At 45.3% G+C, this 115,343-nt stretch carries 98 protein-coding genes, 2 pseudogenes and 1 riboswitch (1 of these 101 running past the window's edge); of the genes and pseudogenes, 50 read left to right on the top strand and 50 right to left on the bottom strand.

What is annotated here, in order from left to right; genetic code table 11:
* Window positions 1-73 carry the start of an aminoglycoside phosphotransferase family protein gene (locus L5L77_RS09185; protein WP_263192043.1) on the bottom strand. The gene continues 971 nt to the left of window position 1, outside the view, so the window shows 73 of its 1,044 coding nt (coding positions 1-73); its start codon is at window positions 71-73; its stop codon lies off the left edge, out of view.
* A gap of 159 nt (window positions 74-232) precedes the next feature.
* Here L5L77_RS09185 and lptD point away from each other — a divergent pair, with 159 nt between their 5' ends.
* The 7 genes from lptD (at window position 233) to L5L77_RS09150 (ending at window position 9,286) form a co-directional block, all read left to right on the top strand.
* Entirely contained in the window at window positions 233-2,530 is a 2,298-nt protein-coding gene (gene lptD / locus L5L77_RS09180) for an LPS assembly protein LptD (RefSeq protein WP_173246378.1), read from the top strand.
* Between the two features lie 242 nt (window positions 2,531-2,772).
* On the top strand, window positions 2,773-4,077 hold the full coding sequence (gene surA, locus L5L77_RS09175; protein WP_105249993.1) for a peptidylprolyl isomerase SurA: 1,305 nt from the start codon (window positions 2,773-2,775) through the stop codon (window positions 4,075-4,077).
* A 6-nt stretch (window positions 4,078-4,083) separates the two neighbouring features.
* Window positions 4,084-5,070 (top strand): 4-hydroxythreonine-4-phosphate dehydrogenase PdxA, encoded by a 987-nt coding sequence (gene pdxA / locus L5L77_RS09170; protein WP_105249994.1) that lies wholly within the window; start codon window positions 4,084-4,086, stop codon window positions 5,068-5,070.
* A 15-nt stretch (window positions 5,071-5,085) separates the two neighbouring features.
* Window positions 5,086-5,892: a 16S rRNA (adenine(1518)-N(6)/adenine(1519)-N(6))-dimethyltransferase RsmA gene (gene rsmA, locus L5L77_RS09165; protein WP_263148338.1), complete on the top strand. Its 807-nt coding sequence runs from the start codon at window positions 5,086-5,088 to the stop codon at window positions 5,890-5,892.
* A gap of 48 nt (window positions 5,893-5,940) precedes the next feature.
* A complete protein-coding gene (gene apaG, locus L5L77_RS09160; protein WP_028761528.1) occupies window positions 5,941-6,321 on the top strand; it encodes a Co2+/Mg2+ efflux protein ApaG in 381 nt (126 codons plus the stop codon).
* A 21-nt stretch (window positions 6,322-6,342) separates the two neighbouring features.
* The gene (locus L5L77_RS09155; RefSeq protein ID WP_113939897.1) at window positions 6,343-7,167 is read left to right on the top strand and encodes a symmetrical bis(5'-nucleosyl)-tetraphosphatase; all 825 of its coding nucleotides are present in this window, start codon (window positions 6,343-6,345) and stop codon (window positions 7,165-7,167) included.
* A 97-nt stretch (window positions 7,168-7,264) separates the two neighbouring features.
* Window positions 7,265-9,286 carry a methyl-accepting chemotaxis protein gene (locus L5L77_RS09150; protein WP_105249996.1) on the top strand — a complete coding sequence of 674 codons (2,022 nt, stop codon included), beginning with the start codon at window positions 7,265-7,267 and terminating at the stop codon, window positions 9,284-9,286.
* Between the two features lie 228 nt (window positions 9,287-9,514).
* Here the strand turns inward: L5L77_RS09150 and L5L77_RS09145 are convergent, their stop codons facing one another.
* From L5L77_RS09145 to rplU, 7 genes are all read right to left on the bottom strand, one after another.
* Window positions 9,515-9,928, bottom strand: coding sequence for a DUF3718 domain-containing protein (locus tag L5L77_RS09145; RefSeq protein ID WP_105249997.1), 414 nt, complete (start codon window positions 9,926-9,928; stop codon window positions 9,515-9,517).
* Window positions 9,929-10,147: 219 nt separating this feature from the next.
* The gene (folA, locus tag L5L77_RS09140; RefSeq protein WP_263222607.1) at window positions 10,148-10,630 is read right to left on the bottom strand and encodes a type 3 dihydrofolate reductase; all 483 of its coding nucleotides are present in this window, start codon (window positions 10,628-10,630) and stop codon (window positions 10,148-10,150) included.
* A 27-nt stretch (window positions 10,631-10,657) separates the two neighbouring features.
* Entirely contained in the window at window positions 10,658-11,131 is a 474-nt protein-coding gene (locus L5L77_RS09135) for a threonine/serine exporter family protein (protein ID WP_113939894.1), read from the bottom strand.
* Window positions 11,128-11,889: a threonine/serine exporter family protein gene (locus tag L5L77_RS09130; protein WP_113939893.1), complete on the bottom strand. Its 762-nt coding sequence runs from the start codon at window positions 11,887-11,889 to the stop codon at window positions 11,128-11,130. Before L5L77_RS09130 ends, L5L77_RS09135 begins: the two co-directional genes overlap by 4 nt.
* Window positions 11,890-11,916: 27 nt before the next feature.
* A complete protein-coding gene (gene cgtA / locus L5L77_RS09125; RefSeq protein ID WP_105250000.1) occupies window positions 11,917-13,086 on the bottom strand; it encodes an Obg family GTPase CgtA in 1,170 nt (389 codons plus the stop codon).
* 214 nt (window positions 13,087-13,300) lie between these two features.
* Window positions 13,301-13,555 (bottom strand): 50S ribosomal protein L27, encoded by a 255-nt coding sequence (rpmA, locus tag L5L77_RS09120; protein ID WP_006080527.1) that lies wholly within the window; start codon window positions 13,553-13,555, stop codon window positions 13,301-13,303.
* 14 nt (window positions 13,556-13,569) lie between these two features.
* A complete protein-coding gene (gene rplU / locus L5L77_RS09115; protein WP_006080526.1) occupies window positions 13,570-13,881 on the bottom strand; it encodes a 50S ribosomal protein L21 in 312 nt (103 codons plus the stop codon).
* A gap of 272 nt (window positions 13,882-14,153) precedes the next feature.
* Between rplU and ispB the strand changes: the two genes are divergently transcribed.
* Window positions 14,154-15,125 (top strand): octaprenyl diphosphate synthase, encoded by a 972-nt coding sequence (gene ispB / locus L5L77_RS09110; protein WP_049821790.1) that lies wholly within the window; start codon window positions 14,154-14,156, stop codon window positions 15,123-15,125.
* Between the two features lie 82 nt (window positions 15,126-15,207).
* Here ispB and ung read toward each other — a convergent pair whose 3' ends face one another.
* Entirely contained in the window at window positions 15,208-15,873 is a 666-nt protein-coding gene (gene ung / locus L5L77_RS09105; protein ID WP_168825006.1) for a uracil-DNA glycosylase, read from the bottom strand.
* A gap of 187 nt (window positions 15,874-16,060) precedes the next feature.
* Between ung and L5L77_RS09100 the strand changes: the two genes are divergently transcribed.
* Together L5L77_RS09100 and L5L77_RS09095 are read left to right on the top strand one after the other, a co-directional pair.
* Window positions 16,061-16,624, top strand: a complete 564-nt coding sequence (locus tag L5L77_RS09100; RefSeq protein WP_168825004.1) for a Tfp pilus assembly protein FimT/FimU — start codon at window positions 16,061-16,063, stop codon at window positions 16,622-16,624.
* A 74-nt stretch (window positions 16,625-16,698) separates the two neighbouring features.
* A complete protein-coding gene (locus L5L77_RS09095) occupies window positions 16,699-17,019 on the top strand; it encodes a DUF3144 domain-containing protein (RefSeq protein WP_105250001.1) in 321 nt (106 codons plus the stop codon).
* A 92-nt stretch (window positions 17,020-17,111) separates the two neighbouring features.
* Here L5L77_RS09095 and L5L77_RS09090 read toward each other — a convergent pair whose 3' ends face one another.
* Window positions 17,112-17,726, bottom strand: coding sequence for a LysE family translocator (locus L5L77_RS09090; RefSeq protein ID WP_168825002.1), 615 nt, complete (start codon window positions 17,724-17,726; stop codon window positions 17,112-17,114).
* Between the two features lie 276 nt (window positions 17,727-18,002).
* Here L5L77_RS09090 and L5L77_RS09085 point away from each other — a divergent pair, with 276 nt between their 5' ends.
* Window positions 18,003-18,554 carry a thioredoxin family protein gene (locus L5L77_RS09085; protein ID WP_113939891.1) on the top strand — a complete coding sequence of 184 codons (552 nt, stop codon included), beginning with the start codon at window positions 18,003-18,005 and terminating at the stop codon, window positions 18,552-18,554.
* Between the two features lie 141 nt (window positions 18,555-18,695).
* Here L5L77_RS09085 and L5L77_RS09080 read toward each other — a convergent pair whose 3' ends face one another.
* On the bottom strand, window positions 18,696-21,272 hold the full coding sequence (locus L5L77_RS09080; protein ID WP_263175767.1) for a TonB-dependent receptor plug domain-containing protein: 2,577 nt from the start codon (window positions 21,270-21,272) through the stop codon (window positions 18,696-18,698).
* Between the two features lie 368 nt (window positions 21,273-21,640).
* On the opposite strand from L5L77_RS09080, the gene L5L77_RS09075 reads away from it, so the two are divergent.
* The 3 genes from L5L77_RS09075 (at window position 21,641) to L5L77_RS09065 (ending at window position 26,853) form a co-directional block, all read left to right on the top strand.
* Window positions 21,641-23,101, top strand: a complete 1,461-nt coding sequence (locus L5L77_RS09075; protein WP_105250005.1) for a sigma-54 interaction domain-containing protein — start codon at window positions 21,641-21,643, stop codon at window positions 23,099-23,101.
* A gap of 172 nt (window positions 23,102-23,273) precedes the next feature.
* The gene (gene ccoG / locus L5L77_RS09070) at window positions 23,274-24,746 is read left to right on the top strand and encodes a cytochrome c oxidase accessory protein CcoG (RefSeq protein WP_263222606.1); all 1,473 of its coding nucleotides are present in this window, start codon (window positions 23,274-23,276) and stop codon (window positions 24,744-24,746) included.
* A 505-nt stretch (window positions 24,747-25,251) separates the two neighbouring features.
* A complete protein-coding gene (locus L5L77_RS09065; protein WP_263222604.1) occupies window positions 25,252-26,853 on the top strand; it encodes an AMP-binding protein in 1,602 nt (533 codons plus the stop codon).
* A gap of 124 nt (window positions 26,854-26,977) precedes the next feature.
* Here L5L77_RS09065 and L5L77_RS09060 read toward each other — a convergent pair whose 3' ends face one another.
* The 4 genes from L5L77_RS09060 to L5L77_RS09045 all read right to left on the bottom strand — a co-directional run bounded on the left by L5L77_RS09060 (window position 26,978) and on the right by L5L77_RS09045 (window position 32,402).
* Entirely contained in the window at window positions 26,978-28,882 is a 1,905-nt protein-coding gene (locus L5L77_RS09060; RefSeq protein WP_263182771.1) for an ABC transporter transmembrane domain-containing protein, read from the bottom strand.
* Between the two features lie 218 nt (window positions 28,883-29,100).
* Window positions 29,101-29,658 (bottom strand): heme utilization protein HutZ, encoded by a 558-nt coding sequence (gene hutZ, locus L5L77_RS09055; RefSeq protein WP_263164215.1) that lies wholly within the window; start codon window positions 29,656-29,658, stop codon window positions 29,101-29,103.
* A 36-nt stretch (window positions 29,659-29,694) separates the two neighbouring features.
* A complete protein-coding gene (hutX, locus tag L5L77_RS09050) occupies window positions 29,695-30,276 on the bottom strand; it encodes a heme utilization cystosolic carrier protein HutX (RefSeq protein WP_263164217.1) in 582 nt (193 codons plus the stop codon).
* Window positions 30,277-30,311: 35 nt separating this feature from the next.
* Window positions 30,312-32,402 carry a TonB-dependent hemoglobin/transferrin/lactoferrin family receptor gene (locus tag L5L77_RS09045; protein WP_263182770.1) on the bottom strand — a complete coding sequence of 697 codons (2,091 nt, stop codon included), beginning with the start codon at window positions 32,400-32,402 and terminating at the stop codon, window positions 30,312-30,314.
* Between the two features lie 348 nt (window positions 32,403-32,750).
* On the opposite strand from L5L77_RS09045, the gene L5L77_RS09040 reads away from it, so the two are divergent.
* From L5L77_RS09040 to L5L77_RS09010, 7 genes are all read left to right on the top strand, one after another.
* A complete protein-coding gene (locus tag L5L77_RS09040; protein WP_263222603.1) occupies window positions 32,751-33,647 on the top strand; it encodes an energy transducer TonB in 897 nt (298 codons plus the stop codon).
* A gap of 136 nt (window positions 33,648-33,783) precedes the next feature.
* Entirely contained in the window at window positions 33,784-34,539 is a 756-nt protein-coding gene (locus tag L5L77_RS09035) for a MotA/TolQ/ExbB proton channel family protein (RefSeq protein WP_263222599.1), read from the top strand.
* A complete protein-coding gene (locus L5L77_RS09030; RefSeq protein ID WP_263222597.1) occupies window positions 34,536-34,973 on the top strand; it encodes an ExbD/TolR family protein in 438 nt (145 codons plus the stop codon). The genes L5L77_RS09035 and L5L77_RS09030 overlap by 4 nt, the downstream gene beginning before the upstream one ends.
* 97 nt (window positions 34,974-35,070) lie before the next feature.
* On the top strand, window positions 35,071-36,057 hold the full coding sequence (locus tag L5L77_RS09025) for a hemin ABC transporter substrate-binding protein (RefSeq protein WP_263222595.1): 987 nt from the start codon (window positions 35,071-35,073) through the stop codon (window positions 36,055-36,057).
* A gap of 50 nt (window positions 36,058-36,107) precedes the next feature.
* The gene (locus L5L77_RS09020; protein WP_028761552.1) at window positions 36,108-37,124 is read left to right on the top strand and encodes a FecCD family ABC transporter permease; all 1,017 of its coding nucleotides are present in this window, start codon (window positions 36,108-36,110) and stop codon (window positions 37,122-37,124) included.
* 10 nt (window positions 37,125-37,134) lie between these two features.
* Window positions 37,135-37,974, top strand: coding sequence for a heme ABC transporter ATP-binding protein (locus tag L5L77_RS09015; protein WP_263185502.1), 840 nt, complete (start codon window positions 37,135-37,137; stop codon window positions 37,972-37,974).
* 114 nt (window positions 37,975-38,088) lie between these two features.
* Window positions 38,089-38,433, top strand: coding sequence for a DUF2956 domain-containing protein (locus L5L77_RS09010; protein ID WP_028761554.1), 345 nt, complete (start codon window positions 38,089-38,091; stop codon window positions 38,431-38,433).
* Between the two features lie 46 nt (window positions 38,434-38,479).
* Here L5L77_RS09010 and L5L77_RS09005 read toward each other — a convergent pair whose 3' ends face one another.
* Complete coding sequence (locus L5L77_RS09005; RefSeq protein WP_263185501.1) at window positions 38,480-39,001, bottom strand: hypothetical protein; 522 nt, start codon at window positions 38,999-39,001, stop codon at window positions 38,480-38,482.
* Between the two features lie 612 nt (window positions 39,002-39,613).
* The gene (locus tag L5L77_RS09000) at window positions 39,614-41,152 is read right to left on the bottom strand and encodes a leucyl aminopeptidase family protein (RefSeq protein ID WP_263222592.1); all 1,539 of its coding nucleotides are present in this window, start codon (window positions 41,150-41,152) and stop codon (window positions 39,614-39,616) included.
* Between the two features lie 219 nt (window positions 41,153-41,371).
* Between L5L77_RS09000 and L5L77_RS08995 the strand changes: the two genes are divergently transcribed.
* The 3 genes from L5L77_RS08995 (at window position 41,372) to L5L77_RS08985 (ending at window position 45,373) form a co-directional block, all read left to right on the top strand.
* A complete protein-coding gene (locus L5L77_RS08995; RefSeq protein ID WP_028761557.1) occupies window positions 41,372-42,832 on the top strand; it encodes an aminoacyl-histidine dipeptidase in 1,461 nt (486 codons plus the stop codon).
* A gap of 244 nt (window positions 42,833-43,076) precedes the next feature.
* A complete protein-coding gene (locus tag L5L77_RS08990) occupies window positions 43,077-43,631 on the top strand; it encodes a cache domain-containing protein (protein ID WP_028761558.1) in 555 nt (184 codons plus the stop codon).
* Between the two features lie 95 nt (window positions 43,632-43,726).
* Window positions 43,727-45,373, top strand: coding sequence for a methyl-accepting chemotaxis protein (locus L5L77_RS08985; protein ID WP_263222589.1), 1,647 nt, complete (start codon window positions 43,727-43,729; stop codon window positions 45,371-45,373).
* Window positions 45,374-45,525: 152 nt separating this feature from the next.
* Here L5L77_RS08985 and L5L77_RS08980 read toward each other — a convergent pair whose 3' ends face one another.
* Window positions 45,526-46,458 (bottom strand): DMT family transporter, encoded by a 933-nt coding sequence (locus tag L5L77_RS08980; RefSeq protein WP_263192021.1) that lies wholly within the window; start codon window positions 46,456-46,458, stop codon window positions 45,526-45,528.
* 92 nt (window positions 46,459-46,550) lie between these two features.
* Here L5L77_RS08980 and L5L77_RS08975 point away from each other — a divergent pair, with 92 nt between their 5' ends.
* A complete protein-coding gene (locus L5L77_RS08975; RefSeq protein ID WP_028761561.1) occupies window positions 46,551-47,450 on the top strand; it encodes a LysR family transcriptional regulator in 900 nt (299 codons plus the stop codon).
* Window positions 47,451-47,494: 44 nt separating this feature from the next.
* Here the strand turns inward: L5L77_RS08975 and dinB are convergent, their stop codons facing one another.
* From dinB to L5L77_RS08895, 16 genes and pseudogenes are all read right to left on the bottom strand, one after another.
* Entirely contained in the window at window positions 47,495-48,571 is a 1,077-nt protein-coding gene (gene dinB, locus L5L77_RS08970) for a DNA polymerase IV (RefSeq protein ID WP_263192020.1), read from the bottom strand.
* A gap of 202 nt (window positions 48,572-48,773) precedes the next feature.
* The gene (gene bfr / locus L5L77_RS08965; RefSeq protein ID WP_263192018.1) at window positions 48,774-49,241 is read right to left on the bottom strand and encodes a bacterioferritin; all 468 of its coding nucleotides are present in this window, start codon (window positions 49,239-49,241) and stop codon (window positions 48,774-48,776) included.
* Between the two features lie 9 nt (window positions 49,242-49,250).
* The gene (gene bfr / locus L5L77_RS08960) at window positions 49,251-49,724 is read right to left on the bottom strand and encodes a bacterioferritin (RefSeq protein ID WP_006080475.1); all 474 of its coding nucleotides are present in this window, start codon (window positions 49,722-49,724) and stop codon (window positions 49,251-49,253) included.
* Window positions 49,725-49,976: 252 nt separating this feature from the next.
* Window positions 49,977-50,201: a (Na+)-NQR maturation NqrM gene (gene nqrM / locus L5L77_RS08955; protein ID WP_105250019.1), complete on the bottom strand. Its 225-nt coding sequence runs from the start codon at window positions 50,199-50,201 to the stop codon at window positions 49,977-49,979.
* 15 nt (window positions 50,202-50,216) lie between these two features.
* Window positions 50,217-51,263, bottom strand: coding sequence for an FAD:protein FMN transferase (locus tag L5L77_RS08950; protein WP_113939874.1), 1,047 nt, complete (start codon window positions 51,261-51,263; stop codon window positions 50,217-50,219).
* A 98-nt stretch (window positions 51,264-51,361) separates the two neighbouring features.
* Entirely contained in the window at window positions 51,362-52,618 is a 1,257-nt protein-coding gene (gene nqrF / locus L5L77_RS08945; RefSeq protein WP_028761565.1) for an NADH:ubiquinone reductase (Na(+)-transporting) subunit F, read from the bottom strand.
* A 46-nt stretch (window positions 52,619-52,664) separates the two neighbouring features.
* Window positions 52,665-53,273, bottom strand: coding sequence for an NADH:ubiquinone reductase (Na(+)-transporting) subunit E (nqrE, locus tag L5L77_RS08940; protein ID WP_006080469.1), 609 nt, complete (start codon window positions 53,271-53,273; stop codon window positions 52,665-52,667).
* A 5-nt stretch (window positions 53,274-53,278) separates the two neighbouring features.
* Entirely contained in the window at window positions 53,279-53,911 is a 633-nt protein-coding gene (locus L5L77_RS08935) for an NADH:ubiquinone reductase (Na(+)-transporting) subunit D (protein ID WP_006080467.1), read from the bottom strand.
* Window positions 53,911-54,699, bottom strand: coding sequence for a Na(+)-translocating NADH-quinone reductase subunit C (locus L5L77_RS08930; protein WP_028761566.1), 789 nt, complete (start codon window positions 54,697-54,699; stop codon window positions 53,911-53,913). Before L5L77_RS08930 ends, L5L77_RS08935 begins: the two co-directional genes overlap by 1 nt.
* Complete coding sequence (locus tag L5L77_RS08925; RefSeq protein ID WP_105250021.1) at window positions 54,692-55,891, bottom strand: NADH:ubiquinone reductase (Na(+)-transporting) subunit B; 1,200 nt, start codon at window positions 55,889-55,891, stop codon at window positions 54,692-54,694. The genes L5L77_RS08930 and L5L77_RS08925 overlap by 8 nt, the downstream gene beginning before the upstream one ends.
* Entirely contained in the window at window positions 55,891-57,225 is a 1,335-nt protein-coding gene (locus L5L77_RS08920) for a Na(+)-translocating NADH-quinone reductase subunit A (RefSeq protein ID WP_028761568.1), read from the bottom strand. The genes L5L77_RS08925 and L5L77_RS08920 overlap by 1 nt, the downstream gene beginning before the upstream one ends.
* A gap of 401 nt (window positions 57,226-57,626) precedes the next feature.
* Window positions 57,627-59,681 carry a TonB-dependent receptor domain-containing protein gene (locus L5L77_RS08915; RefSeq protein WP_263185492.1) on the bottom strand — a complete coding sequence of 685 codons (2,055 nt, stop codon included), beginning with the start codon at window positions 59,679-59,681 and terminating at the stop codon, window positions 57,627-57,629.
* A 164-nt stretch (window positions 59,682-59,845) separates the two neighbouring features.
* Entirely contained in the window at window positions 59,846-60,355 is a 510-nt protein-coding gene (gene luxS / locus L5L77_RS08910) for an S-ribosylhomocysteine lyase (protein ID WP_028761570.1), read from the bottom strand.
* A 167-nt stretch (window positions 60,356-60,522) separates the two neighbouring features.
* Window positions 60,523-61,640 (bottom strand): annotated as a pseudogene (locus tag L5L77_RS08905) (TRAP transporter substrate-binding protein).
* Window positions 61,641-61,893: 253 nt separating this feature from the next.
* On the bottom strand, window positions 61,894-62,214 hold the full coding sequence (locus L5L77_RS08900) for a BolA family protein (protein WP_173246445.1): 321 nt from the start codon (window positions 62,212-62,214) through the stop codon (window positions 61,894-61,896).
* 152 nt (window positions 62,215-62,366) lie between these two features.
* On the bottom strand, window positions 62,367-62,981 hold the full coding sequence (locus tag L5L77_RS08895; RefSeq protein ID WP_263185491.1) for an alpha-ketoglutarate-dependent dioxygenase AlkB family protein: 615 nt from the start codon (window positions 62,979-62,981) through the stop codon (window positions 62,367-62,369).
* Window positions 62,982-63,064: 83 nt separating this feature from the next.
* On the opposite strand from L5L77_RS08895, the gene L5L77_RS08890 reads away from it, so the two are divergent.
* Together L5L77_RS08890 and L5L77_RS08885 are read left to right on the top strand one after the other, a co-directional pair.
* Window positions 63,065-64,201, top strand: a complete 1,137-nt coding sequence (locus tag L5L77_RS08890) for a methyltransferase (RefSeq protein WP_263185536.1) — start codon at window positions 63,065-63,067, stop codon at window positions 64,199-64,201.
* 212 nt (window positions 64,202-64,413) lie between these two features.
* The gene (locus L5L77_RS08885) at window positions 64,414-67,614 is read left to right on the top strand and encodes a DUF2339 domain-containing protein (RefSeq protein ID WP_263222586.1); all 3,201 of its coding nucleotides are present in this window, start codon (window positions 64,414-64,416) and stop codon (window positions 67,612-67,614) included.
* A gap of 120 nt (window positions 67,615-67,734) precedes the next feature.
* Here the strand turns inward: L5L77_RS08885 and L5L77_RS08880 are convergent, their stop codons facing one another.
* Together L5L77_RS08880 and L5L77_RS08875 are read right to left on the bottom strand one after the other, a co-directional pair.
* The gene (locus L5L77_RS08880; RefSeq protein ID WP_263185488.1) at window positions 67,735-69,033 is read right to left on the bottom strand and encodes an O-acetylhomoserine aminocarboxypropyltransferase/cysteine synthase family protein; all 1,299 of its coding nucleotides are present in this window, start codon (window positions 69,031-69,033) and stop codon (window positions 67,735-67,737) included.
* A gap of 123 nt (window positions 69,034-69,156) precedes the next feature.
* Window positions 69,157-70,596, bottom strand: a complete 1,440-nt coding sequence (locus L5L77_RS08875) for a PLP-dependent aminotransferase family protein (protein WP_263185486.1) — start codon at window positions 70,594-70,596, stop codon at window positions 69,157-69,159.
* Between the two features lie 158 nt (window positions 70,597-70,754).
* Here L5L77_RS08875 and L5L77_RS08870 point away from each other — a divergent pair, with 158 nt between their 5' ends.
* The 4 genes from L5L77_RS08870 to L5L77_RS08855 all read left to right on the top strand — a co-directional run bounded on the left by L5L77_RS08870 (window position 70,755) and on the right by L5L77_RS08855 (window position 74,388).
* Complete coding sequence (locus L5L77_RS08870) at window positions 70,755-72,089, top strand: cytochrome ubiquinol oxidase subunit I (protein WP_263185484.1); 1,335 nt, start codon at window positions 70,755-70,757, stop codon at window positions 72,087-72,089.
* Window positions 72,090-72,139: 50 nt separating this feature from the next.
* Window positions 72,140-73,147 (top strand): cytochrome d ubiquinol oxidase subunit II, encoded by a 1,008-nt coding sequence (cydB, locus tag L5L77_RS08865; protein WP_263185483.1) that lies wholly within the window; start codon window positions 72,140-72,142, stop codon window positions 73,145-73,147.
* A 104-nt stretch (window positions 73,148-73,251) separates the two neighbouring features.
* Window positions 73,252-73,386, top strand: coding sequence for a DUF2474 domain-containing protein (locus tag L5L77_RS08860; protein ID WP_105250029.1), 135 nt, complete (start codon window positions 73,252-73,254; stop codon window positions 73,384-73,386).
* Window positions 73,387-73,983: 597 nt separating this feature from the next.
* On the top strand, window positions 73,984-74,388 hold the full coding sequence (locus L5L77_RS08855; RefSeq protein ID WP_028759523.1) for a GreA/GreB family elongation factor: 405 nt from the start codon (window positions 73,984-73,986) through the stop codon (window positions 74,386-74,388).
* Window positions 74,389-75,173: 785 nt separating this feature from the next.
* Here L5L77_RS08855 and L5L77_RS08850 read toward each other — a convergent pair.
* On the bottom strand, window positions 75,174-75,950 hold the full coding sequence (locus L5L77_RS08850) for an AraC family transcriptional regulator (RefSeq protein ID WP_263185482.1): 777 nt from the start codon (window positions 75,948-75,950) through the stop codon (window positions 75,174-75,176).
* A gap of 212 nt (window positions 75,951-76,162) precedes the next feature.
* On the opposite strand from L5L77_RS08850, the gene L5L77_RS08845 reads away from it, so the two are divergent.
* Both L5L77_RS08845 and L5L77_RS08840 read left to right on the top strand, forming a co-directional pair.
* Window positions 76,163-77,053, top strand: coding sequence for a DMT family transporter (locus tag L5L77_RS08845; protein WP_113939865.1), 891 nt, complete (start codon window positions 76,163-76,165; stop codon window positions 77,051-77,053).
* A gap of 153 nt (window positions 77,054-77,206) precedes the next feature.
* Window positions 77,207-78,838, top strand: coding sequence for a methyl-accepting chemotaxis protein (locus L5L77_RS08840; protein ID WP_212600405.1), 1,632 nt, complete (start codon window positions 77,207-77,209; stop codon window positions 78,836-78,838).
* A gap of 281 nt (window positions 78,839-79,119) precedes the next feature.
* Here the strand turns inward: L5L77_RS08840 and L5L77_RS08835 are convergent, their stop codons facing one another.
* Window positions 79,120-79,965: an FAD:protein FMN transferase gene (locus tag L5L77_RS08835; protein ID WP_263175751.1), complete on the bottom strand. Its 846-nt coding sequence runs from the start codon at window positions 79,963-79,965 to the stop codon at window positions 79,120-79,122.
* Window positions 79,966-80,688: 723 nt separating this feature from the next.
* Between L5L77_RS08835 and L5L77_RS08830 the strand changes: the two genes are divergently transcribed.
* The 3 genes from L5L77_RS08830 (at window position 80,689) to L5L77_RS08820 (ending at window position 83,619) form a co-directional block, all read left to right on the top strand.
* On the top strand, window positions 80,689-82,020 hold the full coding sequence (locus L5L77_RS08830; protein WP_105250033.1) for a Na+/H+ antiporter NhaC family protein: 1,332 nt from the start codon (window positions 80,689-80,691) through the stop codon (window positions 82,018-82,020).
* Between the two features lie 181 nt (window positions 82,021-82,201).
* Window positions 82,202-82,900 carry a hypothetical protein gene (locus L5L77_RS08825; protein ID WP_263265190.1) on the top strand — a complete coding sequence of 233 codons (699 nt, stop codon included), beginning with the start codon at window positions 82,202-82,204 and terminating at the stop codon, window positions 82,898-82,900.
* An 8-nt stretch (window positions 82,901-82,908) separates the two neighbouring features.
* On the top strand, window positions 82,909-83,619 hold the full coding sequence (locus L5L77_RS08820) for a 23S rRNA pseudouridine(2604) synthase RluF (protein WP_263185481.1): 711 nt from the start codon (window positions 82,909-82,911) through the stop codon (window positions 83,617-83,619).
* Between the two features lie 162 nt (window positions 83,620-83,781).
* Here the strand turns inward: L5L77_RS08820 and L5L77_RS08815 are convergent, their stop codons facing one another.
* A complete protein-coding gene (locus L5L77_RS08815; RefSeq protein WP_263185480.1) occupies window positions 83,782-85,239 on the bottom strand; it encodes an OmpA family protein in 1,458 nt (485 codons plus the stop codon).
* Between the two features lie 533 nt (window positions 85,240-85,772).
* On the opposite strand from L5L77_RS08815, the gene L5L77_RS08810 reads away from it, so the two are divergent.
* The 5 genes and pseudogenes from L5L77_RS08810 to L5L77_RS08790 all read left to right on the top strand — a co-directional run bounded on the left by L5L77_RS08810 (window position 85,773) and on the right by L5L77_RS08790 (window position 88,863).
* On the top strand, window positions 85,773-86,345 hold the full coding sequence (locus L5L77_RS08810) for a hypothetical protein (RefSeq protein ID WP_263222582.1): 573 nt from the start codon (window positions 85,773-85,775) through the stop codon (window positions 86,343-86,345).
* 48 nt (window positions 86,346-86,393) lie between these two features.
* A complete protein-coding gene (locus L5L77_RS08805) occupies window positions 86,394-86,957 on the top strand; it encodes a hypothetical protein (RefSeq protein WP_263185477.1) in 564 nt (187 codons plus the stop codon).
* 148 nt (window positions 86,958-87,105) lie between these two features.
* Window positions 87,106-87,570 (top strand): TadE/TadG family type IV pilus assembly protein, encoded by a 465-nt coding sequence (locus L5L77_RS08800; protein WP_263185476.1) that lies wholly within the window; start codon window positions 87,106-87,108, stop codon window positions 87,568-87,570.
* A pseudogene (locus L5L77_RS08795) lies at window positions 87,476-87,736 on the top strand (alpha-amylase family glycosyl hydrolase); the annotation flags it as partial. The gene L5L77_RS08800 and the pseudogene L5L77_RS08795, both read left to right, overlap by 95 nt.
* Before the next feature lie 104 nt (window positions 87,737-87,840).
* On the top strand, window positions 87,841-88,863 hold the full coding sequence (locus L5L77_RS08790; RefSeq protein ID WP_263192060.1) for a transposase: 1,023 nt from the start codon (window positions 87,841-87,843) through the stop codon (window positions 88,861-88,863).
* Between the two features lie 360 nt (window positions 88,864-89,223).
* On the opposite strand, the gene L5L77_RS08785 is transcribed toward L5L77_RS08790, so the two are convergent.
* The 3 genes from L5L77_RS08785 to gbpA all read right to left on the bottom strand — a co-directional run bounded on the left by L5L77_RS08785 (window position 89,224) and on the right by gbpA (window position 94,834).
* Entirely contained in the window at window positions 89,224-91,380 is a 2,157-nt protein-coding gene (locus L5L77_RS08785) for a S46 family peptidase (protein ID WP_168824932.1), read from the bottom strand.
* A gap of 269 nt (window positions 91,381-91,649) precedes the next feature.
* Window positions 91,650-92,825, bottom strand: coding sequence for an aromatic amino acid transport family protein (locus tag L5L77_RS08780; protein WP_198573013.1), 1,176 nt, complete (start codon window positions 92,823-92,825; stop codon window positions 91,650-91,652).
* Window positions 92,826-93,388: 563 nt separating this feature from the next.
* Window positions 93,389-94,834, bottom strand: coding sequence for an N-acetylglucosamine-binding protein GbpA (gene gbpA / locus L5L77_RS08775; RefSeq protein ID WP_168824930.1), 1,446 nt, complete (start codon window positions 94,832-94,834; stop codon window positions 93,389-93,391).
* Between the two features lie 123 nt (window positions 94,835-94,957).
* Window positions 94,958-95,057: riboswitch (cyclic di-GMP riboswitch) on the bottom strand.
* Window positions 95,058-95,467: 410 nt separating this feature from the next.
* Between gbpA and L5L77_RS08770 the strand changes: the two genes are divergently transcribed.
* Entirely contained in the window at window positions 95,468-96,022 is a 555-nt protein-coding gene (locus L5L77_RS08770; RefSeq protein ID WP_263186743.1) for a TMEM165/GDT1 family protein, read from the top strand.
* Between the two features lie 50 nt (window positions 96,023-96,072).
* Here the strand turns inward: L5L77_RS08770 and norR are convergent, their stop codons facing one another.
* Window positions 96,073-97,680 (bottom strand): nitric oxide reductase transcriptional regulator NorR, encoded by a 1,608-nt coding sequence (gene norR / locus L5L77_RS08765; protein ID WP_242068390.1) that lies wholly within the window; start codon window positions 97,678-97,680, stop codon window positions 96,073-96,075.
* Between the two features lie 226 nt (window positions 97,681-97,906).
* Between norR and norV the strand changes: the two genes are divergently transcribed.
* On the top strand, window positions 97,907-99,436 hold the full coding sequence (norV, locus tag L5L77_RS08760) for an anaerobic nitric oxide reductase flavorubredoxin (protein ID WP_263186742.1): 1,530 nt from the start codon (window positions 97,907-97,909) through the stop codon (window positions 99,434-99,436).
* Complete coding sequence (norW, locus tag L5L77_RS08755; protein WP_263186741.1) at window positions 99,429-100,595, top strand: NADH:flavorubredoxin reductase NorW; 1,167 nt, start codon at window positions 99,429-99,431, stop codon at window positions 100,593-100,595. Before norV ends, norW begins: the two co-directional genes overlap by 8 nt.
* 115 nt (window positions 100,596-100,710) lie before the next feature.
* On the opposite strand, the gene katB is transcribed toward norW, so the two are convergent.
* The 6 genes from katB to fkpA all read right to left on the bottom strand — a co-directional run bounded on the left by katB (window position 100,711) and on the right by fkpA (window position 107,946).
* Entirely contained in the window at window positions 100,711-102,186 is a 1,476-nt protein-coding gene (katB, locus tag L5L77_RS08750) for a catalase KatB (protein ID WP_263222579.1), read from the bottom strand.
* A gap of 327 nt (window positions 102,187-102,513) precedes the next feature.
* A complete protein-coding gene (locus L5L77_RS08745) occupies window positions 102,514-102,756 on the bottom strand; it encodes a YgjV family protein (protein WP_028761593.1) in 243 nt (80 codons plus the stop codon).
* A gap of 82 nt (window positions 102,757-102,838) precedes the next feature.
* On the bottom strand, window positions 102,839-103,276 hold the full coding sequence (locus L5L77_RS08740; RefSeq protein ID WP_028761594.1) for a PaaI family thioesterase: 438 nt from the start codon (window positions 103,274-103,276) through the stop codon (window positions 102,839-102,841).
* A 105-nt stretch (window positions 103,277-103,381) separates the two neighbouring features.
* A complete protein-coding gene (locus tag L5L77_RS08735) occupies window positions 103,382-103,837 on the bottom strand; it encodes a hypothetical protein (protein WP_263163751.1) in 456 nt (151 codons plus the stop codon).
* 110 nt (window positions 103,838-103,947) lie between these two features.
* A complete protein-coding gene (exeM, locus tag L5L77_RS08730; RefSeq protein WP_263186739.1) occupies window positions 103,948-106,560 on the bottom strand; it encodes an extracellular exonuclease ExeM in 2,613 nt (870 codons plus the stop codon).
* 618 nt (window positions 106,561-107,178) lie between these two features.
* Window positions 107,179-107,946, bottom strand: coding sequence for an FKBP-type peptidyl-prolyl cis-trans isomerase (gene fkpA / locus L5L77_RS08725; protein WP_105250047.1), 768 nt, complete (start codon window positions 107,944-107,946; stop codon window positions 107,179-107,181).
* 154 nt (window positions 107,947-108,100) lie between these two features.
* Here fkpA and L5L77_RS08720 point away from each other — a divergent pair, with 154 nt between their 5' ends.
* The 6 genes from L5L77_RS08720 to pepN all read left to right on the top strand — a co-directional run bounded on the left by L5L77_RS08720 (window position 108,101) and on the right by pepN (window position 114,851).
* Complete coding sequence (locus L5L77_RS08720) at window positions 108,101-109,051, top strand: WD40 repeat domain-containing protein (protein ID WP_028761597.1); 951 nt, start codon at window positions 108,101-108,103, stop codon at window positions 109,049-109,051.
* Between the two features lie 9 nt (window positions 109,052-109,060).
* Window positions 109,061-109,273: a SlyX family protein gene (locus L5L77_RS08715; RefSeq protein ID WP_006080410.1), complete on the top strand. Its 213-nt coding sequence runs from the start codon at window positions 109,061-109,063 to the stop codon at window positions 109,271-109,273.
* A gap of 64 nt (window positions 109,274-109,337) precedes the next feature.
* Entirely contained in the window at window positions 109,338-109,895 is a 558-nt protein-coding gene (gene def, locus L5L77_RS08710) for a peptide deformylase (RefSeq protein ID WP_263186738.1), read from the top strand.
* On the top strand, window positions 109,895-111,298 hold the full coding sequence (locus L5L77_RS08705; protein ID WP_263222576.1) for a COG3014 family protein: 1,404 nt from the start codon (window positions 109,895-109,897) through the stop codon (window positions 111,296-111,298). The genes def and L5L77_RS08705 overlap by 1 nt, the downstream gene beginning before the upstream one ends.
* A 69-nt stretch (window positions 111,299-111,367) precedes the next feature.
* Complete coding sequence (lpoB, locus tag L5L77_RS08700) at window positions 111,368-111,961, top strand: penicillin-binding protein activator LpoB (RefSeq protein WP_173246506.1); 594 nt, start codon at window positions 111,368-111,370, stop codon at window positions 111,959-111,961.
* 256 nt (window positions 111,962-112,217) lie between these two features.
* A complete protein-coding gene (gene pepN / locus L5L77_RS08695) occupies window positions 112,218-114,851 on the top strand; it encodes an aminopeptidase N (protein WP_105250049.1) in 2,634 nt (877 codons plus the stop codon).
* A 258-nt stretch (window positions 114,852-115,109) separates the two neighbouring features.
* On the opposite strand, the gene L5L77_RS08690 is transcribed toward pepN, so the two are convergent.
* The coding region (locus L5L77_RS08690) for a transposase (protein WP_263186340.1) at window positions 115,110-115,343 on the bottom strand (234 nt) is incomplete at its 5' end.

Raw genomic sequence — 115,343 nt, 5'->3', positions numbered from 1 at the left:
GCATCACCTCACAGGAAAAATAAGCATTCAGCCACTGATTAAGGGAAAGAAATCTCGGATCGGATAAAGTCATTTCATGGCTCTTAAAGAAAAATTGCTTTATTATAGCTGGCATAGAATTTGGAAACAGCTAAGAAATTGAGAGATTTATTAAGCGATGTTGCGTTTGTCAATTGCAACTTTCCCCATCCATACTTGTCCAGAATAAGAAATCATAATTACTGACCTAAAGATGCAGATCCGATACCTTCTGGCCCTGAGCCTGTTACCGCAATTAGTCCTGGCAGACGACTCTCTAACCGCTTCGGCATCCCAATGCTTAATCGAACCGCCAGTACCCCGTATCGTATCTCAAACCCAAGGGATGAGTGCGGCTGAACTCAACAAAATACGTATTGCGTCTGATAACACCAATGCCGAAATGGGGAAGCAGGCGATTTTCCGTGGCGATGTGGTTTTTAGCCAAGGCGATAGGCACATAGCAGCCGATGAGGCGATTTTAGATCAAGCTACTGAACAGTTTGATGCCAATGGTAATTTAGTCTTTCAAGACAGTAACTTCACCGTTACAGCCGAATCCTTACAAGCTCAAATGCGGACAAACCGTGCCACCCTTAAAGGCGCACAATATTGGATCCATGGCCAACAAGTTCACGGTGATGCCGAAAAACTGCAAATTACTATCAATAACAATTTAATTTTAACGAATACCAACTTCACTACTTGCCCTCCTGACAATGTGTCTTGGCTACTCGAGGCCGAAAAGATCAAGATCAACAGTGAAGAAGAATGGGGCGAAATTTGGAATGCCAAACTAAGAATTGGCGGTGTACCTGTATTCTATATTCCCTACATGACAGTCCCCGTTTCAGACAAACGTAAATCTGGCTTTCTCTACCCTAGTTTTAGCACTAGCACTACTGATGGTGTCGAAATTTCCGCACCCTATTATTGGAATATTGCCCCAGAGTACGATTTAACATTTACACCTAGCTATATGTCAAACCGTGGTTTATTCACTAAAACAGAGTTTGGTTATCTGGCGGGTGAGGCCCAAAATGGCCGAGTCAATTTAGAATATCTAGGCAATGACAAATTGATCGATGGTAGCCCGAATCGCTACTTATATAACTGGCAGCATCAAGGGGCGATCGACAAAAATTGGCGCGTATTAGCGAATTTTACCGATGTATCAGATAACAATTATTTCAATGACTTAAAGTCAGATGTTAACCGTGCAACCGATAACCAGTTATCACGCATAGGTGAAATCAGCTACTTCGAAAGTAACTGGGATCTAAGCACCCGAGTACAAGATATTAAAGTACTGGGTGAGGATGAAAAACCATATCAAGTCATGCCTCAGGTTAACTTTAACTATCGCGCTGCTGATTTTTGGAACAATTTAGATTTTGGTTTCAATTCGGAGCTAACGAATTTTGCCCATCAGGACAACAATGTTAATACGGCGACTCGTTTGTACATGTCACCAAGCGTAACTCTGCCAATACATGGGCCTTCAGGCTCGCTCACCAGTCAAGTTAAGTTGATGCAGACCAATTATTGGCAGCATAACGAAGATCCAGACATAGTTGTTGACGACACAGTGAATCGCACCATCCCGCAGGTACGGATTAATGGTCAAATCAACTTCGAACGTTTTACTGAGCTTTTCGATCAAAACTACCGCCAAACGCTCGAGCCACAATTTCAATATCTTTATGTCGGCTACGAAGACCAACGCAACATAGGCATTTATGATACGGCTCAATTACAGGACGACTACTTTGGTCTATTCCGTGATCGTCGCTTCTCGGGTCTGGATCGGATTTCCGATGCAAATCAAGTCACTCTAGGAGTTACCACACGCCTGTTTGATAGTCACAACCAAGAAGCCACTAAATTCAGCCTAGGACAAATTTTTTACCTGCAAGACAGTAAAGTCGGTTACGAAGACAGTATTTTTGAGTCTAATCAATCAACTTCAGTACTTGCTGCAGAGTTAGATACCCGCTTGTCCCATGATTGGTATATGGGGGCTGCGATTCAGTACGATACCAACACCAGTGACAATAAAAAATCCGAAGTCACCTTAGATTTCAGACCTGAAGCGAATAAATTGCTGCAATTTAGCTATCGCTATGTCCCAGATTTATTGAACTCAAATACCAATGATACAGTGAACATCTCCCAAGCGGGCGTTCGTGGCGCTTGGCCAATCAGTGATGACCTCTACTTTGTTGGTAATTGGTATTATGACCTTAACGAAAGTCGCAGTATTGAAACTTACACAGGTATCCAGTACGAATCATGCTGTTACGCAGTAAGACTTAGTTATCATTACCGCATTAAAACCAACTATGACGACAATATAGGTTCTGCCACAATTGATCCTCGTGAGCAGTTTGATAGTGGTGTCTACCTGAACTTAATCATTAAGGGACTCGGTGGTTCTGGCCCATTAGGCGTATCCGATATGCTCAATGACGGCCTGTTTAACTACAGAAAACCGCTTTATCTGAGGAATTAGCAAAGAATTGTGATAGATTGCTGAACCTCAACAAGGACTCAGAGTCCAAACAGATTAATGAGTGCTTTACCGTTCACCTTTTGCTAAAGCGAATAAAAGCGGATCTTAAGGTCTAACCTTGCACTCAAATGCGTCGCCAAAAAATTACATTAGGGCAACTCACTGTAATTTCGATATAAATGGTAAAGTTATTTCAATTAAGCCGTCGAACCTGACCTTAGAACGTGCCAAGGATTTTGTGGATGAAACCCAGTAAACATCTGATTTTTGCTTTATTTGCACTCGCGATCAGCCAACCTACATTGGCCGCACCCCAGCCGCTCGACCGCGTTGCAGTCCAAATTAACGACGGCATAGTGCTCGAAAGTGAAATCACTAACATGATTGACACTGTTAAAGCGAATGCCAAAGCAGCAAACCAATCGTTACCTTCTGACAGTGCCCTGCGCACTCAGGTGATTGAGCGTTTAATCTTAACTCGCCTACAATTGCAAATGGCCAGTCGTATAGGGCTGAATATTGGTGACTTACAACTAGACCAAGCGATTGAAAACATCGCGCGTGAACAAAAAATGTCTGTCGCGCAGATGCAACAAAAAATTGAAAGCGAAGGTTTAAGTTTCAGCCAATACCGCGAACAATTGCGCGAAGAAATCACTCTAGGTGAAATTCAACGTATTCAAGTACAACGCCGTATTCAAGTATCACCACAGGAAATTACTAGCCTAGTCAAACTCATCCAAGAACAAGGGATGAAAGATGTGGAATACCAAATTGGCCATATCCTGATTGACGTGCCTAATAACCCCACCAGTGAACAACTCGAAGCATCAAGCAAACGCGCCAATATCGTATTAGAACGTTTGAAGAGTGGTGAGGATTTCCGTCGTACCGCTATCGCTTCTTCTTCAGGTCCTAAGGCACTCGAAGGCGGTATTTGGGATTATATGAACATCAACGAAATGCCAACTCTGTTCGCCGAAGTGATTAACGGTGCGAAAATGGGTGACATTATCGGCCCGATTAAGAGTGGTGCAGGTTTCCATATTATTAAGATCATGGATGCTCGCGGCCTACAAACCAAAGAAATTGAAGAAGTTAGAGCGCGCCACATTTTGCTCAAGCCATCGCCGATCCTGTCAGAAGACCGCGCTAAAGCCATGCTTGAGCAATTCCTGAAACAAATCCGCTCAGGTGAAGCTAAGTTTGAAGACCTAGCGCGTCAGTACTCAGAAGATCCTGGTTCGGCCACAAAAGGTGGTGAATTAGGTTGGGCAGAACCAAGCATTTACGTACCTGAGTTTGCTCAAACGCTCAATAGTTTGAAAAATGACCAAATTAGTGAGCCATTCCGTACGACTCACGGTTGGCATATCACTCAATTAGAAGAACGCAGAAAAACCGACGCCACAGATCAGTTCAATAGCAACCGTGCGCACCAGTTGATCTTCCGTCGCAAATTTAACGAAGAACTGCAAAACTGGCTAGACGAAATGCGTTCAGACGCATACATTGAAATCTTCCAGCCAGAGACCAATCGAGGTTAATTCTAATTGAGCACTAAACGTATTGCCGTTACCCCAGGCGAACCCGCAGGTATTGGCCCCGATTTAGTCGTACAACTCGCTCAGCAGGCTTGGCCTGCTGAGTTAGTCGTTTGTGCGGATCCAGAATTACTTGCGAGCCGCGCGAAACGACTCGGTTTGCAAGTGACTTTCCGCCCTTACCAGCCAAATCAAGCTCCTAAACCGCAAGAAGCGGGCACATTAACCATAGCGCCCTTTAAGTTAGTGAGCGAATCGATTTGTGGTCAGCTCGATGAGCAAAACAGCACTTATGTAGTTGAAACCTTGCGTTATGCGGGCGAAAAAAACATGAGCGGCGAGTTTGATGCTGTCGTGACAGGCCCAGTGCATAAAGGCATTATCAATCAAGCAGGTATTTCCTTTAGTGGCCATACTGAGTTTTTTGCCCATCAAGCAAATTGCCCCGATGTAGTGATGATGCTGGCAACGCCGGGTTTGCAAGTGGCACTCGTGACCACCCATATTCCTCTGGCCTATGTTGCAAAAGCCATAACACGCCAACGCTTACAGCATATTATCAAGATTCTACATGCCGATCTCATCAGCAAATTTGGCATAGTTTCACCGAAAATTTATGTCTGTGGTCTCAATCCACACGCAGGTGAAGACGGCCATTTAGGGCGTGAAGAAATCGACGTGATTATTCCTGCACTCAACGAGTTGCGAGAAGAGTTCCAGATGAATATTGTCGGCCCATTACCGGCCGATACTCTGTTCCAACCTAAATATTTACAGGACGCCGATGTCGTCTTGGCCATGTACCATGACCAAGGACTTCCCGTTCTCAAGTCACAAGGATTTGGCAAATCGGTAAACATCACCTTAGGTTTACCTTATATTCGTACCTCGGTTGACCACGGTACGGCGCTCGATCTCGCGGGTACAGGCAAGGCCGATATTGGCAGTTTTGTCTGTGCTCTGAATAAAGCCATTGAGTTATCCTCAAAGAACTAAACGATTACATTATTAATGAGCAACAAAGTACATTTAGGCCACACGGCCAGAAAGCGTTTCGGACAAAACTTCCTTACCGACGGCAATGTGATTGACCGCATTGTGGGTGCAATTGCACCCGATAATCACCATGTGATGGTCGAAATCGGCCCTGGCCTTGGTGCCTTAACTGAACCTGTAGCCGATGCTGTGGATAATCTGACTGTTGTCGAACTCGACCGCGATCTAGTTGAACGCTTACATCATCACCCAGTCCTTAAAGATAAACTGACCATTCACCAAGGTGATGCACTGCAGTTTGATTTTGGCCAACTGAGTGTGCCAGGCAAAAAGATGAAAGTGTTTGGTAACTTACCTTACAACATTTCAACGCCGCTGATGTTCCACCTGTTCGAATTTGCCGAACAGATTGAAACCATGCACTTTATGCTACAAAAAGAAGTAGTCCTGCGTCTATCGGCAAGCCCAGGCTGTAAAGCTTATGGCCGTTTAACGGTCATGGCACAATACTTCTGCCAAGTGGTTCCGGTTCTCGAAGTGCCGCCCCACAGCTTTACCCCTGCGCCTAAAGTAGACTCAGCAGTCGTACGCTTATTGCCATACGCCGTAAAGCCGTTCCCTTGTAAAGATGTGACCGTACTACGCCACCTTTGTACTACCGCATTCAACATGCGTCGTAAGACTCTGCGTAATAACTTAAAGCACATGTTATCTGACGATGAGTTCGAGCAGTTAGGGATTGACTCAAGTCAACGCCCAGAACAGATTAGCGTGCAGCAGTATGTTGCTATGGCTAACATGGTTTGCGATAAGAAAGCATAAATATGTCTGGGCACTTAGGTGCCCTTATACCAGAGCCTAGGAACAAGAATGAGCGCATTGGACACCTCCATTCGGGTCGAAGTCAAAACTGAGTATATAGAGCAGCAGTCCTCGCCCGAGGATGAAAAGTACCTCTTCAGTTACACCATCACTATCATCAATTTAGGTGAGCAAGCGGCTAAACTTGAAACTCGTCACTGGATAATCACTGATGCCAATGGCAACACCAGTGAAGTCCAAGGTGCCGGTGTTGTCGGTGAAACGCCAACCATTGCGCCGAATACTGCCTATCAATACACCAGTGGTACTGTGCTCGATACGCCACTTGGCATAATGCACGGCACTTATGGTATGGTCAGCGAATCGGGTGAGCGTTTCCAGGCGACAATCCGTCCCTTCCGTTTAGCGACCCCAGGCTTACTACATTAATATCGTTAGGAAAGGGGTACTGTGGCGCATTATTTTGTTGGTGATATTCAAGGCTGTTTCGCTGAGTTACAAAAATTACTCGCTAAGGTCGATTTTAATCCTTCCCGCGATGAACTCTGGGCTGTAGGTGATCTTGTTGCACGTGGACCTGACTCCTTAGCTACGCTACGTTTTTTTCGCTCCTTAGGTGATTCCGCTAAAACGGTTTTAGGTAACCACGATCTCCATCTAATGGCATTACACGGTAAGCTCAAGCGCGCTAAACCCAGCGATAATCTCACTGAAATTCTAGAATCCCCCGATATCTCAGCCTCAATTGACTGGCTGAGACAACAACCTCTTATGCGTGAATTACCTGAACACCAACTCATTATGAGTCATGCGGGTGTACCACCTCAGTGGTCGCTGGAGGTATTAAGAGAAGAATCCGCACTCGTCAGTCGCGCCCTCAAGCACGATGATTATCTTGAGACATTAATAAGCCAAATGTATTCAGATACCGCAGAGCAATGGGATCCAAGTGCAATTGGCATAGAACGCTTACGTTATTGCATCAATGCATTAACACGCATGCGCTATCTTTATGTCGATGGCCGACTTGATTTTGATTGCAAACAACCTCCTGAAAACTGTACTAATCCACAACTCAAACCTTGGTTTGAGTTTGCTTCGCCGCTGCGCCAGAGTCATACCTTAGTATTTGGCCATTGGGCTGCGTTGATGGGCAAGGTCGACGATACTAAATTAAAGGCTTTAGATACAGGCTGTTGCTGGGGTGAACACTTAACCTTATGGCATCTTGAAAAAGACCAAAAAATTACGCAAAAAAAGTTAAAAAAGAGTTAAACTAAAACAGCTTAAAGTCGATAACAGACTGAGCCGCCTAACCCTGAATATCACCCTGTTTTCATTTGGAAAAATATAATAAAAATCGGAGTATCCTATGAAATTTAATGTAGCCACCAGAGTGATTGGCGGATTTGGTATTGTCACACTTTTACTCGTGTTGCTAGGATTTACATCTTATTTAACCAACAATAGCCTAAAAGCCAGCTCTGCTATGATGCAAGAATTAAGCTTGCCCGCGCTAAAATCGACAAACCACCTTAGTGAAGCATTGAGTGAGCAACAAAGACAAATCCTGATTGCCTATAACACTCCTAGATCGGCAAATATCCCGAATATTCGTAAAGTGTTTGAAGACCACGGGACTCAGTTCAAAAACGAAATTGCCACCCTCACTCAGTTAGTCAAGAGCCAGCAGAATCTATCTTCTTTAATTGCCCAATTAAGCGGCAGCTTTGCTACCTTTGAGCGAGATAGTATTGCCATGATCGCCGAACGTGAGGCCTCATTGAGCAAGCAAGAACAGCTAGTTGAACTAAAGAAAAAGCTCGAAAATGCCGCCGATGATGCCTCATCAGAACTACTCGATATTGTTGATTTAGAAAGCAGTCAGAATCCCGATGAGCAGAGTCTTGCTGCATCAGCCAGCGCTATTGATACTAGTCTCGGAAATATCATCACCACTATTGCAGATTTAGTAACGAATGACGAAGACAGTAAGCACGAACTGATCTCAAAGGAACTTGACTACATTATCAGCGAAACCAAGAACAAACTTGAATATGTGAATCGTCACGGTCAAGGTATCGTCGAAGCGGATACCTTAAGCTCGGTCACTAAAGATATCGAAAAAGTATTAGCGCTCGTCACCGGTCCGCAATCTATGTTGCAGCTAAAATCGAGTCAGCTCTCCCACTCCAAAGAAGCTGTGATAAAACTTGGCATTATCGAAAATGATGTGAAAGTCATTAATTCCAACATGAATGATGTCAGCGATAACATCGAACTTGTTGCCGCAAACATGAGTAATGACACCATAGCCAAGATTGACTCAGCCAGCATACAAACCATGATTGTCGTGTTAATAGCAATCGTTGTCGCTGTGATTGTGAGTTTTGCTGTGGTGAATCCGTTAAAACGCTCACTCAGCCAAGTGAACAATGCCCTTAACGTCTTAGCCTCAGGTAACCTTACCCATAAGCTAGATGACTCTGGACACGATGAATTTGCCGAACTAGCAAAAAACTGTAATCGTCTCGTCGATAGCTTACGCAGTTTAATCATAGGTATTTTAGATAGGTCAAATCAACTTGCCGCGGCAGCCGAACAAACATCAGCAATCACAGCACAAACCACCTCAGGCATACAAGAACAAAAAAGCCAAGTTGACCAAGTGGCTACTGCAACAACTGAACTTAGCTCTAGTGCTCAGCAGGTGTCTTTAAGTGCCAATCAAGCCCTTGAGCAAATCAAACAGGCTGATCAAGAAACACAGCATATGCGTGCCATTGCGCAAGAGAACAAACTGACTATTTTGGCTTTAGCCGATGAAGTGGCAAAAGCGGGTGTTGTGATCAATAAAGTGCAGTCGGACAGCGCCTCTATTGGCTCAATTTTGGATGTAATCCGTGGTATTGCTGAGCAGACTAACCTACTCGCCCTTAACGCCGCTATTGAAGCCGCCCGTGCGGGTGAACAAGGTCGTGGTTTTGCGGTAGTTGCCGATGAAGTGCGTAGTTTAGCCTCACGCACTCAAGTGTCGACCCGAGAGATCCAACAGATGATCGAAGTGTTGCAGCAAGGTGCAGAGCAAGCCGTTGCCGCCATGGATATGGGGCGCGCTCAAGCCAACGCCTGTGTTGAAAAAACGGAGCAAGCCAACATTGCCCTCGAAACCATTAGCCAATCTGTGCATAAGGCCTATGATTCTGGCACCCATATCGCCCATGCTGCGCAGGAACAGAATTTAGTAAGCCAGCAAGTTTCTGAAAAACTAGAGCATATTGCAGCAATTTCAGAAGAAACCGCTATTGGTGCAGATCAAACGGCTCAGTCTAGCCATCAAGTCGCCAAATTAGCCGAAGAACTCCAAGCTTCGGTCGGTGAATTTAGAGTCTAATGTTTATCACCACTAAAACCTAGGGTCGCTTAGCGGCCCTTTCTTTTGAGACGAATTCACTTGCCTATCTTACTGACGACTCGAACTGTCCGGCCTTTGCACAAATTAAGGCCATAAAAAATGCCAAACTTAAGTTTGGCATTTTTATCTAGCTTAATGCTAGATATTAGACGCTTAATATAACGTAGCAGCAAATAGAGCTAAAGTGCCGCTAAGTTCAAATCCGCATTACTCTTCTTCACCGCCCGCAGCAGCGCCAAGACGCTCTTTCACTGCAGCGGTAATTGGGCTAGCACCATGGCCGTTTGCTTCAGCCCAAGCTTGGATAGTCATCCCATCAGCTTCAGCGACACTCAATTCAGTCGCCGACAAACGCTTAGCCACAAACTCACCGGTATCGTTCGCACTCGCACCGTAAGCGGTGCGCAATAGACTTGCACCATCGCAACTGATACCACTGTAAATCTGACGTAACTTAACGCGGCTTTCTTTTAACTTTTTACGTAAGCGGTTTTTGTCGTTAGCTTTTACATAATCACAAAGACTCGCTACGAGTGGATCTTCCCCCGCAACAGCAGAGGTTGGTACAGCAATAGAACTAAATCCAATCAACGCAGCCAAGGCCACAGGCATAAGACGCATCCGATACTCCTTAATACTTTCTTATAGTTTTATTATCAATTCTGTATGGGCTGCATCTATTGTCTAAATGATATTGACCTCTTGGCTTTAGCTCTCGTTCGAAATCTAGGATAACGAAATAGGCTATCTCTTTCCGTGAAAACTAAATGTCCGATATGATGCAATACGTTAGATAAACCGACACCCCATACACACAGGGTACACAACAGAAGTTGCAATTTAACATTTTTTTACCAAATTGATAAAGCGATATTCCAAACCAGCCGCATTTATACTCGACAAAGATTCAGTTTCCTTCCAAGTCCCATCGTCCCAGTGGGGGAAAAATGTATCGCCTTCCACCTCAAGATTGATTTGCGTCAAATATAAGATATCGGCGCAGGGCAATAACTCGGCATAAAGCTGGCCACCACCTATAACCACTAACTCTTCACACTCACCAGCAGCTTGTTTGGCTGCATCAAATGAGGTCACACAGGTCACGCCCTCAATCACAAGATCCGTTTGGCGTGAAATCACTATGTTATGTCGACTAGGAAGGGGCCTACCGATTGAGTCAAAGGTCTTACGTCCCATCACAACAGGCTTGCCTAGGGTCATCGCTTTAAAGTGACGTAGATCTTCTGGAAGATGCCATGGCATTTTATTATCTTTTCCGATGACTCGATTGTTTGCCATCGCGGCTATCATAGCAATGCGCATGCTCACTCCTGTTTTATGGAAATAGAATTATTGAATGACGGGGCGGGTCCTGAAATACAGCAAACTCGGCATGGCCAAACCCACGGCTAACGCCCCTAGAATAAAGACGGTTTTGAGGCCATTACTAATCACTTGCCCCGTCAGTTCAGGACTGACTTGAGATTGAGCGGTCAATTGCACTAAGGCAATCACAGTATTAAATGCATAAGTGCCTGGGATCATAGGAATAATCGCAGCGACAGCATACATTAAAGGTGGCGCTAAATGGCGCTTACCAAACCCTATGGTAATAATCCCTACTAATGCCGCGGCGGCGAAGGTTGCCCACTCGATTGGCAGACCAAACTGTAACATTAAAGTACGGGAACTATGGCCAATGGCTCCCGCTAAAGCGCAGTAAGGAAGAAATCGTTTAGGAACATTAAATACCATAGCAAATCCTACGGCGGGAATTGCTGAGAAAAAAGCATCGTGCAGCAGCGTTATCAGTAATTCCATCATAGGAAAATTCCACCGATCTGCATCGCAATCGTAATCCCAATCACAGAAGAAACGGTCAGCAAAGTAGCATGACCCCAGCGGGATATACCGACATTCATGTGCCCTTTTACCATGTCGGAAATCGCATTAATCATCGGAAAACCCGGCACTAACATCAGCACACTCGCGGCCATAGCAGCCTTAGGAGTTTCACTTAACTCAAACAAATAACCCGTTTGAGCCAGCATACTGGTGACGAAAGCTGTGATGGCAAAATTGACTAATAAATTAAAATGCCGCTTAGCAATTGCTAAACGTACCGACATACCCACTGCCGCGGCAAAAAAAGTAATCACGCATGCAGTGAGATCGCCATTAAATAAATGACAGAAGCTAGCGCACGACAGGCCAATCATGAATACCACTAAGCTAGGAGGATAGGTTTTAGGTTCAATCCGCGCCAAGCGTTTACGCACTTCATTTGGGCCATACAACCCCTTTTCAGCGAGTAAACAGATGCGTTGCAATTCACAGACGACTGTCATGTTAATGCCATGCTCACGAATACGACGAGTAGTTGTGATACAGCGACCATGAACCAAACTGGTTAACACGAGGGAATTAGAGGAAATAGAGAGTTCTACGCTGGCAAGACCTAAAGCCTGACCTAGACGCTGGCTGATTTCTTCAACTAAATCAGATTCCGCGCCGTAGGCCAGTAGCAATTGTGCAGCACGCACAACTTGCCGAGTAATATCATTTTGAGTATCAGCGTACACAGAACTCTCAAAACTCAAAGATTACTATTATCTTTGGTAAATAACTTCTACGTCGTAGTCGTCATCATCAAAGTCGTCGTCATCATCTTCATCAACATAATCTTCATTCAATGAATCAAGGTTTGCTTGATGATAATTATCCCACTTGAACTCAACTTCACTATCTGGGTCGACTTCATTGTCTTCAGGTGGAAGACTCGCAATATAATCGAGGAGTTTTAATGCCAACTCACTGGTACCGTCGCGGTTATAGGCGGAGATAGTGTAAACATCGCCTTCCCAACCCATTTCTTTAACGATACGATCAACCTTCTCTTGCAGCTCTTCTTCAAGCAGCAGATCGGTTTTGTTAAAGACTAACCAACGTGGCTTACTCGCCAACTTTGGAGAATATTTCTCAAGCTCACCTACGATAGCGCGCGCAGACTCAACCGGATCGGTTCCGTCAATCGGCTCAATATCTATGATGTGCAGCAGAATACGACAACGCTCAAGATGCTTTAAGAAGCGAATACCTAAACCCGCACCATCGGCAGCGCCTTCGATGAGACCAGGAATGTCCGCAATCACAAAGCTTTGACCAGGACGTGGATTAACCACACCTAAGTTAGGCACCAGTGTTGTAAACGGATAATCAGCCACTTTCGGCGTTGCACGGGAAACCGCACGAATGAATGTCGACTTACCCGCGTTAGGCATGCCAAGCAAACCAACGTCAGCCAGCAGTAACAACTCTAATTTAAGGCTACGAACTTCACCGGGTGTCCCTAACGTCTTTTGACGTGGGGCACGGTTAGTACTGCTCTTAAAACGGGTGTTACCTAAACCATGGAAACCACCTTTGGCAACCAATAGCTTTTGACCGTGGGTTGTTAAATCCCCAAGGACTTCTTCAGTATCATGATCGACCGCGCGAGTACCAACAGGAACTTTTAAGATCAGATCTTTACCGCTATGACCAGTACAATCACGGCCACGACCATTTTCGCCACGTTCAGCCATGTGAAAACGTTCAAAACGGAACTCGATCAAAGTGTTGAAGTTTTCGTCAGCCTGCAGAAAAACACTGCCACCGTCGCCACCATCACCACCATCAGGACCACCATCAGGTACATACTTTTCGCGCCTAAAGCTAACACAACCGCTACCGCCGTCGCCTGCTTCGACCCTAATTACTGCCTCATCGACAAACTTCATACTTACTCCTGGCACCACTGAATGAAGCAATTATACCGTCTAACTTCATTGGTCGCCAAAAAACTCGAGATACTTTGCTCCCAATCTTACCTGTCAATGCTCATTCTTGGTAATCATTTACCAACTCAAGCATCTACACGGCGTAAATAGAAGCACAAAAAACAGAAAGCCCCACCAATGGCGGGGCTTTAACAGTATAAGCTAGGTTCGAAAGTTAAGCTTCGATGCTAATAAACTTACGGTTATTAGCGCCTTTAACTTCGAATTTAACTTTACCGTCAGTCAGAGCAAACAGAGTATGGTCACGACCAATACCTACGTTTACACCAGCGTGGAATTTAGTACCACGTTGACGAACAATAATGTTACCAGCTAGAACTGATTCACCGCCAAAGCGCTTAACACCTAGACGTTTACTTTCTGAATCGCGGCCGTTACGAGTAGAACCGCCAGCTTTTTTATGTGCCATGAGTTAGACTCCTATTATGCGTTGATAGCAGTAATTTTAACTTCAGTGAACCACTGACGGTGGCCCATTTTCTTGTCGTGGTGCTTACGACGACGGAACTTAACGATAGTAACTTTATCGCCACGACCGTGACTTACAACTTCAGCAACGACTTTACCGCCAGCTACTAAAGGAGCACCAACATGCACTGTTTCGCCATCAGCGATCAAAAGAACTTGATCGAACTCGATAGTTTCGCCAGTTGCAACTTCTAACTTTTCTAAACGTACTGTGTGGCCTTCAGCTACACGGTGTTGTTTACCACCACTTTGAAAAACAGCGTACATAGCTATTTTACTCCAATTCCTAACACGCGGGCTCATTCTTGGATGAGGCAGGGTGCTACAAAAACTTTATTGACAATGGGCGCGGAGTTTACGCGAAGAATCTAACTCTGGCAAGCCCTAATTAGGAAAGAATAAAAAAAGACCGGATTAACTCTCACATTAGTTGAGCTAGTGCTGTCATATGTCAGAATTTTAGGTAAAATTCATTTCATTATAACACGTGAGCCTAAACAGGGGCCGGGTACGTAATGACCCCACAACCAGAGTCTATTATGGATTTAAACGCTATTCGTCAACTGGCTGACACTGATATGCAAGCAGTCAATCAGCTGATATATAAACAGCTTGAATCAGATGTCGCCCTAATTAATCAATTAGGTTTTTACATTATTAATGGTGGTGGTAAACGTCTTCGTCCTCTGCTGTCGGTTTTAGCCGCACGTGCGGTGAGCTACGAAGGCGAAGCACATCTTAAGCTAGCGGCGATTATTGAGTTTATCCATACAGCCTCATTGCTCCACGATGATGTCGTTGATGAATCGACGTTACGCCGCGGACGAGAAACCGCCAATGCACTGTTTGGCAATAGTGCCAGCGTGCTAGTCGGGGATTTCCTTTATACCCGCTCATTCCAGATGATGACTGAACTTGACAACATGAAAGTGCTCAGAGTGTTAGCTGATACGACTAACGTGTTGGCCGAGGGTGAAGTCTTACAGCTGATGAATTGTAATGACCCAGACACCACTGAAGAAAGCTATATGCGGGTCATTTATTGCAAAACAGCCAAGTTATTTGAAGCCGCTACGCTACTCGCGGGCGTGCTAGCAGGTGCAACGCCTGAGCAAGAAACCGCCTTAGGCAACTATGGTAAGTATCTCGGCACCGCCTTTCAGCTTACCGACGACTTACTCGACTATACCGCCGACAGTGACGAGCTAGGTAAGAATATCGGTGATGACCTTGCCGAAGGTAAACCGACTCTGCCACTCATCTATGCCATTGCCCATGGCACAGACGAAGAGAAACAGCTCATACGTCAAGCAATTGAACAAGGTGATGGTACTCAGGCCATAGATAAAATCGTAGCAGCACTGCACCATTGCGGCGCGTTAAACTACACCCAACAAAAAGCAATTGAAGAATCAGAGAAAGCCATCGCGGCATTATCTGCTTTACCCGATAGCGACTATAAGCAAGCCTTAGTAACGCTAGCTAAGATTTCGGTCGACAGAAACCACTGATTGCTAACTAATGTAATTTCGCCACAAAAATAAGGTCTTACTCAGTAAGACCTTTTTTATTGCTTTAACCGCAATCCTAAAATCAAACCTGCCAAAGGATCGGCGTTTCGCCTCGCTCAAGCAATAATTGATTCACTTGAGAGAAATGCCCACAACCAAAAAAACCGCGATAAGCCGATAAAGGTGAAGGATGTGGTCCTGTGAGCACTTGATGTTGCGGTGCGTTAACGACTTGACCCTTTTTAATGGCATGACTACCCCAAAGCACGAAAATAATCGGCTGAGTCTGCCGATTTAATAATTCCAGCACCGCAGTCGTAAAGACTTCCCACCCGGCTTTGGCATGGGAATGCGCCTTGCCTTGCTCAACCGTCAGCACAGTATTGAGCATCAGTATCCCCTGCTCCGCCCATGCGGATAAATCACCATGGGATGGCACAACAAAACCTTCAATATCCGTCGCTAATTCTTTGTACATATTGGCTAAAGATGGCGGTGGTTTTATCCCGCGTTTAACCGAAAAACATAAACCATGGGCTTGATCTGGGCCGTGATAGGGATCTTGGCCAATCAAAACCACTCTGACTTGTTCAAGGGGCGTCATACTAAAAGCATTGAAAACATCAACTTCGGGGGGATAAACCACTTTCCCAGCCCTGCGTTCATTATCAACAAATGCGCTTAGTTGCTGAAAATAAGGCAAAGCTCTTTGCTCATCGATAAATGTTTGCCATGTCGCCTGAGTCACTATTTTACTTCCTCAATTCTATAATCGGGTTAGCTTAAAAGTCCTATAGTGGTATGGCAAGTTTGCAGACCTTACCTGCCGCTAAGTAATACCACTAAACCTGCTAGGTCTCACGTTAAGACTTTCAATTTAAAACATTCGAAATTAAGTGATATAGTGCGCCCATTCTCGCACACTCTGATACGTAATGATGATCCAACATTCTGATAAATCAATTCAAAGACATCAAACGGGTTTCACCTTAATTGAACTTGTGGTGGTCATCATAGTGCTCGGTATTTTAGCCGTAGTGGCCCTGCCAAAATTTATCAATGTGCAACAAGATGCGCAAATTGCAACCGTTAAAGCGGCAGGCGGAGGCTTTAAATCAGCTATCAATCTGGCACGTTCCGTATGGGCTGTAAAAGTGGGCTCAGGTCCAAAAGAGGATTTACCCGTATTTGGTACAGCACAATCCGAACAAATAGATTTCAACGCCTTCGGTTGGCCAGCACAACACTATATCCATGGTAATGAGGCCTCTCCGGCACTCGATAATGTCGAAGACTGTATATCGGTATGGGAAGTATTATTCCAAAATGCCCAGCCGAGTGTCTCGCGCTTGAATGTTGATGCGACTGAAACCGACTATAAAGCCAGTTATACCGATCCTGGCCAGTGCACTTATTTGTATCGAGCAAACGATAAACTGTCGATTAATTATGACTCCCACACAGGAGTCGTCATTACCGACACAGATCCCAATAGTTAATGCCTGACGATTCCTTCTTACACCAATTAAGTTAGAATCGAACTTTAATCTGTTACTTTTTTAGAGTGAACGCCATGACCGACACGAGCAGCACCACCATTTACGAACTTGCCGATCAGTTTATTGCCTTAGCCAATCAGCTAAGCCAACAAGAAGCAGATGTAGGTAAAGTTGGCACAGCACTCCGTTTTGCCGCAGCACGTTTTAATGCCTTCGAAGCCGCGATTAAATCAGCGGATCTCGGTGCTGAAAAAGAGAGCGCATTAGAATGGTTTAGCAGTGAATTCAAAGAAATGCTGAGTGACAACTTAGACGACCACATTGCCAATCCACCCATTATCCAAGAAAGTGTGGCAGAAGAAGCTGATAATTCTGTGCAAATGTTTAAAGGCTAATCACGCCTTGATTTAAATGCATAGCCATCAACAAACACGCCATCGATTGATGGCGTGTTTGTTATTTAAAACCAATAATTTTAGATAGATCACTAAAGCGTGTACACCACACGGATCGCCAGCAATATTAATACTACGCCGGATAACTTATCAATTACCCCCGCTTTCTCTCTCAATTTAGGCAACACACTCGAGTGGGATAGCAATAAGGCTATCAAGGTGTACCAAAGACCATCGACCACTAACGGTGTAAAAACAATTAATGCTTTAGCCGTCATGCTGTCGGCGACCATCACAAATTGGCTGAATAACGCAAGAAAAAATAGCATTATCTTAGGGTTGAATAAAGAAATAGCGATACCATCACGGGCTGCGGTTAAGGTATCTGTCGCCTCCCCTGCAGCCAATTTAGCTTGCATACCTCCATTAGAACGCAGCGCTTGAACTCCCATCCAAGCAAGGTATAAGGCACCGAGAATCGCAATGCCATTAAAGACTAAGGGCGCCTTTTTAAGAACTACGGCTAAGCCCAGTAACGTCACCAGCGCATAGATCCCAATCCCTATCGAGTGTGCCCAAGCACAGACGATCCCCTTTCCCCGCCCACCACCTAAAGTATGACGTACTACCATAGTCAAACTTGGGCCCGGCGACATAGCCCCCAAACAACAAATAGCCAATAAACCTAACCAAGTACTCCAACTCATTGATGACACCTTTCGCCGAATAAAAAAGCCCACTGCTGGGCCTTAAACTTGCTTGCCATTCTAGCATCGCGCCATCAAGGCGTTAACGCTAATAAATCCATTTTCAATAAATGAACAGTCATTTAAGAGAACCCCAAACGCGATAATCCCATAAATTCACACTGATTTAAGCCGTTAACCGCTAAGATTAGCGCTAACCTAATCTTTATAGCCAAACCTTAATACCTAAGCCTTCATCGCAATCACCACAAAGGCGATTCTCAATCAGGACATTTTATGAACACTATAACGCTGATCAGTATTTTTATTCTTTGCCTATTAATAGGTGCGATCTTATTACTGCTTTGGCAAAGACAAAAAGGTAAAACCATACCGCTGACGGTGATTTTTGTGCTGGGATTTTTCGCCTTAGGACTCAGTGCTATTATTGGATTTGTGCACAAAAGCGAGGATTACCAAGCCTATCAAAAACTACAATGGCACACCTTAGCCCCAGAGAAAATCGCGCCTCTGGTTGCCCAAGGCTATACCGTCTTTGTCGATATTACCTCTGATTGGTGCACCATCTGCCAAACGAATAAAGCGGAAGTCACCCACAGGGAGCAAATTGTAAATGCCTTGATGGCCGACAATATCATCCTGATGCAAGGTAACTGGAGTGAGGCGAATAAAACGATTGAAACCTATATGCGCCATGAAGGAGTGCCCGGCACGCCCTACAATAAAATTTATGGTCCAAGCGCCCCTAATGGGATTCTCTTGCCGTCAAAACTCAGTATGAGTGATGTGTTAAATGGTTTAGTTGCCGCGCAAACGAATCGTAACTAAGCCCTAAACCATATTTAGGACGAGTCAAATACGAATAAAAAAGGCTGCATTGCAGCCTTTTTGCTTACTTCACTTCTATTTATAAAAGCCAAATTTCTTGAAAGGTGGGTTAGAAATCGCTTCTATAAATTGGCTTACTCATTAAAAACGGTAATTCACTCGACCATAGTAGAAACCGCCGTTGTAATCGAATGGCCCACTTTCATAATAAACGCCACCGAGTTCACCCAAGGTCCCTTCTTTCAGCTTTTGCGCTTCTTGATCAAATAGATTATTAGCCCCCACCGCCAGGGTTAAGCCATCAAGTAATTGATAGCTCATTTCAAGATCGACGGTCACTGCAGCATCAGCCATTTCAGAGCCCCAGTCAGAGGTATCATCAGCGTGAGTCGCATAGTACTCACCAAAATAGTTACCACGTAGTGACAGGGTTACCTTGTCCCATGACTGTGCCCAAGTTAAGGTGGCACGGTGCGCTGGGATACCATCTTCTAATCGACGAACTTTACCCGCATCGGTCGTTTTAAGATCAAACTTATCAACGCTGGTATCGGTCCAACCATAGGCAAGACTGAATTTAGCATTACCCGACAGGATTTCTGCATCATAGGAGGCGACGATGTCGATACCTTGAGTCGTAGTATCAAAGTCATTGGTGTAATAGCTCACACCTTGGATTAACTCAGGGAACTCAACCCCAGCGGCACGTAAGGCATCATAATCTTTAGCCTCAACATCAATCTTACTCGACTGTGCAATACGGCCCTCTACGCCAATGTTGTAGTAATCGACCGTTAAGAAGAAGCTTTCGTACTCATATACAGCCCCAATCGCATAACTAATCGACTCTTCTGGCTTTAACACTTCACCACCATAAAATGCCGCAAGCGGATCGGTTGGGGGGGCAATAAAGGTCTGGATCAATTCACCATCGATGATCGATGTCTGCGTGTTGACGACGTTTTCTTGGCCAACCGTTGGAGCACGAAAGCCGGTGCTGTGTGAGGCGCGGAACGACAATTCATCCGTTGCAGAATACTGCAACGTCAATTTGTAATTTAACGTATCACCAAAGGTTGAAAAGTCTTCGTAGCGCAGTGCTAAACCGAGTAACCAGTCATCACTTAAATAAGCTTCTAAATCAGTATAAATACCTATGTTATGACGTGAGTTTTTACCCGCAGATTCTGGGCCAAAGCCTTTAAAACCGTGCGCACCAATGTTGAAACCTTGGCTAGCATAAGGGCCTGCAATCCACGAGGCTTCATCACCTTGAGAAATCTCAAACGACTCATTTCGCCATTCAAAACCAGAAGCAAAACTAATGTCTTCAATGCCTCCTAAGGTTATGAAGCGCGAGAAATCGAGGTTAACGGTAGTTTCAACTTGCTCATAAGCCCCCGTATCGAAATCCGTCGGGGTATCTAATCCCAGTGATGGATTCAACGAATTTTTAAGACCAAAACTGGCTTTGTTACTGCCCGTACCGGCGCTGAAATCGTAATTCCACTCGCCGATATCGCCTTTTACACCAGCGAAGAAGGACATATCTTCAATGGTGCCGGTGAACTGCGGTGTATAACCCCCAGGGAAAATTTGGTTCATGGCAAAGCAATTTGGGTCGGCAACCATCGCCTTGTATGCATCAGTGTCGAGTACGTTGCCGTCACTTCCATCAGCATTTTTAGGGATAGGTACGAGTCCACATGTTGATGGATCACCATTTACTGCGCCCACAAGTAAATTCTGGCCACCATCATTGGAATACACATTGCTACGATTTTGTGGGTAACGATAATAGAAGCCCCCCACGGCATCGCGGGAAGACAGATTACCAAAGGCATAGGCGTGCATGTTGGCATTAATGTCTAAGCCTGAGTTAATGAACACTGAATAGTCATCATTAATTTCAGGATTACCCCACACTTGAGCGGGGTCATTGATCGCGGTATTACCCTGCTCGGCTAAGTTAGCCGCATCAGGACGCTGCACACTACGGTTAGTGGAGTCAGCATTTTTATACTGGAAGCTCAAATTGACGAAGCCATTTTCAGTCACAGGTAAACCGACATCACCTTCGACCGTAGTCGTAGCACCATCACCCTTGTAATATTCTCCTTGGGTCACAGTGATGGAACCACCCTCGGAATTATCTTTTAAAACAAAGTTCATGACTCCTGCAATCGCATCCGATCCATACTGCGCAGCAGCACCGTCGCGCAACACTTCAACTTGCTTTAATGCAGAACCAGGAATAACTGAGATATCAGGACCTTGAGCGCCATCGTTAATACCACCACCTTGGAACGCAATCACAGATGCACGGTGACGACGCTTACCGTTGACTAGCACTAGCGTACTGTCTGATGGCAAACCCCGTAAATTAACGGGACGAACTAAGGTTGCTGCATCACTGATCGGTTGAGCGCGTGAGTTAAACGATGGCACCGAAGTCACTAACATATCAATCATGTCAGTCGAACCATTCTTTTTAAGGTCGTCACTACTAATAATATCAATAGGAACGGGGGAATCGCCGATTGAGCGTGGCGCAGCACGGGACCCTACAACTGCAATTTTTTCAACGTTCTCATTTTTAACAGCCGTCTCATCTTCTTCTGCTATTGCCTGCGGACTGATTAAACTACCAGACAAGGCTAGAGTAATCGCCAAACTCACTGCACTTAATCCAAACTTCTGCTTCTTTGAGGTCATCATATTCATCCCAACTGCTTATTATTTTTAGAATACCTGACCTGCTTTGTGCGATTCTCGTCCCTAAACCTTGCTACCACGGCCAACACAAATTACATTGCACAAACATTTTTATAACATAAATTAAACAATATCCAATGTTAAATCAGACTTTTGAATGAATATTAGTCATTTATCTTTTATATCAATTTCTTAGATGAAAATATTTTTTAGAGTATGGCACCAAGTAAAATGTACTCGAACGGCAAAAAGTGTGAGCAGAAAAATCACCAAAGAAAAAATGCTTAAAGGGCATAATAAAAAACACGATATATCGCGTCACAGTACTTAAGGTATACTCAGAAAATACCGCCAAAACCAGAGTAAGACAGATGACCAATAAGATTTCAGTCAATAATGAAAAATCGATAGATAAGCATTTCTTACCGGAAAACCAGTTACTGCTCAACGCTGTCGGCGAAGGTATTTATGGATTTGATTTAAGCGGTAATGCGGTGTTTATCAATCCGGCAGCCGAACGCATGACGGGTTGGAAGAATGAAGAGCTACTCGGTAAAAACATCCATAACTGCCATCATCACAGTCATGCAGATGGCAGTCATTATCCCCAAGAGGATTGTCCAATTTACAACACCTTAAAGGATGGGATCACCCGAGAAATCACCCACGATGTATTTTGGCGTAAAGATGGCAGTAGCTTCCCCGTTCATTACAGTTCCACCCCTGTTTACCGTGACAATCAACTGATTGGCGTAGTCGCGATATTTCGCGACATTAGTATTCAAAAACAAACAGAGCAGTCATTACGCCAAGCACTAGCCCAAGTACAAGCGCTCTCGGAGCGACTCGCCTCTGAAAATCATTATCTACAGGCAGAGCTGGCAGATAAAACGGGTGATGTGGATATTTCGGGTGCTAGTACAGTGATCCGCCATATGATCCAGCAATTGCACATGGTGGCCAATACCGACAGTACTGTGCTCATTTGTGGTGAAAATGGCACAGGAAAAGAACTCGTTGCCCGTAACTTACATCAGCTCAGTCGCCGCAAAGATAAACCCATGATCAGTGTCAACTGTGCCGCCTTTTCGGCATCTTTACTAGAAAGTGAACTCTTTGGCCACGAGAAGGGGGCATTTACTGGCGCCACAAGCCGCCGTAAAGGTCGCTTCGAACTTGCTCATCAAGGCACACTGTTCCTCGACGAAGTCGCTGAACTCAGTTTAGAAGCCCAATCAAAACTACTGCGAGTCATCCAAGAACAATCCTTTGAACGTCTCGGTGGCAGCGAAACCATTCAAGTGGATATTCGCTTAGTCGCCGCCAGTCACCACGATTTACTCAAGCGAGTCGAACAGGGATTATTTAGGATGGATCTCTATTACCGTTTGAATGTATTCCCTATTCAAGTACCACCACTGCGCGCAAGAATCGAAGATATTCCCGAACTCGTCAGCCATATTCTGCACAACTTGAATCGTAAGCTAGGTAAAAAAATCCGTGGAGTGAGCCAAAAGGGGCTACAAAAACTCATGGCTTATACTTGGCCCGGCAATGTGCGCGAACTGCAAAATATCCTCGAACGCGAAGCCATTCTATCCCAAGGAGATATTCTGCAGATCCACGCTATGCCGAGCAATAATCCCTTAGCTCAAACCCAAGGGCAAACCTTAGCAGAAGCGGAAGCGCTGCATATAGAACAAACCCTTAAGCGCTTAAACTGGCGCATATCCGGCCCACTCGGCGCAGCGAATGTCCTCGGTGTGCCCGCAAGTACACTGAGATCGCGAATGAAAAAACTGGGGATCCAGCGTCAATCGAGTGAAATCTAATTCAAAACGAGCACACTAAAAACGCGATATATCGCCAATGTGTGATATATCGTGATCTTTATCTGGCTTTAATCACAAAATAACCATATATATCATAAGGTTGAATCATTCAAAACTTGGCCTAGCGCTTGCTATAGGGAGGCGAATCTTATTTAAGCCGTTAGGACCCTTTATGCCCAAGAGCGAAGTTACCCCAAATTCTCCAAGTGTAAATAAGAGTGTGGGCGCGAAACCTGCCTCAGTAGAGCTACACATTCCGGTTAAAAACCTCTCTACTGAAACCGCAGCAAAGAGTAGTCTCCCCTCTGGCAATATCCATTTCCGTGAGCAAAAAGGTGATTTTCAGCGCCTGCGAACCATGATGAATAGCCTATTGATCGTGATGTTTTTCGCCCTGCCGTTTATCTCTATTGATGGCCGCCAAGCAATACTGTTAGATATCAGCCAACAACAGTTTTTTTTCTTTGGTATCACGCTCTGGCCACAGGACTTTACCTTGCTGGCATGGATTTTTATCGCTGCCGCCTTCGGTCTGTTTTTCATTACCGTATTTTGGGGCCGTGTTTGGTGCGGTTACCTTTGCCCACAAACGGCGTGGACCTTTATCTATGTGTGGATAGAAACGCGCATCGAAGGCAGCAGTAATAAACGTAAGCAGCTCGATAAAGCCCCTTGGACTAGCAGTAAAATCGGTAAAAGAAGTGCAAAACACCTACTTTGGGGTCTAACAGCTCTGCTCACTGGCTGTGGTTTTATCGGTTATTTTATTCCCGCCCGTGAACTTTATGTGGACATCTTGACGGGTAATGCCAGCTTCTGGGTGACAAGCTGGGTGTGGTTTTTCGCCATTTGTACTTATCTCAATGCAGGCTGGATGCGCGAGCAAATGTGCTTACATTGCTGCCCCTATTCACGTTTCCAAGCTGTGATGTTCGATGCCAACACTAAAACCGTGACCTATGATGCACAGCGCGGTGAAGCCCGTGGCCCTCGCAAACGTAAACAAGAGAACAATCAAGATAACCATACTTTAGGTGACTGTGTTGACTGTAATTTATGTGTCGAAGTGTGCCCAACAGGGATAGATATTCGTAACGGCTTGCAATATGAGTGCATTAACTGTGGCGCCTGTGTCGATGCCTGTAATGAGACTATGTTGAAGTTCGATTACAAGCAGAATCTTATCGGTTATATGAGTGAAAATGATCTTAAGGGAGTAAATTACTCCTATTGGCGCTCGCCGCGTTTCTTAGGCTACGGTGCAGCGGTCATTATCATGTTTATCGTCATAGGGTTAGACTTAAATAGCCGCAGCGAGATCCAGCTTAACGTGATCCGTGATCGCCAAAGCTTGTACCGTGAAACCTCAGATAATAAAGTTGAAAATACCTATCAGCTAAAGATCCGCAACAAGACGCAAGATACTAAGCAGTATCAACTCGCCGTCGACAGTGAAATGCCCTTTAGCTTGATTGCCGATCCTATTATTACCTTGGCAGCAGGTGAACAAGTGGACTATCCCGTCACTGTATTAGCCGATAAGGATGCTATCCCCTCGGGGCGCAAAATTATCCAATTCTCGGTGACGGATGTTAAACAGCCAACACAACAAGTAAGCCAAGAAACCGGATTCTTCAGTCCCTAGCACTGGGCTTTTAGCGCTTAATATGAGTTACCGTAACATTGGTCATCATCAAATTAACTACCCAATCGGCGCTTGAGGAATCAACTCAAGCGCCAGTTAAAGGCAGAAATTAATCCCCAAATGACAACCTGATCTTTAACGTCTCATACATCGGAATCAAACCTCAAACACCTACAAAGCTGAAAATTTCCCCGTTAAACGGCGCATAGACAAAGCAAATTGAGCACATTCAATCTTAATCCTTAGAAACATAACGGTTACAAATTTTAAATTGTCTTTCCTTCAACTCTTATTTAGGTTTTGTGGTTCATTAGATAACTAAGCTATCGTTAAGCACTCAGCTTTAGAGTAAAAATACTATTTGTTACATAAAGATACCGTTATTGGCATAAAGATGTTTTTCGCGATAAGCATTGACCTCTAGTGCTAACACCCTCTAATCTAAACACCTGTTTAACTCCAAAATAATAACAACTAATAAACATCATCTTTGAGGTAGTTCAGCATGGCATACGATCAAGACTCTCAACTCAAACTAAACTACTCATCACTGGTCGATCTGATCGAGAAAACCAGCCTGCGTTACGGTGATAAACCCGCCTATGCCTGTCTCGGTAAAACCAGCAGTTTTAACGAGATAGAACGCGATTCTCGTTACTTTGCCGCCTATTTACAAAATAAGACCACACTCAAACCGGGCGATCGCATCGCCATTCAATTGCCTAATATCACCCAATTTGTCATTGCGGCCTACGGCGCAATCAGGGCTGGGCTTATCTTAGTTAACACTAATCCCCTGTATACCGAGCGTGAGCTCATCCATCAGTTCAATGATTCTGGTGCCAAAGCGATCGTGGTTTTATCCGATCTATTACCGACCTTAGCCAAAGTCATCGACAGCACCAAAATAAAATATGTCATTTCAACCCACCCTTTAGATTTGATCGATCCGCACGTACAGCCTAAGACAGGCCTGAAGAATGTGGAGTTTTGCCAAATTTTAAAACAAGGGGCAGAACTCCCCTTTAGCCGATTTATCTCAAATCTCGACGACCTCTCGGCGTTGCAATATACGGGCGGCACCACTGGATTATCTAAAGGTGCCATGTTGACCCACGGCAATATGCTCGCTAATGCGGCGCAGGTAAAATCCCGCATCGCGAGCGTGATCACCGAAGGGGAAGATATCTTCGTTGCACCGCTACCGATTTACCATATTTATGCATTTATGGTGAACTTAGTGCTGTATTTCGAGTGTGGCGGCTGCTCGGTATTAATTCCAAATCCACGGGATATTAGCGGCTTAATTAAGACACTCGCCAAATATCCCTTCACAGGATTTGCAGGACTCAATACTCTGTTTGTCGCCCTATGCCATCAACCCGAGTTTAAAGCACTCGACTTTAGCCATTTAAAAATCACTATCTCGGGCGGCACAGCACTAACGGCCGCGGCGGCCAACATTTGGCAACAGACGACAGGCAACATGATCAGTGAAGGTTATGGGCTATCTGAAACTTCGCCGGTGATTTCACTCAATGCACCCGGTTATCAAAAACTAGGCACAATTGGTAAACCTGTGATTGGCACTGAGGTTAAACTCTTAGATGAAAACGACATTGAAGTGCCCTTAGGTACGGCCGGAGAATTAGCCGCACGCGGCCCACAAGTCATGCGGGGATATTGGAATAATCCGCAGGAAACCGCCAATGCTATGACTCAAGATGGCTTCTTCAAAACTGGGGATATTGCCATAGCAACAGCGGAAGGTTTCCACCAAATAGTTGATCGTAAAAAAGATATGATCATAGTCTCAGGTTTTAATGTCTATCCCAACGAAGTGGAAAACGTCCTAGCGAGCCACCCTAATGTGATCGAATGCGCCGTGGTGGGAGTAAAAGATGAGCACTCGGGCGAAGCGGTTAAAGCCTTTATCGTGCTTAAGGATGATAGCCAAGATCATCAACAGGCTAAAGAGGCCATTCTAACCTATTGCCGCGAGCAGTTAACCGCCTATAAATTGCCAAAAGTGATTGAATTTATGGCGCAATTACCTAAAAGTACCGTAGGCAAAATTCTGCGCCGCGAGCTAAAAGATAAAGCTTAGAGACCGCACTTAAAGTGCCGTACTTAAAGACAAAGCTGAGTAACAGAGCTTAGCAACAAAAGCACAATAAAAGACCCAGTGACCGAGCTTAAGTGTTTAAGCTAGCAACTGGGTTTTATTTTACCTAAATGGTCTCATTCAAGGCGCTGGCATTGGCCTCTTCGGTTAACAATTGCAGACTGGCAAATTCACGATATAACGCATTGGATTGCATCAACTCTTGGTGGCGACCGCAGGCAACAATCTCACCCTTATCAAACACAAAAATCCTATCGGCATTGATTACTGTCGATAGACGGTGAGCAATAATCAAAGTCGTTTTACCCGCCATCAATACATCCAGCGCTTGCTTCACTTTCTGCTCGCTCACCGCATCTAAGGCACTGGTCGCTTCATCGAGTAGCAATATCGGTCTGTCGGCTAAAATCGCCCGCGCAATGGCAATACGTTGTTTTTGTCCACCAGAAAGCCGCACGCCACGCTCGCCTAAATAGGTTTGATAACCTTCAGTAAACTCGCTAATAAACTCGTGGGCACGTGCTGCAATACAGGCATCTATCACTTCTTGTTCGGTGGCATCGACTCGACCATAACGCACGTTTTCAAGTACGCTAGTCGCAAAAATCACCGAGTCCTGCGGCACTAGAGCAAACTGCGACCGCAACTCCTGTGGCAGAAGATTGGCAATATCAATACCTTCCAGTCGAATACTGCCAGCGCTAGGCACATAAAAGCGTTGCAACAACTGGAACAAGGTACTTTTACCTGCGCCACTTGGCCCCACTAAGGCGACCCGCTCACCCGCAGCAATGCTCATATTGAGCTGTTTTAGCACTAAGGCATCATGCTCTGGATAGGCAAAATTGAGCCCTTCAATCATTAACTCGCCACTGACCTTGGCGGGCAAACTCACAGGATGAGTTGCAACGGGAATATCCACTTGTGTTTCAGCCAGTTCGATTAAACGTTCGGCGGCGCCAGAAGCCCGCTGAATTTCGCCTATCACTTCGCTAATGGTCGCTACTGCGCCCGCGACCATAACAGCATAAAACATAAAGGCAGATAACTCACCGCCGGTCATCTTAGCCGCCATCACATCGTGGGCACCGACCCAAGTCACCATAGCGATGGCGGCGATACTTAAAAACATCACAGTCGAGATCAGCAAGGCACGATAACGGATACGGCCACTTGCCGCAGACATCACATCTTCGACGCGGCGATTGAACAAGCTACGGTCTTGATCTTCATGCCCATAGGCTTGTACCGTATGAATTTCATGAAGTGTTTCATCAACATAAGCGCCGAGATCCGCAACCCTATCTTGGCTTTCCCGTGCTAACACACGTACTTTGCGACCAAAAAAGATCACCGGCCCTAACACTAAGGGCACCGCCAACAACACCAGCAATGTCATCTTAACGCTAGTGATACCCATCATGACTAAACCACCAAGCACAGTTACGCTAGAGCGCAGCGCCATGGAAAGACTCGAACCCACCACAGTTTGTAGCAAAGTAGAATCGGCGGTAAAACGGGAGATCACTTCACCGGTGCGCACCTTAGCGTAAAAGGCGGGAGAAAGTTTAAGCAGTTGATTGTAAACAGTGAGACGAATATCGGCGCTGACCCGCTCACCAAGCCAAGTCATCAAATAGAAGCGGCAAAACACCGCTGTGCCACTGACGGCGGTAATTCCGAGCACTAACAGTATGATTTCATTCAGCCGCTGCGCATTGTCCCTTACAAAGCCTTCATCGACCATCAAGCGCACACCTTGGCCCAATGATAACCAAGCGAGCGACCCTATAATCAAGCAGATAATCGCCGCGACAACTTTCAGTTTGTAGGGTTTAAGAAAACCCATAATCCAAGGCAATACCGATCTTTGCTGCGCCGAGGTCCATTTAGCCTTTGATGCATCAGCGCTTGTTGTAGGCATGACTGGAATTAACTTTTCGGGCAATGGCTCAGCCCCCGCTTTAATGGGTTCAGATGATTTGGCTAGTTCGGCTGTCGGCTCGGTCACGGGTGGCATCCTTGAGGTAGGTAAGGCAATTCAAATATAACATCAGCATGAATGGGATCATCTGCAGCCGTTAACCGCGCAGCATTACTTAAAGCATATAAGTGAGATGCTACCTCTTGCAGTGGAATTCAAGGGCTGTGTGGTTTTACTCAAAAGAAAAGCATAAAACAAACCCGCAGCGAGTGCGGGTTTGTTTTATTACAATAGCTTGACGCGGCTTAAGCGACTTGCTTGTTTTCCGGCGTTTTTGGCGTGCCGTGGTGGCCATCGCGCTTCCAATCCACATCTAACAACTCTGCGCCGCTCAGGCTAAATGCTTGGCCAAAACCTTTGACGTAAAGACCCTGATGGGGCGCGAGCTTATATAAGTTAAAATCGGTTAACGCCGCAAGGTTATCGGACATTTCGCCAAAACGTGCCGATAACACACCAACACCTTTGCTGAAGGCGGGCGTATCGCGGGGCACTGCCTCGGCAATCGCATCGAAGGTTAAACGCTTGCGGGCAAAAACCGATTTGGCCGCAGTTTCGTCTTCAACTAACATCACAGAGATCTTAGATGAGTGCTTTAAATTATGACCGTGACGGGCTAAGTCACTCACCAAAATATAAAAACCATCATCAGCCAGAGCAAAGGGCGCATAGCTCGCATTCGGCTGGCCATCTGTGCCAATGGTGGCCAGTTGCAAGGTCTCGCGCTGCTGTTTAAAGGCTTCGATTTCGGGTAAGAGTTTGTCTCTTAAACGTTGTTCTTGTTCGGTAATTTCAGGTTTCATTTACTGTTTTCCTTAATACTTTTGTTAATGCTCAATTCAGAGGTGTGATTGCACCGAGGCAAAGGCAGTCGCGAGCGCTTTAAATTGGCGAACTTGCTCAGGAAACAGTGCTCTTTGTTTATCACGGCCTAAATACACTTTGAACACTACCTCACCTTCACTGCCGAAAAAGTTAATCGAATGGCTCTCGCTGCCTCTAAAAGGTCTGCTGATCAAGGCGATACCACTCATGTCATCTAATTTGAGATGACCATGCAAACCGTCCCCCTTGCTGTAGAGGTTGTAATAACCGTGGGCGTATTTTCCCTCGGGGAAATCCCCTTTAAATTCAAATACGCTGCCAGATAACATCACAATAGTGGTTAACTTTCCCCATTTGGGTAAGGCTTGCAGTAAGGTATCGAGCTGAGTTAACGGAACAAACACCACTTGTTCGGGCGGCAGCGCTGCAACCACTTCAAGCTCGGCAATGCCTAATTCACTGGCGAGCTGTGCTGGCATTAAATCAGCTTGTTGTTCAAATCGTTGTCGCAATTGCGCCTGTAGCTCACTTAGCTGACGTTGCTCAGAGCTTAAATCTGGCGCGACATCGAGCTCGGTATCGAGTGTCATCTTCATTTTACTGTCTCCAGCGGTAGTGACTATTGAGTGGCTTAGAACATATATCGCGCCGATAACTTCATATTACGACCCGGTTGATACAAGGTTTGCCACGCTTGTTGATACTTCTCATCACCGATATTTTCGATTGCGAAATCCACTCTCACACCCGCCATCGCGCCCATAGTCGGCTCCCACGCAACATACACATCCCATAGGGTGTAATCGTCGTATTTCGCCACTTTAAAGCCGTCAGGCGTATTCGACTGAGTCGCCACATAAGTGACGCGAGTGCCGAGTTTCATGTCACCTTCCATAATGCCTTGGGATAAATCGACATTGAACTTATTGGCGGGTATACCTTCTATATCATCGCCCGTTTGACGATCTTCGCCATGGGTTTGGCCGTAATTCATCGCTAAGCGAGTTTGGCCAATACGGTAACGACCGCTAATTTCAAAACCTGTTAAACGTGCATCTTCAACGTTATTCCATGAGGTCGTTTGCTCGAATCCAGGAATGCCACGCCAAGGATTAGATACTTGCTGCACGATAAAATCGTCCACATCGTTACGGAAAACGTTAAACGTTAGCGCCAGTTCATCATCACCCGCTAACTCACTGAAACGTAAGTCCGCTTTAATTTCTTTATTGCGCGCAGTCTCTGCTTTTAGATCCGAATTCACCGCGAAGGTGTTACATAAACCTTGGGGTAAAAATCCGGGGATTGGCGGGATGCAATAGTGGGTGCCGCTGGAGAACATTTCCTCTACCGTAGGTGCGCGGAAGGCTTGATCGTAACGGGCACTTAAGGTCAACCAAGGCTGAGTCTGCCACACCAAGCCAAGCGATGGTGATAACTCATTGTCATCTGAGGATAAGTTGAGATTATGGCTGTCATTTTTAAAGCTGTCATAACGCAGACCCGCATCAAGATTTAACGTCTTAGTCAGCTCGATATCCGCACGCGTAAAAGCGCCCCATACTGTGGTTTCGCCATCGATATTCTCTGGACGCTGGCCCACTTGGCCCGAATCATCACGCGTCGTTTCTATGGTATCGCGAAAACCATCGACCCCGTAGGTCAACAGAGTATTGCCTAAACGCGAACTGTTATTAAGGTTAATCCCCACAGTGCGGAACTCAGTACTGTCTTGCTGACCTTTCGTAATACGGTCTTCATCGTAGTCGGTACTGTTCCAATACACTTGCATCTTAGTATCCAGATACGGGTTATTAGCAGGATTGAGACTGTAGTTTAGGGTGAGGTTTTGATCGTCAGTCTTGCGGCGCACCAAAGGCACTGAACTACTCACAGCAGCAGAAGGATTGCTCGGTACTAATTCATTGTTTTTGCTGGCTCTTGCAGATAACTCTAACCGTGATGCCTCGTCGGCTTGCCAACCGAATTTAGCTAAACCACTGCTGCCTTGGGATGCACTGTTGTTTAGAGTTTCGTCATTACCAGTTTTTATATTGTTTGAATCGTAATAGGAACCATTGAGTAACCAATCGATGCTGTCTTGTTGACCATAGATAGCGCCACTGGTTTTAGTGCGGGAGCCATTGGTCTCATAACCTTGTTTGAAATAGCCACCAAAGGTCTCATCTGGCGCTAAAAAATCTTGTGCCGACTTAGTATTCTGCGCTACGACACCACCGAGGGCACCACTGCCCCACAAGCTACTGGCAGGGCCGCGCAGCACTTCGATGGATTTGAGCAACTCTGGGTCCATAAAGTAGGTACCTCTGTGACCAGAGCTGGTATTTTGTCTTGCACCGTCAATTGTTTGCAACACACGATCGCCACTTAAACCACGGATTTCAACCCCTTGAGATGAAGCTCTTGGGCCATTAGTCAACGTAATATTTGCCTCATTTTTAAGGGCATTGGCAACTGATGATGCTTGGGCGACCGTAAGTTGCTCTTCATCCACCACTGCCACGCTACGGCTGGTTTCGGAGGCTTTTTCACTGATGCGTGTTGCACTCACCAATACTTCATCAAATTCAGTCGTGACCAGTTTTTTATTCGCATCCTGTTGAACAACGGGCTTAACACTTTCCTCTGCCGCTAACGTAAAACTTAGGGCCGTACCACTCAGTGCTATCGCCATGGCGATCACTAACGGCTTTTTTTTCATCTCTTCATCCTCAAGTGATATTCAGCTGTTTCCGTACAATTTATTACTGAGCCTAGACTCTCTTCCAGACGCCAATCCTTTCGAGATTGAGTCTGTTCCAGATGCTCCATTCCAGATTTGGCTCTTTCGAGATTGAGCCTCTTCCAGATCGAGCCCAAGGCAATCAGTCCCCATAAAGTAGGATAAATTGTCGGTTTAGCTGCTTTTTAAAGCGCTCATTCGAGCTATTGCAGGCACTCTACCTGAGATAATAAAATAGATCAAATGCAAATCATTATCATTTGCGATCTTGTTTATATTGAGATATCTTAATTAGGAAAATGGCTTTCATTGGAAAAAGAGGTTGCTGTGACACCAAAACGATATCTTGCCTTTGGCGCGTTAACGGTTGCCATCCAGACGGGTGTTATCGCCTCCCAACCCGCTATGACTATGCAGCCAAGCGCCCAATCATCGAGCGTAAACCAAGCATCACTCACTCCCAGCGCAAATACTGTCACCCTTAATTTTTCTACCGCGACTAGCGCTACAAGCAACACGAGTGCAGAGCCCATCAAGCAAACAGACGCCAAAGTAGCAACAGTGAACAGTACAATGCAAAAAAACAGTACAGCGCAAAAAGTATCAACAGCAGAATCTGTCGATAAGGCGGTTATCCCGACAATAGAAAAAACTAAAGCTGATCAGCGAATTGACAGCCAACTCGCCAAAAAATCTTCAGCAACAAAACCCACTGCTAACAATCTTCCGGATACTGCTCCTTTAGCGACGAACGCTTTAGAACCAAGTGCTTTAAATTCAAGCGCTTTAAACCCAAGCGCTTTAGCACATAAGCGACTCGAACAAGTTGAACAACAAACAGAACCCAAAACTGCACAAATGGATTTAATCGCTAACGCAGCCAAAGTTGATGTAAAAGCGACCCCAAATGTGGCCAGTGCAACAGCTGACAGTGCCCAAACTAACATAGTGGAATTAGCCAAACCGCTGTTCGCTGCAGCGCCACCGCAACCGACTTATCCAAAGATAGCGCGTAAAAAAGGGCTAGAAGGAACTGCAACCATAGAAGTGATGTTTAACGAACTTGGTGAGCAACTGGCACTGACGTTAGTAAAAAGCTCAGGGTTCAGTCTGTTAGATCAAGCCGCGTTAGATGCAGTTGAAAACTGGCAATTTGCGGCGCCAGCGCAAAGGCTAGCGAGTCATTATAAGGTCAGAGTGCCTATTCGCTTCGCGCTCAACTAACAGGCCCAATGTTGCCACTGAAAAGTTAGCTCGTGGAGAATTAGCTCGTGGAGTGTTAGCCACCGCACAACTAGCCTGATTTTTGTTTTACTAACTTACATATAAAACTACTTTTTCAATCGATTGGAGAGGCTTAATGCCCGTAACTGATTTTTCAACCCTACAGACTCAGCTTGGCGTGCTGACTTGGCCCTTGTTGTTATGTGCTTTTTTAGCTTTGATGATCTGCCTTGAACGTAGCGCCTTGTTTTTGCAACAAACTTTGCTGTCAATCTGGCCAAAAAAACAGGCCTGGGTAAAAGCATTGCGTCAATCAAGCTCAGCGGCAACCACTGAAAACGTTAGCGCGCTGCTAGCGCAAACCAGCGCACAGCAAGATTTACTCGCCCGTGGCGCGACCTTGTTACTCAAACAAGTCCACCAGCCAAAAGTGCTAAGGGAAGAATTACTCAGTCTATGGCTCAATAAGCAACAACGCGACTTGCAAGCCGGACTCAAGGTTTTACAAGTGATTGGCATCATTAGTCCACTACTCGGTTTGCTCGGCACAGTATTGGGACTCATCGAAATGTTTGCCCAACTCGGGCAATCACAAGGCCCCGTCACTCCAGCACAACTCAGTGCTGGACTGGGCCTTGCGATGAACACCACAGCTGCCGGACTCATGATCGCCGTGCCCGCCATTACCGCCGCCCATCTTTTTGGGATCTGGGCTCAAAGCCAATGCCTGCGCGCTGGGCATGTGCTCAATCAACTCAATCTCTGGTTAGCGGGTATCGAAGATATTTCAATTGATGCCAATCATTACCATGCATTCACCCGAGTCAGTAAAACCAGCGTCGAGCAAAAATTGGCATCCAAGCCCCATTCTCAAATTGAGCCACAGACATGATAAGTGCAGATAAATCATTCTTATCGCAGGCTGGCATTGCTTCGCCTGAGCAACTTCCGAGCCTAGATTTAACCGCGTTAATCGACATTATTTTTATCGTGCTGGTGTTTTTACTGCTGACGGCAAATAGCCAATTATTGAGTTTGCCGGTAGATGTGCCACAAAGCCCAAGCTCAGCTATCACGGCAATCGACAACAAACAAACAATTGCCATCAATATCATGGCAACAGCGCCTTATTGGGCTATTGATGGCAAAGAGTTTGATGACTTAGCCACTTTTACCACTGAATTTACTGCACATTTTCAGACTATGCCGAAGGCGACGGTTGTCATTGTCGCCGACAAAGCCGCGCCAGTGGAACCTTTGATGCAACTGCTTGCACTGTTGCAGACGCAGTCCATCAGTCAGACACAAATTTTGATGGAGCATTAGCGTATCCGAACCAGCCATTTAAATGAGAAAGCAAAAGTCTGATATCAAAAAACGGCATCTAAGCCTGTCGCGAACAAGTTGTATTAGGAGTTTAACCATGTTGTTTCAAGCAACTAAAATACCAGTAAAAAAAGGTTCCAGTGCTCAGCGTTATCAACATAAGCGCACATATAAGATATTAAAAAATTTGATGTTTTTCACATCAGCACTTACGGCCTTACTATCCTCAAGCGTTTTTAGCGCTGAACTGAGTGCCGAGCCAGAGATAAGACTCGTGAGTGCGGGTACAGGAGTCACAGAGCTCGTGCTCGCCCTCGACGCAGGCAATGAGCTAGTCGCCATCGACTCCACCAGCTATGTGCCTGAAAGTTTGAGCCATGTGGCTAAGCTTGGTTATCACAGAATGCTCTCCGCCGAAGGCATTATTGCCCTCTCCCCAACGCTGGTTGTCGGTTCAGATGTGATGGGACCAGAAACCACACTTAAGGTATTAAAACAGGCGAATATCCAAGTCGTGCAATTACCCGCAACAAATGATGAACCACAACTTATGAACAATGTGGATACCTTAGGTCACTTACTCAATCGCCAAGAACATGCGGTTAAATTAAAACAAGATTTACATCAACAACTGCAAAGCTTAGCGGGTAAAAAACAACAAGTGCGCGATGCGGGCTCTCAGCCAAAAATTCTCTTCATGCTGTTACAAGAAGGCCGCGGTGCACGGGTTGGCGGTAAAGGCACAGCCGCAGATACTATTATCGAGCTGTCTGGGGCACAAAATATCGCCGAGTTTGATGGCTACAAAAGCATGTCTCAAGAAGGGATTCTGTCCTTGCAGCCCGACATTATTTTGCTGTCAAAGCGTAGCGATAAACCCACAGATCAAACTAATGCACAAATTGCTCAAGAACTGTTGAAAGAGATGCCACTACTCGCCCATACCCCAGCAGGTGAAAACGGCCATATTCAAACACTAGCACCGCAAGCCCTTCTCGGTGGTTTAGGCATCAGTGCCATAAGCGCCGCGGATACGCTCGCCAGCACATTGCTCAAGCAAAACCATTCACAAACGCAGCGATGAGTACAGTTAGCACTAATTAACCCCAGATAAAAATAGAAAGGATATTTGAGATGTTCCTCAACCGCTGGCTCTGGCCGAGTCTAGTCACACTGTTAGCCCTAAGCGGCTTACTCTCGGTCAGCACTGGCCCCGTTAGCATCAGCTTTGTCGACGCCCTAAATGCAGTGTTCAATTGGGCTACCCAGCAAAATATCGGCAATATTGCGCCCCACGAGCAACTGGTAATCAACAATGTGCGCTTACCACGGACATTACTGGCGTTAGCAGTAGGCGCTACGCTCGCACAGTGCGGCGCGGTAATGCAGGGGCTTTTTCGCAATCCCTTAGCGGATCCCGGTATTATCGGAGTGTCATCCGGCGCTGCACTTGGCGCAGCCATCTGTATCGTGCTGCTACCCAACGCGAATCCGTTGATGATCCCCATCAGTGCGTTTGCATCGGGATTAGTGACCACCCTTATCGTCTACCGACTCGCCAGCAGCCCAACAGGTACATCGGTCGTATTATTACTTTTGTCGGGTGTTGCCATAGCTGCGCTGGCAGGCGCAGGAATAGGTGTTCTCACATATCTTGCCAACGACATGGCGCTACGTGACTTAACCCTATGGCAAATGGGATCGATTGCAGGTGCGCAGTGGCTATATGTCAGTCTGTGTCTTGTGACCTTAGCGCTACTGAGTTGGCGATTTCACCAAGATGCGGCGGCACTCAATGCCTTGCTGCTTGGCGAATCCGAAGCACGCCACTTAGGGATAGATGTCGATAGGCTCAAACTTAGGCTTATTTTGCTTTGCGCCTTAGGGGTTGGCGTAAGTGTAGCTGCAACAGGAATTATCGGCTTTATCGGCCTCGTCGTACCGCATTTAGTGCGCATGATGTTAGGGCCAGATCATCGCCAACTGCTGCCCATCAGCGCACTTTTAGGTGCAGCCCTATTGGCATTGGCCGATATCGGCGCGCGCGCTTTTTTACCGCCTGCCGAGTTACCCGTTGGACTCGTCACCGCGCTCATCGGTGCGCCTTTCTTCATCTTTTTACTACTGCAACAGCGCAGTAAGCTAATCTAAGCGAGTTTTTATGGCTGCAACATCCTTTGCAAATCAACCATCACAATCGACAACTTATTCAGCTAAGGCGCAATTTGATCGCACCGAGCTCAGTATTTGTCAGCTCGATGTCAGCATCGGCCCAAAAACCGTGCTCAGTGATATTAATGTACAGTTTCAATCAGGTGCAGTAACCGCCCTACTCGGCCCAAATGGTGCGGGTAAATCCACCTTGCTTAAAGCCCTTTGCCAAGAAATCAGCACACCAAGGCAAAGTATACGGCTAGGCCATAGCCAGCTGGCGGATTGGCCTAGGAGCGAGCTGGCAAAATCCTTAGCCGTACTGCCGCAACACGCCAGCCTCACCTTTCCCTTCACTGTGTCAGAAGTCGTAGCAATGGGTTTATATCCCTTAACCATCAGTAAGATAGAAGGTGATGCGTTAGTTGCCGAGCAACTGGCGCAAGTGGGCTTAACCCATCTGGCTAAGCGCAGCTATCCAACCCTCTCTGGCGGCGAGAAACAGCGAGTCCAACTCGCCAGAGTCTTGACTCAACTCAGGCAATCGCCGTTTCCGCCCGTACTATTACTGGATGAACCTACATCGGCGTTGGATCTTGCCCAGCAGCACAGAGTACTTGAATTAGCCCAAAACTTAGCTCACCAACAAGGCTACACTGTAATAGTGGTACTGCATGACTTAAACCAAGCCGCGCGCTATAGCGATCAATTAATTGTGTTAAAACAAGGGCGAATCGTCAGTGAAGGCACGCCATCCGATGCTCTGTCGGTTGACACCATTAAGGAAGTATGGGACTACGAGCCCGTATATATCCCCGCCCCACAGGGTGGACATCCACTGATTTTTTAATGGAAAGAAGATATTCATCTTACGTTTTTGAGGCCTAATGTGGGTATAATCGCTGCGTTTACACTTTAGCTATCACCTTTTAGCCACAGCCGCATTAATTTAGGCAGAGCCCAGATGAAACCCACTATCTCGACAGAAACTCAACAAGAAGCACTAGTCGCAGCCAAAGCCACCCAAAAGCCGGGCCAAACCAAAGAGCAAACTAAACTCATTGCCCAAGGGATTGAAAAAGGTATAGCTGAATATAAAAAGCTGCAAAAAGCCAAAGCTCGCGAACGGGATAAAGCACGTAAACAACAGTTGAGAGCAAAATCTCGCACAGTTAATGACACTGATGAACTAGAGGATTCAGACGAATTATTCGAATCTCAACGTCAGTTCACCACCGCGACTTGGATTGCCATAACGCTTTTACTATTAAGTTGGGTAGGGTTTGCCGCATATATCTTTGCAGATTAAAGGCTATGATTTATATATAAAAATTAAAAAATCTATATATCACTTGTTAGGCAATATCCTCTAATACCTTACACACATCATTAATTGAAAAAATATTACCGTTAAGGCTTGCTCGGTCTTTTGATATATTCAGAACGAGCCTAAATACGTTGTTCGCATCAGGATAACGGGCAAGCTCTAAAATGATGTCATCACCATTTTCTTCTGCAGACCGAAAATCCCAGCCCTTCCCTGATAAATCAAAAAGCACTTCCGCCGTTTCAGTATTGATTAACACAGGCGCATAAACCCAATGCGACATTCGCATCTCACTGGGGTTGATATCCAGTGTTAACTTACCATTTTGAAAAAACAGCTTAGTGTCCATAAACAGTCCCTGAGTAACAAGTATCACAAGCGATAGGCCGATAGCTTGTATATTGAACCCCATATCCATTTGTTGTCCATACCGCATCACTTCTAACACGAACCATTTACGCTCATTACCATCAGGCAAAACCGTTAAACGCTTAAGCAAAAAAAAGACAAAAAAAAGCCTGCTCAATGAGCAGGCAAAGACATATTTCAAGCGTCCCTTTCGGGGAAGTACATTACCGCGCTAGCGGGAAAAACCTGGCATATCCATGCAAAAACATCAATATGCTACTTGAGTCTAAACACGCCAAAAAAGGCGATACAAAGGTTGATGGATGATGGAAACTCAAACTTTAAGGAGGGTTAGGCCTTAAAGCTCATGGCGAATAAACCGCCACGCAAAACATCAGTGTTAAACCAAGTGTTTTGCCAATAAATATGGTTGTTGCCTGTATAAGACATAGTCAATACTCCTAAATTAGTTGTGATTAAGTACTCTAGTGAAGCTTGGCTCGGTTCCTTGGAACTAGAGATTCTCATATCCGTTGAGACGACTTGTCACTCAGGTCCTTGGAGAAAAATATCCATCCTGGATAGACTAGAGAGGAAAGGCGTAGTGCCTAATCCACGAAAGCAATTATATGGATTTGTAGTTTTATTACAACCTTTATTTGTATTTTTTTTGATTAAGGCTTTTTAATGTAATTAAATTACACAACTATAGTGAGGTTAATGGCGACCTGCTTCACAGAAAAACAGAAATAACCCTGTAAATATCTAATAAATAAGATATTACAGAATTATTTCTATTTGTTACCACAAATCGTTAGCGATTGATCAGATATTGATACAAGCCCACCAGCGGACTCGCTGTAGGTTTGCCGTAGAGCGGATCACCTTCTGTTGCACTGCCTGCAATATCTAAGTGTGTGTAAGCCAAGGGAATAGGGGCTGTTACACCATGGTCAAATAGCCCCGACGCTTTCAGTAAAAATGCCGCGGGATACTGATGTCCACGGGCGGTAATCGATGATGGCGCATTATTGGAAGATAATATTTCAGCAGCGCCTGACACATCGCGGATCTTAGCGAAGTCTTCAGGGCGTAATGTAGACACTTCAAAGGGTTCACCCCATTGAGTCGCTTGCTGCTGTAAAGTGACAGCGCATTGCTGTGAACTCGCCACTGAGTTTTCCACCGCCGCAGGATAACTGCCATAACAACGCACTACGTGACCCGTGAGTGTTGCTACCGAAAACATTTCAGGCTTCACCGCCGACACGGCTTTGATGCGTAAATGACTCAATAAATCCGCCAGTACTAAGCGCCCTTCGGCATCCGTATTACCAATCCGCACTCGTACACCCGCATGACTGGTGATGATTTCATCGGTCACGAAGGCTTCGCTGCCTATGCTATTACGCACTAAACCTAACTCGGCAATCACTCGAATGCCCTTAGGCTTAAGCATTGACAGGGTTTTGAATAGCCCCACCACAGCAGAAGCGCCGCCTTTATCACGGCTCATGCCCGCCATAGAACCGCCGACTTTCAGATCGGCGCCGCCGGTATCGTAAATCACGCCCTTACCCGCGAACAGGAAAGTGCGAGTCACTTCACCCTCTGGCAGATACTCTAATTTCACCACCCGAGGTTGATGACGACCGACGGCAAAAGAGGAGCGCGCCACGGCACTGAGCAGCGGATAATCACGTTCTAAAATATCTCTGTCTTCTACCACTGCGGTTTTGATCACGCTGCCCGCTAAGGATTGCAGACAATAGTCAGCAAAGGCTTTAGCCGACATGCGCTCAGGTTCTGTACCACATAAATCCCGCGCTAATACGCGGCCCGCTTCTAAGGCATTGAGTAAATTGCTGTTATGAGTTGATGAGGATAATAATCCTATGGCCTCAAATGCAGGCGTTAAGCCCGTCGCTTCACGCAGCTCTAAGGTTTGCCACAGTTCTTGACCGCAGGCTAACGCCGCGACTTCAGCGGCAAAACCAAAACGCAGATCCTTCGATGGCACCACATATAACAACGGACGTTTGGCGCCCGCCTCTTTTGCGATAGCAATCGCCGCCCTTGCAGCATCGGCATAGACACGCACGTCCACATACTCGTCGTTCACTTGGGTAACAGGCGCGATGATCAAGCGACCTCCCGCCAGACCCGGGGCAAACAGTAATGTCGGGCTCTTACCTACGCGCTTATCCACGTGGGCACCGTGCTGAGCCAATAAACTGATCTCATCAAAACCTATGGTATCCAGATCTGGCGTCACCACCACAACTGCATCCCAACCTTCACCATCAAAAATGGCATTTTCTGCTTTTACATCAACGAAGTTAACTTGAAACATGACCCATCCTTTTTCATTATTGTGTCTGCATTATTCCCGCTCTATCACCTAATTACCAATCTAAAAGTGCTACCGACACTTCCAGAAAAAATCGAACTGGAAACTTTGGCTGCCAGCTCACCAAAAGCCTGTGACGCTGAGATTATTTGGCTGCACAGAATGTGGTAGAATGGCCGCAAATTTGCCCTATACCCACAAGACCTTATGAGGGACACTCAAGTGACAGCCTTAAGTCAGTTATACCCGCAGCCATTATGGCAATGGTTCGAACAAATTTGCGCGATTCCCCATCCATCTAAGCATGAGCAAGCCTTAAGCCAGCACATTCAAGCGTGGGCTAAAAGCAAACAACTTGCCGTCGTTGAGGATGCCGTTGGCAACTTGATCATCCGTAAACCTGCGACGCCGGGTATGGAAGATCGTAAAATCGTGGTTATTCAAGCCCATATCGATATGGTGCCACAAAAAAATGCCGATAAAGTGCATGATTTTACTAAAGATCCTATCGAAGCTTATGTCGATGGCGATTGGGTTAAAGCCAAGGGTACAACCTTAGGTTCAGATAACGGTATTGGCATGGCATCGGCTTTAGCCATTTTAGGCTCTGATGATATCAAGCACGGCCCATTAGAAGTGCTGCTGACGATAGATGAAGAAGCGGGCATGACAGGCGCCTTCGGTTTACAGGCTGGCATGTTAGACGCAGACATTCTGATCAATACCGACTCAGAGCAAGAAGGTGAAATCTACATGGGCTGCGCCGGTGGCGTTGATGCTCAAATCACCCTGCCTATGGTGTGGCAAGCCTCTGAGCAAAGTTACTCAGCCTTTAGCCTGCACTTATCTGGCTTAAAAGGGGGTCACTCTGGGGTGAACATTCACTTAGGTCGTGGTAATGCCAACAAGCTATTGGCGCGTTTCCTCTTTGAAAACGCAGATGATTTAGCGTTGGAGTTGACCCAATTTAGCGGCGGTTCACTGCGTAATGCGATTCCACGTGAAGCCAACATCAGCTTTATGTTGCCAGAAGAAAACGTCAGCGCCTTAAACGAAAAAGTCGCTGAGTTTGAAGCGCTTATCCGCACCGAACTCGCCATTGCCGATCCCGATATGCGTTTAGTGTTAAACACTATCCCCACGCCAAAACGTGTGATGAGCGAAAACAGCCAAAATACCCTGATCGATTTGCTGCATGTGTGCCCGAACGGCGTGATCCGCATGAGTGATGAAGTCGAAGGTGTGACTGAAACCTCGCTCAACGTTGGCGTTATCAGCACTAACGATGAAGAAGTCACTATCCTGTGCCTTATCCGCTCGCTGATCGATTCTGGCCGTACTCAAGTCGAAGGCATGTTAACTGCGCTGACCAACTTAGCCGGAGCCGATATCGATTTAAGCGGTGCTTACCCAGGCTGGAAGCCAGATAACAGCTCACCTGTAATGGCGATAGTGCGCGAAACCTATCAAGATATTTACCACAAAGAGCCAGTGATCATGGTGATCCATGCGGGTCTCGAGTGTGGTCTATTCAAGAAACCCTATCCAGACATGGACATGGTCTCGATTGGCCCCACCATTCGCTATCCACACGGTCCAGACGAAATGGTAAACATCACCACAGTCGGCCAATATTGGACATTATTATTAGCCGTACTCGAGCGCATTCCAGTCAAGGCTTAATGTTCTAACCTTACCCTAGCTCACTCAATTCAAGGCCATATCTGCTCAAGTCAGATGTGGCCTTATTTTTTACCGCGGATTCTATTTGTGTAGAAATGCCATCGATAAAATTTTTATGAAAGAACTGAATAACTTGAATTTTCTACTATAGTTGTTCTGTCTGACCCTAACGTATTTTTGCTTATCGCGCTTTTAGAGATAACCGCTTTCCCCTTCAATACTGTGACCTTAAGGAATAGAGAGCATGAAATTTGGTAAAATCTTGTCAGCCGCTGCACTACTGCTCAGCAGTAACCTCAGTTTCGCCGAAGAAGTCCCCAAAGCCGTTATAGACCTAGCCGATTCACTGATGCCATTAGGCAGAGAAGTGGTACTGGTGAATGCTGTTAAAGCGCAAAATGCCCAAGGCAAAAGCTTAGATTCAATCAAAACATTAGATGAAAAATGGATTGCCACCGCAGGTATTGATGACTTTATGTCATCCCTGATGAACAACGAAGCGGCCAAGTTTCTCACGACCTTCGAAGCCAGCAAACCTTACTACCAAGAAATTTTCCTCATGGACAATCAAGGCGCGAACGTCGCCATGATCAGTAAAACTTCAGATTATTGGCAGGGTGATGAGGATAAATGGCAAAAATCCTTCGCCAATGGCAAAGGCGATAAACACATAGGTCCGGTCAAGTTTGACGAGAGCTCCCAAGCCTATCTAGTACAAATTTCTATTCCAGTGATGGATGGCGATGCTGCAATTGGCGCTATCACGATTGGGATCAACCTAGATCAATTTGGACTCTAATTACCAGAGAACGCCAGTGATGGGCTGCATCCTCTTACCACAGAGGTTATTGCGGCTCTCACCTTTTCAGTGCATCAATCAAGGAGGGCGTGACTATGGAATGGTATAAAGATCTATCCGTTAATCAGAAACTGACTTATCCAAGTCTGTTACTCGCTGGCGTAGTCATCTTCGCCTCTTCAACTGGCATTTTAGGACTCAAAGCCTTAAATCACAGCGCGAATACACTCGCGCTTGAATACTTACCAAGCCAATCTGAGCTACTACAGGCCGATAAAGAGCTTTATCAAGCTCAAGTGGCCGAGCGCAGCCTGATGTTTGTTAACGTGGGCACAGACTCTTACAACGATCTTTTAAAGCAGCACACTAATAGTATCTCTCTGGTTAAAGAACATATTGATAAGTTTGCCGATGTGACCACAAGTCCCCTCGCTAAAGATAAGCTCAATGAATTGAATCACAGTTTCGATACTTGGCGAGCGACAACCACAGAAATCAGTAATCAACGCACCCAAAATGGCCGTAACGGTAGAACGACGGCGATTGATCTTAGTTTCGGTCAAGCAGCAACGCAATTCGAGCAACTACACCAGAACATTAATTATTTAATCAATGATTTAAATAGTAATACTACCGCAGCGATAGCCCAAGTAGATGATGATGCCAATCATGGACAACAGATGCAGTTAATTGCCTTAGCCATCAGTCTCTTGATCTGCATACTCTTTATCGTTGCACTGCCTAAACTCATCAGCAAACCGCTGGCGGTTTTACTCGCAAAAATCCACGACATTACCGATGGTGATGGCGATTTGACCGAACGAGTCCACTTAACCTCTAAGGACGAGCTTGGTGATCTCGCCAAGGCATTCAATCATTTTCTCGATAACTTACACGGTATTATCTCGCAATTTAAACAGTCTACATCAGAGCTCAACTCCGCTGCCGAAGGTCTAGCCAAAACCAGCGCATCAGCAAAACATACCTTGATGGATCAACAAGCTGCAACCCACAGAATCGCCGATGCCAGCGATCATATTGCCGCATCCGTGCAAGAAGTATCAGTCAGTGCCAGTCATGCCGCCGATGCCGCTAAACAAGCCGACGTATTTACCGCCGACGGTCAGGCAAGAGTGAAAAAAACCATCAATGTGATTCGTGAACTTGCGGGAGATGTGGGCACGGCAGAAATGCAGATCAATAAACTCGAACAGGAAGGCCAACATATCGGCCGCGTACTTGAGGTGATTCAAGCCATTGCCGAACAGACGAATCTATTAGCCCTTAACGCCGCAATTGAAGCGGCGCGCGCGGGCGAACAAGGACGCGGCTTTGCAGTGGTTGCCGATGAAGTGCGATCCCTTGCCTCTAAGACTCACCAATCCACCGAAGAAATTAAATTAATGATCGCCAATGTGCAAAATGGCACTCAAAGTGCTGTGGCAGCGATTAATATCGGTAATGAAAAGGCTATCTCAAGCGTAGAAGCCGCCAGAAATGCCGGTGAAGCCTTAGCGCATATTGCAGAAATGGTCAGCCAAATTAGTGAGATGAATAATCAAATCGCCCTTGCAGCTAAAGCGCAAACCACTATGGCCAACGAGAGTCATCAAAATATTCAACACATTGCCGAACAGTCGGAGGAGAGTCTACGAACCACTGATGAAATCTACGCAGCAAGCGTACAACTCTCGTCAATGGCGAGTAACCTCACGGCGCTGGTCAGCCGCTTTAAACTGTAATTTTTGAGGGTGAAAGCTTTTATATAAGTTACCTTTTGTAAATCAGTGATGTTTGAAAGGTCCCCTCAAACGAATAAGGGAGCATAAACCTGTCGCAGTGATTATCTGAATTCAGGTGCTCCCTTATATTTAAACAGCAAAGCTAGCACAGATTAGCAGCGCTTAACCACTAAGCCTCTTGCCGCGCGTATGTTGACTAACATAGGTAACATCAACGCAAGGATCACTATCAGCATCCCTACCAACTGAATTTCCGTCACCGCCTGCCCCATGGCTAACGCCGTTAATGCTGCAAAAACGGGCACGAGATTAAAAAAGATCGATGCCTTAGCGGGGCCAAGCGCCTTAACACCGTTAATCCAAAACAGATAACCGAGCACAGTGGCGAACAAACCTATGTAGAGTACGCTAGAAAAAGCCGTTGCCGACAGTTCCATCAACTCCAGCCAAGGGTGAAACTCACCTCGGCCAAGCCCAACCACGGACATAGACACACTGGCAGCTATCATACTCAGCAAGGTAAATGGCAACACTGGCAACCAATGGCCGACCCGTTGCGAACAAATGGTATAACCACTCCACGCCAACATGCCGGCGGCAATCATCACATCACCTTGGTTAAAACTAAAGTTGAGCAACTGCTCCACACTACCGTTGGTGATCACTAGCAGTACGCCCGCCAATCCGCCCACTAAGCTAAACACTTGTTGTCTGCTGAGCCATTCAAGTTGTAATAGCGCATTGACGATTGAAGTCACTAGCGGGCTGAGCGCCATAATCAAGGCACCATTGGCAGCAGAGGTATGCTGCAGGCCATTAAATAACGCCAGATTTAAGCCGCCCACACCAATCACACCCACTAACGCTATGACAATATATTGCACCAAACTCAATTTGGGCCAAGCCTGACGAGTAAAAACGATATATAACGCTAGAGTCACAGCCGCAATAGTAAAACGCCAAAAGACGAGGGATTCTCCTGACATCTCCTCCAGCACTCGCTTAGCAATCGGAAACACACTGCCCCAGCTAAAAACGCAAATCAGTAGACAAACGAATGTCATGTAAGGTGTATGGGATTTCATATCGGACTCTAGGGAGGTAATTGGGATTGAGCTTAGTTTATAAGTTTCATATATTATTAAAACCAACAAGATTGAGAGCTTAAATTCCAAATATGAAACTTAATTATTCCTTAGACGATATGCGCTTATTTTGGGTAGTGGCACAGCAAGGGAGTTTTAAGCTCGCGGCGCAGCACTTAGGCATTCCACCTTCAACCTTAAGCCGTCGAATCAATCTGTTAGAACAATCCTTAGGCCTGCGTTTACTGCACAGAGACGCCCATAGAGTCAATCTTACCGCCACAGGTCAGCGGTATCTCGAACGCTGCGGCCCGCTATTTATCGAGTTAAACCAGGTATCTGGTGAGTTGCATGCGGATAAACATCAAGCGGTTGGCAAATTGCGGATCTCGGCGCCCATCAATACAACCTATCGCTGGCTGGGTGAATCACTCAACGCCTTCCAACGGCATTATCCCAATATTGATATCGATTTAAGTCTGTCGAACATGAATATCGATGTCAGTGAAAACGCCATCGATATCGCCTTTCGAGTGGGCGAACCTAAAGATCCCGATTGGATTGCAAGGCCACTTACCACGATTAGCTTTGTACTTTGCACCAGCACATCGGCAACGCAGTGGCATGCGCTGCAATCCATTGAAGAGCTGGATCAGCATCCGGTTATCATCGCCAAGCCCACAAAAACGTGGCGTTTACAGCACAATAGCACAGGGCAAAATGTCGAGTTTGAACCAAGGGGGAATATCAAATTAGCCGTCGATGATATGGCGATTGCCTGTCAGGCCGTGGTGGCGGGGCTTGGGATTGGACTCATACCCATCAGCATGGCGAGTGAACAGATACGAAGTGGCAAACTCATTCAAATACTGCCCGAGTGGCAAGGTATTCCGCGTACCGCCTACTTAATGTATCGCGATCGAGACAACCTGCCCTTACGAGTCAGACTGTTAATTGATTTTATGTTGGCGAATCCACCCGAGGCTTATTGAGCCAATGCAGGCATGAGTCTGCGGCTTATCGACTCAATAAACGGCTAGAGTGCTAAATCCAACTGAGTCTGGCCGTTTAAGCTTGTGGCGACGACAAGAGTAGAATCGGCGAGGCCGACCGAAATACCCAATAGACGAATGCCACGGCCTTCTTGCCTTTCCATAGCCTGTGCGAGTAGCTCATAGAACATTACAATTGAGACTTCATCGCTCCGGTGCTCAATTGTAGTCTGCTTGAAATCGTTAAACTTAAGTTTGACCACCTGTTTATGTATTTTGCGTTCCTTAGCACTGCGACTTAAACGCAAGGACAGTTCTTGGATCAAACTCGGCATCACCTGCTGGCACTGCTCTAAACTATAAATATCCTTCGCTAATGTGGTTTCAACACCCACTGATTTGCGCTCTCTGTCGGCAGAAATCCCCCGTTCATCTATGCCTTGGGAACGCTCAATCAACACGCCACCAAACTTACCGAATCGCGCTAAGAGCTCAGGTTTAGAATAAGCTTGCACATCACCACAGGTATTGAGCCCGAGCGAAGAGAGCTTTTCGGCGGTGACTTTACCAACACCGGGAATTTTACGCAGCGTTAAGGTCTTAACAAACTCAGAAAGCGTCTCTGGCGTAATGACATATTGGCCGTTTGGCTTGTTCAGATCCGAGGCGACCTTAGCTAAAAATTTTACTGGCGCGATACCCGCCGATGCGGTTAAACCCGTTTCGGCTAAGATATCGCGACGAATGGCCTGCGCAATCAAGGTCGCAGAGCCCTTATATTGTTGGCACTCACTCACATCCAAATAAGCTTCATCTAAGGAAAGCGGCTCAATTAATTGGGTATATCTGGAAAATATTTCACGAATTTGTAGCGACACTTCTTTGTAAACCTGCATCCGGCCTGGTACTAAAATCAGCTCAGGGCACAACTTAAAGGCATAAGCCGTTGCCATTGCTGAACGTACACCGAATTTACGTGCCTCGTAACTACAAGTACTGATAACACCGCGACGGTCGCTACTGCCGCCTACGGCTAAAGGCTTGCCACGGTACTCAGGAAAGTCGCGCATTTCCACTGCAGCAAAATAGCAGTCCATATCGATATGAATAATTTTTCGCACGTTGAATTCCTCCAACGCCAAAATACTGTATATAAAAACAGTAATCAAGTATTCCTGATAGATTTGGGCCAATAAGATGTGGCCTAGCGCTGGAAAAGAGAACAAGACAAGTGTGAGGAACAACAGACATGCTTAATAACTGAGTTTCCTAGGCCATTACACTCAGTGACCTAGGTATTTACTCAACCTAACAATCTAAGGCTCACATCTTAGTTTGCAGGTAGTTTTGCAATCCAACACGGTCAATAAGCCCAAGTTGTTTTTCGAGCCAATACATATGGTCAGACTCTGTATCGTCGAGTAATACTTCAAGGATTTCGCGGGTCTGGTAATCTTGCTTCTGCTCACACAGTGCAATCACTTTGCGCAAATCGTCCGCGACCTTGTATTCATAGGCGAGATCATTACGTAGCATTTCTTCTACATCTTTACCTATGTTCAATGCCTCACGGGCGGCAACATTGGGTGTACCTTCGAGGAATAAAATGCGCTGCACTAATTTGGCTGCATGGGCTTTCTCATCATCTGACTCATGGGCGATACGCTCATAGAGTTCTTTCAGGCCCCAATCTTCGTACATATGGGCATGGACAAAATACTGATCCATTGCCGAGAGTTCTCCCGTTAGGAGTCGATTTAACGCATCGAGGACGTCTTTATCGCCTTTCATATTTTGCTCCTATTGGTCGCTAATTTGCGATTGTAGATAATTTTGAATACCGGTTAGCGTAATGAGCTCTTGCTGCGACTCAAGCCAATCTAAGTGCTCTTCTTCGTCTTCGAGAATATCTTCCAGCAGATCGCGGCTCACATAGTCCTGTTCAGCTTCACACAAGCTGATCGCATCACGCAGCAATGTAAGCTGCTCTTGCACCATGGCCAGATCGCAATCGAGCATCTCTTGGCTATGTTCACCAATGCGAAGTTTTTCGAGTTGTTGCAGATTAGGCAGACCTTCCAAAAACAGCACTCGCTCGATGAGCTTATCGGCATGCTTCATATCTTGGATGGATTTTTTGTATTCGACGTGGTTTAACTTCTCTAAGCCCCAATGTTTAAACATGCGGGCATGGAGGAAATATTGATTGATGGCGGTCAACTCACAGGTAAGCACCCGATTCAGTTGCCCAACCACTTTAGGATGACCTTTCATAAGTTACTATCCTTGGTAAGCGTGAAAAGATTGATCTAAATCAAGCTTCTAGCCTAGTACAATTTATCGACCAACTCAAATTATCTTTATATTTCACTCACTTAATGATGAAAAGCATTCTCATTCCTGCTTAGATTAACTTGCTATCCCACTCTAATCCCAAGGATAAATCTCAAATGATTAACCCGTGTAAGAAAATACGAGGCAAAAAATAGCCCCCTAAATCGGAGGCTATGATCGAATCAAGACTATTTAGATAATGCGGTCTTTCGTTAACTTCTCACGACGTGCTTCTTCAGCGGCCATACGACGTTTACGTTTGTCACAAGGGTCATCACAATCACACGCTTTTTCAATCCCTAGAACACCTAAACCGCCACAACTTCCTTCAACGGCTTTGCGCTTGATGAGATAACCAATCGACATGAGCAAAAAGAAGACTAACAAGATCACAAATGCCGCGATAAAAGAGGTCATGGTTTACTCCAAAAACTAAATAAGGAAAGGCTTGAAGGCGTCGCTGTAATAGACCTTAAATCCGTCGCCTTGCTTTTCGATTAGCATTATCGCCAAGTGTTCCTTCTTGGCAAGCTCCAATGATGCTTCTGTGCCCAAAACCATCATGGCCGTCGCAAAACCGTCGGCCGTCATACAATTTTGATGCAATACAGTCACGGATGCTAACTTATGATTTATCGGCAAACCAGTACGCGGATCGATTATATGCGTAAAACGTTGGCCGTCTTCTTCATAATAATTACGATAGTCGCCAGAGGTCGCCATCGCCATAGTACCAGGTGCAATAACCTGCTGTACGGCTTCAGAGCCATCATTGGTCGGTTGCTCTATAGCAACACGCCAAGAGCTTCCATCACCTTTGGCACCTTTGATACTCAGTTCGCCACCGATTTCAACTAAATACCCTGTCGCGTGGTATTTATCAAGAATGGAAGCGATCTTATCAACCCCAAATCCCTTCGCGATTGATGATAAATCTACATATAAATAGGTGTTGTGCTTACTTAGACGGTTGCCTTCAATGGAAAGTTCACTAATCCCTGTTTTGGCTTTAGCCGCATCAATATCAGCCTGTGTCGGAACTTTCGTTGGACGCTTATCAGGTCCAAAACCCCACAGATTAACTAAAGGACCTAAGGTAATATCAAGTGCCTTATCCGTCACTTGATATAAACGTATTCCCTCTTGCACCACTTTTATGGTATCCGGTGAGACTTCAACACTTTGCTCCAATGGCAATTGGTTGAAACGGGATAATTCTGAATTAGGCCGATAGGTCGACATCTGGTCATTGACTAGCTCAAGGGCTAAATCAATCTCCGCTTGAAGTAACTGCGCCGTCGGCATCTGCTCATTCGGAACGACTTTAATGTGATAAGTCGTGCCCATAGTGCTGCCGGCCAACGAAATGACTTCGTTTTGCTTAGAACAGGCTGAAACAAAAAAGGCCAGTCCCACGAGGACTAGCCAGTTAAATGAATACTTTAACGCTGAGGTATTGATCTTTAAGGTCTGAAACATAGTGACCTACTACTCTTATTTGGGCCCTTAAATGCAAAAGTTGCAGATGAAAGGTTAACCTCAACATCTGCAACTTTTCTATCTAGGACTAATGAACATTAGCCGCCGAAGTCATCCAACAGGATGTTTTCGTCTTCGACACCAAGATTTTTCAACATACCAATGACGGCGGCGTTCATCATTGGAGGTCCACACATGTAGAACTCACAATCTTCTGGAGCATCATGGTTTTTCAGATAGTTTTCATACAATACGTTATGAATAAAACCTGTGTAACCATCCCAGTTGTCCTCTGGTTGAGGATCTGAAAGTGCCACATGCCATACGAAGTTATCATTCTCAGCCGCTAGGCCGTCGAAATCTTCTACGTAGAACATTTCACGCTTAGAACGTGCACCGTACCAGAAGCTCATCTTACGTTTAGACTGAAGACGCTTCAGTTGGTCGAAGATATGTGAACGCATTGGCGCCATACCCGCACCACCGCCGATAAACACCATTTCTGCATCGGTATCTTTCGCGAAGAATTCACCGAATGGGCCAGAAATTGTCACTTTATCGCCAGCTTTTAAGCTCCAAATGTAAGATGACATCTTACCGCAAGGCAGAGTCAAGTTACGTGGTGGAGGCGTAGCAATACGCACGTTCAGCATAATAATACCGAACTCTTCTGGGTAGTTAGCCATTGAGTATGCACGGATAGTTTCTTCATCAACCTTAGATTCAAGATTGAAGAAACCGAAGTGTTCCCAGTCGCCACGGTATTGTGCAGGTACATCAAAATCTGCATATTTAATATGATGAGCAGGTGCTTCGATTTGAATATAACCGCCAGCACGGAATGGTACAGACTCGCCATCAGGAATTTGCAGCTTCAGTTCTTTAATGAAAGTGGCTTTGTTATCGTTAGAGATAACTTCACATTCCCATTTCTTGATACCGAAGATTTCTTCGTCAAGCTCGATTTCCATATCGTTCTTAACGTTAACCTGACAAGAAAGACGACAACCTTTACGGGCATCACCTTTGCTGATGTGGTCAAGTTCCGTTGGCAGAATATCGCCGCCGCCAGACTTAATCACCACGCGACATTGGCCACATGAGCCACCGCCACCACACGCACTCGATACGAAGATACCGCTGTTAGCCAAAACGCCTAACAACTTACCGCCCGCACCGGTTGTAATCGCTTTTTCAGGATCGTCATTAATGCCGATCGTGATGTCACCACTAGCCACTAACTTAGACTTAGCGAATAAAATCACTAATACCAAGATGAGGACGATAGCAGTAAACATGCTCACACCGAGGTAAACCTCGAGCGGAGTAGATTTAAAAATACCAAGAATATCCATTAACTTATCCTTAGAAGGTCCAATTCAAGAAGCCGTTATGTGTCTCTTACAGAGACACACCTGAAAACGACATGAAACCTAAGGCCATCAAACCAGCGGTGATAAAGGTAATCCCTAAACCACGTAGGCCGTTAGGCACGTCGGCATACTTCAGCTTCTCACGGATACCGGCCATCAATACGATAGCTAATGCCCAACCCACTCCTGAGCCGAAACCAAACACCACACTCTCGCCTAGCTTGTAGTCACGCTCAACCATGAATGATACCGCACCGAAAATCGCGCAGTTCACTGTGATCAAAGGTAAGAAAATACCTAATGCGTTGTACAAAGGTGGAAAGTACTTGTCCAGTGCCATTTCCAGAATTTGAACCAAAGCCGCAATCACACCGATAAAGGTAATGAATTTCAAGAAGCTTAAGTCAGCTTCAGGTGCGCCAGCCCAAGCAAGTGCACCAGGAGCTAGCAGCCCTTGATAGATAACTTGGTTTGCAGGGACAGAGATAGTTAACACTACAACTACCGCAATCCCTAGGCCCATGGCTGTAGTGACTTTCTTAGACACAGCCAAGAAAGTACACATACCTAGGAAGAAGGCCAGTGCCATGTTTTCAATGAAAACAGAGCGAATTAACAGGCTAATATAATGTTCCATCGCACTTACCCTTTTGCTTCAACTTGCTCTGGCTTATAGGTACGAATAATCCAAATCAAAACACCGATCAGGAAGAACGCACTCGGAGGCAGTAGTAGCAGACCGTTTGGTTGGTACCAGCCGCCATCAGAGATCTTGTGCAGGATTTCAACACCGAACAGAGAACCGTTACCAAACAGTTCACGTACGAAGCCAACAGCTAACAGAATCGCACCGTAACCTAAACCGTTACCGATACCATCCATAAAGCTCATCATTGGCGGTGTTTTCATCGCGTAGGCTTCGGCACGACCCATTACGATACAGTTCGTAATAATCAGACCGACGAATACCGACAGCTGCTTAGAGATCTGATAAGCATAAGCCTGCAGCAATTGGTCAACCACGATTACCAAAGAGGCAATAATGGTCATCTGTACGATAATACGCACACTGCTTGGAATATGATTACGGATCATTGAGATAAACAGGTTCGAAAACGCAGTTACCGCAGTTAACGCCAACGCCATTACCAGTGCAGTTTCGAGCTTACTCGTTACCGCTAATGCACTACATACACCAAGTACTTGTAAAGCAATCGGGTTGTTGTTGACTATAGGTCCGGTCAGAACCTGTTTCAGTTCTTTAGCGTCAGACATTAGTTGAGACCTCCATTGCGTGCTTTTTCAATGAAACTCGCAAAACCTTCTTTACCCAACCAGAATGTCAGTGAATGTTGTACACCGTTACTCGTTAAGGTTGCGCCAGATAATGCATCTACACCGTACTCAGTGCTAGCAACAGTTGGGTTTTTCGTTACGCTGATAGCGAGTTTACCTTGCTCATCAAATAACTTTTTGCCATGCCATTTCGCTTTCCACTGAGCATTTTGCACTTCGCCACCTAAGCCCGGCGTTTCGCCGTGCTCGTAGTAGACTAAACTTTGCACTGTGTTTAGGTCAGCATCCATAGCAAGGAAGGCATACATAGTAGACCATAGGCCATAACCATGGATTGGCAGAATGACACTGGTTAATTTACCTTGGCCGTCACGAACAAGATAAACTACAGCCTTATCAGCAACACGTTTCACTGAAGCGATGTCATTCTCAGGTACAAATGAGGTTTTCACATCACGAGACGCTTTACGTTGATCATAAGTGTCAGCATCAACACCCTCAACCCAAGCACCCGTTTTCAAATCGACCAGTTTAGCTTCGATGTGTTTGCCGTATGTATCCAGAATTTGCGCTTTGGTCACTTTGCCAGCTTTAGTATCGATAAGACCAGCGGCTTCCAGAATGTACTTTTGCTTATCAAGCAGTTTATTTTCTGCTTGAGTCGGTCTCAGTAACACTGCTGCAGTAGACACAAATATCGCACAAATTAGACACAGGCCAACGACGATAAATAAGGTTCTGCCGAACGAATCTTTATTACTAGCCACGGGCAATCCTCCGCTTGATATTTGCCTGAACCACGAAGTGGTCGAACAATGGCGCGAACAAGTTAGCAAACAAAATTGCCAACATCATGCCTTCAGGGAATGCAGGGTTAATCACGCGGATAAACACAGCCATTGCACCGATCAAGATACCGTATGCCCATTTAGCTTGGTTAGTAAATGACGCTGACACTGGGTCTGTCGCCATAAACATCATGCCAAACGCAAAACCACCTAACACTAAGTGCCAGTACCAAGGCATTGCAAACATTGGATTAGTGTCACTACCGACAACGTTAAGCAGCGTAGAAATGGCAATCATGCCCACCATTACACCGCCAACGATACGCCATGAAGCGATACGCGTGTAGATGATGACCAAACCACCTAACAGAATCGCTAATGTAGACACTTCACCCACTGAACCTGGAATGAAACCGAAGAACGCATCCCACCAGTTTTGGTTAATTGCGTAATCTAAAGTGCCAGACGCCGCTTGGCTCAGTGCAGTTGCACCTGAGTAACCGTCAGCCACAACCCATGAGGTATCACCTGACATATTCAACGGATAAGCGAAGAACAAGAAGGCACGACCCGCTAGTGCTGGGTTTAAGAAGTTACGCCCTGTACCACCGAACACTTCTTTCGCCACGACCACACCGAAGGTGATACCCAGCGCCACCATCCATAATGGGATAGTTGCTGGCAGCGTTAAAGCAAACAGGATAGAGGTAACGAAGAAACCTTCGTTGACTTCATGACCACGGATAGAGGCGAACAGCACTTCCCAGATACCACCGACGGCAAAGGTCACCGCGTAGATAGGTAGGAAGAAACAGGCGCCATACCACATCAGCGCAGGCCAGCCAGAGTTTGCCGTCAGTTCGGTACCGAACATGCTGAACAAGCTCACTTGCCATACGTCAGGGGTAGCAAAACCAGCCACTAAAGCTAATTGAGCTTGTAAACCTACGTTATACATACCCACGAACATCGCGGGGAAAGCACAAGCCCAAACCGTAATCATCATACGTTTTAGGTCGAGGTTATCGCGAACGTGGGTTTTGCCCTTGTTCACTTTACCTGGGGTATAAAAAATCGTGTATGCCGCTTCGAATAGGGCATAAAACTTTTCGTATTTACCGCCTTTTTCAAAGTCGGGTTCAATACGTTCGAAAAAATCTTTCAAGCTCATTAGCCTTCCCTCTCGATCGTATCTAGACAGTCACGCAGATATGAACCGTAGTCATACTTGCCTGGACATACGAACGTACACAGTGCGAGATCTTCTTCATCTAACTCTAACGCGCCTAAAGTAGCAGCACCGTCAAAGTCACCTGAAATCAAGTCACGCAACAACATAGTAGGAAGAATGTCCAATGGCATTACACGCTCATAGTTACCAATTGGCACCATAGCGCGGTCTGAACCACCTGTACTGGTCGTCATGCTGAACAGACGAGAAGGAGCAAGATGTCCTAAGAATGCACGAGTGATAGAATATTTGTCTGAGCCTGGTAATACCCAGCCTAAAAATTCTTTCTCTGTACCTTCTTCTAACAGACTTACTTGAACATGGTAACGACCTAAATACCCTTGTGGGCCAACGGCTGTACGACCATTCAGAACAGAGCCTGAAATCAGACGAACATTGCCATCTAAGGCTTCACCTGCGGTTAATTCAGTCATGCTCGCGCCCACAACAGTGCGTACGAGTCTTGGCTTAGCCGCTTTAGGGCCTGCGATCGCAATAACACGTTCGGTATTGAGTTCACCCGTCGTAAATAGCTGACCAATTGCTATTACATCTTGGTAACCAATATGCCAAACGGTACGTTTTGCAGAGGCAGACAATAAGAAGTGAATGTGAGTACCGACTAATCCTGCAGGGTGCACACCGGCAAATTCTTCAACTTGGGCGTTTGCGGCAGGAATATCAGCGCCAGGCGCTTTACAAAGGTAAACTTTACCGTCAGTAAGTCTTGCTAAGACCTTAAGACCATTAGCAAAATCTTCTTTATGCTCACGGATCACCACAACGGGATCAGCGGCAAGAGGTTGAGTATCTATTGCGGTTACAAAAATACCAGCAGCAGAAGAGTCTACAGCAGGAACTTTGCTAAAAGGACGAGTACGCAAAGCAGTCCATAAACCTGATTCAATCAGATTGTCACGGACTAACTGCGAGTCGAGCGTATCGAGTGCAGTGGCATCATATTTAGCAAAGGCAACGCTGTCGTTTCCTTCCACTTCAATGACAACAGACTGCAGAACACGCTGGGCGCCCCGGTTAATGTCTAATATAGTACCACTGGCTAAAGCCGTATATTTAACGCCTAAATTCTTCTTATCTTCAAAAAGAACTTGGCCTTTTTGTACTTTATCGCCCACTTTGATCTTCATCGTTGGACGTAAGCCAATATACTCTTCACCCAAAGTAGCTACATGTTTAATGGCTGGGCCATTATGGATAACTTGCTCTGGTCCGCCTGCTATAGGCAGTTCCAATCCTTTCTTAATTGTAATCATATCCACAAGCACTACGTTTGAAGGAAAGACAATGCGCCGCGTTCCTGCTAAATACTTAGGTTTTAAACAAAACCTACTGCATTGAGCTAGCGCAGATTTATCACAGAAATGCGATCGCAATCACGCTGGTCGCGCGCATTTTACCCCAATTGACTTGGCATCGCCACGAAAATTATAGGTGATTTCAAACCTAAAATACGGATTGAAAAAAATCATGCGCTACGGCGTTCACCTTCCGACCTAGTGACTGATCAGAAAGAGAGAATATTACGGCCACTGGGTACTATAGCATTAATAATTAAAGATTTAATTTAGCAAAAAGTCGAAACGTCCACTAAACGCAGCCGAAATCGATCTTATTTGTTTCAATTGATTTAAATTCAAACAAAATAAAACTCAATTTAAAAGCGCCATTGATAACCTAAATAGCTAATACGTCCATTTTCCGATCGAATTCCGCTATTTGATGCTGTCGTAACTAATGACTCATCTAAGAGATTTTCTATCCGAAAATAAATCTCATGGTGACGGTTAAAATGATAATTCGCCGCTAAATCTACCCGCCATTGTACTGCGATAGGTTGTAATTCAGCACCAAATTGGCCCATTTCCCGCTCGGATTGATAAAAGACATTTGCATTCAATTCATATTCGGCATATTTCATTCCAGCACTAAAATGCAATTGCTGCTCAGGTAACCAAGCCACCCTATCGCCAGCCACGACGCAGCCTTGGATTTCATTGCAGCTATTTGTTTGATACTCGGCATTTGAATACTGATAATTCAAGGCTAAAGGTAACTGCACGCTGCCCAGTTCCCACTGATAGCCAAGATTCAGCTCAACCCCTTTGGTCAGCACATCCACGACATTGCCTTGAACCCATAATCGACTGTCGGCACATTGGGTATACGCATCGCAATTGACATGCAGATTATCAAAATCTTGGACATAGGTTTTGATGTCTGCACTAAAACGCTCGCTGGCATATTGGGCGCTGACTTGATATTGCAGTGACACTTGCGCCTCTTGCTCAATATTACCCGCACTCGCGGCGGTCCATGAGCGTCGAATATCCGTACTAAAGCGCCAATCTCCAGCATGATATAAAACGCCAAGTTGTGGCATCCAATCGCTGTCGGAAAAATCTGCCGCTTCGAGTCCGGCATAAGCTAAATTGACCTTGCGATTGACGCTCACTTGTTCATAGGCAAGCGCGAGCTTTAGCTGCAATCCGTCCCAATTAAACAAAGAATCGATGGCCGAAGTGAATGCCGTCGCATCATCGGTATAAGCCAACAGCGCATTGGGAGCTTCACTCACTACACTCAAGTCCTGCTGCCATAGACTCTGCTGATCGCCAAGGTGCATCTCGGCTTTATCCGTATGATAACGGGCGCTATAGATAATTTGATGGGCACCATACTGATTCACCGATTCAGTTTGTGCCCCAAAGGAGCTGAAATCATTGTCTTGCTGTAAAGAAGCCAGTTCGACGCCATCGACTGTCGGCTGACGTTCAAATGCGGCCAACGCAGCAAGACTCTGGGCATCGAGCATTTGCCCATCAAATTGATTGAGTTGGTTTAATTGCTGCGAATAAGACTGGTAGTAAAAGTCTGTGGTGACCTTATGCCCACCATTGAGTGTAACTTGGTGAGACAGTTGGTACTTATGATGTCGCCCCTGATGTTTATCCGCCGCAGTGGCCGAATACAAACTCATAGGATCTTGTTGCCAATCGGCCTGTGTTAACCCAAGCTGAGAGCGATAACTATCATCATCGAGAAACTGATAGGTAAACTCAGTCACCTGTGGACTTCTGGCGCCGAGTAAACTCGCGGCGTTGATTTTAAATAAGATGTCTGTCGTTTGGTGGTCTGTGTCTTGACCATTGAGCAAGTGATCGGCGCCGCTATTATCTGCATAATTAACCGCGAGTATCATCCCATACTCTTTTTGCTTCACTCCCCAATTCATATCGACACTGTAGTCTGAATCGGTATTGCCCTCGAGAGTCGCCTTACTATTCTCGGTCTGCTCAGCAACAGGTAAGGTTTGATAACTCACCACCCCAAACGCACCTTGCCCACCGACAGCCATATTTGCCATCGGGGTGGCAGTAACACTCTGTTGTTGCAGCAGATTAGGTAAGAGTTGTAATTGCGGTGCAGAATACGGCGCAGGGGAGAAATACACTCTATCTTGTAATACCGCAATACCTTGAGTCGCGCTACGCATGCTGATGCTCGCGGGATTTCCACTAAGATCCGCAGGTAAAACCGTCAAAGCCGTCAATTGACCTAACGCTAAACGATTAGACGTTGAATGAAATGTGTCATTGAGCTTGTTCAATTCAAGCATTTGACTGTGAAGATCATCGGCGAACGTTGTGCTAGAACAGGCAAGAGATACAGAAATTGCACAAAGTGATACAGTGAAGTAACGACTAGGCATACCAAGCTCCCAAAAACTTTGTTAGCGTACGGTGTTTTTGTTATTAACTTGTAAAATAACTGAATTTGAATGAAAAAAAAAGCGACTCTCGTCGCTTTCTCTTATTTACTTCAGGAAACTGAATTTACTAAAGAAGCACTCTCATACTATAAAAGTGCGAACAATTACAGGTTACCTAGAATTTCATCGCTTAATTTTAGATCGTCATTACGATTAACACTTACGCCAGCCGCAATAATATTACGGGCGATATCTTGTGCTTGCTCTAATGAATGCATCTCATACGTACCACATTGGTATTCGTTCAGCTCAGGGATTTCAGACTGCTCAACCACTTTAAGCACATCTTCCATCGCGGCTAACCACGCATCGGCCACTTGGCGCTCTGTGGGTTCACCAATCAAACTCATATAAAAACCGGTACGACATCCCATTGGCGAAATATCAATGATCTCAACATCGCTGCCATTTAAATGGTCACGCATAAAACCCGCGAATAAATGCTCTAGAGTATGAATACCACGCTCACTGAGGATCTCTTTATTCGGTGCGCAAAAACGTAAATCAAATACCGTAATGGCATCGCCCTTTGGCGTGCTCATATGCTTAGCGATACGAACCGCAGGGGCATTCATCCGAGTATGGTCGACGGTAAAGCTATCAAGTAATGGCATAGGGATCTCCAAATTCTCAGGGCGACATCAACGCCACTGTAACTGTCTATTTATGGCTTGCAAGCATAACACCAAATGAATTACGCCGATAACAAGATAATCTAAGATGAAATCATCTCATATAAATCAGATGCTAATGTGACAGTTTGCAGTAAAGAAACCATCATTTAGTGTTGACGCTGTTGACTGTAAGCATCCTCAGATATTTTATGGTACTGGCGCACGCCTTGCTCATACGCGTGATAGGCATCGTACACCTTTCGCATTAAGGGATCTTGATTCGCTTGATCTTCAATCACTTGTTTAGAGATTTTCTCAAGCTCCAACAAGACGTTCGGTGGAAACGCTTTAAGCTCCACACCTTCGTCCTTCACTAACGTTTCAAGGGCGGTCACGTTACGGGTCGTGTATTCATCGAGCATATCTTGGTTAATGGCTCTCGCAGCAACTCTGATTATGGCCTGTAAATCCTCAGGTAAACTCTCAAAGGCAGCGGTATTAATCAAGAATTCCATATTTGAACCTGGCTCATGCCAACCAGGGTAATAGTAGTACTTAGCCACTTTATGTAAACCGAAGGCAAGATCATTCACTGGCCCTACCCACTCTGCGGCATCAATCGCCCCCGTTTGCAATGCACCATAAAGTTCACGCCCGCCATATTTACAGGTACAGCACCAACGCGTTTCAACACTTCACCACCTAAGCCCGGCATGCGGACCTTCAATCCCTTAAAATCAGCAATGGTATTGATGGGTTTATTAAACCAGCCGCCCATCTGCATCCCAGTATTGCCTCCCGCGAGTGGAATAATACCAAAGGGTTGATACACTTCAGTCCACAGCTCCATACCACCGCCATAGTGAAGCCAGCCATTTATTTCCTGCGCGGTCATACCAAAGGGGATCGATGAAAAAAACTGCGCTGCGGGTGCTTTTCCTCTCCAGTAGAAAGAAGCGGAGTGGGCCATTTGAATTTTACCCTGACTCACACCATCAAATACGGCAAAAGCGGGCATCAACTCACCCGCACCATAAACGCTAATCTTTAACCGACCGTTAGACATTTCATCGACTAAATGCGCAAAACGCTCAGGAGCCATGCCTAAACCGGGGAAGTTTTTCGGCCAAGAGGTCGCAAGACGCCATTCAATAGCAGGTAAAGCGTGGGGAACATCAGTTGCGGCATGGGAGGCAGCTACGCTTTGCGCATCACTGGAGACGGGGTTACAACCGCTCAGTCCCATCAGCAGCACTGAGATAAACAAACTCCCTAACTTACGCATTTTTAATAGTCTCCCTGATGTCAAACGAGCGCATGGATCCAACTGACATGGAAATCCACTCAGGATGGGTATCGACAATCACACCACCCAACCTCTTAAAATAAAACATATTGTTAACACAGAAACTAAGGTAGGGAAACTAGAAACTAAGGTCGGCAAACTCAAAAATAGTCTTAAGTTGGCCTAAAACAAAAAGCCACTCGATGAGGAGTGGCCTTGAAATCTAAGCTAAACAGTATTACTGAGCGATTAATTAACCACGACAATTTGGCGTATTAGGTACTTGTGCATTCGCATCCCACTCATTTTGAGTGAAAGTATGAATAGACAAAGCATGCACGCCATTGGCTAACTCATAGGCTAAGTGAGTGTTGACCAATCGATGACGAGCTAATAAACGTAAGCCATCAAACTGCTCGCTCACCAGCACAACTTTAAAGTGGGTTTCTGAATTCGGTGGTACATGGTGACGATTACTTTCGTTAATCACTTCTAAATGGGTCGGCGAGAAGCATTCGGTTAATTTCTGCGAAATAGTGTTAGCCACAGTGCCCTGCACATGAGTATTGGACATATTCGAGTCTCAGAATGGGAAAATCCAGTTGCCGCAGAGTACTGCTTCAAATTGAAAAGATCAAATTCACGCTTTCAATTTGTTGATGCCCCACCACTTTATATCCAGTCATATTTCGCAGTGCTTCACCATAGGCAGTTAGCGGGAGGCAATTAACCATGGAAATTAACGATGAGTTGTCTAAAGGTATAGTTCCAACGCGGCTCTTTTACTTTCAAACGTTTAGGTAAACTGTGTAACCAGTCACTTTGCATAGGCCAGTGCATGATCAGTAGATCGCCACTGTGCAAACTGATGCTGTACTTGGTTTGACTGTGCTTATGCTTAAGCACAAAATCCCGCGTGGCGCCTAAGGTAATAGAAGCAATATGACTCCCTTGAGCTATTTCAGGTTCATCATCACTGTGGGCGCCCATACAATCTTTACCATCGGCGTAGCGATTCACTAATACCCCATTGCTCTCCAAACCATAATCCCGCGCTAACTTATCCCTCAACTTGTGAGCATATTTAGGCCAAGGTAAGGCGCGGATAAACAGTCCTGAATATAAATAGTCGCAGCCCAAATCGCCAAACCACACTTGCTGGCGAGGAATCGCGTGAAACTGACCAAAGACTTGGATTTCAGGGCGACTTAAGGGATAGGTCAGCGCTTCTTTCATTAGCGCCGCTTGCTGCTCAGCATTAAGATAACCCCGCACTAAGGTGATAGGCGGTTTAATTTGAGCATCACCCTCTGTATCAAACCCTAACTTACCTTGCTGCATTGACGTCCTCCATGCGAGCCGTCGCACTCAACCATGAAATCTGCGATAATCTGCGCCTTAAATTTATTGGCGCAGTGTGGCACATGACAACACAATTTTCAGTAGCGGGTGTTGAACTCGAACTCTTACGGTATCCGGCTCAGCAGGAATCTAATCTTCAAGCTTGGGATGCCGCCGATGAACACTTACTCAAAAGCCTTATTGAATCAGAGCAAGCCGCCGTGCCAACCGCCATTATCAACGACAGTTTCGGCGCCTTAAGCTGCGGTTTATCTAAATTGAATCCAAGTTGGCCACTGTGTGTTGAAACCGATGCCAGAACCAGCTTTTTAGGCACAGAACAAAACCATGGCCGCAATCAGTTGCCAATGGATAATCTGCAATGGTTTACAAGCCGCGATACCTTGCCAGAAAACTTAGCCTTAGTATTGATGAAGTTGCCTAAGAACTTAAGCTACTTTGCCCACCAGCTAACGCGCTTGTCGCAAGTGTTACCCGCAGGCACTCGTGTATTAGTGGCCGCCAAATCCAAATCGATTAATGGCGCCTTACTCGACATCTTTGCTAAGCATTTAGGCCCCGCAAGCGCTAGCTTAGCGTGGAAAAACACCCGAGTGATCACCTGTGTCAGTGATGGCAAACCAAGACCATTAGCCAAAGAAGTGACTTGGGCCGTACCCGAATATCAACTTGAGATCAGCAATTTAAGTAATGTGTTTGCCGCCAACAAACTCGATATTGGCGCACGCATCATGCTAGAGAATCTGCCCAAAGGGGATTTTAAGTCGATTGTTGATCTCGGCTGTGGCAATGGCGTGCTGGGGTTACGCACCGCCCAGTTATTCCCAGAGGCTGACATTCACTTTATCGACGATTCTGAAATGGCGGTCGCATCAGCCAAGGCAAACTGGGCACGCAACCAATTGCCTGCAGATAAAGGCCACTTCTATTGGGACGATTGCATGACGCATCTGCCAGAAGAAGTGCAACCGGATCTGGTGCTGTGTAATCCGCCCTTCCATCAAGGTGAAGCCATTACCGATCATATCGCGTGGCAGATGTTTTTAGATGCCCGCCGCCGCTTAAAAGAGGGGGGGATCTTACATATCGTCGGTAACCGTCATCTGGCTTACCATGTAAAATTACAGCGCTTATTTAAGAACTGCACCACAGTCGCCTCCAACGGTAAATTTGTGATCCTGCAGGCACAGAAAAAATAACCTCATCGAAATTGACACGTTAAATGAGAGCCAGCAATGTTTGGCTCTTTTTTATACAGGGATCTTTTTATGCTGAGCAATGACATGTTGGAAAAGTAGCAGTCGGAGATTTCCTAAAAATCAACAACAACTAGCCGAAAAATACACATACAAGTACACTTCTTGCCGACAAAGGTTTATGAGTTAAGCACTTAAACACTTAGGAATGAGATATGCCGTTAAAGGATGACGTTGCCCAACTAAAAGCTGAGCTGGCACAGTTACAATCGCTGCATTTATCGCAGCAATCTTCGCTCGGTCGTCAATTAGCAGAATTCTCCACTAAGCTCGAGACCTTAAGTCAGCAAATTGCGGCTGAAGACGCCGCTGAAACCACTCTGAATATGGCAGCGAGTGCTTCATCGATTGCATCTGTGCTCACCGCCGCCGATAACGCGCCTACATTAACCTATGCGGCACAAATATCAACCCTTGAGTCCACTCCCGTAGAGCCAGCCCCAGCAGAACCCAACCCATGGCAGCAAGGCCCTATACCAACAGAATCTTGGCAAGAAGACCCTTGGCAAAGAAAAACGAAAAATACCCCGACGGAACAAGCCACTAAAACCGAACACCTTTCTCAAGCGCAAAATCAACAGCTGAGTGATGAAGTCAAATTGCAGGCAAGCGTGCAAGCGGCGAGTCAATTTGATGAGTTGTTATCCCAAGGACTCGCGGCCGTCATGGCACCCTTTGCGGCAGTCAACGAGCAAGTCAAATCTTTCTACCATCATTATCAGGCTAAGGGATTAGGACCTGTCTTTTTAATGACTGTCGCAGGGATCATCACCCTGACCTTAGGCTTTGGTTATTTACTGCAATATTCAATCAACCATTGGTTTTCAGAACTTGGCAAAGCGCTACTCGGGTTTGCCAGCGCGAACGCTATCATAGCCGGCGGGATTTTTATTCGCCAAAAACGCGCGGGCATGGCGGATTTTGGCTCAGGTATTGTCGGACTCGGACTCATACTTAATTATCTCTGCGCGTACTTTATTGGGCCGTATTTTGAGTTAATACCCAATAGCGCGAGTTTTATCTTACTGTTATTGATCACTTTGGCGGGTTATGGCCTGTCGATGCGCTTAGATGCCAAAGTGATCGCCGTGATCGCCTTAGTCGGTGGCTCAACCGCGCCTATGATGCTGTTATCCCAAAGCTATGCGCCGCTATTGTATCTGCCTTATTTACTGCTTATTGGTGCAGGCGCCCTTGCCCAGAGTCGCAAACTTAAGTGGCCGCTGCTACTGGAAATCACCGCCCTGTTGCACATAGGCTGCATCGAAACTTTTAGCCATTTCATTGAATTGCCACTCAGCGACGTTGGCGGCGTCAGTCTGCTCGCGCTTATCAGTATTAATGCGTTCTTTTATCTCTACGGCATCACAGGCCTACTATTTACCAAACCGTTTACCCATCAGGATGAAAAACATAATGCACTGAGCCATCGCATACTCCCCCTACCGATAGCATTGCTCGCCTTTGTGTTATTAGAGTTGACACAATTTACTGAGTTCGCAGGGGAAATCTTTGCGGCGAACGCACTGATTTGCGCAGCCCTCTATTGGAAGCGCACAGGCAATCTAGAAAAAACCCGCAGCGGCTTATTGTTAGTCTTTGCAGGGAGTTTTGCGGGATTTGCCGCACTGTATTTACTCAGCCACGATTTCCTCGGATTAGTCTTACTGCTCGAAGCCTTATTACTGTTGTGGATTGGCACCAAAGAAGAACTGATATCCGTTCGCGCCGAAGCCTATGTATTGCTGCTGATGGGATTAGGGCTCAATGCGTCTAGTGTACTGACGGGCATGAGCCTTTTAGAATCAAGCTTTATCGATGGGGCGCCAATTTCTCCCTTGTCAGCTTTTGGCTTTCCACTGTTAGCACTGGCCTTAAGTTGCGCCGCCTTAGTCTTAGTGATTCGGCTATTAACACTCCATCATACGTTACTTTCGACCCTAGAAAGTCAGCTAAACAGAGTGTTAAAAGAGCTATTAAGCGGTTTTTATGTAGGGACAATTATCCTCGCGGCTTATCTTCTGAGCAGCGATTACTACCTCGCCATCTTGCCACTGGTCAGCCTATTACTGCTGTATTTAAGCGCAAAGGACAGACTCGTTCTCAGCGAGTTTGCTGCTTGGCTCTTACTATTGCCGCTGCTGTTTAAGGTTGTTGAAGGCATAACGCTCACAGGCAGTTTTAGCTTTAGTGCCCAGCCGCTTATAGCAAAACTGGCACGGTTTGAGTTATTTATCGCCCTACTCTTGGCCCATTATTGGTATCGTCGCCACTATAAAGATGCCTTATTTGCCAAAGCCGCTTATACGATGCAAATCTTCTGCTATTTGCTGCTGCCGCTTATTCTGCTGCCCAAAGTCATCCGCAACCATTGGGAATATACCGCTATTGCACTCTGGCTGAGCACCTTTATGAGCCTAGGTTTAGCCTACTTTGTTAAACATAAGAGTTTGAACATAGAAGCCAAAATCCTCACTTGGCTAGCGGTTCTGATGACAGCCTCGCAATGCCTTATTCACGCTTGGCAAGGACTCGCGGCGCTAGCCGTTGGCGCCCTGTTTATGGGCTTCACCCTGCTCCGCTACCGCCAGTTACCCGAGACATGGCGCCCCTTGCTGCAACTACAATGGCAATTGAGCCCTTATTACTTTGCACTGGTATTGGCCGTGATCGTTTATGGTTTTAATCATTCTGAGCTAGTAGGAATAGCCATGACAGCATTAGCCTTAAGTGGTTATTTTGCATTGCTAATCCAAAGAGGTGTAAGCCAAGCCTCACATAGCATGAAGTTAACCCTCGCAGCCAAAATCCAGGCCGCAATAAAGGAAAGCTACCATCTCGCCTATGGTCTCACTTTAGGCTTAGCCCTGTTGCCCATCATGTTCCATTTTGAACTAACACTCGGGCTTAATCGTGATAATGCCTCGTTTATGTTAATCGAGTTTTTATCACTGGCACTCCTAGCAAGGCTTATCTTGCAGCACGGTGCAGCAATACGCTTGCATAGACGGATCTTACCTTTACAAGGACTTAAGTGGGGTTGGCATCTGTTACTCGCCTTAAGTTACTTCATGTGGAGTTATAGCTTCGATAACATTATTGCCGCCCCACTCAGCGCGATTTTATTGGTTATCCATGGCAGTGTGTTGATGTTTATCAGCTTAAAACCACAAAATGCCGATATGATCCGCCTCGCCGCAGGGCTATTTACCTTATCGACGCTCAAGGTGCTATTACTGGATATGGCGTCCTTCGAGCTAGTACAAAAGGTGATTGCCTTTATGCTGATCGGAGTCATTTTGCTGACTGTTTCTTACTTCTATCAAAAGGCGAGAAATCGACTGCAGCAAGATTAACATCGTTTTTAAAGCACTAAAAAAGCCGCTATCGAATTGAGTCGATGGCGGCTTTTTACTGTTAATGATTTAATAAAGCGATGAGATATCAGCTATTCGATATGGGCTACTCAATAAGAACTATTTGCTAACCAGTGCCTTATCAAGCGCCTGCGCCACATCGTTAATGATGTCGTCGATATGCTCAATCCCAACCGAGATACGGATAAGATCCTCTGACACACCCGCCCTTGCGAGTTCATCGGCATCGAGCTGTCTGTGCGTAGTGCTCGCAGGGTGACAGGCCAAGGATTTAGCATCCCCAATGTTCACTAAACGCAGGATCATCTGCAGTGCATCGATAAAACGTCCGCCAGCAAGCTTACCTTCTTCTGCTGTGACCGCTTTAATCCCAAAGCTGATGATCCCAGAAGCTTTTCCGCCAGTGATCTTGTGGCAATTATCCTGATAAGGGCTGCTCGGCAAGGCGCCGTAGTTCACCCAACTGACCGCAGGATGCAACACTAAATACTCGGCTAATGCTAGCGCATTCGAGCAATGGCGCTCCATTCTAAGGCTTAAGGTTTCAAGGCCTTGCAACAGTAAAAATGCACTGTGCGGTGACAGTGCGGCGCCAGTATTACGCAGCGGTACTACACGGCAACGACCAATAAATGCAGCAGGACCAAAGGCTTCGGTGTAAACCACGCCGTGGTAGGAAGGATCGGCTTGATTGAGTAAGGCAAATCTTTCCTTATTCGCCACCCAATCGAACTTGCCTGAATCGATAATCACCCCGCCAATCGTTGTTCCATGGCCACCAATGTATTTAGTTAAAGAGTGGATAACGATATCGGCGCCATGCTCAAAGGGGCGACATAACACTGGAGTCGCGACCGTATTATCGACAATTAAAGGCACGCCATGTTTATGGGCAATCTCGGCTAAACGCTGTAAATCGACAATATTGCCGGCTGGATTACCAATCGATTCGCAGAACAAGGCCTTAGTTTTGTCATCGATCAGCTCATCGAGGCCTTCAAAATCATCGAAAGCCGCCATACGCACTTCAACGCCTTGGCGCGGCAGCGTATGGGCAAACAGATTATAGGTGCCGCCATAGAGCTGACTGGTGCTGACAATGTTATCGCCAACTTGAGTCAGGGCTTGGATCGCATAGGTAATCGCCGCCATACCTGATGCCACGGCCAGCGCACCTATGCCGCCTTCAATGGCTGCCAGACGTTGCTCTAGCACGCTAGTCGTAGGATTCATTATCCGTGTATAAATATTACCAGCGACTTTTAAGTCAAATAAATCAGCACCATGCTGGGTATCATCGAAGGTATAAGAGGTCGTTTGATAGATAGGTACTGCGGCCGCCTTCGTGGTCGCTTCTGACTCATAACCGTGGTGTAATGCCAGTGACTCTAATTTCATTTTCCCTTCCTTATCCGTAGCAGCCCAGTATTCAATCGACATTGAGAATTGCACAAGATTTGTGCATGCTCAACAAGCTAACAGATAGACATCTAGAAGTCTAAAACTTTTTAGCCACAGCCTTTAACTTCGGCGCGAATAGTTACGGATAAGTTCGGCCAGCACCACGACCGCAGAGACTATCTCTGGCGAGCACTCGTATGAGGCATTCAAACGCATAAAATGGCGGAATTCGACCTGATTACTAAAGAGATTTCCGGGTGCAATACTGATCCCACGCTCAATCGCCTGATAATAAATTTGTGTAGCGTCCATGTGTGATGGCAGCGCTAACCAGAGAAAATAGCCGCCCTGGGCGAAGTTGACCCCCACAGATTCGGGCAGATGCGCGCACAATAATTGATACATGGCCAATTTACGGCTGGCTAACTTTTTACGTAACTGTTTCAAATGCCGTTCATATTGCGCCGACTGAATAAAATCGGCGATGGCGAGCTGCATCGGCGCACTGGTCGATAACGTCGACATGACTTGTAAACGTTGTAACTGCGGTGCATGGCATCCTGCCGATACCCAGCCGACACGATAACCAGCAATCAAAGACTTAGAAAATGAGCCACAGTGCAACACCCGTCCTTCGGTATCGAAGGCTTTTACTGGCCTTGGCGCGCTAGAGTCGACATAGAGTTCTTGATAAACATCATCCTCAATCAAACTGACTTTATGCTCATTTAGTAGCTGATAAAGCGCCTGTTTTTTAGCATCCGATAAGCTGCAACCTAAGGGATTTTGATGTTGGCTCATCAACCAGCAGGCTTTCACTGGATAGGTATTTAACACTTCTGCCAGCGCCTCAAGATCAATCCCCTGTTGTGGATCGGTAGCAACCGCAATCGCCCTGAGTTTAAGCCGTTCAATGGCTTGCATCGCGCCATAAAAGGTCGGTGATTCAATGACAACCCAATCACCCGCTTGAGTCAGCGTCGCTAAGCTCAAGTTGAGCGCCTCCATGGCACCCGAGGTAATGATGATTTCGTCGGGCGAAATGCTCATGCCCAATTTGGCATAACGTTGGGAAATAGCCTTACGCAATCCCGCATTGCCTGGCGGTAAATTATCGGCGGCAAAAGAAGGTGACATGTGCCGAGTCACCTTAACCAAAGATCGCGCCAGTGCTTGTTGTGGGAATAAACTAGGATCGGGAAATCCTGAGCCAAAGGGCACTATGTCCGCCTGCTTTGAAGCCTGCAGCACATTGAAGACAAACTCATTAATATCCACACTATCGGAAAGATAAATCGGCTTTTGCCGCTCGGGATAACGAAAGGCTTCTCCCTGGCGCGCGATTAATTCCGGCTTTGGCGCCACTAAATAGCCAGACTTAGCCTGCGCCGAAATCACGCCTTGGCTTTCCAATAACTGATAGGCATTGAGCACTGTCATCAGACTCAAGCCCGAATCGGCCACAGTTTGGCGCAGCGACGGCAACTTGTCCCCCGCCTGCCAGACACCTTGGGCTATTCGTGTCTTTAATTCCTGCGCTAACTGCTCGTACTTCGTCATCTGTTATAGCCAAGCCAAGATATTCTGTGTCTGTTATAGCTAGCATATCCCATGGTCTAATAGCACACAAGCTTTCACCGTCGAGCCAATTTAGGGCTCAGTGCACGCGACTAGATCAATGCCTTTGTAACGAGAAATGCCTATCGCTCGAGGAAATTATGTTTGATTTTGATGCCACAGTACTCGCTAGAATCCAATTTGCTTTTACCATCTCTTTTCACATTATTTTCCCTGCCATCACTATCGGCCTCGCCACCTATCTAGCAGTATTAGAAGGTTTATGGCTGAAAACAGCGAATGAGGTGTACCAACAACTCTATCAATTTTGGTCGAAGATTTTTGCGATTAACTTCGGCATGGGCGTGGTCTCAGGCATAGTGATGGCCTACCAATTTGGTACCCATTGGAGCGCGTTTTCCGCCTTCGCGGGCAGCGTGACTGGGCCGCTACTCACCTATGAAGTGCTTACCGCCTTCTTCCTCGAAGCGGGTTTTCTGGGGGTCATGCTATTTGGTCAGCAGAAGGTAGGCAAAAACCTGCATTTCTTTGCCACTTGTATGGTCGCCACGGGCACGATTATCTCAACCTTCTGGATCTTAGCTTCAAACAGCTGGATGCAGACGCCCCAAGGTTTTGAAATCGTGAACAATCGCGTCATTCCTGTGGATTGGTTTCAGATAGTGTTTAACCCTTCATTTCCCTATCGTTTAGCCCATATGACAGTGGCGGCCTTTATTTCATCGGCTTTCTTTGTGGGCGCATCGGCGGCTTGGCATTTACTCAAAGGAAACGACACGCCCGCGATCCGTAAGATGTTGTCTATGGCGATGTGGATGGCGTTAATTGTCGCGCCGCTGCAAGCTGTAATTGGTGATTTTCATGGTTTAAATACCCTTGAATATCAACCTGTAAAAGTCGCGGCGATGGAAGGCCATTGGCGTAATGAGGGTGACAAACCCACACCGCTTATCTTGTTTGCGATTCCCGATATGGACGCAGAGAAAAACCACTTCAGTCTCGAAATCCCAGGGCTCGCGAGCCTGATCTTAAAGCATGATTTAAGCAAACAAGTGCCAGCCTTGACTGAGTATCCCGCCGAGGACAGACCCAATGTGTTGTTAGTGTTCTGGAGTTTTAGGCTCATGGTCGGCTTAGGCTTATTGATGATTTTTGCTGGACTGTGGAGTGCTTATCTCAGGCGCAAAGGCAGCCTCTACAGCAACAAACACTTTCTGCGATTTGTATTGGTGCTCGGCCCCGCCGGATTGCTCGCCACACTAGCGGGCTGGTTCACTACCGAACTTGGCCGTCAACCTTGGGTGATCCAAGGATTGATGCGCACTCAGGATGCAGTGTCTTCCCACAGCGTTACCCACCTAAGTATCAGCCTAGGGATTTTTATCGTCAGTTACTGTGGCATCTTTGGCGTTGGTTATCGCTATATGATGCGACTCATCCGCAAAGGGCCAGATAGCGCAGCAACAAGCCATTAATTTTAATCTAGTTTTACTTATTCAATCTTAAGCATATTTAAGGGCTCACCATGGAATTCGATCTACCCTTGATTTGGTTCGGGATCATCATTTTTGCCACCTTAATGTATATCATGATGGATGGCTTTGATCTCGGCATCGGCATACTGTTTCCCTTCATTCACGATGAGGACGACAGGGATATTATGGTCAATACCGTCGCCCCCGTTTGGGATGGAAACGAAACTTGGTTAGTGCTCGGCGGCGCTAGTCTGCTCGGTGCCTTTCCCCTCGCATATGCAATAGTACTCGAAGCACTAACCATACCGCTGCTCATCATGCTGCTGGCATTGATTTTTCGCGGCGTGGCATTTGAGTTTAGATTTAAGTCGGGCGCAGAAGCTAAACCATTCTGGGATAAAGCGTTTATGTTCGGTTCTATCACGGCCACCTTTTCACAGGGCGTAGTGCTGGGGGCGTTTATCTCCGGCATTTCGGTGAGTAACCAACAATTTAGCGGCGGTAGTTTCGATTGGTTAACGCCTTTCTCACTTTTCTGTGGATTTGGCCTAATGCTGGCCTATGCTCTGCTCGGCGCAACTTGGTTAGTAAAAAAATGCCAAGGCGAGCTTAAAACGACCATGCAACAACTCGGCAGAGCACTGACCTTATGCCTGTTGATGACCATAGGTTTAGTCAGTTTATGGACCCCCTTCGTGCAACCCAATATTGCCCTGCGCTGGTTTAGTTTACCAAATTTATTCTACTTCGCCCCAGTGCCAATACTGGTATTAGCCTGCAGTTGGGCCTTGATAAAATCCCTAAATCGTGATGATAACTATCAGCCATTCCTACTCACTCTAGGGCTGATTTTCTTAGGATTTAGTGGCTTAGGTATCAGCATCTGGCCGCACATTATTCCGCCCAATATCAGCCTTTGGCAGGCAGCTGCCCCCGACAGCAGCCTGAGCTTTATGCTCGTCGGCGCCCTGATGATCATCCCGCTGATTTTGGTTTATACCTTTTGGAGCTACTACGTGTTCCGCGGCAAAGTGACCAAGGATGCAGGCTATCACTAGCCATGACTCAGATAAAAGAAGAGGCTTCCCAAAACGCGACCTAAGCTAACTTGGCTTAGGTCGCTGATTCACCTTAGATGACTTTACATATGCAGGAGATCAACATGACGACCCAAACGAAATCCCTCGCCTATCGACTCGGCTGGTTAGTGCTGATTTGGTGTACGAGCGTAAGCTGTCTGTTCCTCGTCTCTATGTGTATCAAAATACTTTTAAAAGGTGCGGGCTTAACAACCTAAGTAAATATTGACTTTAGAAGCTTATATTAAGGCTTAATTCAGTTAGTGCCCATAGCATCTAGCAACAATGCACTAGAATATTCAATGGTTGAATTAATTTGCGCCAAATTAACAAGTGCTCAGTTTACTTTACGAGTGCTAGCATTAAATTGACGAAGACTAGCCCCCAATGTGGCAAAGTTAAAAAAATGTTAAACCCAACTTTACTGTTATCAGTATATTCAGCAAGATTAGCTTAGTTAGGCTTGCTTTATATTTTTACTTGACCTATGGTATCAGCCAAGCAATTACTTATTTAGTTAATGGCAAGACCGATATACTAAATCGATATACAAAAAAATAAATAATCAATCGAATATCAACTTTTGACTGGAGATGTAACACTATGTTTAGCACTGCATTTTCATCACTATTTTCCCATGTGTTAGCTAACACATCTAGTTCAGTAAGCTCAATCCGCCTCTCGCTCAAATTCCCAGTCTAAGCCGAGCGTCACTCGCGCTCGGCAGAATTATAACTTCTTGTGAAATAAGCACAGAGTAATACTCATTTTAATTTCTATGCTTATATTTTAACTTTGTTATTTCAGAGGCGGCAATGGCATATTCTTTTTTTAGTGGTCTTTTCCAGAATTTTATTCTAAAAACTGAAACCTATTATTTACAAAACAGTTTTAATGCCTCTCTACGCCCAACGGCTTTGGCAGGCGTGATTAGTAAGCTTGAGCAGCTAAAGCATGATACGACGAGTGATAAAGTGACTGTGGGACGAGAAATTCACTTAGTTAATCTGCAGGATCAGCAAGAGTACCAAATTGAACTCGTGTATCCACCAAGGCATAAACCCAGTGCAGGACGTTTCTCTGTCATATCAGATTTAGGCGTCAGCTTACTTGGGTTATCAAAGGGCGAATTGGCAGAGGTGAGCATTTTAGGCAAACCAGTTCTGTTTATGATTAAAGATGTCAGTTTAACGAAAAAACAACCTAAAAAGTCTGTATAGGAAAAATCATTTGGGCATACTTTTTGTAAATAGCTATTGAGTATTGCTACTTGACAACATTTCAGAAAATTTTAAAGATATGATTATTAGGCTGTAAGCATTTTAAAATAAAGCATGTTCAATTCAGTGGCAACATGCTTTGAACTCGCTATTAGCGGCGGCTTATAGCGGCGGCTTATAGCGGCATTTTCAACATAATATAATAAGAGGGAATGTTATTTTGAAGTCATTAACTGGCCGCGATATTTATTAAAGAGACACTTTAAATAAGTTTAACACTGCAATTAACGACTCTTTGCAACTATTTACGTATAAGTCATGGCAGCGCTTTAGAGTAAACAGCAAAGGGGTTAAGAGGTTTAGCACGGCGCCTCAATCGTTAAATTTATTTTTATACTCTTTATAAATAAACCGTCTCAATTAAAGCCTGAAATAAAAATTGAGCCCAACTATCGAAACCGATTTGCGGCGCGGGTTCGGATAGTAACCTTCACTTTGGAGTTTATATCTATGAGTAAAGAAAAAAACAAAAAACCGCCAATGAAAACCTTAAAAGAGAAGCGTCAAGATAAACGGAACCGCCAAAAGGCTTCCGACTAACTTATCTAACTCTGTAAAAACCTTAAATCCTCTCTTTAAATAGGCCGAAAATAGGGTGTTAATACTTTAGCACCCTATCTTATTTCACAGTTTCCCCCAATATTTTTAGTGCATCATCTAGCGCGACTTTCGCATAGGATCTCATTATCTCGCCTTTATTAAGCCTTGCTCCTTCAGCCACTCAATCACAATCGGCGGCGATACTGCTCAGGTGAGCACTGAGCATATTTTTTAAACATCACGATATAAGGCGAAGTTTGGTTATAGCCGAGCGTCAATGCCACTTCTTTGATCGCAAGTCCCTGACGTAATAGTTGTAAGGAATAGATAAACTTATGCCTTTGTCTTAGCTCAGTAAAACTCATCCCCAGAACCTCTTGGCAACGACGAGCTAAAGTACGCTCAGTGGTATGTAATTCACTGGCCCAAGATTTAAAGGTTTTCGAACTCGCAGGGTCGGCTTCAAGTGCCAACAACAACGGCTGTAACAGTTTATCTGAAACGGTGGGCAGAAATTGCGGTAGAGCTTTACCCAAGGTCAGCTGATCGAGCAAAACCTCAACCAGTCGCTTATCCGCCGCAGTGTCTGCCACAGTGACTTGCCGCTCCCGCAGATCGTTCACGATCGATTGGGCAATGGGTGTCACGGCTAAAAGACAGGTCTCTATGGGAAAAGCCGCAGCCCGCTCGGCAACTATATTCATCGAGCAATAATGAATACTGCGCCGAGTGTAACTTTCATGTTCTATCCCCGCAGGAACCCAAATCGCATATTGTGACGGCGATAAAAACCGTTGCCCTGCAGCATGTAACTCCATAATTCCACCGCTGATTAACTGCAGTTGCCCCCAAACATGTTGATGTTTTGGCGTTACCGTATTTGGCAGGAAAGCTTCATAGTTGAAGAAGATATCTGCAGCAGGCTCTTGCTCTGCCGTGAGCGGATGGTAAACCGTGCGCATTTTGATGCCCTCAAAGCTATGGTGGTCTAAAAACTCAAACGAAATCGCTAACCCAGATTACGCTTGTCCGTAGAGGAACTGACCTTGTCTGATAAGCGATATTTATATCATAACCGACCATGGATAATAGCCACTAATCTATTATCTGGATGCTCAAGTGATAAGCCATAAGCTAAGGCCAGTCACTTTAGCCAGTACCTAAAGGCAAGACCATGCTGTATTTGTTCCCCCTGTTGGCCGTATTAATTTGGGCAGGCAATTCGATAGTCAACAAGCTCTCATTTGGGATTATCGATCCTGAAGCCATAGCATTTTACCGTTGGTTTTTCGCTATGTTATTGTTAACCCCCTTTGTCGCAAGTCGCGTCTGGCAAAAACGCCAAGTGATACTACCTTTGTTACCTAAGTTCGCTACTTTGGCTTTGTTAGGTATGGTGCTAAACCAAAGTCTGGCCTATTTTGCGGCGGCTACCACCACGGCAACAAATATGGCATTAATCACCTCTCTCGTGCCTATGATCAGTCTGTTTTTAGCCGTGCCATTACTCAAGCAAAAATTATCACCGTTAGCCTTTGGTGGCACCTTAATCTCGCTATTTGGATTGATTTTTATGCTCAGTCACGGCGATATGATGAACCTTGCCATCGGCGTGACCCAAGGTGATTTACTGTTGCTCTTTAGCGCCTTTGTGTATGCGCTCTATGGCGTATTACTGAAACGCTGGCAACTGCCACTACCGACTTGGGAATCGGTTTATATTCAAGGACTCATAGCCGTATTCATGCTAACGCCACTGCTGTTTACGAGTCCCAGCATAGCGATCAGTGCCCAATCAGCACCACTGATACTTTACGCTGCTATCGCTGCCTCACTTTTAGCGCCGTGGGCTTGGATCAATGGCATAAGCAAACTCGGCGCCGATCGCACCAGCGTATTCTTTAATTTAATGCCTATTATTGCGGCGATACTGGCGGCCATCATCCTAGATGAAACCTTAGCCATTTATCATTATATTGGCGGTTCTATGGTGATTATTGGTGTCATGCTAGTGCAGATAAAACCTAAGCCTAAAGTCATCCCTACCCTAGCTTGTCCTGAATAATCCAAAGTAATGCGTCAACGCCTTGGTAACAGTGACCAAGGCGGTTTCGCTTATTTCAATGCGTACAAAATCCCATCGCAATCTGCTGCACGCAAAGGCAATTCTATAAATAACGGCTAAGCTATTTATTAAGTTATTAATGGAGATCGTCCTATGTTTAACAGTATTCGCGTTAAGTTTTCACTGATGTTTGCCATTATGGCGACAGCGCTCATTGTCATGGCAGTCACCGACGCTATGCAAAGCCGTGCTACTGTGAAACAGATGCAGGAATTTAGTCAGTTATTTAATCCCGCAATTTCGGCAATTCTCAATGCAGATCGCGACCTTTATCAAGCGCAGCTAAGTGAAGAAGTGTTACTCAGGGAAGAATTATCTGCCGATAATCGCAAAAATGAGATTGATAACTGGCAAGAGAATGTCGATCAAGCCCGTGACAGAATGGGAGAATTTAAAAAAATCCTTACAGATCACCTGCAAGTACTGCAATCAACCAATGGCTTTGAGGCGCAGTTTTCGCTCTGGTATCAAGCCTCATCAGAGGTCATTAATGCCGTTAAAAGTAATGATTTTGAACGCGCGAAACAACTCCACGAAACCAAATCCAAGCAAGAATTTAAGGCATTAAGAGATATCTACAATGCCGCGGGCGAAGCCGCCGATAACAGAGTAAAAGAGCTAGATTTACAAGCAACGGAACAGGCAACCACCCAAACCCAAATATCCTTAACGATAGCGAGCTTAGTCGCCATTGTGGCGCTGTTGATTGCCTACTTCGGCCCTAAAATTATAGTCAATGCAATTGAAGATATCACTAGCAGGATCAATGACATTGTCGATGGTGACGGTAACTTAACCCAAAGGATCCCTATCACACGTCAGGATGAAATCGGCGAGCTCGCCCATGCATTTAACTTATTTGTAGAGCAGCTACAGCAAATGGTCATCTCGATTATTGGTCAAACTAAAGATGTGAGCCAAACCGTTGAAAGCCTTGCAACTAAGTCAGCTACCACAATCAACATCAGCCATGAACAAGAGCAGTTTGTCGATACCATTGTCACAGCAGTGAATGAAATGAGTGCAGCCGTAAGAGAAGTCGCCAGTAACGCTCTTCATACTGCCACCGAAATCACTAAGGTGAATGACCAAACAGTAGAGGGTAAGAATATCCTCGCCCAGTCCGTTAATCATATTCAGCAACTGTCTGAATCAGTTAAAAATGCCGTGACTGTTATTGAAAAACTTTCAGTCAATTCTGCCAATATTGCCTCAGTGCTTGATGTGATCCGCTCAATCGCTGAGCAAACTAACCTCCTTGCCCTTAACGCGGCCATTGAAGCGGCGCGCGCTGGCGAACAGGGCCGTGGCTTTGCCGTAGTTGCCGATGAAGTACGTACACTGGCGAGTCGTACCGAAACCTCAACCCAAGATATTCAGCGCATGATTGAAGAGTTGCAACGCGGAGTAAATGATGCGGTTAAAAGCATTGAATCGGGAGCTAGCCTGACCACATCAACCGTGACCCTCGCCAGCCAGACCCAAGATGCATTAGATGAAATTCTAAACTCCACCTCTAAGGTCAGTGAGATGTCCACTCAAACGGCGACTGCAACCGAAGAGCAAACCCATGTGACCGAAGAAATTAATCGTAACTTGACCGAATTATCCGATAAAACAAGATACTGCAACTTAGTGATCCAAGAAACTCAGCAAATAGTCGTCAACACTAAAGCCATTTGCAGCAACCTACAAAAAGAAGTTGCGCGATTTAAAGTCGCTTAAGATAAATGACTAACGACACATAGTTAGCGATAAGCTATTGAAACGAAAAGAGTGCCCAATGTAGGCACTCTTTTTAATGGAAATAATACCAAGCAAAGCTTGAAGACAATAAAAGCCCACAACCGTATGCAAGTTGCAAATAACGGTAACGAAACCCAAGTTGTATCGATTCACCCGTTAAAGTGCGAATAACAGTACTAACTGCTTAACGTTAACTCACAGTAATGATTGAATTTCTAATTCAATCATCTGCAAAAGCTGTAAAACAACCAAAAGATACATCAATCAAAACTGACTAATTGCCCACCCAAGTGAGCAATTTTTTCAGCGGCCAAGTCGGGATTAAGATAGCCAGCGACTTTCGTTAACGCATCGGCGCGCCAAGCAAAAGAGGCTCTCACACTAACAATACGCTCGCTTTCAGCATCGATGTTCGTATCGGCAACATTGCCAGTTGGCAGTAATAGTGCAGGGTAATCATGACTTAAGGTTTGTGAGACCCTTGAGCTGGCGAGCGCCATATTGCTAACGCAAAGCTTTTGGCTCGCTCCTAATGGACCGCGGCACACTACATTTAAAGATGCACTGCCAAAAACTTTTAAATCGCCACCCGCATTGACCCAACCTCCGCTCACGCCAGCGCGACGCAGCTCACTCACTGCCATATCAACCGCATAACCTTTAGCTATACCATCTAAGGTTAAAATTAGCGGTCTAGCTAATCGCGCTTGATTACCTTTTATTTCAATATCTTGCCAGTCACCTTGCAATAACAATGGCATACCAAGGTAAGCAGGCAAAGCGCCGCGAGACATCATTTCGCCGCCAACGGTACAATTGAATAAGTTGTTGCTCGCCTTACCCAGCCCCTTAGCCAACTTGAGCACTCGTAAACTATCTTGGCTTAACGTTACCCAAATTCCCGGCTGCCGATTTAACTGATTTAACTCGCTGTCCTGTTGATGGAAGCTCAGCAACCGCCCAATATGGGTCACACGCGAAAAAGCCGCGCTAATAGCCGCTTCCAATGCTTTATCTTTAAGTAGTACCTCACCGCTTTGATTTGGCAGTGACTCGGCAGCGATTTCCACCAGCGTTCCGAGTAATGGCTTAGCGCGACGTATCATGATAATACCCACTGTAGTAGGAAGATCTGAGGGATCAGCAATAAACGCTTCATCCAGTTAAATTTAAACAAAGCACTAAGAGCAATTAACATAATTTGTGCGGATTCTATTAAAGTCTCTACTTCAATACAAATTGTTGCCATTAGTTTTTATGGGGATTTTAGATGCTTGAAACTGTTTTATATTTAAAAACAATAGATTGCTTATTAAGGTTTTATTAAAGTTATTTGACTTATCATTGCTATCACAACGCTGCACAAGCGAACTAAGTCAATACGTCCCCAAATGAGCCCTATTGATTAATGCCACTCATCATTTACGCTATTTATGCTGGCTTACCCACCAACAACTCAAACTAAATGGAGCAATAAATAGCCGGCTTACTCCATCACACCAGTCATCTGCTTAAATTTTACGCTATTCCATTCAGTTGAAATACACGCTAAATCAGATATAAACCCTCTAACTCAATCTAAATGAAAACAGGTAAATTATTGATTAGTAATTAAAATAAAGACTAATTTTCATCTTATACAACCTATTAATAACCTAGCGATCACAACGGAAGTAAAAACATCTAGACGTCTAAATTGACAGGTTATCAGGGATCAAATATGCTTTGCCTCAAGTTGCTAGGATACGATGCCGAGGCAACACTGAATTTAAGCGAGTTTGACTGCCAAGGATCCTGCGGAAAAACCCTAAGCGAAAGAGAGATAACATTTGAGCAATCCAACAGCAGCACAGCACAGCCCGGCATCTTTTATTGCCCTGTTGCCATTATTTGTTTTCCTTGGTCTTTTCATTGGCGCGGGTGTGTATTTCCAAAGCCAAGGTGTCGACTTTGCCTTCTATCAATTACCCAGCGTTATCGCTATTTTACCTGCAATCATTCTGGCGTTGATTTTATCAAAACAGAAATTAAATCAATCGATTGATACCTTTATTGGCGGTATTGGTCACAGCAATATTATTGCTATGTGTTTAATTTACTTACTTGCAGGCGCCTTCGCTGCAGTCGCTAAAGCCACTGGCGGCGTCGATGCTACTGTTGCTCTTGGTTTATCGTTAATACCATCGAACCTGTTACTACCTGGTTTCTTCGTGATTGCCGCTTTTATCGCAACGGCCATGGGAACCTCTATGGGGACAATCGCGGCTGTCGCTCCCATCGCCCTAGGCGTAGCCGACCAAGCGCAAATCGACTATGCACTGATGGCGGGAGCCGTGATGTCTGGCGCCCTATTTGGTGACAACTTGTCGATTATTTCCGATACCACAATTGCAGCTACGCGCACCCAAGGCTGTGATATGAAAGATAAATTTCGTGAAAATTTGATTTTCGCTATCCCCGCATCACTGCTAACCTTAATCGCCTTTGTATTTGCCGGACAAGGCCAAGCAGAATTAGCAACGCAGAATATCGATCTTATTAAGGTCATTCCTTATCTGACCATTTTGATCTTAGCCGTGGCGGGTCTGAACGTATTTGTGGTCTTGACCTTAGGTATCTTATTAGCGGGCGCAACCGGCCTGTTTACTATGGATTACGGCGTGATCCAATTCGGTAAAGATATTTATGCTGGCTTTAGCAATATGCAGGAGATTTTCATTCTGTCTATGCTAGTGGGTGGTTTAGCCGCACTCATGCAGCAGCAAGGTGGTCTTGCCTTTGTGAGTAAACAGATTGAAAAGCTGATCACTCGTTTCTCTAAGGCGCAAGGTGAAGCTTCATGCCGTGCAGCTGAGCTAGGTATGGCAGGTATAGTCGCAGTGACTAACTCTTGTGTGGCTAACAACACGGTTTCTATCGTGGTGACGGGTGATATTGCAAAAGACTTAGCAGAGAAGCATGGCGTGAGTCCAAAACGTGCCGCCAGCATACTCGATATTTTCGCCTGTATTATCCAAGGTTTGATCCCGTATGGTGCACAGGCACTCTTGATTGCTTCGACCTTTAGCATCACGCCATTAGCAGCGGTATCACACGCTTGGTACTGTATGATTTTAGCCGTAGTGGCTGTTGCGATTGTAATTTTCCGCAAACGACACTAAATGATATTTGAGTCGCATGAGTAAAATCTAACGTTTATGACAAGGAACGCACTAGGCGTTCCTTGTCATTTTAAAGCCCTCTTTTGACGAAAAAGCATCAACTCGCTTGCCTTCATTAAACAATTCAGGCAAGTTACCGCATTCAATGTGGTCATATCCCATCAGCATATTTTTAGTCTCCATGAATCCTCTTTATCACCAAGAACCAAGTTATTACGATCTACATCGTCTTATTACATGGTTGATTGTAGGCGCAGCCTTTATTAGTGCTTCTGGAGTTTTAATTGCTATTTATGCTGAATATCAAAACATTGGAGTTCAAGTCTTACAAATACGAGCTGATTTTTTAGGTAACTATATCAACTCACCCCTCGCTTATGTGTTTAATTTAAGCTTATTGGCTGCAGGACTCTGCATACTCATTTCAATGACCGGGCTCTACTTACTAAAACTGGATACGTTCAGCCAATGCATAGCACTTACAGGTGCTTGGGTAGGAGTCTCTGTGATTTTGATGGGAATATTCCCCATTAATTTTTTGAGCATACACAGAATAGTTTCAACGAGTTATCTATTAAGCACCCTTATCTTACACAGCCTTGTGATTATAGCGGGGATAGTGCCTCGGTTTATTTGCCCAAAGCCACTGTTCTATTTGAGCCTGATCAGCTTTTGTAGTGCAGTGAGTTTAACCCTGCAATTAGATTGGACAATATTGGATTTCCCTCCCTGTGTGCCCCAAACACACTTTTGTACTGTTTCAGCCAATATGTGGCTCCAAACTAACTTGAGTATCATTTGGTGTTTAAGCCTAGCCTTTGCAATGCGGCGCCTATCAAAAATACTGTATCATCGCGCCCAAGAACGCCAAATACTTTAGGGTAATCCATGCGCTTAGCAAAATACCTCGCCCAGTGTGGCATAGGCTCACGCCGTGAAGCCTGCCGTTTGATTGAGGCCGGGCGCATCACACTCAATGGCGGTATCGCCCGCCACACAGATCCCATCTGTTTAGACGAGTCATTACACTGCCTCGACAGTATTGAGTTTGATGGCAAACCTATCACTAAAGCCGAAACATTCGCCTATTGGGTATTTAACAAAGCTGTGGGCACAGATTGCCGTCTGCTTGAGCAGGATGAAACGAGCCTCATACACCTACTTCCCAAAGCACCAAGACTCTACCCCGTCGGCAGACTCGATAAGGACTCCCGCGGCCTACTGCTGTTAACTAACGATGGTGAGCTGACCCATAAACTGATGCACCCCAGTTTTGCCCACAGCAAAACCTACCATGTGCGCCTCGATAGGCCATTCGCAGATGATTTTATTGAACAAATGGCCAGTGGAGTGCGTTATAAAGACCTGCAAACCCTGCCCTGCCAAGTCCGCCGCCTCAGTTCGGACAGCTTTGAAATCGTGCTGACTCAGGGATTAAATCGACAAATTCGGCGTATGTCCAGCGCCTTAGGCTATAAGGTAATTGACTTACAGCGCGTCGCATTAATGACATTAACGCTAGAATCCTTAGCCGAAGGAGCGATGCGGCCACTCACCCCACAGGAAGTTGCAGTGCTTAAAGCCGCAGTGACAATTTAGAGAAAGACAAGTGGCGAATACACTCAAGCTACTAACCTCAATTTTAGACAAATGCCCGCGCGAACAATATCTTCCAATGAACTCCAATGAAGATAGAAACGCCTGAGATGACTCAGGCGTTTCTATAAAACGAAGCTCCCCTTTCAAGCTTATTAATATGAGCTACTTTTTATCGGAACGAAGTACTAACTCCACTCTGCGATTCAGTTTTTGTCCGGCGTCATTAGTATTGCTGGCGACAGGGCTATATTCCCCGTTACCGTGGGCGGTTAATTGGGCCGACGGAATTTGAAACCCGTCACTCAACTGCTTAATCACAGCTGCGGCGCGGCGCTCCGACAGGCTTTGATTGTAACTCCGCTCGCCCTTGTCATCGGTATGTCCAACCACATAAAAACTCATCGCCGGATGCTGCTTAAGATAGCTTGCCAGCACCTCCAGTACAGGTTTGGACTCAGGCAACATGCGCTCACTGTCATAATCAAACAGCAATCCCTCCAACGTCGCCTTGCCAGTTTGGCTAATCGCATCGGTCAAAGCATTGAGGTCAATCGCCACTCGATCATCCTTCAGAGTAGAGAGTTCCATTACCCTGAGGGTAGTATCGGCAGGTGTGCCATCGAAATATCCTTGGGAATAGATATCGAAGTAAACATCGCCCTTTGCGTGACTAAGCTTAAACAGCTGATACTCCTGCCATTCGTCCTCTTTATCGTCCTTGATTAATTTGATGACATTAATCAGGCTATCATCGTCGCCGCAAGCCGTGCCTTTGCAATGGAATACCCGCTCTGCTGCAAGCTTTTGTGCGGCTGCGGCATAATTGCTGTTAATTTCAAACAGGGAATAGCTTTCAGGCATCTGATAACTTATTTGGGTAAGCTTGGCGTCCAGCGATTTGGTTTGATAATTTGCGCCCGAGATCCCCACCAATACAGGCACTTGGGTAAAGTTAGTTTGTTTGTAACTTGTAATATAACTGCCGGGCATACGTCCCAGCAAAGGATGGTCTGTCGAGCCTTGAGCATCGTCACTACGCCTATCTTTAATCTCAATGTTCTTCGGCGCCTGCTGTAAAAAGTCACTATTCGCTTGGATTAAGTCCAGCGGCTCAGGGATAGCGTCGAGAATATCGACTTGCAGATAGGTATATCTGTCCTCGCGATTGACGACATAGATACTGGTGTAAACCTCACCGCGAGTACCTTTCAGTTTTGCCGCCACGTAAGCACTGTGATAGTCGGCATTCACGCTTTTAAGCGGCTTTAGCTGAGTTTGCATGACTTGACCATCACCGCAGGTGACGGCCTGACAACTAAATAACACTTCAGCATTCAGCTTTTTTAGCTGTGCCAAATAATTATTGATAACATGCTCAGGACTATAACTCTCGGGAAGCTCAACGCTTTGTCGAGTCAATTTCCCCGATACAGGCAACAGAGTGAACTTGTCACCATTCACTGCGGTGATAAGTTCAAAGGGCGTAAAGTGGATGCGCTTTTCTTCAGGCGATTTGGCGTCAGGAAAGGGAGTAAACAGCGATTCAGCATTCACCGCAAAAGTGGCGACACCGCAGGTCGCGGTCAAAAGTACAACACTCAATAACGTCTTATGTCCCATAAAAAATCCTTTTCTGTGGGTAAATAGAAATTTAACTCATAGCTTAAAAACATAAGCGCGAACGATATTACGATAAAATGCAAAATAATTCAGCCTAGATATTACTTCAAAGCTTGAGACATATTTTCAAACTTTAAAAGCCACCTCCCTTACTAGCGTTGCGCTCAAAAAATCTATGACATATAAGCAGCTTAATAACCAAATCAAAATTACATTAAGATGCGCTGAGTTATACAGCTAATTAGTCAGAAATCCTTCTTTAGTGTTATAGCCATCAGCAATACATCTCCTTATAAAAGGGCAATTAATTTTTTCCGAAAGCCATATTTTTATATGCTGATGAAATTATAAATAGAAAATGTTTACTCATTCAGTAAACACGAAGACATTAACGGATACAAAGACGACGCCGAAAACGAATCGTCAATAACGAAGACATAATGGAACTAAGGCTATAACTTCAGTTGGTTTTTCCCATTTTTAGCTAGCTAAACTCATGCTCAAAGGACTTTGCAAAAATGCGATTCAGAATAATGTTATCTCACGTAAAACTTTTACTTTGTATATCACTGCTCAGCGCTACACCTACTTCTATAGCGGAAGAAAAAGTACTAACAGTGCAAAGCATCCTTGCGAATGCACCAAAACAGCATGAGGTTGAATTTGCTCGTAAAAGCGTGGCAGAAACAAGCATAGATAATGCTTGGGAGCGGCCATGTCCATATAACAGCTCTCGTTTGCTTACTGAAGGTTCGGGCGATTTCGATGTAGACAAAGCTCCCCTGCGTTGTCGCCGCTGGCAAGATTGTAAAACAGCGGGCGCTGATGCGAGTCGGTTTACTGAAGGTTTTTTCAAGCACCATAAAACTGGGGAGGAAATTCCTCAGCAGTGGAAAAAAGATGGCGAAGACTTGGCCAAAAATGACGCAGAATTTGGTGGCGGTTCGGGGCACTCTTATAACTACGCCTTGAAGTTTGCTGAAGAAAACTGGCGCTTGTTTGAAGGGCGAAGTGCTAGTGAAGCTGACAAACTCGTTAAAAAGCAATTCTGGCAATGGTGCGCTGTCGAACCTTTGTCGATTTGGAAAAGTAAACTCGATGATTAGGATTGGCATGTATTTCAATTTCATATCAACAGTGACTAAGGTGTAAAAATGCGATTCAGAATAAGGTTATTTCAGACAAAACTTTTACTTTGTGTCTCGCTGTTCAGCGCAGCAGCTTTTTCCATTGCAGAGGAAAAATCCGGCTATGACTTGTTATTGGAGATGTTTCCTAAGCCTTATGAGATTGAACTGGCGCGCAAAGGTATAGCCGAAACCAATATCGATAAGGCTTGGGAACGAGCTTGCCCCTATCGAGAGCTAACAGGAACGACTGAGGCGGAGGACGAGTATTTCTTTCGCTGCAAACGTTGGGACGAGTGTGTGTCGGCAGGCAGTTCGGCCAGCGTTTACACAGAGGGGTTCTTCAGAAACCAGCAACTGGATCCCAATGCACAAGTACCGTGGGAGCTCTACCGGGATGTTCTGTTGGAGGGGGTTGATTTAGAAAGGGTCACCGGTCACTTGAGACAGTATGCCCTGAAATCTGCAGAGGAAAATTGGCGCTTGTTTGAGGGGCGGGATGCTGCCGCGGCAAGTGACTTGGTTGAGAAGAAATTCTGGCAATGGTGCTCCGCCGAACCTTTGACTTTATGGAAGGCTGAGTATCAATAGCAGGCGTCCCCACACCCTAGCAACAAATTTAATGTGAATAAAGGCTGAGCATTCAAGCATCGCCGTCGGCTTTTCCATGCTCTCAATATCGGAAGAGTTCACGGCGTGCGCCACTCGAAGGACAGAAACCACGGTCAAGGATTGAGCCATGCAAGTGTTCTACCGCTACCTGTTATACAGAGCCGCTGCAAAAGCTAATTTAAGTCGATTCCCTCACCGGCAGGCAGGATACGCCAGCGTCCTTTTTCTGGCGATATTTGCCGCAATTGGTTTGGCGGTATTTTCTTTGTATGACTCAGGTGTGGTCGCGACCGAGCGGGTGCGATTACAGAACACGGCCGACAACGTTGCCTACAGCACCGCCACCATGATTACCCGCGATATGAATGTTATCGCCATTACCAATCGGGCCATGGTTGCCAATCAAAAAAAGCGGGGACAGCCAGATCTTTTTGTTTTTTCTTGCACTCTAAACCAAGCTTTAAATCATCCTAATTTAGCCAATGCGGTGACTTGTGATGACCTCGGCCAGAAGACAATTAATCGATGCGAATTCAACGCCTTATTATCATGTAATAAATCGTTGTGTTCGCAGAACTTTTTTGTGCGGTGAGGATAAATTCACCGGGCGCAGTTATGGGCATAGACGTGGCTGGATTGTAGATAAAATCAAAGTCTTGTCTGCAATTTTTTGTATCGATATTTGTGCTTATGCAGTGATGAGTAACCACTATCATCTGGTGCTTAAAATTGATGTCGAAAAAGCTAAATCGTTAACGCACAATAAAAGCGGAAAAGCGGGGACAGCCATATCTTTTTGTATTTTCTTGCACTCTAAACTAAGCTTTAAATCATCCTAATTTAGCCAGTGCGGTGACTTGTAATAACCTCGACCAGAAGACAGTTAATTGATGCGAATTCAACGCCTTATCATCATGTAATAAATCGTTGTGTTCGCAGAACTTTTTTGTGCGGTGAGGATAAAATCACCGGGCGCAGTTATGGGCATAGACGTGGCTGGATTGTAGATAAAATCAAAGTATTGTCTGCAATTTTTTGTATCGATATTTGTGCTTATGCGGTGATGAGTAACCATTATCATCTGGTGCTTAAAATTGATGTCGAAAAAGCTAAATCGTTAACGCACAAAGATATTATCAGTCGCTGGTGCAAAATAACCAAAGGCCATGCCGTTGCGACTAAGTATATGAAGGGTGACACCTTAATTGACGGTGAAACCATGTTGCTCGATGGCTTACTGACCGAATGGCATGAGCGACTGAGCAATATTTCTTGGTTTATGCGCTGTTTAAATGAAGAAATTGCTCGCAAGGCTAATCGTGAAGATGAGTGTAAAGGCGCCTTTTGGGAGGGGCGGTTTAAGTCGCAAGCGCTGTTAGATGAGCAAGCATTACTGGCCTGTATGATGTACGTCGATTTAAACCCTATTCGAGCAGGGATTGCCGACTCTTTGCAACAATCTGATTTCACATCAATTCAAGAAAGGATTAACGAGCTTAATTCACCCAACAACGACTTAATCCCCTCTAATCATGTCGATAATCTTCATCAACCAAGGCACAAATCCCTCGCCCAATTCGATGGTGCCGCACACCTTGGTGAGCAAACAGGCATTGCGTTTCATTTTGCTGATTATCTTGAACTGATTGATTGGACAGGGCGCGCGATTCGCCATGATAAAAAAGGCTTTATCGATAATCAACGGCCGAAACTGCTTAATGAGTTAAGCATAGCCTCCGATGCTTGGCTCACGTCAGCTAAAGAGTTTCGTCGTCAATACAGTGGTATAAGTGGTCGTTGGGATGCTATGTGCGCGTTTAAAAAGCAGCACAGCAGCGGCAAATGGTGTAAAGGTAAAGCCTCAAGCCAAGCGTTACATCCTTAAGCGCATCACTAACTACGATTCTGCTCAACGGATTATGTTTGTTTATCCAAAATGAAAATAATTTCGCGTAAAACCCAGCACGCTTTTGTCCAAAAGTGTGTTGCGTATATATTTTCAATCCACTGGTTACGTTAATGCTAAAAAGGTGAGCTAATGCCCTAGCGCCCCTATCACGGAAGCTATCTTAACGCCGTCAGCAGGCCATTACAGCTACAAAAAAAGCGATAAACCCAGTGAGTTTATCGCTATTTTGTTGTCTTGTTATTTCAGTATTTTTAAAGCACTAAATCGCACTTGAATGCTGATAATCCAAATTCACTATGCCACTATAGGCCGCACCATTGCTGGTGCGGCAATGGATTACTTAACGATTTCCATCTCAGCTAATAAATTGTCGGCATGATCTAAATACTTCATGACCCACAGCATATAACGGCTGTCGACATGAATAGAACGGTTAATTTCATTATCAAATGCCCAACCGCCAATAATGCTTTCATATACACCGTCGAACAATAGGCCGACGAGTTCAGCGCGGCCGTTTAAGGTCGGTGAGCCAGAATTTCCGCCAGTAGTATCTAAAGTTGATAAAAAGTTTACTGGTACAGAATCTATTGATTTCATATAGAAATCACCATATTGCTTCTGCTTAATCAGCTCTAACTCTTTCTTCGGTGCATCGAATGGGTCAACACCCGTGTCCTTTTGCACTATGCCTTCAAGGCGAGTGAATGGCACGGCCACTAAACCGTCTTTTGGCGAATAGCCTTTCACATGACCAACCGTGACACGTAAGCTTGAGTTAGCATCGGCATACACTGGCTTACCTTGCTCTAGGTTGTAAGCAATAATGGCATCCATATATTGCGGACGCACCTTCATTAGTTCACCCGCTAATTCTTTTTCTTTCTTTTCTTCAGCCATATCAGTGTCATACATAGCGACAGCGAATTGAATGAAAGGATCTTTAGAGGCTTTAAAATCGGCAACGGATTTATCCATCCACGCCAGACGAACGTCTTTCTTACCTAACTCAGTTTTGGCGTACATTTTATCTAAGGTTTTCGAAAGCTTAGCTTCACTAAACTTTTTATCGATACCAAAGGCTTTATCCAATGCGGGTAGGCGCTGATCTTCTGGCAGTGCGGCGTAGCGTTTTAGCATGTCGAGCAATACCGCTTTATCAACGCTCGGCGCATAACGACGGTCGATACGCTCCATGCTGGCTTTTAGACGTGTCATATCACGATCTTGGAAGCCCGGTTCACGCTGCATATCTGGCAGTTGTTTCTCGTTCGCGAGGCGATATAAGCTACGCGCCGTCGGCAACATAGTCGTGCTGCCTATATAGCTTAAGATCATGTCACGCTCTTGATGCGTTTTGCCTTTGGCAATCAAGGCATCTAATTCCGCTAAGGTTTTACCGTATTTCGCTTCACGACTGCTGTCTTTGGCTATCCACGCCGCAAGCTTAGCTTCGAGGGCTTTACGGTCAGCCAACATGGTTGATTTGCCGTAAAACTCGATCATAGAAGTGAAGTTTTTCGCGTAATTTGCAAGGCCAGCAATTTGACTCTCGTACTTAATACGCTCGTCGCTGCCCTCTGGCGCGGTTTCTTTAATGATCTCTATAAAGCGTTCACGCAGCATTTTGCCTTCGGGATAAGCCCACTCAAACTCATTTTGAACTTCAGTAGCTGTGCGATATCTGTTGGTACGACCTGGGTAGCCTGCAACCATCACAAAATCACCCTCACTCACGCCTTTAGCCGAGACTTTTAAGAAACTTTTTGGCTCGTATGGCACGTTGTCGCTGCTAAATTCTGCTGGTTTACCCGCTTTAGATACATAAGCACGGTAGAAAGAAAAATCGCCTGTGTGACGTGGCCACATCCAGTTGTCTACGTCGCCGCCGTATTTACCCACGCTCGCGGCTGGGTTATAGACTAAACGCACATCACGGATTTCCAATTGCTTAACCAGATAATATTCGAGGCCGCCGTGAAAGCTATACACTTGGCAACGGTAACCATCTTCTTTTTCACATTCAGCAACTAACGCTTTTTCTTGGCTTTCAACGCCTTGATAGAAGGCGCTGCCCACTTTACCTTCAAGCCCGTTTTTAACTCGCTCAGTGACATTAGTGACATCTTCAGTCACATAGACACGTGAGCCAGGGGTCGCTGGTAATTCATCGGCGAAAGTCTTAGCTAAAAAACCATCCTGCAGCAGATTTTTCTCAGGAGTGGAGTTGTATTGAATCGCCCCATAGGCACAGTGATGGTTAGTCACGACTAGGCCCTTTGGCGATACAAATGATGCAGTGCAACCGCCAAGGCTTATCACGGCATTCATCGGGAATTCGGTGAGTTTAGAAATCGATTTTGCATCAATTTCAAGGCCTTTTGCTTTTAGCTCATCAGCCATTGCAGGCAGTTGATGGGGCTGCCACATACCTTCGTCAGCCTGTGCGCCAAAACTAGCGGCCACGGCAACTGTGAGTAACCATTTTTTCATTGTGTTAAGTCCGTTTTATGTGAATGAAGCCACGCGCAAGCTGGGCCATTTTCTCGTTTTAATAGCGTTGTTTTAATTTTAAATAACTGTGCTAAAACCCAGCATCACTCGCTTTAAAACCTAAAAAGCAAAAAGTCAGGCCGGGGCCTGACTTTATCACATGCGACACTCTCTATAACAGACTCTGAAAAACTCGCTTACAAAGCAAATACATTTAATCAAAGTTACCCAGATGTATTCGCTAAAAAGCCCTCATCTATCGCAATGAATTAGATCCCAACAAATAGCTGGGCACCCACAATCACGGCACCTAACAAGCCTGCAATAACTAACGCAACAGATCCGCCAGACACTTGATAACCCCCAAGCTGCGACTGACGTTGACGCAGTGCCATAACAATTGGCAAGAAGATGATCATCACGACCAATGGTACGGCCGCAAATCCCAGTACCGCCACAAAGCCTTCAGGCAAATACAAGGCACACAAAACAGGCGGAATAAAGGTCAGTAACCAAGTTTGAATACGGCCGGCAAACGTTTCTTTGGCGCGAGTTAATTCGGCGATAAAGTCATATAAACTTAAGGTCACACCGAGGAATGAGGTCACTAAGGCTAAATCAGCGAATAATGAAATACATTTGCTGATCCAGGGTGTATGAGCAATATCCTGCAATGCCGTGACGAGTGAAGGTAGTGAACCTTCAAAACTATTCACCTCATATCCGCCTACTGTGCCTAAAGTCACCAATAACCACAGAACATAACAAGCAAGTGGGATAGTCGAACCGATTAACAACACCTTACGCAGTGATACCGCATCGCCATCGAGATAACGCACTAAAGTGGCGATACAGACGTGGAAACCAAACGAAGTAAACACCACGGGAATTGCCGCCATCCAATTGCTGGCCATAGACTCGGCAATCGCACCCGTTGCCATGCTAGCAATACTGACTTCGGGCAATAAAAATAATACCACCACCACGAGCAATAGAATCATTAACGAAAATAGGAAACGTGACACTTTATCGACCCAAGCAACACCTAGCGCCGCAAAGCCACCGAGCACGAGTGTAAATAACAACACTGCGACTTGATTATCGAGCACGATATCGAACATGTTCTTCGCTTTAAGCACTAATAACGAAGAGCCGCCGGTGAGATAAGCCGCGGTCAAGGCAAATAATAAACTCAGGAAAGAAGCACCCTGAATTATTTGACCTTTTTTACCCAGTAACTTACCCGTAATAGCATGCACGTTATCCCCCACGCCAGTGCGTAAGTTAATTTCGAGCATAAGTAATGAGGTATAGGCGGACACGCCCCAAATAACGACGAGTAACACTAAAGCAGGGATAATACCTAAAGCCGCTGTGGCTAAAGGTAACGCTAACATACCTGCGCCAATGGCCGTCCCGGCAACGATGGCGATCGAGCCTAACATTTTTGAATTCACACAATAGTCCTGTTCAATAATTAATTATTATTTTATTTGAGTAAGATTTGAACCGATAAAGCCTTGCGTCTTAAATCGAAATAAGCGACACATCACTTAAAGCATCCAATCAGATCTCGACCTAGCAGATCAATTGGCCCCAATAGCTTTTGAATGTTTCAACCCAGTAGCCATTGAGGCTAACTAAATCGATTATTGAAAAATGGCATGACTTTCAATTGTGATAGCCCAAATTAATGTACCGATATAAGCATCGATTAAATAGATAGTTTGGGACATTAACAGAGCCAAACCCAGTGGGCAAGCCAGTTGTGAACAAAGAAGGGTAGCAAACAGTACGGTAACAACTTAATAGCGCTGTGATAAACTAAAATATACAAGCCAACAAAATCGCTACCTTTGTTGAAAATATATCGGATGCAGCATTGAGCTTAAACCGAGGTAAAGCGCATCTTTCACCATCGAGAGCATGCAAAATATGGGCTTAAACACACGGATATGTTTAAGCCCAATGACACCTTTTTGAAGCTAGGTTAGCTCAAAAAGTTAATTTACAGCTCAGTCCACGCCATAGCCCAAGAAGCGCCAACACCTGGCTCAAATCCTGTGGCAGAAGCCGACCACTGCACGCAATAGCCGCTATAAGGGAATGGCTTACATTGATACACTTTGCCATTTTTAGGCTGTAACACTGTAGTACCTGCAACGTAACCTTTCACGCCTGCTGGGAATACAAAATCAGCTTCTGGTGCAGGAGCTTGATCCTTTAAGAAGAGATCAAAGTTCTGCTGAATAACATCACCTTGTTTAGGCTCAGCTTTTACCTGCAAATGATAATGCCCAGCTTTAGGCTCAACGACGTCTAACACTAAGCTAGCACTGGTATTGTTAACAGTTTGGCTCACAAAACCTGCCGCTGTGCCATCATGGCTAAACAAATACGCTGACACTAGCATCTCGGCGTTACTGGTCACATCAAAGCTGACCTTCGCCGCACCATCGATAATTTGATAATCATCGGCAAGTGAAGTGACTTCTAAGCTGTTGCCCGGAGCAGGAGCTAAATCAAATCCTACTTCGACACGCTCAATACCTGAGTTTTTCGCTGTAAAAATGTCGTTTTTGCCATACACAGGCTCAATCACACCCGATGCATTTTTTTGTCCCGCTTTTAACTGGGACTGCTGGGCATTAATCGCGCTTGCTAATAGGAAAGGCCAATTTTGTTTATCACCTTGAGTCGCATCGCTAATGGTAATGACTGTTTGCTTAGCCGCTTGCTCACCATTGGCGTCAAACACCCGGGTCATCACTTTATCGCCTGCTTTTAGATCGAGTGACGGATTGATATCCCCCACATCTTGCCATTCACTCGGCACAACAGGACCCGAGCCCAAGTTCACATCGATAGCATTGTAGAAACTATTCGTCGTATCTCCCACTTCCCACACGGCCAAGATCACTTGATAACCACTGCGACCTTCTGGCACGTAGCAGTCATGGGTCACTAACTTAGGCGGCTGTTCCATACCACCATCAACTACGCAAAAGGGTGCTAAGTCAAAGCTCGCTCGACTCAAAGCTTGGTTTGGGTTCCAATCTTGGCGAGTTAAATAGTAACGCCAATTACGGGTGACATGGTTTGCTGTGAACTGCCAACTGAACTTATTCCAGCCCGCTTTAATATCCGTCTTTGCCCAACGGCTCGGACTTTGTTCATCCAAAGGTGAAAAAGCACCATTGCCAGCACTCGCCAATTTGCCATCAGCAGGACCTGATTCAGGAAAACCCGATGGCCCCTCAACACTTTGCGGCTCCCATTGCACCGCACCACAATTGGCATTTTTACCTGTTTTACAGGCATATGAACGCGATTCAGGTGCCACAACATAACCGTGCGCCTGCGCAGAGATACTCACAAACGCATTCGTCGCCATTACTGCCGCGGCCAATAAACTCAATTTAGAAATAGGGGAAAAAACAGTAGGATTTGCCACTTTAATGCACTCCATTGATTGCCTATCATCCTAAACATAATGATAGGCTTAGATATAAAAGTGGTATTTGGGCAAACAACAGCATTAAACAGCAGTCGTTTATCTTTCACAGAAATCGAATTCTGCGGCAACTCCGCTATCTTAGTTCACTAAAAAATCCATTTACAACCTTAGACCGGAAGCTTTGCGTCCTAACTTTTCAATTAGTTTGCCAAATACAGTCGTTATCATTGAGTCACTACGAGTTAACAGTATGTAACTAAGTAGAAATGACTTGGCTAAATTAGCAACAAAAGACAACGTTGTCAAAAAATAATTCATTTATATTCATTAAGTTACAGAATGTGAATCGGTATTTTTCTGACACCCGTCAAACATTTATCAGCACCTACTGTTATAAACTCGTGCTTGAAACTAAATCTTACCTAGGTATAATGCCCACCTCGCTTCGGGGGAGTAGCTAACTGGATTTCGAACCATCGTCATCTAGGGTGAACATCAACATACTTGGCAACATGCCATGGTGTTCACAGCAAATCATAGATTTGCCCAGCAAGACCTGAGCACAATTACCGCACCTAGGGGTGGACGGTTTATTGTGCTTATGTCATAACCACCCCTAAAGGATCACACTTGGAAGCCCTACTTGCCTCAACCTTTACGGTTGCTATCGCCGAAATTGGTGATAAAACTCAATTACTTGCACTAATCCTCGCCGCAAGATTTAAAAATAAAACCGCCATTATTTTAGGTATTTTGCTGTCGACATTATTTAACCATTTTGCCGCCGCTTGGATTGGTCAATGGGCCATTAACTGGGTAAGCCCAGATCTTGCACGTTATTTAGTGGCTGCGTCCTTCTTCGCGATCGCTCTTTGGGTGTTAATCCCAGATAAAGTCGATGCAGAAGAGAGCCGTTTCTATAAAATGGGCCCCTTTCTCGCTACCTTTATCCTGTTTTTTATCGCCGAAATGGGGGATAAAACGCAAATCGTAACTGTGGTATTAGCCGCAAAATACGATTCATTAACGATGGTGGTTGCAGGCACAACCTTAGGCATGCTGCTTGCTAACGTACCCGTAGTGATCGCAGGCCACTTCAGCGCCGAAAAATTACCTATGTTGTGGATACACCGTGGCTGCGCGGTATTGTTCGCACTCTTAGGCGTAGCAACACTGTTCTTCTAAGAATCGAGGCTGTGGTTTTGCTGCAGAATAAAATTTCTTCACGCAATATTTTATTCTTTTAAACCTAACCGTTTTGCAAGTCGGTGCAAATTACCTGTATCGATTTGCAATATTCTTGCACACGCAGCCCAATTTTGTTGATTCGCGGCTAAAACTTGACGAATAAGTTGACGCTGATATCTCTCAGTCGCCGCCTTAAGCCCCAGTATAACACTGGAATTATCTTGCGATTGTCGCTCACGACAGGCCGACTCAGACCTAAATGCTAATTCACTGGCTGGCGTTGCGGCATCTGATGGCCTATCTTCGTCGACTGTTCTGTGTGCTTGATTCATCAAAGAATCGAGCTGAAAATGTTTATCACTTAAGCTGATGTAAGCCGTTTTTAGCTCGGCTTTCGCCAACACCGCAGCCCTGTGTATCGCATGCTCTAGCTCACGCACATTACCCGGCCATGTGTATTGCTCTAATAACTGCTGCGCTGCGGGTGTGATATTGATATGGGTGAGTCCTAACTTCGCTTTACAACGTTCAAGAAAAAAACCTGTCAGCATAACAATATCTTGCCCACGCTCTCTTAATGGTGCTACGTGGATAGGAAATACGCTCAACCTATGGTAAAGATCGAAACGAAAGCGCCCTTCCGTTGCCTCTTGGTGCAGAATTCGATTAGTGGCGGCAATAATCCGAGTATTAACTTTTAGGCTCTTATCACTGCCCACTCGCTGTAATTCACCGTATTGTAAAACCCTCAATAACTTAGCTTGCAGCCCCAAGGGAAGCTCCCCGATTTCATCTAAAAACAAGGTCCCCTTGTCAGCGAGTTCAAACTTGCCTTGCCTATGACTGATTGCCCCCGTAAATGCCCCTTTTACATGCCCAAATAACTCGCTTTCGGCGACGGACTCCGGCAATGCAGCGCAGTTCAAATAGATAAGTGATTTATCGGCTCTGGTCGATTGATTATGTATCGCCGCGGCCACTAACTCCTTACCCACACCGGTTTCGCCGGTAATTAATACCGATAAGTCAGTGCCTGCCACGGCACTTATCTGCTGCTTTAGCGATTGGATCTGTGTGGATTGCCCTATGATCTCCTGCTGACTAGCAGGACGATTGAGCACCTCAGTGCCATTGGAAACTTCAACAACTTGGGATTCTAGCTGTTGCATCAATAACGCAGTATTAAGACTGGCTGCGGCCAGTGCGCTGATCACACGCAACTCGCTATCACTAAAACCATCAAACTGATGAGGGTTGAAACCATCAATGGTGAGCGCCCCAATTAAGCGATCGTTCGCGATTAGTGGTAAACCAATGCAAGCATGTACATGTAAGTTCGCACTATGATGTGGAATTAAACCATCATACGGATCGGGAAGTTCACTGTCGGCAGGGAAACGAACCACATCGCCAGCACGGGCGATAGCCTCTAATCTCGGATGCTCACTAATTTGAAAGCGCCGCCCTAACACTTCGGCAAAGAGCCCATCTATCGCCAAGGGGACAAATTGCTGCTCCCGAAATGCCAATAATGCCGCAGCATCACAATTGACACGCCGCCTGACCACTGCCAACAAACGCTCAAATCTGTCTTGCGTCGACACGCCGACAGTTAAATCTAAGGCTAACTGAGTTAAATCAGCATGGGCACTCATAGCACATCCACAGTCAAATAAAGTCATATTGACAACAGTGTAATGTCAATTTGACCAATGTCAAATTGTCATTATGACACCAACAAGTGATTTCAAATGTTGAAATACGTTAATACCAATAAAAATCAACGTCTTACAATGTTGGCATAGTGAGTGCAATAAGAGATTTAACTAAATAAGCAAGATTTACGTAGCGCATTCATTATTAATTATCACAGGTGTATTTATGACTATTCATGTAAAAAACAATATCCACTGGGTGGGTCAACGCGATTGGGAAGTGCAAGATTTTCATGGTACTGAGTACAAAATAACTAAAGGCACAAGCTACAATAGCTACCTTATCCGTGAAGAAAAAACCGTGTTAATTGATACAGTTGATCATCGTTTTAGCCAGCAATTCTTACAAAATCTTGAAGCTGAAATTAATTTAACCGATATAGACTATATTGTGATGAACCATGCAGAGGAAGACCACTCAGGCGCCCTGACTGCATTAATGGCCAAAATTCCTAACACTCCAATTTACTGCAGTGAAAATGCGGTCGACTCCATTGTAGGACATCACCACCACCCAGAATGGAATTTCATTACCGTAAAGACAGGGGATAGTTTAGCGATAGGCAATGGTAAGCAACTGATATTTATCGAAGCACCTATGTTGCATTGGCCAGATAGCATGATGACATACCTCACCGAAGATGCGGTTTTATTCAGTAACGATGCCTTTGGCCAACACTATTGCGACGAACATTTATTCAATGATGAGGTTGATCAAAATGAATTAATGGAACAATGCCTACGGTACTACTCAAACATTTTAACGCCCTTTAGCAGCCTAGTGACGGCTAAAATTCACGAAGTATTAAGCTTTAATTTACCTGTAGATATGATCGCAACTTCACACGGCATTGTGTGGCGTGATAATCCTGCCCAAATTATTCACCAATATTTAGCTTGGGCCGACGCTTATCAAGAAGACCGCATCACGATTTTCTACGACTCTATGTCCAATAATACTCGCATGATGGCCGACGGTATTGCTCAAGGTATTCATGATGTTGACCCCAATGTAGCAGTAAAAGTGTATAACGTCGCACGTCATGATAAAAACGAAATCCTTGCACAGGCATTTAGGTCAAAAGGTATTTTAGTCGGCTCATCCACCATGAATAATGTGATGATGCCTAAAATTGCCGCCATGCTTGAAGAAATCACGGGCCTGCGTTTTCGCAATAAAAAGGCGGCAGCTTTTGGTAGTTATGGCTGGAATGGCGGCGCAGTCGATAGAATTCACACTCGTTTGATGGATGCTGGTTTTGAAACCTCGGTGGGATTAAAAGTCAAATGGCGTCCCGATCGAGATGCGATGCAAGAATGCCGTCAGCACGGCCAGCGAATCGCGCGAGAATGGGCATTGCGTCCCCTCGATAGCGCGAATAGTCGCTCTATCATTAATCAAGTCATGTCAAAACCTAACCAAGCCACCACAGCCAGTCAAATAGCTGAAAATACTGCTACTAATAACGTCCCTGTGACGGCACCGATTGCAACAAAAGCGTGCGAATTAAATGATACACAATCAATGATTTGCACCGTTTGCCAATGGGTTTACGACCCTGAAAAAGGAGAGCCTAATCAAGATGTCATTGCTGGCACACCTTGGACTCAAGTGGCCGAAGACTTCCTCTGTCCCGAATGTGGCCTAGGTAAAAGCGTTTTCGCTATCATAAAAAATGAGGTGACTAATGTCTAAACCTATCGTCATTATCGGCAGTGGATTCGCGGCATATCAGCTAGTCAAAACACTGCGACGTTTAAACCGCGAACAACCGATTACAGTTATCACAGCCGACTCTGGTGACGAATACCATAAACCAGATTTAAGCCATGTGTTTAGCCTTAAAAAAATGGCGTCAGACCTCATAAAATTGACCGCGACTGAATTTGCACATGAGCAACAAATTGATGTAATAAATCACTGTGAAGTCATAAAAATAGATAAAGTTCGTCAGGTAGTCTGTTGCCATCAAGGACGCGAAATTGCGTACAAAAAATTAGTGCTTGCCACGGGTGCACGACCCTTTATTCCACCTATAGAGGGGGATGGCGTCGATATCATCCACACAGTTAACAGCTTAATGGAGTATCAGGCCTGCGAAGCAGACATCCATGGCGCGAGGAGAGTACTGGTTATCGGTGCTGGTTTGGTCGGAGTTGAACTGGCAATGGACTTAGCAACTGCAGGTAAGCAAGTGTTTTTGGTCGATCCACAAGCGAGCTTAATGCCGAATATGCTACCCGAAATGTTAAGCCACAAACTGACCGCTGTACTAAAGCAGTATAACGTCACAGTGCAATTGCAAACCCGAGTCAGCCAACTGCAACACCAAGATGGCAGTATCTCTGTGTGCCTAGATAATGACCAGCGGTTTATTTGTGATGCGGTTATCTGTGCAGCGGGACTTCTCCCTAACAGTCAACTTGCCCAGCATGCGGGGCTAGAGGTCAATAAAGGTATCGTCGTTAACGAATGCTTACAAACCAACGATGCCCATATTTATGCGCTAGGTGATTGCGCCCAAATCAACGGCCAAAATAGGGCCTATTTGCAACCTGCGTTACTGAGCGCCAATGCGCTAGCGAACACATTACTGAACCAACCGACAGCAGTGAATTTTCCCGCCATGCTAATTAAAGTGAAAACGCCACTGTTACCTATGCAGCTCAGCGGTATAACAGTGAATGGCGTCCATCGCTGGCAAGTCGATATTGATGCTCAAGGAAGCTGTATTAAAGCATTCGACGTGGATGAAACATTTATAGGATTTATCGTAACCGAGGATAAAATGCAGCAAGCATTTGGATTGTTAAAGCAACTAAATAGCCCTAACGCAGCACTCATTGCAGCCTAAGAGCACATTAACGAGAATGTTAATATTGTTGTCGCTGATAATAAAAACTGAGTAGAGGCTTCCTACTCAGTTTTATCGTTTCTACTATTATTCAAACATTCGCAACAGCAACAGTTTAAAGACCTAATGCCAGTTTAATACGTTGTCCGTAATCCGCATCGGCTTGAGTAAAATGCGCCACCATACGTTGCTGCACATCTAAACTCGCTTGACTTAATGAACCCGAAATTGTTGCCACTAGGCGCGCTTTCTCCACTTCAGAGAAGATGCGATACAAATTACCCGCTTGGGTGTAATCGTCTTGGTTATAACGGCTATAACGCGCCGCTTCACCTTCTAAACGCAATGGTGGTTCGCTAAAGTTTACTGGCTCAACCAAGGCATCAGCAGTGCTGTTCGGGCCATAGTTTGCCGAAGCGTCGCCACCCGTTTGACTGCCATGGTAAGGGCATTGTGTGCCCGCCATCGCACCTGCACGTTGATGGTGATTTGCCTTAGCGGCATGCGGGCAGTTCACTGGCAATTGGTTGTAGTTAGTACCAATGCGGTAACGCTGCGCATCGGCATAGGCAAATAAACGCGCTTGTAACATCTTGTCAGGTGAAGCCCCAACCCCTGGGACCAAATTACTCGGTGCTAATGCCACTTGCTCAACTTCAGCAAAGTAGTTTTGTGGCAGACGATTCAGTTCTAATACACCAATCTCAAGTAATGGATAGTCGCTATGCGGCCAAACCTTAGTTAAATCAAATGGATTGATATGGTAAGTATTGGCATCTGCCTCAGGCATAATCTGCACATTAACCGTCCAACGCGGGAAGTTACCATCAGTAATAGCAACCACCATATCGCGCTGCGATGAATCGGGATCAATCCCTTTTAATTTATCAGCCTGTTCATTGGTTAAGTTGACCACACCTTGCTGCGATTTAAAGTGGAACTTCACCCAGAAACGCTCGCCCTTGGCATTCCACAGCGAGAAAGTGTGTGAACCATAACCGTGCATTTGACGGTAGTTCGCAGGAATACCACGATCCGACATCAAAATGGTCACTTGATGCATAGCTTCAGGATTCAATGACCAAAAGTCCCACATAGCCTGCGGATCTTTTAAGTTTGTCTTAGGATTACGCTTTTGCGTATGGATAAAGTCTGGAAACTTAATCCCATCTCGTAAGAAAAAGGTCGGCGTATTGTTACCCACGATATCGTGATTACCACGGGTAGTATAAAAACGTAAACCAAAGCCGCGTGGATCGCGCTCTGCGTCGGCAGAACCCATTTCTCCACCTACGGTTGAGAAACGAATAAAGGTTTCGGTTTGCTTACCAACACCATTGAAATGGTCAGCAATGGTGTAATCGCTTAAATCTTTAGTCAGCGTAAATGTGCCGTAAACCCCAGTACCTTTAGCATGCACGATACGCTCAGGAATACGCTCACGGTTGAAATGGGCTAACTTTTCAATTAAATGCCAATCTTGTAATAGCAGAGGACCACGCTCACCCGCCGACAGTGAGTTTTGATCGTCGGCCACTGGGGCGCCGTTTTGGCTCGTTAAGTACTGACTTATTTGATGTTGTTGACTCATGCCCTGCTCCTTAGTCTTGATTGCTGGTTAACCAGGTTTCAATTAAATCGTAAATGGTGGCCATGGTTTATCTCCTTGGCTGGCGACGTGTTGTCGATAGAGCAAGAATAGAGAATTACCACTTGAGAACAAAACGATTAAACTAGATTTATATAATCTAAAAAAAAGATTAAGAATGAGTTTGGCAAGACAGTTAATGAATTACACGGACTCACAGCCAATGGTCCGCTCACATCACTTAAGATGCTGTTGAAAAACCAAATAGCTGCTCAGGACAATGGAGCGAAGTGCGGTGCGAGAAAGCGGAGTTAAGCTGATACACTGCCATTAACTGCTGGATAAGTCGGCTTCACGATAAAGCTTAACCAAATAATAAGTGTCAATCAGCACGATAAAAAAGTTAACTAAGGCAACAGGATAAGCCCCAATTGCCACACCGTAGGCCACAAATAAAGCCGCACCAATGAGATTCCACCAGCGCAGTTTCTTAATGTTTGACATCATCAGTGATATTGCAACGACCACTGAAGCTAAATAACCAACCCATTCCCAAATTGTAGCGTTATCCATATCCAATCCTTATCTATATATTATTTAAATCAAACGATTGATACGCCATTCACACCACAGGTAATAAGCTGGCTCATTGCATTTAGCGTTTAACGACAGCCGCAGTCATCCGTGAAATACAAGTCAGTTCACCCGCGCTGTTGTGGATTAAAATCTCCCATACAGAGCTGCGCTTCCCTAAGTGGATAGGCTTAGCCGTGGCGGTTAATACCCCATTACGGGAAGCCCGTAAGTGGTTAGCGTTAATTTCTTGACCGACACAATAGTACTGCTCAAAATCCACCGCGAAATTTGCCGCATAGCTGGCAACGGTTTCAGCAAGCGCGACATTCGCGCCACCATGCACTATGCCCAAAGGGTTATGCACCGCCGGACTGGCTGGCATAGTGGCCTTCATGTAATCGTCGCCAATCTCACTGATCTCAATTCCTAAAGTCTGCATCAAGGTGCCTTTGCCACCCATACCGGCGTCTAAACGCGCGCAATCCTCTAACGTTACAGCTCTAAACCAAATACTCATTGCAACTTCCTAGTCAATAAAACCAATCAGCAGTTTACTGTGAAGTGGATGAAGTTCAACTAGTTTACTCTCAGCTGGTCACATCAATATCAGCAAAAATAAGGCTCAAACTAACCAAGATTTAACGGTACTTAGCTGACTAAACCAGACAAGAAATAATCCCCACACCACGACTACACTTGGCATAATTAACGCGTCAGCTCCTAGCACCACAGCCGCTTGCTGAATGCAAAATACATAGGTCATTTGCAACAAAATAGCGATAAGCGAGGCGACCAACACTTTATAAGCAATTAATTTTCTGAATAACAATAATAGGCATCCTAGAACCCCTGAAACCACGGCAAAGCCAAACACAGCATCAACCCAAATTGGCGTCGTTTCATAGAGTTTAATTTGATCTGGGCTCATCTGTGCGAGTGCATCTGGCGTCATAGTCATTTGCATCACAAAAGCCATCAGCCCCATGATATTCCACAACAAACTGAGCGTTGCGACAAAGTAAAACCACAGTGGCGCCTTGATATTCATGGTTTTCAGCGGATTTGAGGTGGTATCCATACTCACTCCTAATAAAAACTGAAAAAAAGAGATAAAAAAGGGATGGTTAACCATCCCTTTGTTTCAGTCTAGCTCACAAATTGCACTTGTGAGTTAACCCCATATACAGGTTAACGGCGACGACGCTGCAAACCAAACAAGGACATCAGTGCTAAACCTAAATAACCTAAAGCACCGCCATCATCTTTAGGCTTTGGCTCAGGTTTTGGCGGCACTACTGGCGCAGGATAACTTAAAGCAACAATCACAGGATCATGATCCGATGCAGAAAAAGCATTTTCAGATTTAACCAGATCACCAGAGAACTTTTTACCGTATTCAAACAGGCTAGATTCCACTGAGTTGATATGCCAATCTTCAATATCCACTAAACGTTTGGCTAAGTTAGCATTGGCTAAAGCATGATCTAAGTTACCTAACTCGCCGTTATAGCTATAAGAGAAAGTGCTTGCACCGTGGGCTTTCGTGTTCAAGTTGATAAAGCCATAACCTTTTTCAATCTTGCTGCCTTGGCGTTCAAACACTTTGCCGTCGAGCGTCGTCCACGAAGCGGTCAGGATGTCACGCTCTGACTTGCTCGCATCGAAGTCGGTTAGTACACGGATAGGATCCTCCATACCATAGGCATTCATATCACCGATGATCAGTAAGTCGCCTTTCACGTCTTTTAGCGTTTCACCCAAGACTTTCGCTGCAGATACGCGGAAAGCATTACACTTGCCCTGTTGATCGGCAGGATCAACTGACTCTTCGAAGTTAACCCAATCTTCTAAACAACCTGAGCCTTTAGATTTCAAATGGTTAACGACTACGGTCAGAGACTCATCATGGATTTTAAAGGTTTGCGCTAAGCTATGACGTTGATAAGCATCATTGCCAGGGTTAGTCTCAGTTTTGCCATCTTTTGTGCGAGTCACGCTGCCAGCACTGGCGTGCTGTTCTGGAGTACCGATAACTTGTGCTGCCCCCGCTAAAGCCACTTTACCACCACGGTATAACATGCCGACAGTAATCGCATCTGTGCCAAAGTACTTGCCGTCATACTTATCAGCATCGGTGATTTCAACAAAGCTATAGGCGTTTTCAGGCGTCTGCTTGTCATTTAGTGCATCGACTAAATCCTTAATCGCACTCTTCTCACCAAAACCGTTGTTAGCAATTTCCATCAAACCGACGATATCGGCATTCATGGCGGTAATAGCGCTAACGATTTTAGTACGTTGTAGCACCATTTCTTCCAGCGTTAGAGCGCCACGGTTACTGCCTGATGGATTGGTATCGCCACCATCAACATCGTTAAAGAAGTTCAGCACGTTAAAGCTAGCCACGCGCAGATCTCCCTTAGTTGCGACACTTGGGGCTTCGGTTCTGTCATCACCACGGATAAAATCACCCGCTGTAATAGTATTAGTCGCTACTAAACGATAAGCGCCGTAGCTGTAACCAATCACACCTTGCAGGTTAGTCAGTTGATCGCCAACACGGATGTAACCCGTTTCCACATTGAAATCAGGGAAGTATGGAATAACACCATTGGCAGGCTTGTAATCGGATTCGATAAAGAGTTGGTTTTCGCGGTTAGATTTAACTAATGCCGTTGCTTCAGCAGAAAGCGCTGGATACAGCTGTGTAGGCTTCATTAAAGGCGCTTGATATGACACTAGCATGTTATTGCGACTACCCGCATAGTCAAAGCTGAAGGTACGGCTGATTTTAAGATCACTGCCCGCATCTAAGGCCACATTCATGCCTTCATAGCGCTCTAATGCTTGCGCTAAGGTTTCACCATCGGCCACATAGAAAGGCGCGGCAACAGGGACTTCACCCTTAGCGCCAACATCAAATTTCTTATCGGCTTTAATATCGATTTGAGTTAAGCCAAAGTATTCTTTCACTTTACCCTGCACACAAACTTCAACCCCAGGTTGAATCGCTTCAGGTGCCGCTTCACCTAAGAATACAAATACACCATCAGAGGTATACGGTGAGTTATCACCCTTAACTTCTTGTAAGTAAAAACCTTTAAACAAGCTTTCACCACGGGCAGTCACTACGCCACGCACTGTCACTTCGGCTTCAGATTCGAATGCCCCTGCTGGTACAAATGGGCTCGACTCGCCCGCACCTTGTACTTGATAAATAGGCACAATTGTAGCGCCAGTACAGCTAAAGAGCGGCACTTCTGGCTCAGCAGGCGTTTCTAGTGAACCTAAACCAGAGAAGGTATCTTTAGGTAATTGTTCCCACTGGGCGGCATTAAATACAGTATTCGCCACTAACGCATCTAATTTACGTTTTAAGGTAACGTCTAATCCCCAACCCGTTGGAGTCGGCACATCACCAATAATATCGATGACGGCATCATCTTTCATTAAGGCAACCGCATCACCGCCATTAAAACTTAAACTACCAGAGTAACTATCAACTCCTTGAGCAACAGTAATAGTACCGCTAGTATTTAAAATAACTTTTGTCGATTTTGCCGCAATAGTTTGACCACCTAAAGCCACCATATCCGACGCAACAGTAGCACCATCTTTATAACGAACCAGTTTATAACCCGCGAGATCAATTGCCGTATCGCCGCTGTTATACAGTTCAATCGCTTTATTATTTGAGCTACCTTCAACATATTCGGTGATCATCACATCTGCGCTTGCCATCATAGGCAAAGCCGCTGCTACAGCTAAAGAAATAGCCGTTAATTTATTAACATTATCCATATCATCAACCCCATTATTATAATATTGCCGCTAACTTCTATTAACGTGCGAGCGGATTATTTCAGAGTTGAATGCGTAAAAAAAGAGGGCAAGATCGCACATTGCCAATGTAACACATTGATGAGTAACTAATTATAGACACTTCACTGTTCACCTAACAGAACAGGATGGTAAATCAAAAGTATTAGCCATGTAAAAACAAACAGTAAGAGCAATACACATAAGCTCAAAGCATTTGGCATCCTGCTTAAATAACAATCAATATTTTAATGTGATATTTTGATGATATTATTCGGTATGCAATACCCAATAAAATATAAGGAACACGGGTCCTTAAAAGGTAATGGATATAATTAAAACTTAATTTAGCATTCATTATTTTGAAATAAACATAACAGTCAAACTGCTAAAGTGGATGATTTATACCCTTGGTTATTGCAACAGATTAATGTTGATGATGGGTATAAAAATGAAACATAGAGCCAGCCTGAGAACCAACGGCTGTAAGATAGTGAGCTAAATATTAAAACAATAATGCGAATTTTACAGACAAAAAAATACCGCTCATTTAGGAGCGGTATTTTCAATGGCGGCGTATTACACGTCGCAGCTAATCAATTACTTTTTAGCAGGTTCAGCTACTGGCGCCGCAGAAGCTTTCTCGATTGATTTCAACTCAACTTCGAAAATCAACGTAGAGTTTGGTGGAATAGTACCAGTATCACGTACGCCATAGGCTAATTCCGATGGGATCACAAACTTGTACTTAGCGCCAACAGGCATTAATTGCACGCCTTCAGTCCAACCTGGAATAACGCGATTCAAAGGGAACTTAGCTGCTTCGCCGCGTTTATAAGAACTATCAAACTCAGTACCATCAAGTAAAGTACCGACATAATCCACTTCTACAGTGTCTTCTGCGGCAGGCTTTTCACCCGTGCCTGGAGTTAATACTTCATATTGTAAGCCAGACTCAGTTGTCACTACACCAGGCTTAACCTTGTTTTCTTCAAGGAATTTTTTACCATCTTCGATATTTTTCGCAGAAATCGCTGTTGCTTGTTCCTGACGTTTATCGTTTAACTTTTTATCTAGACCTTGAAGAATGGTTTGCATTTCTTCTTCGGTTAAACTTAATTGGTCATTCAGACCATTAGTGAAACCAGTGACGATCAGAGTGCGATCAACTGGCAGGCCTAATTCTTCTTGCTCTTTGATATGGCCAGACATATAACGACCGATTGAAGCGCCTACACTGTAAGCTTCTTTTTGAGCTTCAGTCGTTAATTCAACATTTGTACTCGTAGCTGCTTTTTCTTCTTGATTACAAGCAGATAGGCCAATAATAGCCAATGCAACTAACGATAATTTATAAATCGATTTCATTAAAGCTTCCTCAGCATCCTCAAGCGGTTACAATAACCTAAGCGTGACAACTTTATACTAGTTATCTCGGTTATACCAACTAGATTCTTTATGGGTTAACAGTGATTAATGTCACTTGATCAAGTCTAAAGACAACAACTTAGGGAGCAAGTTCATGAAGAAAAATCTACTGCTGGTAATTTGCACAGTTTTTCTAATCGCTTGCCACCCCAAAGCAGAAGATATCAGTGTTCTCACGACAGAACCCAGCTATAGCGCGAGCCTATCAAGTAATGGGCAATTCGCCTTAGTTGCCACTCAAAGTAGTGGAGTTCAATGCTGGGATCTCAGTACCCACACCCTCAAATACCAATGGATACATGGCGATATTAATACTGGCGTCACAGGTACAGCGATTTCTCCCAACGGGATATTTGCAGCATCGTTAAGCCGAGATTCAGTTGCTATGTGGAAAATAGCCGACGGTAAGCCTTTGGGCTGGTGGTCCTTACCTTCATCCGGTGAAAGTGTCGCGGTAGCAGATAATGGCGCACTACTTATTGGTTTAAATGATGGTTCAGTCATGTCGCTTAATGCCGAAAAATCTGCCTTAATCAAGTTTCTTGGACATAAAGAGCGCGTCAATAGTGTAGCCCTCTCTGCTGATGGCCGATTAGCATTAACGGGGTCAAATGATATGCAGGCGATTCTCTGGCAGGCACAAACTGGCCAACCGCTTCATACGTGGACACTCGGCAGCCGTATAACCAAAGTGGCACTCAACGACAGTGGTAGTTTAAGTTTTACCAATGGCAGCACAGATGAAGCAAAAATCTGGGATAACACAAGCGGTAAGCTATTAAACAAGCTGGATATTACCCGTCGTCAAATGAACTTTTCAGCGGTGAGGTTTATCAAACAAGACAGCCAGATATTAACAGGTACGCCAGCGCGGGAAGTTATACTCTGGCAACGTGACTCGGGTAAACAAATTGAAAAATGGCAGGTTGCACTCACTAAAAACAGCCAAAATCGAGGAGCCGTTGTATACTCTGTGGCAATTCGAGATACCAATAAAGTCGTTAGTATCAGTAGCCAAGGCTTAGTTGAAACTTGGCAGAAATAGAGGTTAGCCATGCAAGGCGTACAAGCACAGATTGAAGATCTAGAAACCAAATTGGCTTTTCAAGAGCTCACAGTCGAAGAATTAAACCAAGAGGTCATCAAATTAAATCGACTGGTGGCTCACCAGCAACACCAAATTCACATGTTAATTGGTAAGTTGCAGGACATGGAACCGAGTAATATGGCGACTCAGGCTGAAGAAACGCCACCACCACATTATTAACACTGACGCTTTAGATGTTAACTTTGATTAAAAAACAGTTACTGCAAAATATCCAGGGAATGCGATGTTTAAACATTTAATGCCAAAAGAAACCCCAACTCTATTACCCATAGCGTTAGTGGGTGAACCCATTCTAAGGCAGACTGCAATCACAGTGCACCATTTCGATCCAGAGCTCGTGCATCTTGCCGAGCAAATGTCTGCCAGCATGGACGCTGCCAATGGCGTTGGTATCGCAGCCCCCCAAGTTCACAGCCCTTTAGCCTTATTTATTATGGCTTCTCGCCCTAATGAGCGTTATCCCGACGCGCCTAATATGGCGCCTGTGGTCGTGGTTAATCCGCAAATCATTAATGCATCAAGCGAGTTGGTCAGCGGAGAAGAAGGCTGCTTATCTGTACCGGGGCAAAGATTTACGATGCAAAGACATCAAGCCATTGAAGTACGCTATCAAAATTTACAAGGCGAGTGGCAACAAACCGAATTAACGGGCTTTATTGCACGGATTTTTCAACATGAATTTGATCACCTTCAAGGGATCACATTACTCGAGCGTTCACTTATGCCAGAACAGACTCAGGCGATTTCAGCCCAATCCATCAAAAAAGGTGAAGCGCAATAATGAAACTGTCCTTCGTTACACCTTTTTCTCGCGCATTTATTGCACCAACCTTGGCAATGGGATTGGTTTTAAACTTATCGGGCTGCGCTTATAACAGTATTTTCATTAATTATCCTGCGCAGATCGAACCACTCAAACAAGAGCTTAATAGTGCGACTCCCATGGCCGATATCGACAAACTTGCCAGTAATATCAATGGCAATGACGGCTTACTCTATGCCCAAGAAGCGGGACGTATTGCTCAAGTCGCTGGCGATTTTGCTGCCAGTAAAAAATATTATCAGCAAGCAGTAGATGCTTATACCGCCTTTGATGATAAGGCCAAAGTCAGCGTTAGTGACATTGGCGCAACAGCCAGCAGCTTAGTGTTAAACGACAATGCGATTCCGTACCGAGGCCCAGGGTATGAACGCATCATGCTGCACCAATACCAAGCTCTTAACTATTTGTTTAGTGGCGACTATCAGGGGGCTCTAGTCGAAGTTCGTCGCAGTAACGAACTACAGAGCAGCGAGCAAGAACGCTATCAAAAATCACAAAAGTCAGTTCAAGCCATGGCAAACGGCACCATAGATGCCGAGGTTAATAAACTAGGACAAGCCGCGGGCACAGTCACCAGTTCTTTCTTAAACGCTTACAGTTATTATACGACTGGCGTACTGCACGAAGTGCTGGGTGAGCCGAACGATGCCTATATCGATTATCGTAAAGCAGCACAAATCACTCCAGATAACACCTATTTACAACAAGATCTGGTCCGTCTCGCCAAGCAACTCGGCATGCCACAGTATGATGAGTTTAAGCGCCGTTGGGGCGATGCTAAATTGCCCAACCCCAAAGATGGCCAAGTAATTTTGATGGTCGAGCGCGGCTTTGCGCCAGCAAAACAAGCTCTCACTGTACCTTTTACTATCCATGGTAACTGGCAGACAGTGTCACTCGCTACCTACATGCCAAACAATACTTTTGTGCCAGAGACGCAAGTGCAAGGTTTAGGTACAGTGCTGAAAACTGAACCTATTGCCAATATCGATGCCTTAGCCATCACAGCACTCAAGGAAGATCTGCCCGCGACTCTAGTTCGTCAAGTCGCTAGGGTCTATGCTAAATCTGAGATGGCCTATCAGATTGAGAAGAGTGGCAAACCAGGGAACAATGCTGCCGATATTGGCAGTATAGCGATGCAGATTTTTAACGTAGTAACAGAACAAGCGGATCGTCGTAGTTGGCTGACGCTCCCTAAACAAGCACAGATCGGGCGGCGTTATTTGAGTGCAGGTGAATACACTTTGCAGTTAGACAAAGCGCCACCGGCTAAAATTGATGTTGCAGCAGGCAAAACCACCTTAGTCTGGGCAATTGATACTGGTAATTACACCCGAATTTATTCAATAATCATTTAGCCTAGCGGTTGTGGTATTTGAATAAGACGTGTGTCATTAAGTTTATACAATCACAAAATGGAACTGACTATGAAACAATTTAAACTGATTTTTGTACTGGCTGCCGTTATGGGTCTAGCTGCATGTCAATCTAAAGTCGAATATGGCGATGCCACAGAAGTTGAAACCGTCAATGAGAACTTTGGCTCAACGGATCTACAAGCTATTGCAGCCAAGATGGTGGATAGCATGATGACTTTCCCTCCTATCGTGGCAATAACTGCCAATGACCGCCCGATTTTATTTGTTGACAGCATCAAAAACAAAACCTCAGAACATATCGACACTGAGTCTGTCACTGACTCTATCAGTAACAAATTATTGCGCTCAGGCAAGTTCCGTTTTATCGACATGACTAAAGTAGATTCAGTCCGTAAACAACTGGATTACCAAAACAACACTGGCATGGTTGACCCATCAACCGCCATCAAGTTTGGTCGTCAAATTGGCGCTCAATACATGTTATATGGCAATTTATCTAGCATAGTGAAGCAAGACGGTAGCACTAAAGACGTCTACTATAAGATGACAATGCGTTTAATGGATTTAGAAACAGGCCTTATCGAATGGTCTGATGAAAAAGAAATCCGTAAGATGAAGTCTAAGTCTTTCTTAGGCATGTAATTGTCCTATTGGCACTTAATTCTGCCAAACAGTAATCTCAAGAAGCCAGCGTTAACGCTGGCTTCTTTTTACATTTTTAACATTGGTAATCCAAGGTAAATAAGGTAGTGTACTCGGCCAAAATACACTGCGATGATGATGCTCAAAATTGGCGCTGGCGCGAGGGATAATTTGCCACAAAGGCAAACCTACACACACGATATTGAATGCAAACATCCAAGCAGAAAACAAAACAAATCGTTGAAGGATTTAAGTTGTGAACTTGTTTAAAGCCAGTCTCGTTGCCCTTACCTGCGGCACATTAATGTCGTGTGCAACCCAAAGTACACTCAATACAGGTCCACGTGATGCTAGCGCTTATATTAGCCAATATCAGGCTGCGCTTCGCTCGCAGGTCATCTCCGATATTCACTATGACTTGGATTTTCAGCTCACAGGGGATGCCGAGTTTTCCGCCACCTCCAAAGTGACATTTCAATTAAGTGAAGTGCCAAAACAACTGAGCTTAGATTTAAACAAGGCGCAGATAAAACGCTTTATCATCAACGGTACCGCCGTATACCCCAATTACAATGGCGCTTACATCAGCTTAAATACGCGTTTGCTCACCTCAGGTGAAAATACCATTGAAGTGCAATTTAGCCGTGCCCACAGCACCAATGGTGAAGGTTTACACCGTTTTAAAGATCCAATCGATGGCAAGGTCTACCTCTACTCTCATTTTGAACCCGCTGCAGCTCAGCAGATGTTCGCAGTATTCGACCAACCGGATCTCAAGGCTAACTATCAAATTACGGTAACAGCACCCAAAGACTGGCAAGTCATTAGCTCAATGCGTGAAAGCCAAATCACCCCAGCAGGTGCTTACAATCGTTGGACTTTCCCACAAACACCTAAGCTAAGCCCATATAACTTTTCGATGCACGCGGGCCCTTATCACATGTGGCAAGACAACTCAGGCCGCTATCCTATGCGCCTGTTCGCCCGTCAATCCGTTGCAAATCAAGTCACGGAGCAAGATTGGTTTACCTATACGAAACAAGGGTTAACTTTTTTCGATAATTACTTTGGTATTCCTTACCCTTTTAAGAAATACGATCAAATTCTAGTGCCAGACTTCCTTTATGGCGCGATGGAAAACGCGGGCGCAGTGACCTTTTCCGAAGATATCTTCCTTCATAAAGCGGCTATGACAGCGGATCAGAAGCAAAATCTTGCGGGCGTGATCATGCACGAAATGGCGCACCAGTGGTTTGGCGATCTCGTCACCATGAAATGGTGGAACGGCTTGTGGTTAAATGAAAGTTTTGCTTCATTTATGGGTACACTTGCGACTCAAGAAGCCACAGAGTTCACTAATGCTTGGCGTACCTTCTACGCTAAAGGCAAGCAAAAAGCCTATGAGCAAGACAGCTTAGTCACCACGCACCCCATTGAAGTACCCGTAGCAACAACCCAGAACGCCTTCGACAATATCGATGCTATCACTTACCAAAAAGGCGCATCAACGCTGAAACAATTACGCCATTTACTCGGCGACATGGTGTTTCGTCGTGGCGTCAGTAACTATTTAAAACAATACAGTTATCAAAACGCTGAGTTAGACGATTTTATCAATAGCCTAGGGAAAGCCGCTGGCCGCGATTTAAGTGCATGGACTCAAGAATGGCTCTACAGCGCGGGCGTTAACACCATTAAGGCGGAATATCGTTGTGAGGGTAACCGAATCAGCGAATTTAGCCTACGACAGCTCCCTGCAAGCGCAGAACTACCCACATTACGTGAACAAAAAGTCCAAGTGGCTCTATTTACCCAAGGTCGTTTTGATCTGCGAAATGACATTACAGTGCCAGTGACTTACAAAGGCGAGCGTACCGAAGTTAAACAACTGATTGGTGAGCGCTGCCCAGACCTAGTCTATCCAAACTTTGATGATTGGGGCTTTGTGAAAGTCGAGCTTGATGACAAGTCATTTAATACCGCAAAACAACAACTGAGTAATATTTCCGATCCACTACTGAGATCTATGCTATGGCAAAGTCTGTGGGACAGCGTCCGCGAAGGTAAATTGAGCTTAGATCAATACCTAAGCACAGTGTTTGTTAACGCGCCTGCTGAGACGGACTACACAATTGTTGGTCAGATCATCGATAGCATGTTGCGCTCGAAGGAATATCTCGCGCAGATCGCCCCTATTCAGCAAAACTACGCTGAAAATGCAATTAAAGGCTTAAGCCAAATGAGTCTGAGAAAAGCAATGGAAAATAAAGGCGATAATGACTTCCAACGGATCTGGTTCAATGCGTATGTCAGTTTAGCAAGCGACAGAGATTCACTGCGTCATTTAGCACAACTCATTGACGGTGAAACAAAAATTAAGGGATTAACCTTAGATCAAGATTTACGATGGGCAATCATTACCCAGCTTAATCGCTATGATTTTCCTAACGCGCTGCAGCGCTTAACCAAAGAAGCTGCCAAGGATAATTCAGACTCTGGTGAAAAAGCGGCACTTGCGGCACAAGTGATCCGCCCTGAAGCGGCCGCAAAACGTCGTTGGTTAAGTAAAGTCCATCTAGACAGCCTGCCTTTCTCCAAACAGCGGATTATTATGCAAAATCTTTATCCTGCTGAGCAAAAACTATTAAGCGCAGCTACAGCGGAAGAGCGTCTGGCGAGCTTAATGGATATGGACAAAAAAGGGCCAGTATTTATGCGTAATTATAGCCATTTCCTCATCCCAACCGATTGTAATTACACTAGCATAGCGGCATTGGACAAAGTACTTGATCGCCAAACTGGGCTATCTAACCTTACCCGCCGTAATCTACTGGAAACCCGTCAAATAGAGCAGCGTTGTGTGCTGATCAAAAATAAGATGACCCACTAATATTTAGGTCATTTTAAAATGAACAAGGGGCTCCTAGGAGTCCCTTTTTTATGTTCTGTTACAGATGAGTCTTAAACTTGAACCAGCACACAAGATGTTACCCGCGCGAAATTAAGCTCACTAACCTTTGATATAAACAAGCCAGCATTCTGAATAATGAATTAATCACACTCACAACCAGTGACCTATTTAATTAAATTGTTAGCTTGAGCTTATGTATTTTAACGGCTTACTGACGATAACTAACCTGAGATCGGTTTAACTAGCCATAACTGTAATAGCATTAAACTCCGCATTAGTGAGGTTCAGTTGTGGCTTATTGTCTTTCAATTGATAGGCGATGAGTCCCGCAATCATATTGAGCATAAAACCATGCACGCTGCGGTGTCTTGAGTGCTCTATTTGAGAGATATTTTTTAACTGGTCGTTGATGGTTTCTATGATAAAACGTCTCGACAGCATCGCTCTATCCCACAACGACATTGCCTTCGC

Origin of the sequence: Shewanella sp. SM29, from assembly GCF_025654245.1 — a bacterium.
In the GTDB taxonomy this organism is placed as follows: Bacteria; Pseudomonadota; Gammaproteobacteria; order Enterobacterales; family Shewanellaceae; genus Shewanella; species Shewanella oncorhynchi.
The sequence above is the reverse complement of the archived record's forward strand: the minus strand, read 5'-3'. Positions and strand labels throughout refer to the sequence as shown.

What these genes read in the sequence shown, in the direction of transcription:
- lptD (WP_173246378.1), top strand. Translation starts at nt 233, where the DNA reads ATGCAGATCCGATACCTTCTGGCCCTGAGCCTGTTACCGCAATTAGTC.
- surA (WP_105249993.1), top strand. Translation starts at nt 2,773, where the DNA reads ATGAAACCCAGTAAACATCTGATTTTTGCTTTATTTGCACTCGCGATC.
- rsmA (WP_263148338.1), top strand. Translation starts at nt 5,086, where the DNA reads ATGAGCAACAAAGTACATTTAGGCCACACGGCCAGAAAGCGTTTCGGA.
- apaG (WP_028761528.1), top strand. Translation starts at nt 5,941, where the DNA reads ATGAGCGCATTGGACACCTCCATTCGGGTCGAAGTCAAAACTGAGTAT.
- L5L77_RS09150 (WP_105249996.1), top strand. Translation starts at nt 7,265, where the DNA reads ATGAAATTTAATGTAGCCACCAGAGTGATTGGCGGATTTGGTATTGTC.
- L5L77_RS09145 (WP_105249997.1), bottom strand. Translation starts at nt 9,928, where the DNA reads ATGCGTCTTATGCCTGTGGCCTTGGCTGCGTTGATTGGATTTAGTTCT.
- folA (WP_263222607.1), bottom strand. Translation starts at nt 10,630, where the DNA reads ATGCGCATTGCTATGATAGCCGCGATGGCAAACAATCGAGTCATCGGA.
- L5L77_RS09135 (WP_113939894.1), bottom strand. Translation starts at nt 11,131, where the DNA reads ATGATGGAATTACTGATAACGCTGCTGCACGATGCTTTTTTCTCAGCA.
- cgtA (WP_105250000.1), bottom strand. Translation starts at nt 13,086, where the DNA reads ATGAAGTTTGTCGATGAGGCAGTAATTAGGGTCGAAGCAGGCGACGGC.
- rpmA (WP_006080527.1), bottom strand. Translation starts at nt 13,555, where the DNA reads ATGGCACATAAAAAAGCTGGCGGTTCTACTCGTAACGGCCGCGATTCA.
- rplU (WP_006080526.1), bottom strand. Translation starts at nt 13,881, where the DNA reads ATGTACGCTGTTTTTCAAAGTGGTGGTAAACAACACCGTGTAGCTGAA.
- ispB (WP_049821790.1), top strand. Translation starts at nt 14,154, where the DNA reads ATGGATTTAAACGCTATTCGTCAACTGGCTGACACTGATATGCAAGCA.
- L5L77_RS09100 (WP_168825004.1), top strand. Translation starts at nt 16,061, where the DNA reads ATGATGATCCAACATTCTGATAAATCAATTCAAAGACATCAAACGGGT.
- L5L77_RS09095 (WP_105250001.1), top strand. Translation starts at nt 16,699, where the DNA reads ATGACCGACACGAGCAGCACCACCATTTACGAACTTGCCGATCAGTTT.
- L5L77_RS09090 (WP_168825002.1), bottom strand. Translation starts at nt 17,726, where the DNA reads ATGAGTTGGAGTACTTGGTTAGGTTTATTGGCTATTTGTTGTTTGGGG.
- L5L77_RS09085 (WP_113939891.1), top strand. Translation starts at nt 18,003, where the DNA reads ATGAACACTATAACGCTGATCAGTATTTTTATTCTTTGCCTATTAATA.
- L5L77_RS09080 (WP_263175767.1), bottom strand. Translation starts at nt 21,272, where the DNA reads ATGATGACCTCAAAGAAGCAGAAGTTTGGATTAAGTGCAGTGAGTTTG.
- L5L77_RS09075 (WP_105250005.1), top strand. Translation starts at nt 21,641, where the DNA reads ATGACCAATAAGATTTCAGTCAATAATGAAAAATCGATAGATAAGCAT.
- ccoG (WP_263222606.1), top strand. Translation starts at nt 23,274, where the DNA reads ATGCCCAAGAGCGAAGTTACCCCAAATTCTCCAAGTGTAAATAAGAGT.
- L5L77_RS09065 (WP_263222604.1), top strand. Translation starts at nt 25,252, where the DNA reads ATGGCATACGATCAAGACTCTCAACTCAAACTAAACTACTCATCACTG.
- hutZ (WP_263164215.1), bottom strand. Translation starts at nt 29,658, where the DNA reads ATGAAACCTGAAATTACCGAACAAGAACAACGTTTAAGAGACAAACTC.
- hutX (WP_263164217.1), bottom strand. Translation starts at nt 30,276, where the DNA reads ATGAAGATGACACTCGATACCGAGCTCGATGTCGCGCCAGATTTAAGC.
- L5L77_RS09045 (WP_263182770.1), bottom strand. Translation starts at nt 32,402, where the DNA reads ATGAAAAAAAAGCCGTTAGTGATCGCCATGGCGATAGCACTGAGTGGT.
- L5L77_RS09035 (WP_263222599.1), top strand. Translation starts at nt 33,784, where the DNA reads ATGCCCGTAACTGATTTTTCAACCCTACAGACTCAGCTTGGCGTGCTG.
- L5L77_RS09030 (WP_263222597.1), top strand. Translation starts at nt 34,536, where the DNA reads ATGATAAGTGCAGATAAATCATTCTTATCGCAGGCTGGCATTGCTTCG.
- L5L77_RS09025 (WP_263222595.1), top strand. Translation starts at nt 35,071, where the DNA reads ATGTTGTTTCAAGCAACTAAAATACCAGTAAAAAAAGGTTCCAGTGCT.
- L5L77_RS09020 (WP_028761552.1), top strand. Translation starts at nt 36,108, where the DNA reads ATGTTCCTCAACCGCTGGCTCTGGCCGAGTCTAGTCACACTGTTAGCC.
- L5L77_RS09015 (WP_263185502.1), top strand. Translation starts at nt 37,135, where the DNA reads ATGGCTGCAACATCCTTTGCAAATCAACCATCACAATCGACAACTTAT.
- L5L77_RS09010 (WP_028761554.1), top strand. Translation starts at nt 38,089, where the DNA reads ATGAAACCCACTATCTCGACAGAAACTCAACAAGAAGCACTAGTCGCA.
- L5L77_RS09000 (WP_263222592.1), bottom strand. Translation starts at nt 41,152, where the DNA reads ATGTTTCAAGTTAACTTCGTTGATGTAAAAGCAGAAAATGCCATTTTT.
- L5L77_RS08990 (WP_028761558.1), top strand. Translation starts at nt 43,077, where the DNA reads ATGAAATTTGGTAAAATCTTGTCAGCCGCTGCACTACTGCTCAGCAGT.
- L5L77_RS08985 (WP_263222589.1), top strand. Translation starts at nt 43,727, where the DNA reads ATGGAATGGTATAAAGATCTATCCGTTAATCAGAAACTGACTTATCCA.
- L5L77_RS08980 (WP_263192021.1), bottom strand. Translation starts at nt 46,458, where the DNA reads ATGAAATCCCATACACCTTACATGACATTCGTTTGTCTACTGATTTGC.
- L5L77_RS08975 (WP_028761561.1), top strand. Translation starts at nt 46,551, where the DNA reads ATGAAACTTAATTATTCCTTAGACGATATGCGCTTATTTTGGGTAGTG.
- bfr (WP_263192018.1), bottom strand. Translation starts at nt 49,241, where the DNA reads ATGAAAGGCGATAAAGACGTCCTCGATGCGTTAAATCGACTCCTAACG.
- bfr (WP_006080475.1), bottom strand. Translation starts at nt 49,724, where the DNA reads ATGAAAGGTCATCCTAAAGTGGTTGGGCAACTGAATCGGGTGCTTACC.
- nqrM (WP_105250019.1), bottom strand. Translation starts at nt 50,201, where the DNA reads ATGACCTCTTTTATCGCGGCATTTGTGATCTTGTTAGTCTTCTTTTTG.
- L5L77_RS08950 (WP_113939874.1), bottom strand. Translation starts at nt 51,263, where the DNA reads ATGTTTCAGACCTTAAAGATCAATACCTCAGCGTTAAAGTATTCATTT.
- nqrF (WP_028761565.1), bottom strand. Translation starts at nt 52,618, where the DNA reads ATGGATATTCTTGGTATTTTTAAATCTACTCCGCTCGAGGTTTACCTC.
- nqrE (WP_006080469.1), bottom strand. Translation starts at nt 53,273, where the DNA reads ATGGAACATTATATTAGCCTGTTAATTCGCTCTGTTTTCATTGAAAAC.
- L5L77_RS08935 (WP_006080467.1), bottom strand. Translation starts at nt 53,911, where the DNA reads ATGTCTGACGCTAAAGAACTGAAACAGGTTCTGACCGGACCTATAGTC.
- L5L77_RS08925 (WP_105250021.1), bottom strand. Translation starts at nt 55,891, where the DNA reads ATGAGCTTGAAAGATTTTTTCGAACGTATTGAACCCGACTTTGAAAAA.
- L5L77_RS08920 (WP_028761568.1), bottom strand. Translation starts at nt 57,225, where the DNA reads ATGATTACAATTAAGAAAGGATTGGAACTGCCTATAGCAGGCGGACCA.
- L5L77_RS08915 (WP_263185492.1), bottom strand. Translation starts at nt 59,681, where the DNA reads ATGCCTAGTCGTTACTTCACTGTATCACTTTGTGCAATTTCTGTATCT.
- luxS (WP_028761570.1), bottom strand. Translation starts at nt 60,355, where the DNA reads ATGCCATTACTTGATAGCTTTACCGTCGACCATACTCGGATGAATGCC.
- L5L77_RS08900 (WP_173246445.1), bottom strand. Translation starts at nt 62,214, where the DNA reads ATGTCCAATACTCATGTGCAGGGCACTGTGGCTAACACTATTTCGCAG.
- L5L77_RS08895 (WP_263185491.1), bottom strand. Translation starts at nt 62,981, where the DNA reads ATGCAGCAAGGTAAGTTAGGGTTTGATACAGAGGGTGATGCTCAAATT.
- L5L77_RS08890 (WP_263185536.1), top strand. Translation starts at nt 63,065, where the DNA reads ATGACAACACAATTTTCAGTAGCGGGTGTTGAACTCGAACTCTTACGG.
- L5L77_RS08885 (WP_263222586.1), top strand. Translation starts at nt 64,414, where the DNA reads ATGCCGTTAAAGGATGACGTTGCCCAACTAAAAGCTGAGCTGGCACAG.
- L5L77_RS08880 (WP_263185488.1), bottom strand. Translation starts at nt 69,033, where the DNA reads ATGAAATTAGAGTCACTGGCATTACACCACGGTTATGAGTCAGAAGCG.
- L5L77_RS08875 (WP_263185486.1), bottom strand. Translation starts at nt 70,596, where the DNA reads ATGACGAAGTACGAGCAGTTAGCGCAGGAATTAAAGACACGAATAGCC.
- L5L77_RS08870 (WP_263185484.1), top strand. Translation starts at nt 70,755, where the DNA reads ATGTTTGATTTTGATGCCACAGTACTCGCTAGAATCCAATTTGCTTTT.
- cydB (WP_263185483.1), top strand. Translation starts at nt 72,140, where the DNA reads ATGGAATTCGATCTACCCTTGATTTGGTTCGGGATCATCATTTTTGCC.
- L5L77_RS08860 (WP_105250029.1), top strand. Translation starts at nt 73,252, where the DNA reads ATGACGACCCAAACGAAATCCCTCGCCTATCGACTCGGCTGGTTAGTG.
- L5L77_RS08855 (WP_028759523.1), top strand. Translation starts at nt 73,984, where the DNA reads ATGGCATATTCTTTTTTTAGTGGTCTTTTCCAGAATTTTATTCTAAAA.
- L5L77_RS08850 (WP_263185482.1), bottom strand. Translation starts at nt 75,950, where the DNA reads ATGCGCACGGTTTACCATCCGCTCACGGCAGAGCAAGAGCCTGCTGCA.
- L5L77_RS08845 (WP_113939865.1), top strand. Translation starts at nt 76,163, where the DNA reads ATGCTGTATTTGTTCCCCCTGTTGGCCGTATTAATTTGGGCAGGCAAT.
- L5L77_RS08840 (WP_212600405.1), top strand. Translation starts at nt 77,207, where the DNA reads ATGTTTAACAGTATTCGCGTTAAGTTTTCACTGATGTTTGCCATTATG.
- L5L77_RS08835 (WP_263175751.1), bottom strand. Translation starts at nt 79,965, where the DNA reads ATGATACGTCGCGCTAAGCCATTACTCGGAACGCTGGTGGAAATCGCT.
- L5L77_RS08825 (WP_263265190.1), top strand. Translation starts at nt 82,202, where the DNA reads ATGAATCCTCTTTATCACCAAGAACCAAGTTATTACGATCTACATCGT.
- L5L77_RS08820 (WP_263185481.1), top strand. Translation starts at nt 82,909, where the DNA reads ATGCGCTTAGCAAAATACCTCGCCCAGTGTGGCATAGGCTCACGCCGT.
- L5L77_RS08815 (WP_263185480.1), bottom strand. Translation starts at nt 85,239, where the DNA reads ATGGGACATAAGACGTTATTGAGTGTTGTACTTTTGACCGCGACCTGC.
- L5L77_RS08810 (WP_263222582.1), top strand. Translation starts at nt 85,773, where the DNA reads ATGTTATCTCACGTAAAACTTTTACTTTGTATATCACTGCTCAGCGCT.
- L5L77_RS08805 (WP_263185477.1), top strand. Translation starts at nt 86,394, where the DNA reads ATGCGATTCAGAATAAGGTTATTTCAGACAAAACTTTTACTTTGTGTC.
- L5L77_RS08800 (WP_263185476.1), top strand. Translation starts at nt 87,106, where the DNA reads ATGCAAGTGTTCTACCGCTACCTGTTATACAGAGCCGCTGCAAAAGCT.
- L5L77_RS08785 (WP_168824932.1), bottom strand. Translation starts at nt 91,380, where the DNA reads ATGAAAAAATGGTTACTCACAGTTGCCGTGGCCGCTAGTTTTGGCGCA.
- L5L77_RS08780 (WP_198573013.1), bottom strand. Translation starts at nt 92,825, where the DNA reads ATGTTAGGCTCGATCGCCATCGTTGCCGGGACGGCCATTGGCGCAGGT.
- norR (WP_242068390.1), bottom strand. Translation starts at nt 97,680, where the DNA reads ATGAGTGCCCATGCTGATTTAACTCAGTTAGCCTTAGATTTAACTGTC.
- norV (WP_263186742.1), top strand. Translation starts at nt 97,907, where the DNA reads ATGACTATTCATGTAAAAAACAATATCCACTGGGTGGGTCAACGCGAT.
- norW (WP_263186741.1), top strand. Translation starts at nt 99,429, where the DNA reads ATGTCTAAACCTATCGTCATTATCGGCAGTGGATTCGCGGCATATCAG.
- katB (WP_263222579.1), bottom strand. Translation starts at nt 102,186, where the DNA reads ATGAGTCAACAACATCAAATAAGTCAGTACTTAACGAGCCAAAACGGC.
- L5L77_RS08745 (WP_028761593.1), bottom strand. Translation starts at nt 102,756, where the DNA reads ATGGATAACGCTACAATTTGGGAATGGGTTGGTTATTTAGCTTCAGTG.
- L5L77_RS08740 (WP_028761594.1), bottom strand. Translation starts at nt 103,276, where the DNA reads ATGAGTATTTGGTTTAGAGCTGTAACGTTAGAGGATTGCGCGCGTTTA.
- L5L77_RS08735 (WP_263163751.1), bottom strand. Translation starts at nt 103,837, where the DNA reads ATGGATACCACCTCAAATCCGCTGAAAACCATGAATATCAAGGCGCCA.
- exeM (WP_263186739.1), bottom strand. Translation starts at nt 106,560, where the DNA reads ATGGATAATGTTAATAAATTAACGGCTATTTCTTTAGCTGTAGCAGCG.
- fkpA (WP_105250047.1), bottom strand. Translation starts at nt 107,946, where the DNA reads ATGAAATCGATTTATAAATTATCGTTAGTTGCATTGGCTATTATTGGC.
- L5L77_RS08720 (WP_028761597.1), top strand. Translation starts at nt 108,101, where the DNA reads ATGAAGAAAAATCTACTGCTGGTAATTTGCACAGTTTTTCTAATCGCT.
- L5L77_RS08715 (WP_006080410.1), top strand. Translation starts at nt 109,061, where the DNA reads ATGCAAGGCGTACAAGCACAGATTGAAGATCTAGAAACCAAATTGGCT.
- def (WP_263186738.1), top strand. Translation starts at nt 109,338, where the DNA reads ATGTTTAAACATTTAATGCCAAAAGAAACCCCAACTCTATTACCCATA.
- L5L77_RS08705 (WP_263222576.1), top strand. Translation starts at nt 109,895, where the DNA reads ATGAAACTGTCCTTCGTTACACCTTTTTCTCGCGCATTTATTGCACCA.
- lpoB (WP_173246506.1), top strand. Translation starts at nt 111,368, where the DNA reads ATGAAACAATTTAAACTGATTTTTGTACTGGCTGCCGTTATGGGTCTA.